This window comes from Streptomyces roseoviridis (assembly GCF_039535235.1).
Taxonomy (GTDB): domain Bacteria; phylum Actinomycetota; class Actinomycetes; order Streptomycetales; family Streptomycetaceae; genus Streptomyces; species Streptomyces roseoviridis.
The window spans coordinates 2,910,578-3,023,254 of the sequence record NZ_BAAAWU010000001.1 but is presented as its reverse complement, the minus strand read 5'-3'; the positions used below and the strand labels follow the sequence as shown (position 1 = coordinate 3,023,254).

General features: G+C 72.4%; 106 protein-coding genes and 1 pseudogene (1 of these 107 running past the window's edge). 81 read left to right on the top strand and 26 right to left on the bottom strand.

The window, feature by feature from the left end:
* Nucleotides 1-100: 100 nt before the first annotated feature.
* A complete protein-coding gene (locus ABD954_RS13495) occupies nt 101-2,728 on the top strand; it encodes an N-acetylmuramoyl-L-alanine amidase (protein ID WP_345486251.1) in 2,628 nt (875 codons plus the stop codon).
* Nucleotides 2,729-2,826: 98 nt separating this feature from the next.
* On the opposite strand, the pseudogene ABD954_RS13490 reads toward ABD954_RS13495, so the two are convergent.
* Nucleotides 2,827-4,816 (bottom strand): annotated as a pseudogene (locus ABD954_RS13490) (PIG-L family deacetylase).
* A 105-nt stretch (nt 4,817-4,921) separates the two neighbouring features.
* Nucleotides 4,922-5,716 (bottom strand): RNA repair domain-containing protein, encoded by a 795-nt coding sequence (locus ABD954_RS13485; protein WP_345486250.1) that lies wholly within the window; start codon nt 5,714-5,716, stop codon nt 4,922-4,924.
* A gap of 121 nt (nt 5,717-5,837) precedes the next feature.
* On the opposite strand from ABD954_RS13485, the gene ABD954_RS13480 reads away from it, so the two are divergent.
* From ABD954_RS13480 to truA, 32 genes are all read left to right on the top strand, one after another.
* Nucleotides 5,838-7,025, top strand: coding sequence for a hypothetical protein (locus tag ABD954_RS13480; RefSeq protein ID WP_345486249.1), 1,188 nt, complete (start codon nt 5,838-5,840; stop codon nt 7,023-7,025).
* A gap of 463 nt (nt 7,026-7,488) precedes the next feature.
* On the top strand, nt 7,489-7,797 hold the full coding sequence (gene rpsJ / locus ABD954_RS13475) for a 30S ribosomal protein S10 (protein WP_003948644.1): 309 nt from the start codon (nt 7,489-7,491) through the stop codon (nt 7,795-7,797).
* 13 nt (nt 7,798-7,810) lie between these two features.
* Nucleotides 7,811-8,455, top strand: coding sequence for a 50S ribosomal protein L3 (gene rplC, locus ABD954_RS13470; protein ID WP_137993938.1), 645 nt, complete (start codon nt 7,811-7,813; stop codon nt 8,453-8,455).
* 4 nt (nt 8,456-8,459) lie between these two features.
* Nucleotides 8,460-9,110, top strand: coding sequence for a 50S ribosomal protein L4 (gene rplD, locus ABD954_RS13465; RefSeq protein ID WP_345486248.1), 651 nt, complete (start codon nt 8,460-8,462; stop codon nt 9,108-9,110).
* On the top strand, nt 9,110-9,433 hold the full coding sequence (rplW, locus tag ABD954_RS13460; protein WP_265864044.1) for a 50S ribosomal protein L23: 324 nt from the start codon (nt 9,110-9,112) through the stop codon (nt 9,431-9,433). The genes rplD and rplW overlap by 1 nt, the downstream gene beginning before the upstream one ends.
* 39 nt (nt 9,434-9,472) lie before the next feature.
* Nucleotides 9,473-10,309, top strand: coding sequence for a 50S ribosomal protein L2 (gene rplB / locus ABD954_RS13455; protein ID WP_132912402.1), 837 nt, complete (start codon nt 9,473-9,475; stop codon nt 10,307-10,309).
* Nucleotides 10,310-10,321: 12 nt separating this feature from the next.
* Complete coding sequence (gene rpsS / locus ABD954_RS13450; protein WP_282694361.1) at nt 10,322-10,603, top strand: 30S ribosomal protein S19; 282 nt, start codon at nt 10,322-10,324, stop codon at nt 10,601-10,603.
* A 43-nt stretch (nt 10,604-10,646) separates the two neighbouring features.
* A complete protein-coding gene (gene rplV / locus ABD954_RS13445; RefSeq protein WP_009327087.1) occupies nt 10,647-10,994 on the top strand; it encodes a 50S ribosomal protein L22 in 348 nt (115 codons plus the stop codon).
* The gene (gene rpsC, locus ABD954_RS13440; RefSeq protein WP_345486247.1) at nt 10,994-11,824 is read left to right on the top strand and encodes a 30S ribosomal protein S3; all 831 of its coding nucleotides are present in this window, start codon (nt 10,994-10,996) and stop codon (nt 11,822-11,824) included. Before rplV ends, rpsC begins: the two co-directional genes overlap by 1 nt.
* A gap of 5 nt (nt 11,825-11,829) precedes the next feature.
* Nucleotides 11,830-12,249: a 50S ribosomal protein L16 gene (gene rplP, locus ABD954_RS13435; protein WP_030494257.1), complete on the top strand. Its 420-nt coding sequence runs from the start codon at nt 11,830-11,832 to the stop codon at nt 12,247-12,249.
* The gene (gene rpmC / locus ABD954_RS13430) at nt 12,249-12,473 is read left to right on the top strand and encodes a 50S ribosomal protein L29 (protein WP_128985131.1); all 225 of its coding nucleotides are present in this window, start codon (nt 12,249-12,251) and stop codon (nt 12,471-12,473) included. The genes rplP and rpmC overlap by 1 nt, the downstream gene beginning before the upstream one ends.
* A complete protein-coding gene (rpsQ, locus tag ABD954_RS13425) occupies nt 12,473-12,754 on the top strand; it encodes a 30S ribosomal protein S17 (protein ID WP_345486246.1) in 282 nt (93 codons plus the stop codon). The genes rpmC and rpsQ overlap by 1 nt, the downstream gene beginning before the upstream one ends.
* A 104-nt stretch (nt 12,755-12,858) precedes the next feature.
* Nucleotides 12,859-13,227, top strand: a complete 369-nt coding sequence (gene rplN, locus ABD954_RS13420) for a 50S ribosomal protein L14 (protein WP_003956455.1) — start codon at nt 12,859-12,861, stop codon at nt 13,225-13,227.
* 2 nt (nt 13,228-13,229) lie between these two features.
* Nucleotides 13,230-13,541, top strand: coding sequence for a 50S ribosomal protein L24 (gene rplX, locus ABD954_RS13415; RefSeq protein ID WP_128985129.1), 312 nt, complete (start codon nt 13,230-13,232; stop codon nt 13,539-13,541).
* Nucleotides 13,538-14,095 (top strand): 50S ribosomal protein L5, encoded by a 558-nt coding sequence (gene rplE / locus ABD954_RS13410; protein ID WP_265864084.1) that lies wholly within the window; start codon nt 13,538-13,540, stop codon nt 14,093-14,095. The genes rplX and rplE overlap by 4 nt, the downstream gene beginning before the upstream one ends.
* Before the next feature lie 5 nt (nt 14,096-14,100).
* A complete protein-coding gene (locus ABD954_RS13405) occupies nt 14,101-14,286 on the top strand; it encodes a type Z 30S ribosomal protein S14 (RefSeq protein WP_003956452.1) in 186 nt (61 codons plus the stop codon).
* Between the two features lie 223 nt (nt 14,287-14,509).
* Nucleotides 14,510-14,908: a 30S ribosomal protein S8 gene (gene rpsH, locus ABD954_RS13400; RefSeq protein ID WP_041130779.1), complete on the top strand. Its 399-nt coding sequence runs from the start codon at nt 14,510-14,512 to the stop codon at nt 14,906-14,908.
* 21 nt (nt 14,909-14,929) lie between these two features.
* Complete coding sequence (gene rplF, locus ABD954_RS13395) at nt 14,930-15,469, top strand: 50S ribosomal protein L6 (RefSeq protein WP_031076678.1); 540 nt, start codon at nt 14,930-14,932, stop codon at nt 15,467-15,469.
* Nucleotides 15,470-15,472: 3 nt separating this feature from the next.
* Nucleotides 15,473-15,856 carry a 50S ribosomal protein L18 gene (gene rplR, locus ABD954_RS13390; RefSeq protein ID WP_345486245.1) on the top strand — a complete coding sequence of 128 codons (384 nt, stop codon included), beginning with the start codon at nt 15,473-15,475 and terminating at the stop codon, nt 15,854-15,856.
* A gap of 45 nt (nt 15,857-15,901) precedes the next feature.
* Nucleotides 15,902-16,507, top strand: coding sequence for a 30S ribosomal protein S5 (rpsE, locus tag ABD954_RS13385; RefSeq protein ID WP_030201551.1), 606 nt, complete (start codon nt 15,902-15,904; stop codon nt 16,505-16,507).
* Nucleotides 16,507-16,689 (top strand): 50S ribosomal protein L30, encoded by a 183-nt coding sequence (rpmD, locus tag ABD954_RS13380; RefSeq protein WP_005313525.1) that lies wholly within the window; start codon nt 16,507-16,509, stop codon nt 16,687-16,689. Before rpsE ends, rpmD begins: the two co-directional genes overlap by 1 nt.
* A gap of 1 nt (nt 16,690) precedes the next feature.
* Nucleotides 16,691-17,146, top strand: a complete 456-nt coding sequence (gene rplO, locus ABD954_RS13375; protein ID WP_128985125.1) for a 50S ribosomal protein L15 — start codon at nt 16,691-16,693, stop codon at nt 17,144-17,146.
* Nucleotides 17,147-17,361: 215 nt separating this feature from the next.
* Entirely contained in the window at nt 17,362-18,681 is a 1,320-nt protein-coding gene (gene secY / locus ABD954_RS13370; protein WP_345486244.1) for a preprotein translocase subunit SecY, read from the top strand.
* Nucleotides 18,681-19,328, top strand: coding sequence for an adenylate kinase (locus tag ABD954_RS13365; protein ID WP_345486243.1), 648 nt, complete (start codon nt 18,681-18,683; stop codon nt 19,326-19,328). The genes secY and ABD954_RS13365 overlap by 1 nt, the downstream gene beginning before the upstream one ends.
* Nucleotides 19,329-19,425: 97 nt before the next feature.
* The gene (gene map / locus ABD954_RS13360) at nt 19,426-20,277 is read left to right on the top strand and encodes a type I methionyl aminopeptidase (protein ID WP_345486242.1); all 852 of its coding nucleotides are present in this window, start codon (nt 19,426-19,428) and stop codon (nt 20,275-20,277) included.
* Nucleotides 20,278-20,462: 185 nt separating this feature from the next.
* Nucleotides 20,463-20,684 (top strand): translation initiation factor IF-1, encoded by a 222-nt coding sequence (infA, locus tag ABD954_RS13355; RefSeq protein WP_003956442.1) that lies wholly within the window; start codon nt 20,463-20,465, stop codon nt 20,682-20,684.
* Nucleotides 20,685-20,747: 63 nt separating this feature from the next.
* The gene (gene rpmJ, locus ABD954_RS13350) at nt 20,748-20,861 is read left to right on the top strand and encodes a 50S ribosomal protein L36 (protein WP_003956441.1); all 114 of its coding nucleotides are present in this window, start codon (nt 20,748-20,750) and stop codon (nt 20,859-20,861) included.
* 188 nt (nt 20,862-21,049) lie between these two features.
* On the top strand, nt 21,050-21,430 hold the full coding sequence (gene rpsM / locus ABD954_RS13345; RefSeq protein ID WP_015035595.1) for a 30S ribosomal protein S13: 381 nt from the start codon (nt 21,050-21,052) through the stop codon (nt 21,428-21,430).
* 64 nt (nt 21,431-21,494) lie between these two features.
* A complete protein-coding gene (gene rpsK / locus ABD954_RS13340; RefSeq protein ID WP_017949643.1) occupies nt 21,495-21,899 on the top strand; it encodes a 30S ribosomal protein S11 in 405 nt (134 codons plus the stop codon).
* Nucleotides 21,900-22,026: 127 nt separating this feature from the next.
* Entirely contained in the window at nt 22,027-23,049 is a 1,023-nt protein-coding gene (locus ABD954_RS13335) for a DNA-directed RNA polymerase subunit alpha (protein WP_003966937.1), read from the top strand.
* A gap of 80 nt (nt 23,050-23,129) precedes the next feature.
* Nucleotides 23,130-23,603 carry a 50S ribosomal protein L17 gene (gene rplQ, locus ABD954_RS13330; RefSeq protein ID WP_345486241.1) on the top strand — a complete coding sequence of 158 codons (474 nt, stop codon included), beginning with the start codon at nt 23,130-23,132 and terminating at the stop codon, nt 23,601-23,603.
* 150 nt (nt 23,604-23,753) lie between these two features.
* Complete coding sequence (truA, locus tag ABD954_RS13325) at nt 23,754-24,611, top strand: tRNA pseudouridine(38-40) synthase TruA (RefSeq protein ID WP_345492147.1); 858 nt, start codon at nt 23,754-23,756, stop codon at nt 24,609-24,611.
* Between the two features lie 205 nt (nt 24,612-24,816).
* Here the strand turns inward: truA and ABD954_RS13320 are convergent, their stop codons facing one another.
* Nucleotides 24,817-25,785 (bottom strand): hypothetical protein, encoded by a 969-nt coding sequence (locus ABD954_RS13320; RefSeq protein ID WP_345486240.1) that lies wholly within the window; start codon nt 25,783-25,785, stop codon nt 24,817-24,819.
* Between the two features lie 56 nt (nt 25,786-25,841).
* Here ABD954_RS13320 and ABD954_RS13315 point away from each other — a divergent pair, with 56 nt between their 5' ends.
* The 4 genes from ABD954_RS13315 to glmM all read left to right on the top strand — a co-directional run bounded on the left by ABD954_RS13315 (nt 25,842) and on the right by glmM (nt 30,186).
* On the top strand, nt 25,842-27,464 hold the full coding sequence (locus ABD954_RS13315; protein ID WP_345486238.1) for an ABC-F family ATP-binding cassette domain-containing protein: 1,623 nt from the start codon (nt 25,842-25,844) through the stop codon (nt 27,462-27,464).
* A gap of 225 nt (nt 27,465-27,689) precedes the next feature.
* On the top strand, nt 27,690-28,133 hold the full coding sequence (gene rplM, locus ABD954_RS13310) for a 50S ribosomal protein L13 (RefSeq protein ID WP_031076703.1): 444 nt from the start codon (nt 27,690-27,692) through the stop codon (nt 28,131-28,133).
* A 44-nt stretch (nt 28,134-28,177) separates the two neighbouring features.
* Nucleotides 28,178-28,690 (top strand): 30S ribosomal protein S9, encoded by a 513-nt coding sequence (gene rpsI, locus ABD954_RS13305; protein ID WP_128985116.1) that lies wholly within the window; start codon nt 28,178-28,180, stop codon nt 28,688-28,690.
* A 128-nt stretch (nt 28,691-28,818) separates the two neighbouring features.
* Nucleotides 28,819-30,186: a phosphoglucosamine mutase gene (glmM, locus tag ABD954_RS13300; RefSeq protein WP_345486236.1), complete on the top strand. Its 1,368-nt coding sequence runs from the start codon at nt 28,819-28,821 to the stop codon at nt 30,184-30,186.
* A 48-nt stretch (nt 30,187-30,234) separates the two neighbouring features.
* On the opposite strand, the gene ABD954_RS13295 is transcribed toward glmM, so the two are convergent.
* The 3 genes from ABD954_RS13295 to ABD954_RS13285 form a co-directional block, all read right to left on the bottom strand.
* On the bottom strand, nt 30,235-31,185 hold the full coding sequence (locus ABD954_RS13295) for a DUF389 domain-containing protein (RefSeq protein WP_345486235.1): 951 nt from the start codon (nt 31,183-31,185) through the stop codon (nt 30,235-30,237).
* A gap of 89 nt (nt 31,186-31,274) precedes the next feature.
* Nucleotides 31,275-32,273 (bottom strand): type I pantothenate kinase, encoded by a 999-nt coding sequence (gene coaA, locus ABD954_RS13290; protein ID WP_382745632.1) that lies wholly within the window; start codon nt 32,271-32,273, stop codon nt 31,275-31,277.
* 103 nt (nt 32,274-32,376) lie between these two features.
* Nucleotides 32,377-33,462 (bottom strand): acyltransferase family protein, encoded by a 1,086-nt coding sequence (locus ABD954_RS13285; RefSeq protein WP_345486234.1) that lies wholly within the window; start codon nt 33,460-33,462, stop codon nt 32,377-32,379.
* Nucleotides 33,463-33,824: 362 nt separating this feature from the next.
* Here ABD954_RS13285 and ABD954_RS13280 point away from each other — a divergent pair, with 362 nt between their 5' ends.
* The 9 genes from ABD954_RS13280 (at nt 33,825) to ABD954_RS13240 (ending at nt 42,998) form a co-directional block, all read left to right on the top strand.
* Nucleotides 33,825-34,574, top strand: coding sequence for a hypothetical protein (locus ABD954_RS13280; protein WP_345486233.1), 750 nt, complete (start codon nt 33,825-33,827; stop codon nt 34,572-34,574).
* A 39-nt stretch (nt 34,575-34,613) separates the two neighbouring features.
* The gene (gene glmS, locus ABD954_RS13275) at nt 34,614-36,461 is read left to right on the top strand and encodes a glutamine--fructose-6-phosphate transaminase (isomerizing) (RefSeq protein ID WP_345486232.1); all 1,848 of its coding nucleotides are present in this window, start codon (nt 34,614-34,616) and stop codon (nt 36,459-36,461) included.
* Nucleotides 36,462-36,465: 4 nt separating this feature from the next.
* Entirely contained in the window at nt 36,466-36,834 is a 369-nt protein-coding gene (locus tag ABD954_RS13270; RefSeq protein ID WP_345486231.1) for a holo-ACP synthase, read from the top strand.
* A 297-nt stretch (nt 36,835-37,131) separates the two neighbouring features.
* Nucleotides 37,132-38,577, top strand: a complete 1,446-nt coding sequence (locus ABD954_RS13265; RefSeq protein WP_345486230.1) for an NAD(P)H-hydrate dehydratase — start codon at nt 37,132-37,134, stop codon at nt 38,575-38,577.
* A gap of 294 nt (nt 38,578-38,871) precedes the next feature.
* The gene (locus ABD954_RS13260; protein WP_382745634.1) at nt 38,872-39,741 is read left to right on the top strand and encodes a L,D-transpeptidase family protein; all 870 of its coding nucleotides are present in this window, start codon (nt 38,872-38,874) and stop codon (nt 39,739-39,741) included.
* 21 nt (nt 39,742-39,762) lie between these two features.
* Nucleotides 39,763-40,911, top strand: a complete 1,149-nt coding sequence (gene alr / locus ABD954_RS13255) for an alanine racemase (protein ID WP_345486229.1) — start codon at nt 39,763-39,765, stop codon at nt 40,909-40,911.
* A gap of 10 nt (nt 40,912-40,921) precedes the next feature.
* Nucleotides 40,922-42,133, top strand: a complete 1,212-nt coding sequence (locus tag ABD954_RS13250) for an alpha/beta fold hydrolase (RefSeq protein WP_345486228.1) — start codon at nt 40,922-40,924, stop codon at nt 42,131-42,133.
* A 58-nt stretch (nt 42,134-42,191) separates the two neighbouring features.
* The gene (tsaE, locus tag ABD954_RS13245) at nt 42,192-42,692 is read left to right on the top strand and encodes a tRNA (adenosine(37)-N6)-threonylcarbamoyltransferase complex ATPase subunit type 1 TsaE (RefSeq protein WP_345486227.1); all 501 of its coding nucleotides are present in this window, start codon (nt 42,192-42,194) and stop codon (nt 42,690-42,692) included.
* A gap of 123 nt (nt 42,693-42,815) precedes the next feature.
* Entirely contained in the window at nt 42,816-42,998 is a 183-nt protein-coding gene (locus tag ABD954_RS13240; protein ID WP_345486226.1) for a hypothetical protein, read from the top strand.
* A gap of 158 nt (nt 42,999-43,156) precedes the next feature.
* Here ABD954_RS13240 and ABD954_RS13235 read toward each other — a convergent pair whose 3' ends face one another.
* Nucleotides 43,157-43,702 carry a L,D-transpeptidase gene (locus ABD954_RS13235; RefSeq protein ID WP_345486225.1) on the bottom strand — a complete coding sequence of 182 codons (546 nt, stop codon included), beginning with the start codon at nt 43,700-43,702 and terminating at the stop codon, nt 43,157-43,159.
* A gap of 133 nt (nt 43,703-43,835) precedes the next feature.
* On the opposite strand from ABD954_RS13235, the gene tsaB reads away from it, so the two are divergent.
* The 8 genes from tsaB (at nt 43,836) to ABD954_RS13195 (ending at nt 50,010) form a co-directional block, all read left to right on the top strand.
* Nucleotides 43,836-44,492 (top strand): tRNA (adenosine(37)-N6)-threonylcarbamoyltransferase complex dimerization subunit type 1 TsaB, encoded by a 657-nt coding sequence (tsaB, locus tag ABD954_RS13230; RefSeq protein ID WP_345486224.1) that lies wholly within the window; start codon nt 43,836-43,838, stop codon nt 44,490-44,492.
* Nucleotides 44,493-44,521: 29 nt separating this feature from the next.
* Nucleotides 44,522-45,004, top strand: a complete 483-nt coding sequence (gene rimI / locus ABD954_RS13225; protein ID WP_345492141.1) for a ribosomal protein S18-alanine N-acetyltransferase — start codon at nt 44,522-44,524, stop codon at nt 45,002-45,004.
* The gene (tsaD, locus tag ABD954_RS13220) at nt 44,994-46,109 is read left to right on the top strand and encodes a tRNA (adenosine(37)-N6)-threonylcarbamoyltransferase complex transferase subunit TsaD (RefSeq protein ID WP_345486223.1); all 1,116 of its coding nucleotides are present in this window, start codon (nt 44,994-44,996) and stop codon (nt 46,107-46,109) included. Before rimI ends, tsaD begins: the two co-directional genes overlap by 11 nt.
* Nucleotides 46,106-46,369 carry a hypothetical protein gene (locus tag ABD954_RS13215; RefSeq protein ID WP_345486222.1) on the top strand — a complete coding sequence of 88 codons (264 nt, stop codon included), beginning with the start codon at nt 46,106-46,108 and terminating at the stop codon, nt 46,367-46,369. Before tsaD ends, ABD954_RS13215 begins: the two co-directional genes overlap by 4 nt.
* A gap of 46 nt (nt 46,370-46,415) precedes the next feature.
* Nucleotides 46,416-47,288, top strand: a complete 873-nt coding sequence (locus ABD954_RS13210) for a polysaccharide deacetylase family protein (RefSeq protein ID WP_345486221.1) — start codon at nt 46,416-46,418, stop codon at nt 47,286-47,288.
* 128 nt (nt 47,289-47,416) lie between these two features.
* Nucleotides 47,417-47,782, top strand: coding sequence for a YciI family protein (locus tag ABD954_RS13205; RefSeq protein WP_345486220.1), 366 nt, complete (start codon nt 47,417-47,419; stop codon nt 47,780-47,782).
* Between the two features lie 61 nt (nt 47,783-47,843).
* Complete coding sequence (locus ABD954_RS13200) at nt 47,844-49,049, top strand: RNA polymerase sigma factor (protein WP_345492139.1); 1,206 nt, start codon at nt 47,844-47,846, stop codon at nt 49,047-49,049.
* Nucleotides 49,050-49,317: 268 nt separating this feature from the next.
* Nucleotides 49,318-50,010: a hypothetical protein gene (locus tag ABD954_RS13195; protein WP_345486219.1), complete on the top strand. Its 693-nt coding sequence runs from the start codon at nt 49,318-49,320 to the stop codon at nt 50,008-50,010.
* Here the strand turns inward: ABD954_RS13195 and ABD954_RS13190 are convergent.
* Nucleotides 49,943-51,139 carry a THUMP-like domain-containing protein gene (locus tag ABD954_RS13190; protein WP_345492136.1) on the bottom strand — a complete coding sequence of 399 codons (1,197 nt, stop codon included), beginning with the start codon at nt 51,137-51,139 and terminating at the stop codon, nt 49,943-49,945. The two genes, ABD954_RS13195 and ABD954_RS13190, sit on opposite strands and share 68 nt — an antisense overlap.
* Nucleotides 51,140-51,239: 100 nt before the next feature.
* Here ABD954_RS13190 and ABD954_RS13185 point away from each other — a divergent pair, with 100 nt between their 5' ends.
* The 4 genes from ABD954_RS13185 (at nt 51,240) to groL (ending at nt 54,663) form a co-directional block, all read left to right on the top strand.
* On the top strand, nt 51,240-52,205 hold the full coding sequence (locus ABD954_RS13185) for a polysaccharide deacetylase family protein (protein ID WP_345486218.1): 966 nt from the start codon (nt 51,240-51,242) through the stop codon (nt 52,203-52,205).
* Nucleotides 52,202-52,432 carry a hypothetical protein gene (locus tag ABD954_RS13180; RefSeq protein ID WP_345486217.1) on the top strand — a complete coding sequence of 77 codons (231 nt, stop codon included), beginning with the start codon at nt 52,202-52,204 and terminating at the stop codon, nt 52,430-52,432. The genes ABD954_RS13185 and ABD954_RS13180 overlap by 4 nt, the downstream gene beginning before the upstream one ends.
* Before the next feature lie 174 nt (nt 52,433-52,606).
* A complete protein-coding gene (gene groES, locus ABD954_RS13175) occupies nt 52,607-52,915 on the top strand; it encodes a co-chaperone GroES (protein WP_066995800.1) in 309 nt (102 codons plus the stop codon).
* Between the two features lie 119 nt (nt 52,916-53,034).
* The gene (gene groL / locus ABD954_RS13170; RefSeq protein WP_345486216.1) at nt 53,035-54,663 is read left to right on the top strand and encodes a chaperonin GroEL; all 1,629 of its coding nucleotides are present in this window, start codon (nt 53,035-53,037) and stop codon (nt 54,661-54,663) included.
* A gap of 110 nt (nt 54,664-54,773) precedes the next feature.
* Here groL and ABD954_RS13165 read toward each other — a convergent pair whose 3' ends face one another.
* From ABD954_RS13165 to ABD954_RS13140, 6 genes are all read right to left on the bottom strand, one after another.
* Nucleotides 54,774-55,472, bottom strand: a complete 699-nt coding sequence (locus tag ABD954_RS13165) for an ester cyclase (RefSeq protein WP_345486215.1) — start codon at nt 55,470-55,472, stop codon at nt 54,774-54,776.
* Between the two features lie 85 nt (nt 55,473-55,557).
* Nucleotides 55,558-56,604, bottom strand: a complete 1,047-nt coding sequence (locus tag ABD954_RS13160; protein WP_345486214.1) for a hydroxyacid dehydrogenase — start codon at nt 56,602-56,604, stop codon at nt 55,558-55,560.
* Nucleotides 56,605-56,621: 17 nt separating this feature from the next.
* A complete protein-coding gene (locus ABD954_RS13155; protein WP_345486213.1) occupies nt 56,622-57,476 on the bottom strand; it encodes a carbohydrate ABC transporter permease in 855 nt (284 codons plus the stop codon).
* The gene (locus ABD954_RS13150; RefSeq protein ID WP_345486212.1) at nt 57,473-58,360 is read right to left on the bottom strand and encodes a carbohydrate ABC transporter permease; all 888 of its coding nucleotides are present in this window, start codon (nt 58,358-58,360) and stop codon (nt 57,473-57,475) included. The genes ABD954_RS13155 and ABD954_RS13150 overlap by 4 nt, the downstream gene beginning before the upstream one ends.
* 5 nt (nt 58,361-58,365) lie before the next feature.
* Complete coding sequence (locus ABD954_RS13145; RefSeq protein ID WP_345492133.1) at nt 58,366-59,694, bottom strand: ABC transporter substrate-binding protein; 1,329 nt, start codon at nt 59,692-59,694, stop codon at nt 58,366-58,368.
* Nucleotides 59,695-59,802: 108 nt separating this feature from the next.
* Entirely contained in the window at nt 59,803-60,912 is a 1,110-nt protein-coding gene (locus ABD954_RS13140; protein ID WP_345486211.1) for a substrate-binding domain-containing protein, read from the bottom strand.
* Nucleotides 60,913-61,085: 173 nt separating this feature from the next.
* Here ABD954_RS13140 and ABD954_RS13135 point away from each other — a divergent pair, with 173 nt between their 5' ends.
* A complete protein-coding gene (locus ABD954_RS13135; RefSeq protein WP_345486210.1) occupies nt 61,086-63,134 on the top strand; it encodes a DUF2264 domain-containing protein in 2,049 nt (682 codons plus the stop codon).
* A gap of 288 nt (nt 63,135-63,422) precedes the next feature.
* On the opposite strand, the gene ABD954_RS13130 is transcribed toward ABD954_RS13135, so the two are convergent.
* Both ABD954_RS13130 and ABD954_RS13125 read right to left on the bottom strand, forming a co-directional pair.
* The gene (locus ABD954_RS13130; RefSeq protein WP_345486209.1) at nt 63,423-64,196 is read right to left on the bottom strand and encodes an SDR family NAD(P)-dependent oxidoreductase; all 774 of its coding nucleotides are present in this window, start codon (nt 64,194-64,196) and stop codon (nt 63,423-63,425) included.
* 138 nt (nt 64,197-64,334) lie between these two features.
* Entirely contained in the window at nt 64,335-65,015 is a 681-nt protein-coding gene (locus ABD954_RS13125; RefSeq protein WP_345486208.1) for an MOSC domain-containing protein, read from the bottom strand.
* Nucleotides 65,016-65,105: 90 nt separating this feature from the next.
* Here ABD954_RS13125 and ABD954_RS13120 point away from each other — a divergent pair, with 90 nt between their 5' ends.
* Complete coding sequence (locus ABD954_RS13120; RefSeq protein WP_345486207.1) at nt 65,106-66,038, top strand: LysR family transcriptional regulator; 933 nt, start codon at nt 65,106-65,108, stop codon at nt 66,036-66,038.
* Between the two features lie 438 nt (nt 66,039-66,476).
* On the opposite strand, the gene ABD954_RS13115 is transcribed toward ABD954_RS13120, so the two are convergent.
* Nucleotides 66,477-66,854, bottom strand: a complete 378-nt coding sequence (locus tag ABD954_RS13115; RefSeq protein WP_345486206.1) for a WhiB family transcriptional regulator — start codon at nt 66,852-66,854, stop codon at nt 66,477-66,479.
* A 474-nt stretch (nt 66,855-67,328) separates the two neighbouring features.
* Between ABD954_RS13115 and ABD954_RS13110 the strand changes: the two genes are divergently transcribed.
* The 4 genes from ABD954_RS13110 (at nt 67,329) to ABD954_RS13095 (ending at nt 71,682) form a co-directional block, all read left to right on the top strand.
* Nucleotides 67,329-67,940, top strand: coding sequence for a response regulator transcription factor (locus ABD954_RS13110; RefSeq protein ID WP_003948568.1), 612 nt, complete (start codon nt 67,329-67,331; stop codon nt 67,938-67,940).
* A 246-nt stretch (nt 67,941-68,186) separates the two neighbouring features.
* Nucleotides 68,187-68,789: a sigma-70 family RNA polymerase sigma factor gene (locus ABD954_RS13105; protein WP_345486205.1), complete on the top strand. Its 603-nt coding sequence runs from the start codon at nt 68,187-68,189 to the stop codon at nt 68,787-68,789.
* A gap of 163 nt (nt 68,790-68,952) precedes the next feature.
* A complete protein-coding gene (guaB, locus tag ABD954_RS13100; RefSeq protein WP_345486204.1) occupies nt 68,953-70,452 on the top strand; it encodes an IMP dehydrogenase in 1,500 nt (499 codons plus the stop codon).
* A 105-nt stretch (nt 70,453-70,557) separates the two neighbouring features.
* Nucleotides 70,558-71,682 (top strand): GuaB3 family IMP dehydrogenase-related protein, encoded by a 1,125-nt coding sequence (locus ABD954_RS13095; RefSeq protein WP_345278501.1) that lies wholly within the window; start codon nt 70,558-70,560, stop codon nt 71,680-71,682.
* Between the two features lie 86 nt (nt 71,683-71,768).
* On the opposite strand, the gene ABD954_RS13090 is transcribed toward ABD954_RS13095, so the two are convergent.
* Complete coding sequence (locus ABD954_RS13090) at nt 71,769-73,031, bottom strand: nucleotide sugar dehydrogenase (RefSeq protein WP_345486203.1); 1,263 nt, start codon at nt 73,029-73,031, stop codon at nt 71,769-71,771.
* 301 nt (nt 73,032-73,332) lie between these two features.
* On the opposite strand from ABD954_RS13090, the gene ABD954_RS13085 reads away from it, so the two are divergent.
* From ABD954_RS13085 to ABD954_RS13060, 6 genes are all read left to right on the top strand, one after another.
* Nucleotides 73,333-75,039 (top strand): glycerol-3-phosphate dehydrogenase/oxidase, encoded by a 1,707-nt coding sequence (locus ABD954_RS13085; protein WP_345486202.1) that lies wholly within the window; start codon nt 73,333-73,335, stop codon nt 75,037-75,039.
* A gap of 959 nt (nt 75,040-75,998) precedes the next feature.
* Entirely contained in the window at nt 75,999-77,870 is a 1,872-nt protein-coding gene (locus tag ABD954_RS13080; RefSeq protein ID WP_382745654.1) for a serine/threonine-protein kinase, read from the top strand.
* A gap of 73 nt (nt 77,871-77,943) precedes the next feature.
* Nucleotides 77,944-80,985, top strand: a complete 3,042-nt coding sequence (locus ABD954_RS13075; RefSeq protein WP_345486200.1) for a protein kinase — start codon at nt 77,944-77,946, stop codon at nt 80,983-80,985.
* 101 nt (nt 80,986-81,086) lie between these two features.
* A complete protein-coding gene (locus ABD954_RS13070) occupies nt 81,087-82,853 on the top strand; it encodes a serine/threonine-protein kinase (protein WP_345486199.1) in 1,767 nt (588 codons plus the stop codon).
* 104 nt (nt 82,854-82,957) lie between these two features.
* Nucleotides 82,958-84,625: a succinic semialdehyde dehydrogenase gene (locus tag ABD954_RS13065; protein WP_345486198.1), complete on the top strand. Its 1,668-nt coding sequence runs from the start codon at nt 82,958-82,960 to the stop codon at nt 84,623-84,625.
* Between the two features lie 41 nt (nt 84,626-84,666).
* Nucleotides 84,667-86,550 carry a GMC oxidoreductase gene (locus ABD954_RS13060; protein WP_345486197.1) on the top strand — a complete coding sequence of 628 codons (1,884 nt, stop codon included), beginning with the start codon at nt 84,667-84,669 and terminating at the stop codon, nt 86,548-86,550.
* Between the two features lie 721 nt (nt 86,551-87,271).
* Here the strand turns inward: ABD954_RS13060 and ABD954_RS13055 are convergent.
* Nucleotides 87,272-87,589 carry a chorismate mutase gene (locus tag ABD954_RS13055; RefSeq protein WP_345486196.1) on the bottom strand — a complete coding sequence of 106 codons (318 nt, stop codon included), beginning with the start codon at nt 87,587-87,589 and terminating at the stop codon, nt 87,272-87,274.
* A gap of 363 nt (nt 87,590-87,952) precedes the next feature.
* Between ABD954_RS13055 and guaA the strand changes: the two genes are divergently transcribed.
* The 4 genes from guaA to ABD954_RS13035 all read left to right on the top strand — a co-directional run bounded on the left by guaA (nt 87,953) and on the right by ABD954_RS13035 (nt 92,978).
* On the top strand, nt 87,953-89,554 hold the full coding sequence (gene guaA / locus ABD954_RS13050) for a glutamine-hydrolyzing GMP synthase (protein ID WP_345486194.1): 1,602 nt from the start codon (nt 87,953-87,955) through the stop codon (nt 89,552-89,554).
* Between the two features lie 368 nt (nt 89,555-89,922).
* On the top strand, nt 89,923-90,663 hold the full coding sequence (locus ABD954_RS13045) for a class II aldolase/adducin family protein (protein ID WP_345492131.1): 741 nt from the start codon (nt 89,923-89,925) through the stop codon (nt 90,661-90,663).
* 218 nt (nt 90,664-90,881) lie between these two features.
* Nucleotides 90,882-92,129 carry a hypothetical protein gene (locus ABD954_RS13040; RefSeq protein WP_345486192.1) on the top strand — a complete coding sequence of 416 codons (1,248 nt, stop codon included), beginning with the start codon at nt 90,882-90,884 and terminating at the stop codon, nt 92,127-92,129.
* A 381-nt stretch (nt 92,130-92,510) separates the two neighbouring features.
* Complete coding sequence (locus ABD954_RS13035; protein ID WP_345492128.1) at nt 92,511-92,978, top strand: DoxX family protein; 468 nt, start codon at nt 92,511-92,513, stop codon at nt 92,976-92,978.
* A gap of 156 nt (nt 92,979-93,134) precedes the next feature.
* Here ABD954_RS13035 and ABD954_RS13030 read toward each other — a convergent pair whose 3' ends face one another.
* Nucleotides 93,135-94,658 (bottom strand): PspC domain-containing protein, encoded by a 1,524-nt coding sequence (locus tag ABD954_RS13030; protein WP_345486191.1) that lies wholly within the window; start codon nt 94,656-94,658, stop codon nt 93,135-93,137.
* 156 nt (nt 94,659-94,814) lie between these two features.
* Between ABD954_RS13030 and ABD954_RS13025 the strand changes: the two genes are divergently transcribed.
* The gene (locus tag ABD954_RS13025; protein WP_345486190.1) at nt 94,815-96,083 is read left to right on the top strand and encodes an ATP-binding protein; all 1,269 of its coding nucleotides are present in this window, start codon (nt 94,815-94,817) and stop codon (nt 96,081-96,083) included.
* A complete protein-coding gene (locus ABD954_RS13020) occupies nt 96,080-96,787 on the top strand; it encodes a LuxR C-terminal-related transcriptional regulator (protein WP_345486189.1) in 708 nt (235 codons plus the stop codon). The genes ABD954_RS13025 and ABD954_RS13020 overlap by 4 nt, the downstream gene beginning before the upstream one ends.
* A 215-nt stretch (nt 96,788-97,002) precedes the next feature.
* On the opposite strand, the gene ABD954_RS13015 is transcribed toward ABD954_RS13020, so the two are convergent.
* Nucleotides 97,003-98,079, bottom strand: coding sequence for a C40 family peptidase (locus tag ABD954_RS13015; RefSeq protein WP_345486188.1), 1,077 nt, complete (start codon nt 98,077-98,079; stop codon nt 97,003-97,005).
* Between the two features lie 354 nt (nt 98,080-98,433).
* Here ABD954_RS13015 and ABD954_RS13010 point away from each other — a divergent pair, with 354 nt between their 5' ends.
* Entirely contained in the window at nt 98,434-98,787 is a 354-nt protein-coding gene (locus tag ABD954_RS13010) for a hypothetical protein (RefSeq protein ID WP_345486187.1), read from the top strand.
* Between the two features lie 16 nt (nt 98,788-98,803).
* Here the strand turns inward: ABD954_RS13010 and ABD954_RS13005 are convergent, their stop codons facing one another.
* Nucleotides 98,804-99,970: a C40 family peptidase gene (locus tag ABD954_RS13005; protein WP_345486186.1), complete on the bottom strand. Its 1,167-nt coding sequence runs from the start codon at nt 99,968-99,970 to the stop codon at nt 98,804-98,806.
* A gap of 416 nt (nt 99,971-100,386) precedes the next feature.
* Here ABD954_RS13005 and pcrA point away from each other — a divergent pair, with 416 nt between their 5' ends.
* Nucleotides 100,387-102,840, top strand: coding sequence for a DNA helicase PcrA (gene pcrA / locus ABD954_RS13000; protein WP_345486185.1), 2,454 nt, complete (start codon nt 100,387-100,389; stop codon nt 102,838-102,840).
* A gap of 71 nt (nt 102,841-102,911) precedes the next feature.
* Here pcrA and ABD954_RS12995 read toward each other — a convergent pair whose 3' ends face one another.
* Together ABD954_RS12995 and ABD954_RS12990 are read right to left on the bottom strand one after the other, a co-directional pair.
* Nucleotides 102,912-104,474, bottom strand: coding sequence for a peptidoglycan DD-metalloendopeptidase family protein (locus ABD954_RS12995; RefSeq protein WP_345486184.1), 1,563 nt, complete (start codon nt 104,472-104,474; stop codon nt 102,912-102,914).
* Nucleotides 104,475-104,682: 208 nt separating this feature from the next.
* Entirely contained in the window at nt 104,683-105,537 is an 855-nt protein-coding gene (locus ABD954_RS12990; RefSeq protein WP_382745636.1) for an esterase/lipase family protein, read from the bottom strand.
* A 222-nt stretch (nt 105,538-105,759) separates the two neighbouring features.
* Between ABD954_RS12990 and icmB the strand changes: the two genes are divergently transcribed.
* The gene (gene icmB / locus ABD954_RS12985; RefSeq protein WP_158989561.1) at nt 105,760-106,167 is read left to right on the top strand and encodes a coenzyme B12-dependent isobutyryl CoA mutase small subunit; all 408 of its coding nucleotides are present in this window, start codon (nt 105,760-105,762) and stop codon (nt 106,165-106,167) included.
* 232 nt (nt 106,168-106,399) lie between these two features.
* Here the strand turns inward: icmB and ABD954_RS12980 are convergent, their stop codons facing one another.
* Complete coding sequence (locus ABD954_RS12980; protein ID WP_345486183.1) at nt 106,400-107,983, bottom strand: DUF5691 domain-containing protein; 1,584 nt, start codon at nt 107,981-107,983, stop codon at nt 106,400-106,402.
* A gap of 41 nt (nt 107,984-108,024) precedes the next feature.
* Complete coding sequence (locus ABD954_RS12975; protein ID WP_345486182.1) at nt 108,025-109,428, bottom strand: SWIM zinc finger family protein; 1,404 nt, start codon at nt 109,426-109,428, stop codon at nt 108,025-108,027.
* 138 nt (nt 109,429-109,566) lie between these two features.
* Between ABD954_RS12975 and ABD954_RS12970 the strand changes: the two genes are divergently transcribed.
* Nucleotides 109,567-110,694: an ATP-binding protein gene (locus ABD954_RS12970; protein WP_345486181.1), complete on the top strand. Its 1,128-nt coding sequence runs from the start codon at nt 109,567-109,569 to the stop codon at nt 110,692-110,694.
* Nucleotides 110,691-112,677 carry the 5' portion of a DUF5682 family protein gene (locus ABD954_RS12965; protein WP_345486180.1) on the top strand. 905 nt of this gene lie beyond the right edge of the window, so 1,987 of the gene's 2,892 nt are visible here — the first part of the coding sequence; it begins with the start codon at nt 110,691-110,693; the stop codon falls past the right edge of the window. The genes ABD954_RS12970 and ABD954_RS12965 overlap by 4 nt, the downstream gene beginning before the upstream one ends.

Below are 112,677 nucleotides of genomic sequence, written 5' to 3'. Positions count from 1 at the left end.
TGCGCCGGTCGGTTGTGTCATGACCATTAGGGGTGGAGACAACTTGAGATCGGGACGTCGAGCACGTCGCAAAACGGGCAAGCGGATACGTCGTACGGCGATGGGTGCCGCCCTCGCGGGCATCACCGTCCTGGCCTTCCAGGCCGCGGCGAACGGGGCGGTCTTCGGGACCGAGGACGACAAGGCGAGCGCGCCGAGCCTGTACACCGGTGCGGGAGGTCGAGGCGCCGCCGAGAAGAGCGAGCTCCACAAGCTCGCGCTGACCGGCAAGGGCAACGGCGAGGCGGTGCTCTCGCGCCGCGACACGGAGCCCTTCGGTCTGCTCGGCGTGTCCTGGACGGACCCGAAGGCGAAGATCAAGGGCACCATCGAGGCGCGCACCCGCAGCATCGAAACCGGTGAGTGGTCGGACTGGATCGAGCTGGAGCCGCAGCCTTCCGGCATGGACGGCGAAGAGGATGCCCGCGGCTCCACGGAGCCGCTGTGGACCGGGCCTTCCGATGGCGCGGAGGTCCGGATCAGCGACGGCGCCGCGGCCGGCACCCTGCCCGCGGGCCTCACGCTCAACATGATCGACCCCCATGGTGCGGGCGCCGCAGCCGAGCAGAACGGTGACCTCGGCATCGAGCCGGCCGCCTTCGCCGCGGATGACGTGAACACTCCGCCGACCGTCCCGGGACCGCCGTCGACCGCTCCTCAGCCGAAGGTCGTCACGCGCGCCCAGTGGGGTGTGGACGAGAGCAAGGTCGTCGAGCCACCCCTCTACCTGCCGGGCGGCAAGATCAAGGCCGCATTCGTGCACCACACCGCCGGCGAGCCGTACGAGTGCTCCCAGTCGGCGAGCATCGTCCAGGGCATCCTCGACTACCACATGAGGGTCAAGGGATGGCGGGACATCGGCTACAACTTCTTCGTTGACAAGTGCGGCACGATCTTCGAAGGCCGTAAGGGCGGCATCGACCAGCCGGTCATGGGTGCGCACTCCTACGGCTGGAACGCCGAGTCGACCGGTATCTCCATCATCGGCAACTACATGACGGAGGCAGCGTCCGAAGCGGCGCTCGCCTCGGTCTCGAAGATCATCGCGTACAAGCTCGGCCAGTACGGGGTGGACCCCGGCGGCAAGGCGATCCTCACGGCGGGTGGCGACCCGGCGAAGGAGACGCTGAGCAACTACTACGGGGCCAAGTTCACGCCGCAGCAGCAGTACACCTTCAACGCCATCAACGGTCACCGCGACGGCTTCAACACCGAGTGCCCCGGTGACAAGCTCTATCCGCAGCTGTCGAAGATCCGCTCGTACGCCACCGGCACCGTCGCCAACCTCGCCATCAGCAGCCTCACCGGCGGCGCCACCCCGGCCGGGGCCGGTTACGAGACGCCCGGCCCGGTCACCGTGAACTGGGGCACGACCACGTCGAACACCTTCATCCACAAGTTCGAGGTGCTCGTCGACGACCAGGTCGCCACCTGGAGCTGGGGCCACATGCGCACCGCCTCGGTCAACGTCGGCGGCTACGGCGACCACACCGTCAAGGTCCGCGCCACGCACACGTCCGGCAAGGTGACCACCTCCCCGGCCGTCACCGTGACCGTCCCCGGGCCGAAGACCTTCAAGCCGGTCGCCCCGGCCAGGCTCATGGACACCCGTACCGGTCTCGGCGTCACCAAGGCCAAGGTCGGCCCCGGCGGCGAGGTCGTCCTCCAGGTCACCGGCAAGGCCGGGATCCCGACGACCGGCGTCGGCGCCGTCGTGCTCAACGTGACGGCGACCGCCCCGACCTCCGGCGGCTACGTCACCGTCTACCCGAACGGCACGAACCGCCCCACCGCGTCCAGCCTCAACTTCACCGCCGGCAAGACCATCCCGAACCTGGTCACCGTCCCGGTGATCGACGGCAAGGTGCGCTTCTACAACGCGTTCGGCTCCGTCGACCTGCTGGCCGACGTCACCGGCTACTACGCCAAGGACACCAGCGGCTCCACCCACACCAGCGTCGAGCCGCAGCGGATCATGGACACCCGCTACGGCACGGGCGTGACCCGGGGCAAGGTGGGCCCGGCCGGTACGGTCGAGCTCCAGGTCGCCGGTGCCAACGGCATCCCGGCCGACGCCACCGCCGTGATCATGAACGTGACGGCGACCGCCCCGACCTCGGGCAGCTGGGTCGCCGCCTACCCGAGCGGCGGCACCCGCCCCGGCGTCTCGAACCTCAACTTCGCCGCCGGGCAGACGATCCCGAACCTCGTGATCGTCCCCATCGGTGAGGGCGGCAAGGTCAGCTTCTACAACGCGTTCGGTTCCGTGGACCTGCTCGCCGACGTCACCGGCTTCTTCTCGGCCGACCCGGGCGGCGCGGCCCACATCAACATCGGCCCCAAGCGGCTGATGGACACCCGCTCCGGCCTCGGCGTGCCCCAGGGCTCCGTCGCCGCCGACAGCTTCGTGACGCTGAACGTCGCGGGCACGGGCGGTGTCCCGGCCGGCGCGACCGCCGTCGTGCTCAACGTGACGGTGACCAACCCGACCTCGGGCGGCTACGTCTCCGTCTACCCGGCCGGACCGACGGTCCCGGCGGTGTCGAACCTGAACTTCACCAAGGGACTCACCATCCCGAACCTGGTCGTCGTGCCGGTCAGCGCCGACGGCAAGGTGAGCTTCTACAACAAGTTCGGTTCCGTCGACCTGCTCGCCGACATCACCGGCTACTTCGTCAAGCGCCAGTAGCCTCGTGACCTGACCGGCCGCGGAGTTAGGGCCCGCCTCCTTCCCGGGAGGCGGGCCCTTTCGCGTACTCACGGCCTCGTCGTCACGGCGTCACGGCGTCACGGCCGCCACACCCACGGCCGGGCGTCCGCCCCCATCCCCACCACCGCCGTGCCCCGGTGCAGCACCGGATCGCCCGTCGGGACGACGCCCGACGCACGGACGGACAGCCGGCCGCCGCGGTGCAGCTGGACCCGGTGGCGCTCGTCGCGGCCCAGGAGGACGGGGCCGCCCGGGCCGGGGGCGGCGGTGAGCAGGCCGTAGCCGACGAAGGCGGGGGGCCTCGCCGGGAGTGGCGCGGAGCGAAGCGTCGGCCGGGGCGCGGTAGTAGACCTGGACACCGGCCGGACCCGGGGCCGGGACCGCGGCGACCGGGTCGCCGGCCAGGGGGAGCGGCTCGGCGGGGGAGCCGTCGGTCCAGTGGCGCACGGCGGTGCGGCCCGCCGCCAGGACGTGGACCCGGCCCGCCGCGTCGGCCAGCGCCGTCAGACCGTCCTGCACCTCGTCCCCCGAGCCGTCGCCGGGCAGCGCCCGCCACGCGCTCCAGCTGCCGTCGGCCGCCCGTACCCGCGTCGACACGCCCTTGTCCGCGTTCCGTACGAAGAGGTGCACGCGGCCGTCGGCGCCGGTGACCGCCACCGGCGCGCCGATCCGCCGGCCCCGGTCGTCCCCGCGCTCGGGGTTGCCGAGGCCCCGCCAGGCGAGGAACGGGCCGCCGGGGGAGCGCTGCTCCAGGAGGACGACCTCGCGCCGGTTCGGGCCGCCGCGGCCGGACAGGGCGGCGAAGCGCACCCCGAACAGCAGCACCCGGCCGTCGCCGAGCGTCGCAGGGGCGAGGGCGGGCGCCAGGGGACCGCCGCCCAGGTCCTCGGGCTCGCCGAAGCGGCCGGAGCCGGGGGAGACCTCGCGCCAGCGGACCGCGCGCAGCCCCAGCACGCCGTACGCGGCGAGCCGCCCGCCCGGCTCCTCGGCGACGGCCGGACCGGGAGCGGGCCAGCGGTAGTGGGTGGAGCGCACCCAGCCCTTCTTGTTGGTCAGCGGACGGTCGCCGCCGACGCCGTAGTCGCCGCAGCCGGAGGGGTTGCCGCAGTCCCAGTCCGGATCGCCGCCGTACGGGACGAGGTGGGCGGCCTTCTCCGCGAGGACCCGGGGCGGCAGGTTCTTCGGCCAGTGCCGGTTGTAGTAGCCGCGGAAGGCGGTGGTGGTGAAGGGCGGCACCGGTCCCCCGCCCGCGGTGGCGTCGGCGACCCACCGCAGCAGCGCGGCCCAGGTGAAGCAGGCGACGGCGGTGTGGTCGCCGTGGTCGGAGTAGCCGGGCTGCTCGCTGTCCCGCTTGCGGGTGGCCTCGTCGCTGATCTGGATGTCCGGATCGGGGTCGAGGGTGTGCACGACGGTGGGCCGGTAGCGGGCCAGGAGCCCGGCGAGGACCTCGATCAGCTGCCCGTGGTCGTAGGTGTCGGCGCGGGTGACGGGGGAGCCGGCGGACAGGTGGGTGCGCAGTTCGAGGGCCCGGTCCTCCCACAGGGCGGGCAGCGCCATGTAGCGGCGGGTGGTGTGCATGGGCAGGTCGAGGAAGACCAGCTCGACCCGGCGCCCGCCGTGGACGAGGGTGTTCACCTCGCACCGCCGTCCGCCGGCGAGGGCGACGACCCCCTTCCGCCAGGGCGTGAACTTCTCCGCGCCGATCGCTTGCGCGTACGACTGGCGCAGCCCCTGGTGGCGGGCGGAGGAGTAGGCGGCCTTGTCGGGCGGGGTCTCCGGCATGCCCTTGATCCAGTTCTTGCCGGTGTGCTCGCCGGCGGTGACGTACACGGAGACGAGCGGAACCCCGGCGTCGAGCAGCCGCTGGGTGTCGGGGTTCATGAAGTACAGGTCGTCGTCCGGGTGCGCGGCGAACTGCATGAGCAGCGCCCGGCCGGCACTGTGCGCTATGGGCCGGCCCGGCGCCGGGTCGGCGGTGGCCGCGCTGCTGGGCGGTGCGGGTACGGAGCAGCCGGCGACGGCCGCGGCGACGGCGGCGGCTCCGGCGAGCACGGTGCGCCGCGCCACTCTTCTGTTGTCCACCGCTCGTCGGTCCCCTGTGCGTCGGTGCAGCTGGTGTGCGTGTCGTGTACGTGTGTGCGTCCGGCTAGACGGATTTTCCGCGACCGGGGTTCAGCGGTGTGCGGAGGTGTCGCCGAGCGGCACCACGGCCTTCACCCGCATGGGCTCGTCGCCGTGCCGGGCGAGCAGTGCCAGCGCCTCGACCGGGACGCTCGTCGTGCCGAGCCGTTCCTCGCACTCGGCCGCCAGGACGGCGGGCTCGCGGCTGCGGCCGAGCGACAGGTGCGGGGTGAAACCGCGGTCGTCGACGCACAGCGGGAACCGTTCCTCCAGGGCTTCGCGTAGGCGCCGCCACGGCTCGGGGCCGGCCGCCGCCGGGTCGAGCCAGACGGTGGCGTCCGTACGGTGCCGGAACCAGCGCACCCCGCGGAGCCGGGCGCGGAACGGCGGGACGGTCCGCAGGGCGGCGGCGACGAGCGGGATCGCGCGCGGGAAGTCGGCCTCGGGGACGAATCCGTAGACGACGTTCACGTGCGGGGGCCAGCGCCCGATCTGCCGGTCGTGGACGCGGCGGATGCTCTGCACCGGCTCCCACAGGCCGGCCGGCGGCAGCCATGCCAGGGCGGTGCGGTGGGTGGGCGGGACGGCCAGTACCTCGGCGTGGGCCCGGCCCGCCGGGGAGTCGTCGAGGCGGTCGAGCCCGGTCCTGCGGTCCCAGATGAGCTCGCCGTCGGCCTCGAAGAAGAGTACGCGGTGCCAGGGGATGTCACCGCCGGGTGCGAAGTCGGTCAGGGCGAGCCGGGTCGGCCGGTCCGTGCCGCGCTCGGCGACGCCCATCACGAAGCGCTCCGCGTCGAGGCGCGGGTCCCAGAGCACCCGGTGGTAGATCTCGTCGCTGGTGCGCATGTCCGGCGACTGCCCGGCCCGGCTCGGTCACGAACTGATCAAGAGCCCTGACCTGCCCGCTCCACCGCTCCGGCGCCATGAGAACGTCCGGATCGCATCGTGCAGCACAGGGGTGGGACACATGGACGACAAGCCGTCGGACAAGCCGTCGGTCTCGGACGCGGAATGGGCCGCGTTCGTCGAGGCCGCGCGGGAGCAGGGCCTCGGTACCGAGGAGCAGGAGAAGGCCCTGCGGAAGGCCAGGCCGCCGAAGCCGCCGAAGGCACCGAAGCGGTCGAAGCAGCCGAAGCGGCAGGAGCCGGCGGGCTGGCGCACGGGCCCCGCCTGGCAGGAGATGAACGGCCGCGCGGCCCGTCGGCGCCGGGTGAAGGCCGTCGTCGGCATCACCCTGGCCGTCGCGCTCGCGCTGATCGCCGTGCGGCCCCAGCTGGTGACCGGCGTGCTCCCGGACGGCGTGACCTCGGCCCTCCCGTCGAGCTGGACCGACCACCCCGAGGACGCCACGCCCCTCGCCGCCGAGACGGCTCCTCCGACGGCGGCCCCGGAGTACGTCGATCCTGACCGCCCGACCCTGAAGGAGCCCTTCCGCGGCTCCCCGGCCCTGCGCTGGGCCGACGGCGCGGCCGGCATCGAGCTCCCGGCGGCGAAGGCGACCGGCTGGATGTCGAAGGCGCAGGTCGAGTCGGCGCTGAAGCGCTCCAAGGACTTCCTGGTGGCGGCGAATCTGGACCCGGCGGTGCTCAGGGGCGGGAAGCCGGAGCGTGCGCTCGGCCTGCTCGACCCGAGGCAGCCGGACCTCGTGTCCGGCATGGAGAAGGCCCTCGCCAGGCCCTCGGAGCGGAACGACCCCACGCTGCTCTTCAGCCGCTTCTCCCCGGCGGAGGTCCGGCCCGTCGGCACGGTCGTCAAGGTCCGTGGCCGGATGAGCGTCGAGAACGGCAAGGGCGCCGACGCGGGCCAGGTCCTGATCCACACCGACTACACCTTCGTCTACCCCGTCGCGAAGGCCGGGCCGGGCGCCGCGTCGGTGGCCCGCACGGTCGTCCGCCGGCAGATCACCTTCTCCCTGGCCGACCCCGCGAGGTTCGAGGCCACGCCGGGCAGGCTCGGGGTCAGCGCGTGGGACTCCAACGTCGGCAACGACGACTGCGACGGTCCCGAGGACGGCTACTTCCACCCCACGTTCACCGAGGACCGGTACGCCGATCCGGCGGCCCCCGAGCCGTCCGGCCCCGCCGTCGACCCGTACGACCGCAGCAAGGACCTCGACGAGCTCCCCAGCGCGTGCGGCACGGTGACCCGCATCTGAGGCTCGTCGTCGCACCGGACCGCGCGGCCGTGGTGAGCGGCGCGGTCGCTCACCCGGCGCGCCCTTGTGTGTAGCTCCGCGTGACGTGGGGTACAGTCTTGGGCCCCGATTGGCGACCACATGCCCGCGTATGGCAGACTGTCGGGGTTGCTCGGTTGAGTGCCGATGCTGCGCGCCTCCCGCCGGGAGGACCGGAAGCGAGTCCCACAGTACTCGTCGTCCCTTCTCAGGGGCGGACGTACGGGAATCTTCCGGGAAGTGTCAGCGGGGTGCCGACCAGGCACCCGGTGGGTGTTCCGCCCCCGGCTTCGCGGGTTTGTGGGCCCGCACCCCCTTGGTTGGGAAATCCTTCGGGACTTCTTCGTAGAGGGAGTGCGACACGCCCGACCGCGTGGGTCGGAGGAGGAGTCAAGAGAACCCCCGGGTTCCAGAGCGTTACGAGAGACAGGACTACTGAGTAGCCATGGCGGGACAGAAGATCCGCATCCGGCTCAAGGCCTACGACCACGAGGTCATCGACTCCTCGGCGAAGAAGATCGTCGAGACGGTGACGCGCACTGGTGCGTCGGTCGCGGGCCCGGTGCCGCTGCCCACTGAGAAGAACGTGTACTGCGTCATCAAGTCGCCGCACAAGTACAAGGACTCGCGCGAGCACTTCGAGATGCGCACGCACAAGCGCCTCATCGACATCCTCGACCCCACGCCGAAGACCGTCGACTCGCTCATGCGTCTCGACCTGCCGGCGGGCGTCGACATCGAGATCAAGCTCTGAGGTGACGCGCGAGATGGCTAAGAACATCAAGGGCATCCTGGGCGAGAAGCTCGGCATGACGCAGGTCTGGGACGAGAACAACCGGGTCGTCCCGGTGACCGTCGTCAAGGCCGGCCCGAATGTCGTGACCCAGGTGCGTACGAACGACACCGACGGCTACGAGTCGGTCCAGATCGCCTTCGGCGAGATCGACCCGCGCAAGGTGAACAAGCCCCTCAAGGGTCACTTCGCCAAGGCCGACGTCACCCCGCGCCGCCACCTGGTGGAGCTCCGCACCGCTGACGCCTCCGAGTACACGCTCGGCCAGGAGATCACCGCCGAGGTCTTCGAGGCCGGCGTGAAGGTCGACGTCACCGGCAAGAGCAAGGGCAAGGGCTTCGCCGGCGCCATGAAGCGCCACAACTTCCGTGGTGGCAAGGCGTCGCACGGTGCCCACCGCGTGCACCGCAAGCCCGGTTCGATCGGTGGCTGCGCCACCCCGGGCCGCGTCTTCAAGGGCATGCGCATGGCCGGCCGTATGGGCAACGAGCGCGTGACCACCCAGAACCTGACCGTTCACGCCGTTGACGCGGAGAAGGGCCTGCTCCTCATCAAGGGCGCGGTTCCTGGTCCGAACGGCGGCCTCGTCCTGGTCCGCACTGCGGCCAAGGGGGCCTGAGGATATGAGCACCATTGACATTCTGTCGCCCTCCGGCGACAAGACCGGGACCGTCGAGCTCCCGGCCGAGATCTTCGAGGCCAAGGTCAGCATCCCGCTGATCCACCAGGTCGTCGTCGCGCAGCTGGCCGCCGCCCGTCAGGGCACGCACAAGGTCAAGTCGCGTGGCGAGGTCCGCGGTGGTGGCCGGAAGCCGTACCGCCAGAAGGGCACCGGCCGCGCCCGTCAGGGTTCGACCCGCGCCCCGCAGTTCGCCGGTGGTGGCGTCGTGCACGGTCCCGTGCCGCGTGACTACTCGCAGCGGACCCCCAAGAAGATGAAGGCCGCCGCCCTCCGCGGTGCCCTCTCCGACCGGGCGAACCACTCCCGTATCCACGTCGTCACCGGCGTGGTCGAGGGTGGCATCTCCACCAAGGCCGCCAAGACGCTGTTCGGCAAGATCTCGGAGCGCAAGAACCTGCTCCTGGTCGCCGAGCGCTCCGACGAGGCCGCGTGGCTGTCCGCCCGCAACCTGCCCCAGGTGCACATCCTGGAGCCGGGCCAGCTGAACACGTACGACGTGATGCGATCCGACGACGTGGTCTTCACCCAGGCCGCCCTCGAGTCCTTCGTGTCTGGCCCCAAGGCCGATGAGACCGAAGGGAGCGAGGCCTGATGTCCGAGGCCACGATCACCAGCAAGACCTTCACGGACCCGCGCGACGTCCTCGTCAAGCCGGTTGTCTCCGAGAAGAGCTACGCGCTGCTCGACGAGAACAAGTACACGTTCATCGTCGCGCCCGGCGCCAACAAGACCCAGATCAAGCAGGCCGTCGAGGCGGTCTTCTCGGTCAAGGTCACCGGGGTCAACACGATCAACCGCCAGGGCAAGCGCAAGCGCACCCGCACCGGTTTCGGCAAGCGCGCCAACACCAAGCGCGCCATCGTGACCCTCGCCGAGGGCAACCGAATCGACATCTTCGGCGGCCCGACCGCCTGACGGCGGTCGAGTCGTCCGATATCGGACGAGGACTGAGAAATGGGTATCCGCAAGTACAAGCCGACGACGCCGGGCCGCCGTGGCTCCTCCGTCGCCGACTTCGTCGAGATCACGCGGTCCACGCCGGAGAAGTCGCTGGTCCGCCCCCTGCACAGCAAGGGCGGCCGTAACAACACCGGTCGTGTGACCGTCCGCCACCAGGGCGGTGGCCACAAGCGTGCCTACCGTGTGATCGACTTCCGTCGTCACGACAAGGACGGCGTGCCGGCCAAGGTCGCTCACATCGAGTACGACCCCAACCGCACCGCGCGCATCGCGCTGCTCCACTACGCGGACGGCGAGAAGCGCTACATCATCGCCCCGCGTGGTCTGGCGCAGGGTGACCGGGTCGAGAACGGCCCCACGGCCGACATCAAGCCCGGCAACAACCTGGCCCTCCGCAACATCCCGGTCGGTACCACGATCCACGCGATCGAGCTCCGTCCCGGCGGTGGCGCCAAGTTCGCCCGCTCCGCAGGTGCCTCCGTGCAGCTGCTCGCGAAGGAGGGCACGATGGCCCACCTCCGCATGCCGTCGGGCGAGATCCGCCTGGTCGACGCCCGCTGCCGCGCCACCATCGGTGAGGTCGGCAACGCCGAGCAGTCGAACATCAACTGGGGCAAGGCCGGCCGCAAGCGCTGGCTGGGCGTCCGCCCGACCGTTCGCGGTGTGGCGATGAACCCGGTTGACCACCCGCACGGTGGTGGTGAGGGCAAGACCTCCGGTGGTCGCCACCCGGTGTCCCCGTGGGGCCAGAAGGAAGGCCGTACTCGTTCGCCCAAGAAGGCGTCGAACAAGTACATCGTCCGCCGCCGCAAGACGAACAAGAAGCGCTAGGAGCGGGTTTAGATGCCGCGCAGTCTCAAGAAGGGGCCCTTCGTCGACGACCACCTCATCAAGAAGGTGGACGCCCAGAACGAAGCCGGCACCAAGAACGTCATCAAGACCTGGTCCCGTCGCTCGATGATCGTCCCGGCCATGCTGGGCCACACGATCGCGGTGCACAACGGCAAGACCCACGTCCCGGTGTTCGTCACCGAGTCGATGGTCGGCCACAAGCTCGGCGAGTTCTCGCCGACGCGCACCTTCCGGGGTCACGTCAAGGAAGACCGGAAGTCGAAGCGCCGCTAAGGCGCGGATCGCAACAGACACGTAAGTAACTGGAAGGACAACCATGGAAGCCAGGGCCCAGGCGCGGTACATCCGCGTCACGCCCATGAAGGCCCGCCGCGTGGTGGACCTCATCCGTGGCATGGACGCCACGGAGGCCCAGGCCGTCCTGCGATTCGCCCCGCAGGCCGCCTCCGTGCCGGTCGGCAAGGTGCTCGACAGCGCCATCGCCAACGCCGCGCACAACTACGACCACACGGACGCCTCTTCGCTGTTCATCAGCGAGGCGTACGTCGACGAGGGCCCGACCCTGAAGCGGTTCCGTCCGCGTGCTCAGGGCCGTGCCTACCGGATCCGCAAGCGGACCAGCCACATCACCGTGGTCGTCAGCAGCAAGGAAGGAACCCGGTAATGGGCCAGAAGGTAAACCCGCACGGGTTCCGGCTCGGCATCACCACCGACTTCAAGTCGCGTTGGTACGCCGACAAGCTGTACAAGGACTACGTCAAGGAAGACGTCGCCATCCGTCGGATGCTGACGTCCGGCATGGAGCGCGCCGGCATCTCGAAGGTGGAGATCGAGCGCACCCGTGACCGTGTCCGCGTGGACATCCACACCGCTCGCCCGGGCATTGTCATCGGTCGCCGTGGCGCCGAGGCCGACAAGATCCGCGGCCAGCTCGAGAAGCTGACCGGCAAGCAGGTCCAGCTGAACATCCTCGAGGTCAAGAACCCCGAGGTCGACGCTCAGCTGGTGGCCCAGGCCGTCGCCGAGCAGCTGTCCTCCCGCGTCTCCTTCCGTCGGGCCATGCGCAAGAGCATGCAGTCCGCCATGAAGGCCGGCGCCAAGGGCATCAAGATCCAGTGTGGTGGCCGTCTCGGCGGCGCCGAGATGTCCCGCTCGGAGTTCTACCGCGAGGGCCGTGTGCCGCTGCACACGCTCCGCGCGAACGTCGAGTACGGCTTCTTCGAGGCCAAGACGACCTTCGGCCGCATCGGCGTGAAGGTCTGGATCTACAAGGGCGACGTCAAGAACATCGCCGAGGTCCGCGCCGAGAACGCCGCTGCCCGCGCCGGCAACCGTCCGGCCCGTGGCGGCGCTGACCGCCCGGCCGGCCGTGGTGGCCGCGGTGGCGAGCGTGGCGGTCGCGGTCGCAAGCCGCAGCAGGCTGCTGCTGCCGAGGCCCCCAAGGCCGAGGCCGCCGCCGCCGCTCCGGCTGAGAGCACCGGAACGGAGGCCTGACCGAAATGCTGATCCCCCGTAGGGTCAAGCACCGCAAGCAGCACCACCCGAAGCGCAACGGTATGTCCAAGGGTGGCACGCAGGTTGCGTTCGGCGAGTACGGCATTCAGGCCCTCACCCCGGCCTACGTGACCAACCGCCAGATCGAGGCCGCGCGTATCGCGATGACCCGCCACATCAAGCGTGGCGGCAAGGTCTGGATCAACATCTACCCGGACCGCCCGCTCACGAAGAAGCCTGCCGAGACCCGCATGGGTTCCGGTAAGGGTTCTCCGGAGTGGTGGATCGCGAACGTCAAGCCCGGTCGGGTGATGTTCGAGCTGTCCTACCCGAACGAGAAGATCGCGCGTGAGGCCCTGACTCGAGCGGCTCACAAGCTGCCGATGAAGTGCAAGATCGTTAAGCGCGAGGCAGGTGAGCTGTGATGTCGGCCGGTACCAAGGCGTCCGAGCTGCGCGAGCTGGGCAACGAGGAGCTTGTCGCCAAGCTCCGCGAGGCCAAGGAAGAGCTGTTCAACCTCCGCTTCCAGGCGGCGACGGGCCAGCTCGAGAACCACGGTCGGCTCAAGTCCGTCCGTAAGGACATCGCCCGGATCTACACCCTGATGCGTGAGCGCGAGCTGGGCATCGAGACGGTGGAGAACGCCTGATGAGCGAGAACAACGTGACTGAGAAGACCGAGCGCAACGCCCGCAAGGTCCGTGAGGGCCTCGTCGTCAGCGACAAGATGGACAAGACCGTCGTCGTCGCTGTCGAGGACCGCGTCAAGCACGCGCTGTACGGCAAGGTCATCCGCCGTACGAACAAGCTCAAGGCTCACGACGAGCAGAACCAGGCCGGCGTCGGCGACCGCGTCCTCCTCATGGAGACCCGGAAGCTGTCCGCCACGAAGCACTGGCGCGTCGTCGAGATCCTCGAGAAGGCCAAGTAATCCCTCCTAGGGGGACCCCCTAGGAACAGTTCCGCCAGGCTCGGCGTGGGGCCTCATGCGAATGAGGCCCCCGCCGGGAACCGGCAGACAATCAGGAGATAGACGTGATCCAGCAGGAGTCGCGACTTCGCGTCGCCGACAACACTGGTGCGAAGGAAATCCTTTGCATCCGTGTGCTCGGTGGCTCGGGTCGCCGCTACGCGGGCATCGGTGACGTCATCGTCGCCACCGTCAAGGACGCGATCCCCGGTGGCAACGTGAAGAAGGGTGACGTCGTCAAGGCGGTCATCGTTCGCACCGTCAAGGAGCGCCGCCGCCAGGACGGCTCGTACATCCGCTTCGACGAGAACGCCGCCGTCATTCTGAAGAACGACGGCGACCCTCGCGGCACCCGTATCTTCGGCCCCGTCGGCCGTGAGCTGCGCGAGAAGAAGTTCATGAAGATCATCTCGCTCGCGCCGGAGGTGCTGTAAGCATGAAGATCAAGAAGGGCGACCTGGTCCAGGTCATCACCGGCAAGGACAAGGGCAAGCAGGGCAAGGTCATCGCGGCCTTCCCCGCCGAGTCCCGCGTCCTCGTCGAGGGTGTCAACCGGGTCAAGAAGCACACCAAGGCCGGCCCGAACCAGGCCGGCGGCATCGTGACCACCGAGGCCCCGGTCCACGTCTCCAACGTCCAGCTGGTCGTGGAGAAGGACGGCAAGAAGGTCGTCACGCGTGTCGGTTACCGCTTCGACGACGAGGGCAACAAGATCCGCGTTGCCAAGCGGACGGGTGAGGACATCTGATGGCTACCACCACTCCGCGTCTCAAGACGAAGTACCGCGAGGAGATCGCGGGCAAGCTGCGTGACGAGTTCAAGTACGAGAACGTCATGCAGATCCCCGGCCTCGTGAAGATCGTGGTCAACATGGGTGTCGGCGACGCCGCCCGTGACTCGAAGCTGATCGAGGGCGCGATCCGCGACCTCACCACGATCACCGGTCAGAAGCCGGCCGTCACCAAGGCCCGCAAGTCCATCGCGCAGTTCAAGCTGCGCGAGGGTCAGCCGATCGGTGCCCACGTCACGCTCCGTGGCGACCGCATGTGGGAGTTCCTGGACCGCACCCTGTCGCTCGCGCTGCCGCGCATCCGCGACTTCCGCGGCCTGTCCCCGAAGCAGTTCGACGGCCGTGGCAACTACACCTTCGGTCTCACGGAGCAGGTCATGTTCCACGAGATCGACCAGGACAAGATCGACCGCGTCCGGGGTATGGACATCACCGTGGTCACCACGGCGACCAACGACGACGAGGGCCGTGCCCTTCTGCGTCACCTCGGCTTCCCGTTCAAGGAGGCGTAAGCGAGATGGCGAAGAAGGCTCTCATCGCGAAGGCTGCCCGCAAGCCCAAGTTCGGTGTGCGTGCGTACACCCGCTGCCAGCGCTGCGGTCGCCCCCACTCCGTGTACCGCAAGTTCGGCCTCTGCCGCGTGTGCCTTCGTGAGATGGCTCACCGTGGCGAGCTGCCGGGCGTGACCAAGAGCTCCTGGTAATTCCCCCTCGCCCGTAGGGCATTGGGGAACCACAGGAGTCTCTCGGTAAGCAGAGGGTTGGCGGAGGCCCACCCCCGCATGGCTTAGGCTTGTGGGGTTGGGCGTCCGCCGCCCGTACGACTTACTACGCCGTAGGTCCACCGCACCGCACCCGCCCCGTCTCGGATCGGGGAGAGGGATGGTGCACCAGGAAACCCCGGCGAGAGAGGCCGAAGGCCAATTCATGACCATGACTGATCCGATCGCAGACATGCTCACGCGTCTGCGTAACGCGAACTCGGCGTACCACGACTCCGTGACGATGCCGCACAGCAAGATCAAGTCTCACATCGCGGAAATCCTCCAGCAGGAGGGCTTCATCACGGGCTGGAAGGTCGAGGACGCCGAGGTCGGCAAGAACCTCGTGCTCGACCTCAAGTTCGGTCCGAACCGTGAGCGCTCCATCGCGGGCATCAAGCGGATCTCGAAGCCGGGCCTCCGGGTTTACGCGAAGTCCACCAACCTGCCGAAGGTCCTCGGCGGCCTGGGCGTGGCGATCATCTCCACGTCCCACGGTCTCCTGACCGGCCAGCAGGCTCAGAAGAAGGGCGTGGGTGGGGAAGTCCTCGCCTACGTCTGGTAGTCGGGAACGGAGGAAAAGCCAATGTCGCGTATCGGCAAGCTCCCCATCACGGTTCCCGCCGGCGTGGACGTCACCATCGAGGGCCGCACGGTCACGGTCAAGGGTTCCAAGGGCACCCTGACCCACACCGTCGCCGCGCCGATCGAGATCGTCAAGGGTGAGGACGGCGTTCTGAACGTCACCCGCCCCAACGACGAGCGTCAGAACAAGGCCCTGCACGGCCTGTCCCGCACGCTGGTGGCCAACATGATCACCGGTGTGACCCAGGGGTACACGAAGGCGCTCGAGATCAGCGGTGTCGGTTACCGCGTGGCCGCGAAGGGCTCCAACCTGGAGTTCCAGCTCGGCTACAGCCACCCGATCCTGGTGGAGGCCCCCGAGGGGATCTCCTTCAAGGTCGAGTCGCCGACCAAGTTCTCGGTCGAGGGCATCGACAAGCAGAAGGTCGGCGAGGTCGCCGCGAACATCCGCAAGCTTCGCAAGCCCGACCCGTACAAGGCCAAGGGCGTGAAGTACGCGGGCGAGGTCATCCGCCGCAAGGTCGGAAAGGCTGGTAAGTAAGCCATGGCATACGGTGTGAAGATCGCCAAGGGCGACGCTTACAAGCGCGCTGCCAAGGCGCGCCGTCACCTGCGCATCCGTAAGAGCGTGTCGGGTACGGCGGAGCGTCCGCGCCTCGTCGTGACGCGTTCCAACCGCGGTATCACCGCGCAGGTCATCGACGACCTGAAGGGCCACACCCTGGCGTCGGCGTCCCACCTGGACGCTTCGATCCGCGGTGGCGAGGGCGACAAGTCCGCGCAGGCCAAGCAGGTCGGCGCCCTGGTCGCCGAGCGCGCCAAGGCCGCCGGCGTCGAGGCCGTCGTGTTCGACCGTGGTGGCAACAGGTACGCCGGGCGCATTGCCGCTCTGGCTGACGCCGCCCGCGAAGCCGGGCTGAAGTTCTAAGCCCCGGTTCCGGGACTAACGGACGTAACAGAGAGAGGTATTCCAATGGCTGGACCCCAGCGCCGCGGAAGCGGTGCCGGTGGCGGCGAGCGGCGGGACCGGAAGGGCCGCGACGGTGGCGCTGCCGCCGCCGAGAAGACCGCGTACGTTGAGCGCGTAGTCGCGATCAACCGCGTCGCCAAGGTTGTCAAGGGTGGTCGTCGTTTCAGCTTCACCGCGCTGGTCGTGGTGGGCGACGGTGACGGCACCGTGGGTGTCGGCTACGGCAAGGCCAAGGAGGTGCCGGCCGCCATCGCCAAGGGTGTGGAGGAGGCCAAGAAGCACTTCTTCAAGGTCCCCCGTATCCAGGGCACCATCCCGCACCCGATCCAGGGTGAGAAGGCCGCGGGCGTCGTCCTGCTCAAGCCGGCTTCCCCCGGTACCGGTGTTATCGCCGGTGGCCCGGTGCGCGCCGTGCTCGAGTGCGCCGGCGTTCACGACATCCTGTCGAAGTCGCTCGGCTCCGACAACGCGATCAACATCGTGCACGCGACCGTGGAGGCCCTCAAGGGCCTGCAGCGTCCCGAGGAGATCGCGGCCCGCCGCGGTCTGCCGCTCGAGGACGTCGCCCCCGCGGCTCTGCTCCGTGCGCGTGCTGGGGCGGGTGCGTAATGGCTCGCCTCAAGATCACGCAGACGAAGTCGTACATCGGCAGCAAGCAGAACCACCGCGACACGCTGCGTTCGCTCGGGCTCAAGCGCCTGAACGACGTGGTCGTCAAGGAGGACCGCCCCGAGTTCCGCGGAATGGTGCACACCGTCCGCCACCTCGTGACGGTCGAGGAGGTCGACTGACATGGCGGAGAACAACCCGCTGAAGGTCCACAACCTCCGTCCCGCCCCGGGCGCCAAGACCGCCAAGACCCGTGTGGGTCGTGGTGAGGCGTCGAAGGGTAAGACGGCCGGTCGTGGTACGAAGGGCACGAAGGCCCGCTACCAGGTTCCGGAGCGCTTCGAGGGTGGCCAGATGCCCCTCCACATGCGTCTCCCGAAGCTGAAGGGCTTCAAGAACCCCTTCCGCACCGAGTACCAGGTCGTGAACCTGGACAAGCTGGCCGCGCTCTACCCGCAGGGTGGCGAGGTCACGGTGGCCGACCTGGTCGCCAAGGGTGCGGTTCGCAAGAACCAGCTCGTCAAGGTCCTGGGCCAGGGCGAGGTCTCCGTGGCGCTGCAGGTGACGGTCGACGCCGTCTCCGGCTCCGCCAAGGAGAAGATCGCCGCCGCCGGCGGCACCGTCACCGAGCTCGTCTGAGACGACTCGATGGCCTGAACATCCCACCGGGGATGCCTCCCAAAAGGGGCATCCCCGGTTGGTCGTTCCTAGGGGGCCATGGTCGCCGGTAAGGTGGCGTCCACTGTCTAGAGTGCGTGCGGTATGCCCGCGGGTGCTCGAGGCAGGCAACTCTCATCGTCGAACCTCAAGACCGTCACCTCTGACGCACGTGCGCGGGGGTCGCAGGAGGCACCGTGCTCACCGCGTTCGCCCGGGCGTTCAAGACGCCCGACCTGCGCAAGAAGCTGCTCTTCACGCTCGGCATCATCGTGCTGTACCGGCTCGGGGCACACATCCCCGTCCCCGGTGTCAGCTACGAGGCCGTCCAGCAGTGTGTCGATCAGGCGAGCCAGGGCAACAACAGCCTGTTCGGCCTGGTCAACATGTTCAGTGGCGGGGCGCTGCTCCAGATCACCATCTTCGCGCTCGGCATCATGCCGTACATCACGGCGAGCATCATCCTGCAGCTGCTGACCGTCGTGATCCCCCGCCTGGAAGCCCTCAAGAAGGAGGGGCAGTCCGGCACCGCCAAGATCACGCAGTACACGCGTTATCTGACGGTCGCCCTCGCCATCCTCCAGGGCACCGGCCTCGTCGCCACCGCCCGCACCGGCGCGCTCTTCAGCGGCTGCACGGTCGCGAACCAGGTCGTTCCCGACCAGTCGATCTTCGTCACCGTCACCATGGTCATCACCATGACCGCGGGCACCGCGGTGGTCATGTGGCTGGGCGAGCTCATCACCGACCGCGGCATCGGCCAGGGCATGTCGATCCTCATGTTCATCTCGATCGCCGCCGGCTTCCCGGGCGCCCTGTGGGCCATCAAGGAGAGCGGCAAGCTCGCCAAGGGCTGGATCGAGTTCGGCACCGTCATCCTCATCGGCTTCGTCATGGTCGCCCTCGTCGTCTTCGTCGAGCAGGCCCAGCGCCGCATTCCGGTGCAGTACGCGAAGCGGATGATCGGCCGCAGGTCGTACGGCGGTACGTCCACTTACATCCCGTTGAAGGTGAACCAGGCAGGTGTGATTCCTGTCATCTTCGCGTCGTCGCTGCTCTACATCCCGGCACTCATCTCGCAGTTCTCGAACAGCACCTCCGGCTGGAAGACCTGGATCGAAGCCCACTTCGTCAAGGGTGACCACCCCTACTACATCGCTACGTACTTCCTCCTGATCGTGTTCTTCGCCTTCTTCTACGTGGCGATCTCGTTCAACCCCGAGGAAGTTGCCGACAACATGAAGAAGTATGGTGGCTTCATCCCGGGTATCCGGGCTGGTCGACCTACTGCCGAGTACCTGAGCTTCGTGCTCAACCGGATCACTTGGCCGGGCTCGCTGTATCTGGGTCTGATCGCTCTTGTGCCGACGATGGCGTTGGCAGGCTTCGGCGGTGCCAATGCCAACTTCCCGTTCGGCGGGACGAGCATCCTCATCATCGTGGGTGTCGGGCTCGAGACCGTGAAGCAGATCGAGAGCCAGCTCCAGCAGCGCAATTACGAAGGGTTCCTCCGCTGATGCGAATCGTCCTCGTCGGACCGCCCGGGGCCGGCAAGGGAACGCAGGCCGCGTTCCTTGCCAAGAACCTGGACATCCCGCACATCTCCACGGGCGACCTGTTCCGTGCCAACATCTCCAAGGGCACGGAGCTGGGGCTCAAGGCGAAGGCGTTCATGGACGCCGGTGACCTCGTACCGGACGAGGTGACCATCGGGATGGCCAAGGACCGCATGGGGCAGGACGACGCCGCGAACGGCTTCCTGCTCGACGGGTTCCCGCGCAACGTGGCTCAGGCCGAGGCCCTGGATGTCGTGCTGAAGGCGGACGACATGCAGCTGGACGCGGTCCTGGACCTGGAGGTCCCCGAGGACGAGGTCGTGAAGCGGATCGCGGGTCGCCGCATCTGCCGTAACGACTCCTCGCACGTGTTCCACGTGACGTACAACGCTCCGAAGACCGAGGGCGTCTGCGACGTCTGCGGCGGCGAGCTGTTCCAGCGCGACGACGACTCCGAGGAGACCGTCCGCCGCCGCCTGGAGGTCTACCACACGCAGACCGAGCCGATCATCGACTACTACCGGGCGCAGAACCTGGTCGTGACGATCTCGGCGCTCGGCAAGGTGGACGAGGTCACGGCGCGCGCGATGGCCGCGCTGGAGAAGTAACCCACGGTTCGTGCGAGACGGCCGCGGTGCCCGGGAGGGCGCCGCGGCCGTATCGTTGTTTCCGACCCCTTACGCGCAAGGAAAGGCCCCCGCCACGATGGTGCAGATCAAGACCCCCGAGCAGATCGCGAAGATGCGCGAGGCGGGGCTGGTCGTCGCGGCCATCCACGCGGCGACCCGCGAGGCGGCGGTGCCCGGCGCGACCACCCGGGACCTGGACGAGGTCGCCCGCAAGGTGATCGCCGACCACGGCGCGAAGTCGAACTTCCTCGGGTACGGCGGCTTCCCCGCCACCATCTGCACCTCGGTGAACGAGGTCGTCGTCCACGGCATCCCGGACGAGAAGACCGTCCTCAAGGACGGCGACATCATCTCCATCGACTGCGGCGCCATCGTCGACGGCTGGCACGGCGACGCCGCTTACACGGCCTTCGTGGGCACCGGCCACGCGCCGGAGCTGATCGAGCTGTCGCGGGTCACCGAGGAGTCGATGTGGGCCGGCATCGCGGCCATGAGGCTCGGCAACCGCCTGGTGGACATCTCCAAGGCGATCGAGACGTACATCAAGCGCCAGCCGCGCCCGGCGGTCGGTGACCACAGCCTGGGCCGCTACGGGATCATCGAGGACTACGGCGGCCACGGCATCGGCACCGAGATGCACATGGACCCGCACCTGCTGAACTACGTCTCCCGCAAGCGCGGCAAGGGCCCCAAGCTGGTCCCGGGCTTCTGCCTGGCCATCGAGCCCATGGTCTCCCTGGGCACCCCGAAGACCGAGGTCCTCGCCGACGACTGGACCGTCATCACCACGGACGGCACCTGGTCCTCCCACTGGGAGCACAGCGTCGCCCTGACCGAGGAGGGCCCCCTGGTCCTCACGGCGGTCGACGGCGGCCGGGCGAAGCTGGCGGAGCTGGGCGTCGAGGCGGCGCCGGACCCCCTGGCCTAGCCGGGACCGCCCGGTCGGCGCAGGGCGGTCGCCCCGCCGGCGTAACGATCTCCTCCGTTGGGCAGACTCCCCGGATTCGTCTTTTCCAGGGGCCTGACGTAGACTGATGCGTCGGCTCTCGTGTACCCGTGTGTCCGCATGCGGCGGCGAGAGTCGATCAAGGTAGCCGATTCGAAAGGCGAAGCGTGGCCAAGAAGCAAGGTGCCATCGAAATCGAGGGCACCGTGATCGAGTCCCTCCCGAACGCCATGTTCAAGGTGGAGCTCCAGAACGGTCACAAGGTCCTCGCGCACATCTCCGGCAAGATGCGAATGCACTACATCCGTATCCTTCCGGACGACCGGGTCGTGGTGGAGCTCTCTCCGTACGACCTGACGCGTGGCCGGATCGTCTACCGGTACAAGTAGATCTTGCCCGCACCCCGCCTCCGCGCGCGGGTGGTGGCACTGACCCGGAGAACCTCACATCCCATGAAGGTCAAGCCGAGCGTCAAGAAGATCTGCGACAAGTGCAAGGTGATCCGCCGCCACGGCCGGGTCATGGTCATCTGCGACAACCTGCGCCACAAGCAGCGCCAGGGCTGACGCACGCCGACCTACCTGCATCTCGCAGTTTCTTCGCGCGACGCATAGCAATTCGTACATACGCAGAGCCCGCCCAGCCCGTTCAGGGTCGGCGACACCTCCGGCGGGGGCCGGGGACCCGATTCGTACCTCATACGGCGGTCGGGAGCGGTTCTGCGGCAGACCCCCGAGAACACAGGAGCCATTGAATGGCACGCGTTTCCGGTGTTGACATCCCGCGCGAAAAGCGTGTGGTGGTCGCACTCACCTACGTCTTCGGCATCGGGCGCACCCGGTCCGAGGAGATCCTCGCCGCCACCGGCGTGAACCCGTCCACCCGTGTCCGCGACCTTGCCGAGGAAGACCTCGTCAAGATCCGCGAGTACGTGGACGCCAACCTCCAGACCGAGGGTGACCTCCGCCGCGAGATCGCGGCCGACATCCGCCGCAAGGTCGAGATCGGCTGCTACCAGGGTCTGCGTCACCGCCGTGGCCTGCCCGTCCGCGGTCAGCGCACCAGCACGAACGCTCGTACCCGCAAGGGCCCGCGTCGCGCCATCGCCGGCAAGAAGAAGCCGGGCAAGAAGTAGTCCACAGCGGACACCTGTCCACGGTCTTCGCTGTAGGACCGACCACCTCCCGTAGGAGAAATAGATGCCCCCCAAGGGACGTCAGGGCGCCGTCAAGAAGGTGCGCCGCAAGGAAAAGAAGAACGTCGCTCACGGCCACGCGCACATCAAGAGCACGTTCAACAACACGATCGTCTCGATCACCGACCCCTCGGGCAACGTGATCTCCTGGGCCTCCGCCGGCCACGTCGGCTTCAAGGGCTCGCGCAAGTCCACCCCCTTCGCCGCGCAGATGGCCGCCGAGTCGGCCGCCCGCCGCGCGCAGGAGCACGGCATGCGCAAGGTCGACGTCTTCGTCAAGGGTCCCGGCTCCGGCCGTGAGACCGCGATCCGCTCCCTCCAGGCCACCGGCCTCGAGGTCGGCTCGATCCAGGACGTCACCCCCACCCCGCACAACGGCTGCCGTCCGCCGAAGCGCCGCCGCGTCTGACGCAGCGACGCCTGTGCGTCTTTGAGTGTCCGGGCGGTACGGCTCCGAAAGGCGCCGTGCCGCCCGTACCCTTGCAGTACCTGTCGGACGTCAAATAGTGGGCGTCCACGACTGAAGGAACACAGACATGCTGATCGCTCAGCGCCCCTCGCTGACCGAAGAGGTCGTCGACGAGTTCCGCTCCCGGTTCGTCATCGAGCCGCTGGAGCCGGGCTTCGGCTACACCCTCGGCAACTCCCTCCGCCGCACCCTCCTCTCGTCGATCCCCGGCGCTGCTGTCACCAGCATCCGCATCGACGGCGTCCTGCACGAGTTCACCACCGTGCCGGGCGTCAAGGAGGACGTCACCGACCTCATCCTCAACATCAAGCAGCTGGTCGTCTCCTCGGAGCACGACGAGCCGGTCGTGATGTACCTGCGCAAGCAGGGCCCGGGTCTGGTCACCGCCGCCGACATCGCGCCCCCGGCCGGTGTCGAGGTGCACAACCCCGACCTCGTCCTCGCCACGCTCAACGGCAAGGGCAAGCTGGAGATGGAGCTGACCGTCGAGCGCGGTCGCGGCTACGTCTCCGCCGTGCAGAACAAGCAGGTGGGCCAGGAGATCGGCCGCATCCCGGTCGACTCCATCTACTCGCCCGTTCTCAAGGTCACCTACAAGGTCGAGGCGACCCGAGTCGAGCAGCGCACCGACTTCGACAAGCTGATCGTCGACGTCGAGACCAAGCAGGCCATGCGCCCGCGTGACGCCATGGCGTCCGCCGGCAAGACCCTGGTCGAGCTGTTCGGTCTGGCCCGCGAGCTCAACATCGACGCCGAGGGCATCGACATGGGCCCGTCCCCGACGGACGCCGCCCTGGCCGCCGACCTGGCGCTGCCGATCGAGGAGCTCGAGCTCACCGTCCGGTCCTACAACTGCCTCAAGCGCGAGGGCATCCACTCCGTGGGTGAGCTCGTGGCGCGTTCCGAGGCCGACCTGCTCGACATCCGCAACTTCGGTGCGAAGTCGATCGACGAGGTCAAGGCGAAGCTGGCCGGCATGGGCCTGGCCCTCAAGGACAGCCCGCCCGGATTCGACCCGACCGCCGCCGCCGACGCCTTCGGCGCCGACGACGACGCGGACGCGGGCTTCGTCGAGACCGAGCAGTACTGATAGCTGCCCGCAGGCATCCGCCTGCGGGGCCCTGACACCGGTACCTGATACGGCCGGTGCAGATCTCAAGGAGAAACACCATGCCGCGTCCCACCAAGGGCGCCCGCCTCGGCGGCTCCGCCGCGCACGAGAAGCTGCTCCTCGCCAACCTGGCGAAGTCGCTCTTCGAGCACGGCCGCATCACCACGACCGAGGCCAAGGCCCGCCGCCTGCGTCCGGTCGCCGAGCGCCTGATCACCAAGGCGAAGAAGGGCGACATCCACAACCGTCGCCTGGTGCTGCAGACGATCACGGACAAGGGCGTCGTCCACACGCTCTTCACCGAGATCGCCCCGCGCTACTCCGAGCGCCCGGGTGGCTACACCCGCATCACCAAGATCGGCAACCGTCGTGGCGACAACGCCCCGATGGCCGTGATCGAGCTGGTCGAGGGCGAGATCGCCAAGAAGGCGACCGTCGCCGAGGCCGAGGCCGCCACCAAGCGCGCCGTCAAGGAGGCCGACGAGGCCCCCAAGGCCGAGGAGACCAAGGCCGAGGACGCGCAGGACGCCTGAGCGTTCTGACGTTCCCGTCTCGTGTGCGGGCCCGCATCCCCAGGGGTGCGGGCCCGCTCCCGTGTGTTTGAGAGGATTTACGGCGTGAGTGGCGTGAGTGGCGTGAGTGGCGTGAGTGACGTGAGCGACCTGAGTGACGACGTGGGCGGCCTGCGGGACGACGTGCGGCCCGGCTTCGTACGCGTCCGGCTCGACCTGTCGTACGACGGCAGGGACTTCTCCGGCTGGGCCAAGCAGGCCCGCGGTCAGCGCACCGTCCAGGGCGAGATCGAGGACGCCCTGCGCACCGTCACCCGCTCCCAGGAGACGTACGAGCTGACCGTGGCCGGCCGCACCGACGCCGGGGTGCACGCCCGTGGTCAGGTCGCGCACGTCGACCTGCCGGCCGCCGTGTGGGAGGAGCACCGCGAGAAGCTGCTCAGGCGGCTCGCGGGGCGCCTGTCGCACGATGTGCGGGTGTGGAGAGTCGCCGAGGCCCCCGCGGGCTTCAACGCCCGTTTCTCGGCGATCTGGCGCCGCTACGCCTACCGGGTCACCGACAACCCCGGCGGTGTCGACCCGCTGCTGCGCGGACACGTCCTGTGGCACGACTGGGCGCTCGACATGGACGCCATGAACGCGGCCGCCGAGCGGCTGGTCGGCGAGCACGACTTCGCCGCCTACTGCAAGAAGCGCGACGGGGCCACCACCATCCGCACGCTCCAGGAGCTGCGCTGGGAGCGCCGCCCCGACGGCGTCCTGGAGGCCACGGTCAAGGCCGACGCCTTCTGCCACAACATGGTCCGCTCGCTGGTCGGCGCCCTGCTGTTCGTCGGCGACGGCCACCGGCCGGTGGAGTGGCCGGGCAAGGTGCTGGCCGCGGGCGTGCGGGACTCGGCCGTCCACGTCGTACGGCCGCACGGCCTCACCCTGGAAGAGGTCGGCTACCCGGCCGACGACCAGCTCGCCGCGCGCAACAGGGAGGCCCGCAATAAGCGGTCACTGCCCGGGAGTGCCGGCTGCTGCTGAGGTCTGGGCGCGGCCCCGGGCGTAGATCTGGTCGAAGGCGAAGGTGCCGAGGGCTGCCCTTCCTGACGCGGCCCTCGCGGGCTCGGCGCCTGGGCGCCTCGCAAGCTTCGGCCCGCTGTGGCGGACTCCGTCCGCCGGGCGGTGGCGGTGCCGCCGTCGACCGGCAGGAGGGCTCGGTGGCACTTGCCTGTGGGGGACCGAGTGGTCACTCCCCGGGAGCGCCGGCTGCTGCTGAGGCCTGGGCGCGGCCCCGGGCGTAGATCTGGTTGAAGGCGAAGGTGCCGAGGTCGTCGGCGGTCTGGAAGACCGGGCGGTCGCCGGTGGTGACCTTCTTGCCGCTGGTGAAGCCGGTCTGGGTCAGGTAGACGTACCGGCCGATCGAGTTGGTGCGGCGCAGGCAGACCGTCTTCTGGCAGAAGGTGCCGACGCCGGAGCCCGCGAGCGGTGCGATGCCGCCGCTCGCCTGCTGCTTCGCCTTCGTCGCCTGTTCGTCGGTGGGGAAGACGGCGACGCCGACGGTGACGGCCACGCCGTCCTTCACGTAGGTGGCGCGGATCACGCGCGTGCAGCCGTTGTTCCTCAGGACCGTGCCGAGGCCGCCCTGGGTGACCGCCGCACAGTTGGTCGTGGAGGAGGTCGCGCCCTTCTGGTAGGGGCGGTCGTTCATGGTGAGCTTCTTGCCGGGGAAGAGACCCTCGGCGCTGAGCGGCGCCTTGTCCTTCTTCGCGTCGGAGATGAAGTCCATCGGGTCCGGCGGCGGCAGCGGGGCGACCGAGGAGAAGGTGGGCGCCGGGGTCGCGGTGCCGGTGGGGGCGGCGGAGCCGGTCGGGGCGGCGCCGTTCTTGGCCTGGTCGTTGTTCTTGTTGGTGACGACGACGGCGGTGGCGACCACGGCGCCCACGGCGAGCGCCGCGACGGCCGCGCCGCCGATCATCAGCCGGCGCTTGCGCCTGCTGCGGGCCTCGGAAGCCGCGGCCAGGGCGCTCCAGTCGGGGGTGTGGCCGCCCTGCGCTCCGGGGAACGGGTCCGGCTGCGGGCCGTTCGGCGGCTGCCCGTAGGGCTGCGGCTGCTGCGGCGGGTACCCGTACCCGTACGGCTGCTGCTGCGGGTACCCGTAGCCGTACCCCTGCTGTCCCTGCTGCTCGCCGCCCGGCGGCGGCCCCCCAAAGCTCATGCCGCGCATCCTAAACCGCTTGGGATCCCGGGCCCCCGGCGGCGACAATGCCCCGCATGGGACATGTCGAAGCCGCGCACCTCGAGTACTACCTGCCGGACGGGAGGGTGCTCCTGGGCGACGCCTCCTTCCGGGTCGGCGAGGGCGCCGTGGTCGCCCTGGTCGGCGCCAACGGGGCGGGCAAGACGACCCTGCTCCGGCTGATCTCCGGGGAGCTCCAGCCGCACGGCGGGAGCGTCACGGTCAGCGGCGGGCTCGGCGTGATGCCGCAGTTCGTGGGTTCGGTGCGGGACGAGTCCACCGTCCGTGACCTGCTGGTCTCGGTGGCGCCCGCGCGGATCCGGGAGGCGGCGAAGGCGGTCGACGAGGCCGAGCACCGGATCATGACGGTCGACGACGAGGCCGCGCAGATGGCGTACGCGCAGGCGCTGAGCGACTGGGCCGAGGTGCAGGGGTACGAGTTCGAGACCCTGTGGGACATGTGCACGACGGCCGCGATGGGCGTGCCGTACGACAAGGCGCAGTTCCGGCAGGTGCGCACGCTCAGCGGCGGCGAGCAGAAGCGTCTGGTCCTGGAGTACCTGCTGCGCGGCGGCGACGAGGTGCTGCTGCTCGACGAGCCGGACAACTACCTGGACGTGCCGGGCAAGCGGTGGCTGGAGGAGCGGCTGCGGGAGACCCGCAAGACGGTGCTGTTCATCTCCCACGACCGGGAGCTGCTCGCGCGGGCCGCGCAGAAGATCGTGGCCGTGGAGCCCGGCCCCGCCGGGTCCGACGTGTGGGTGCACGGCGGCGGCTTCGGCACCTTCCACGAGGCGCGGCGGGAGCGGTTCGCCCGCTTCGAGGAGCTGAAGCGGCGCTGGGAGGAGAAGCACGCCCAGCTGAAGAAGCTGGTGGTCACGCTGCGCCAGGCGGCCGCGGTCAGCCATGAGATGGCCTCGCGCTACGCGGCGGCGCAGACCCGGCTGCGGAAGTTCGAGGAGGCCGGCCCGCCGCCGGAGCCGCCGCGCGAGCAGGACATCCGGATGCGGCTGCGCGGCGGCCGGACCGGGGTGCGGGCGGTCACCGTGGAGAACCTGGAGCTCACCGGCCTGATGAAGCCGTTCTCCCTGGAGATCTTCTACGGGGAGCGGGTCGCGGTCCTGGGGTCGAACGGCTCGGGGAAGTCCCACTTCCTGCGGCTGCTCGCGGGGGACCCGACCGTGGCGCACACGGGCACGTGGAAGCTGGGCGCCCGGGTGGTGCCCGGCCACTTCGCGCAGACCCACGCCCACCCCGAGCTCTTCGGCCGGACGCTGGTCGACATCCTGTGGACCGAGCACGCCAAGGACCGGGGCGGGGCGATGTCGGTGCTGCGGCGCTACGAGCTGGAGCGCCAGGGCGACCAGCCCTTCGACAAGCTCTCCGGCGGACAGCAGGCCCGTTTCCAGATCCTCCTCCTGGAGCTCGCCGGCACGACGGCGCTGCTCCTGGACGAGCCGACGGACAACCTGGACCTGGAGTCCGCCGAGGCGCTCCAGGACGGCCTGGAGTCCTACGACGGCACGGTCCTCGCGGTCACCCACGACCGCTGGTTCGCGAAGAGCTTCGACCGCTACCTCGTCTTCGGCTCCGACGGCGTGGTCCGGGAGACCGGCGAGCCGGTGTGGGACGAGCGGCGGGTGGAGCGGGCGCGGTGACCGGGTGCCCCCGGCATTTTGACCCGTCGGGGGTGGCGCGGGTACCGTAGCGGTTTGTTATGCGTATTGGCTTCGTCGTTCTCACGCGAAGGGGCCCTACGCAGGTTCCCTGGAGCAGTTACCAGTGGCTCGCATACGGGCGGTGTCCCGGCAGTGTGGGCCCCAGCTGCATGATCGCTTCAGGTGTGTCTGGACTCCATCCACTGAAGAAGCGAAGGCTACGAAGTGCGTACGTACAGCCCCAAGCCTGGCGATGTGACTCGCCAGTGGCACATCATCGACGCTCAGGACGTCGTCCTGGGTCGTCTGGCGACGACGGCTGCGAACCTCCTGCGAGGCAAGCACAAGCCCGTCTACGCGCCGCACATGGACATGGGCGACTTCGTCATCATCATCAACGCTGACAAGGTCCACCTGTCCGGCAACAAGAAGACCCAGAAGATGGCCTACCGCCACTCCGGCTACCCGGGTGGTCTGCGCTCCGTCCGTTACGACGAGCTGCTGGACAAGAACCCCGAGAAGGCCGTCGAGAAGGCCATCAAGGGCATGATCCCCAAGAACTCCCTGGGCCGTCAGATGCTCTCGAAGCTGAAGGTCTACGCGGGTGAGAACCACCCGCACGCTGCGCAGCAGCCGGTCCCGTTCGAGATCACCCAGGTCGCGCAGTAGTTCCGGCCACACCCCCTAAGAACGAAAGAAATCTGAGGAGCATCGTGGCCGAGACCACCCCCGAGACCCCCGTCGACGAGTTCGAGGGCGTCGAGGAGTACACCACCGAGACCGAGATCGTCGAGGGCGACTACACCTCCGAGTCGCTCGCGTCCCGCTTCGGCGACCCGCAGCCGGCCGCCGGCCTGGGCCGTCGCAAGAACGCCATCGCCCGCGTCCGGATCGTTCCGGGCACCGGCAAGTGGAAGATCAACGGTCGCACCCTCGAGGACTACTTCCCGAACAAGGTGCACCAGCAGGAAGTCAACGAGCCCTTCAAGGTGCTCGAGCTCGACAACCGCTACGACGTCATCGCCCGCATCGCGGGCGGCGGCGTGTCCGGCCAGGCCGGCGCCCTGCGCCTCGGCGTGGCCCGCGCCCTCAACGAGGCGGACGTGGAGAACAACCGCGGCCCGCTGAAGAAGGCCGGCTTCCTCTCCCGCGACGACCGTGCGGTCGAGCGCAAGAAGGCCGGTCTCAAGAAGGCCCGTAAGGCCCCGCAGTACAGCAAGCGTTAATCGCCTGCTCGGTCTGTTCGTAAGGTACGCCCCGGCGGCACATTCTCTGTGCCGCCGGGGCGCGCCCCTTTCAGGGGCCAGTGGCGGGCGTCGCCGGTGACGTCCGGGGATCGCAATGGAGGACACCTGTGGGACGACTCTTCGGCACGGACGGGGTACGCGGCGTCGCCAACGCCGACCTGACGGCGGAGCTGGCGCTCGGCCTGTCGGTCGCGGCCGCGCACGTGCTCGCCGAGGCGGGCACCTTCGAGGGGCATCGGCCGACCGCCGTGGTGGGGCGCGACCCGCGCGCTTCGGGAGAGTTCCTGGAGGCCGCCGTCGTGGCGGGCCTGGCGAGCGCCGGCGTCGACGTGCTGCGGGTCGGCGTGCTGCCGACGCCGGCCGTGGCGTACCTCACCGGCGCGCTCGGTGCCGACCTCGGCGTGATGCTGTCCGCCTCCCACAACGCCATGCCCGACAACGGCATCAAGTTCTTCGCCCGCGGCGGTCACAAGCTCGCCGACGAGCTGGAGGACCGCATCGAGGCCGTCTACGAGGAGCACCGCACCGGTGCCCCCTGGGACCGACCCACCGGCGCGGGCGTCGGCCGGGTCCGTGACTACGACGAGGGCTTCGACAAGTACGTCGCCCACCTGATCGCCGTCCTCCCCAACCGGCTGGACGGGCTGAAGATCGTCCTCGACGAGGCGCACGGCGCCGCCGCCCGCGTCTCGCCCGAGGCCTTCGCCCGGGCCGGCGCCCAGGTCGTCACCATCGGCGCCCAGCCCGACGGCCTCAACATCAACGACGGCTGCGGCTCCACCCACCTCGACCTGCTGAAGGCCGCCGTCGTCGAGCACGGCGCCGACTTCGGCATCGCCCACGACGGCGACGCCGACCGCTGCCTGGCCGTGGACCACCGGGGCGAGGAGGTCGACGGCGACCAGATCCTCGCGGTGCTCGCCCTCGCCATGCGCGAGGCCGGGACGCTGCGCGGCGACACCGTCGTCGCCACCGTCATGTCGAACCTCGGCTTCAAGCTGGCGATGGAGCGCGAAGGGCTCTCGCTGGTGCAGACCGCGGTCGGCGACCGCTACGTGCTGGAGTCCATGAAGGAACACGGCTACGCCCTCGGCGGCGAGCAGTCCGGCCACGTGATCGTCCTGGACCACGCCACCACCGGCGACGGCACCCTGACCGGTCTGATGCTGGCCGCCCGGGTCGCCGCCACCGGCAAGTCCCTCGCCGAGCTCGCCGCGGTCATGGAGCGTCTGCCGCAGGTCCTGGTCAACGTGCCGGACGTCGACAAGTCCCGGGTCGGCACCTGTGCCGAGCTGGCCCACGCCGTCGCCGAGGCGGAGCGGGAGCTGGGCTCCACGGGCCGCGTGCTGCTGCGCCCGTCGGGCACCGAGCCGCTGGTGCGGGTCATGGTCGAGGCCGCCGACATCGAGCAGGCCCGGACGGTCGCCGGCCGCCTCGCCGACGCGGTGAAGTCCACGCTCGGCCAGACCGGCTGACGTCCCGTCGGCCCCCCTTCCCGCGCGGAAGGGGGGCCGACGGCGTTCTCACGCCCGGCGCCTGCCCCGGAGCCACTGGCCGCGCCGGGTCCGCCACAGCAGCATCTGCGCGAGCAGGGTCAGCGTGCCGGCGAGGACGATGCCGAGCAGGTTGAGCAGCAGCTGCTCCACCGAGCCCCACATCTGCCCGAACTCGCCGTACGAGAGGGCCACGGCCGCGTTCGCGGCGGCCGGGACCGTGGTCACCGAGATCGCGACGCCGATCAGCGCACCGGACTTCGTCGAGGTCAGCGACAGCGTGCCGGCCGCGCCCGCGAGCAGCGCGACGACGAACGAGAACGGGTCCGGCTGCCAGATGAAACCGGTGTTGGGGCGCTCCCCGTCCAGCAGGTCGCGGCTGAACAGGTCGAGCGCGTCCATGCCGACGCTGAACAGGGTCGTCGCCGCGATCGCCGCGGCGAAGCCGACGAGCAGCGCGGACAGCGAGCGCAGCACCAGCCCCGGGGCGCGCCGCACGATCCCCGTGCAGACGCCGGCGAGCGGGCCGAACTCCGGGCCCACCGCCATCGCGCCCACGATCAGCACCGCGTTGTCGAGGACGACGCCGCAGGCCGCGATCATCGTCGCGAGGACCATGAAGGCGCAGTAGGTGATGCTGAGCGTCGACTCCTCGTGGGTGGCGTCGCTCAGCTGCTCCCAGAGCACCGCGTCCGCGGCCTCGCCGGGTGCCTCCTCCTCGGCCTTCGCGGCCCGTTCGGACAGCGACAGGTCGATGTCCTCGACGGCGATCGAGCCGTCCTCGTCGAGCCCCAGGTCCCGAAGCGCCCGGAGCACCTGGTGTCCGGACTCGCGTGCCACGTCGCACAGCACGAGGTCGCCGGCCGGGTCGCGGGCGGCGCCCGGCAGGACCACCAGATGGGTGGTGCCGACCGTCCGCTCGATGAGGGCGACGGCCGCCTCGGTGCGGTCGGACGGGACGATCAGTCGTAGATGCAGCACGCGTCGAGCGTACGGGGGCCGGCGCGTACGGGGTCCGGATCGCACCGAGTGCAGGCGCTCACGGCGTACGGGGGCCGGCGTGTACGGGTTCAGAGCTTGCGCAGGCTCAGCCGCTGCACCTTGTGGTCCGCTCCCTTGCGGACCACGAGCGTCGCCCGCCCGCGCGTGGGGGCCACGTTCTCCAGGAGGTTGACCTTGTTGACGGTCCGCCACATCGTGCGCGCGTAGTCCAGGGCCTCCTCCTCGGAGACCTGGGTCCAGCGCCGGAAGTACGAGGACGGGTCCTGGAAGGCGGTCTCGCGCAGCTTGCGGAAGCGGTTGAGGTACCAGACCTCGATGTCCTCGGGCCGGGCGTCCACGTAGACGGAGAAGTCGAAGTAGTCGGCCAGACCCACCCGGGTGCGGCCGTCCTTGCCGGGCAGGGCCGGCTGGAGGACGTTCAGGCCCTCGACGATGAGGATGTCGGGGCGGCGCACCACGAGCCGTTCGTCCGGCACCCGGTCGTAGATCAGGTGGGAGTAGACGGGCGCGGTGACCTCGTCCTTGCCGGCCTTGACGTCCGCGACGAACCGGGTGAGGGCCCGGCGGTCGTACGACTCGGGGAAGCCCTTGCGGGACATCAGCCCGCGCGCCTTGAGCTCCTCCATCGGGTACAGGAAGCCGTCGGTGGTCACCCGCTCCACGCGCGGGTGCTCCGGCCAGCGCGCGAGGAGCGCCTCGAGCAGTCGGGCCACGGTCGACTTGCCGACGGCGACCGAGCCGGCCACCCCTATGACGAACGGCGTGCCGCGCTGCTCGCCCCGCTCCCCGAGGAAGGTGTTCAGGGCGCCGCGCAGCCCGCTGGTGGCCTGCACGTACAGGTTGAGCAGCCGCGACAGCGGCAGGTAGATGTCCCGTACCTCGTCGAGGTCGATGACGTCGCCGAGGCCGCGCAGCTGCTCGACCTCGTCGGCGGTCAGCGGCAGCGGCGTCTTGTCGCGCAGCGCGCTCCACTCGGCCCGCGTGAGATCGACGTACGGCGTCGGCTCGGCGGCCCGCCGGGGGCCGGCGCCGTTTCCGTTGGGGCTTCGTGGCGGCGAAGTGATCACCCCGCCATTGTCGTGCGTGCGGGGCGATCGTGGGTGCCCGGGGCCCGTGGGGTGGGTCACGTGGACGACAGGTGGTTTCCCGGCTTCGCCGACCGTTGCCGCCTCAGACCGTCCTGCGGACGGGCAGCAGGGTGCGCAGACGGCGCTCGGCCGGACGCTCCACCCATTCGTGCAGGAGCAGGGCGACGACGAGGGCGGCGGCGCAGGCCGCCCCCAGCTCGGCGACGTCCCGGGTCAGGCCCCGGTCGGCGCCGTAGCCGAGGTGGTCGAAGACGTCGAGCACCACCGCATGGCAGAGGTAGAAGGCGAAGGACCACTCGCCGAGCTTCACCAGCGGACGGGAGCGCAGGAGCGAGCGCCGGCCCCCGGCGTCGCGCAGCGCGGCGGTCACGATCAGAAGGGTGAAGGCCGGTATGAGGACGGCGTCGAAGAATCCGATCGTGCCCTGGTACGGGTGCAAGGCCGTCGGCCGCTGCATCCACACCCAGCAGAGGAGAATCGTTCCGGCGGTCAGTGTGGCCGCCACACCGGTGCTGAACGGCGGCCGCTTGCCGCGCCGGACCAGCAGCCCCGCGCAGATGCCGAGGACGAACATGGGGATCAGGGCGGGCGGAGAGGCGACGACCAGTCGCTCCACCGGTTGCGGCTGCTCGAGCCAGGCGGAGGCGAGGCGGGTGCCCGCCGTGGCCGCCACGCACAGCACGGCCACCACGAACAACGCGGCGGAGCTGCGGCGCAGCAGCAGCCGGAGGACCAGCGGGAAGGCGAGATAGAAGAAGGCCTCGGCGGACAGCGTCCAGGTGACGATGTTCATCGTCATGAAGTGCTCGGTGCTCCACGCCTGCGCGAAGGTGAGCGTCCAGAGAACGTCCTCGGCGGAGACGGGGACGTGCCACCACCACGTCATGAGGGCCACCGTTCCGGCCGTCGTGACCGCGAGGAGGGGCCAGATCCGGGCAACGCGCCGCCAGTAGTAATTCCCGGCGGTGTCCGAGGGGCGGGCCACCCAGGCCATGACGAATCCGGACAGAACGAAGAAGAACGGCACGCCTTCATAGCCGATTCCGGCGAGGAGGAAACCGCTCTCGATTTCCCTGAAATACGACCGGGCGTGAAAAAGGAACACCGCCAGCGCGGCGAACCAGCGCAAGCCGGTCAGCGAGTCGACGCGCGTGCCGCCCAGGGGCATGGCCCACGGGTTCTCACGCGACCAGGTGAGGGGTGCGGTGCTCGTTCCCCCCGTCCGTATGTCCGGTGCGACCGGGGGGAAATTCTTCGTGACCGCGGAAATAGCGCCCACCCCTTGAAAGATCCGGCGATCGGTAAAAGCCGGATTAAAATATTTTGTCCGACCCCGGAAGCTATCACGGCACCTGGAGCTGTCCATAGGGTTCCGCGAGGATTCCGATAGTGCCCGTAATCGGGCGAAGACCGCCCATTTCAGGGGGGCGGACGTTGCGATCTCGTACCGGCGTGCCGGTTTTGATCAGCGCGGCGACCTGGGCACATAAGGTTCGGCTTGACCTCTACGAGCGAACAGAAAGTCGAGCCATGGGTACACGTGTCTTTCGTCACGTCGGCGCCGCGACGGCGGCCGCCTCGCTGGCCCTTCTCCTGACCGCCTGCGGCGGCGAGGAGAAGAAGACCGAGGACACCGGCAAGGCCGACGCGTCCGCCTCGGCCGCGGCCAAGCCGGACGTGAAGGCGCTGACCGCGGCCGAGCTGGAGAAGCTGCTGGTGACGCAGGCCGACCTCAAGAACCACAAGGTGCAGAAGGCCGAGGCCGCGGTCGTGGTGAACCCCGGTGACGTCAGCGCCGACAAGGCCGCCTGCGAGCCGCTCGCCGAGGCCATGTCCGGCGTCGCGCCCGGCACCCCGGGCGCCAGCGCCCAGACCCAGGCGATCGAGGTCATGAAGAAGGCCGCCTCCCCCGACGACATCAAGAAGGCCTTCGGGGCGCCCGCGACCACGGTGACGCTCGGCTCGTACGCCGGTGAGGGCGCCCAGCAGGCCCTCGCGTCCCTGAAGACCGCCGGGGCCGACTGCGCCGGCGGCTTCACCCTCATCGCCTCCGGCGAGAAGACCAAGGTCACCAAGGTGGCCGCGGAGACCGTGACCGCCGGCGAGGAGGCCCTGGCCTGGACGGTCACCAGCGACATGGAGGGCAAGCCGTTCGTCAGCAAGCTCGTCGTCCTCCGCAAGGGCAACAACCTCGCCGGATTCAGCACCATCAGCCTCGCGGGTGAGGTCAAGCAGCTCCCGAAGGCCGTGGTCGACGCGCAGGCGGCCAAGCTGCGCTGAGTCCGGCTCCCGGCGGCCGTCGCGCCGTAGGCTGCCGCCATGTGCGGAATCGTGGGATACGTCGGCGGGCAGTCGGCGCTCGATGTGGTGATCGCCGGCCTGAAGCGGCTCGAATACCGCGGCTACGACTCGGCGGGAGTCGCCGTGCTCTCCGACGGAGGGCTCGCCGCGGCCAAGAAGGCCGGGAAGCTGGTCAACCTGGAGAAGGAGCTGGTGGACCGCCCGCTGCCGAGCGGGTCCACCGGCATCGGACACACCCGGTGGGCCACGCACGGCGGCCCCACCGACGCCAACGCGCACCCGCACCTCGACAACGCGGGCCGCGTCGCCGTCGTCCACAACGGCATCATCGAGAACTTCGCCGTCCTGCGCGCGGAGCTCGCCGAGCGGGGCCACGACCTGCTGTCCGAGACGGACACCGAGGTCGTGGCCCATCTGCTCGCCGAGGAGTTCTCCTCCGTCGGCGACCTCGCCGAGGCCATGCGCCTGGTCTGCCGGCGGCTCGACGGGGCGTTCACCCTGGTCGCCGTGCACGCCGACCAGCCGGACGTCGTCGTCGGCGCCCGCCGCAACTCCCCCCTCGTCGTCGGCGTCGGCGAGGGCGAGAACTTCCTCGCCTCCGACGTCTCCGCCTTCATCGCCCACACCCGCTCGGCCATCGAGCTCGGCCAGGACCAGGTCGTCGAGCTCACCCGCGAGGGCGTCACCGTCACCGACTTCGACGGGGCGCCCGCCGACGTCCGGGCGTACCACGTCGACTGGGACGCCTCCGCCGCCGAGAAGGGCGGCTACGCCTCCTTCATGCTCAAGGAGATCGCCGAGCAGCCCAAGGCGGTCGCCGACACCCTCCTCGGCCGGATCGACGCCGACGGACGCCTGCGCCTGGACGAGGTGCGGATCCCCGACGCCGTGCTCCGCGAGGCCGACAAGATCGTCATCGTCGCGTGCGGCACCGCCTTCCACGCCGGCCTGATCGCCAAGTACGCCATCGAGCACTGGACCCGCATCCCCTGCGAGGTCGAACTGGCCAGCGAGTTCCGCTACCGGGACCCCATCCTCGGCCAGCGCACCCTGGTCGTCGCCATCTCCCAGTCCGGCGAGACGATGGACACCCTGATGGCGCTGCGGCACGCGCGCGAACAGGGCGCCAAGGTGCTCGCCGTGTGCAACACCAACGGCTCGACCATCCCGAGGGAGTCCGACGCCGTGCTCTACACGCACGCCGGACCCGAGGTCGCCGTCGCCTCCACCAAGGCGTTCCTCACCCAGCTCGTCGCCTGCTACCTGCTCGCCCTGTACCTGGGGCAGGTGCGCGGCACCAAGTGGGGTGACGAGATCCACGCCGTCGTCCGCGAGCTGGCGAGGATCGCCGACGAGGTGGAACGGGTCCTCCAGACCATGGAGCCCGTGCGCGCCCTCGCCCGGGCGCTGGCCGACAAGGACACCGTGCTGTTCCTCGGGCGGCACGTCGGCTACCCGGTGGCCCTCGAAGGCGCGCTGAAGCTCAAGGAACTCGCGTACATGCACGCCGAGGGCTTCGCCGCGGGCGAGCTCAAGCACGGTCCGATCGCCCTCATCGAGAAGGACCTGCCGGTCGTCGTGGTGGTGCCCTCGCCCCGGGGCCGTTCCGTCCTCCACGACAAGATCGTGTCCAACATCCAGGAGATCCGGGCCCGCGGGGCGCGGACCATCGTCATCGCGGAGGAGGGCGACGAGACCGTGGTCCCCTACGCCGACCACCTCATCCGCATCCCCGCGACGCCTACGCTGCTCCAGCCGCTGGTCTCCACCGTGCCGCTCCAGGTCTTCGCCTGCGAACTGGCGACGGCGCGGGGCAACGGGGTCGACCAGCCGCGCAACCTGGCCAAATCAGTGACCGTGGAGTGAGCAGATGATCATCGGGGTGGGGATCGACGTGGCGGAGATCGACCGCTTCGCCGCGTCGCTGGAGCGGACACCGGGGCTCCTCCAGCGCCTCTTCGTGGAGCGCGAGATGCTCCTGCCGAGCGGCGAGCGCCGCGGCCCCGCGTCCCTCGCGGTCCGCTTCGCCGCCAAGGAGGCCCTCGCCAAGGCCCTCGGCGCACCGGGCGGCCTGCACTGGACGGACGCCGAGGTCTACGTGGAGGACACCGGACAGCCCCGCCTCCGGGTCCGGGGCACGGTGGCGGCCCGGGCCGCCGAACTGGGCGTACGGCAGTGGCACGTGTCGCTGAGCCATGACGCGGGGGTCGCGTCGGCGGTGGTGATCGCGGAGGGCTGAGGGACGGGCGGGCACTCGCGGAGGGCTGAGGGACGGGCGGGCGCTCGCGGGCCCCGGGGCGGGCTTCCGCAGGGGCTTCGAGGTGGCGTCGGTACGGGCTTCGGCACCAGTTCCGGCCCGCGGCTTCGGCACGGGCGGGGGTTTCCGGGGCGATCCCGGGCGGGCCCGCGCGCGAACGTCCCGGCCCCGGGCTCCCGGTCCCCCGGGCCCCCGGCCCCCGGGCTCCCAGGCCCCTGACCCGGTCGGCGTTCCGGCGGTTCCCGGCGGGGGCCGGGGGACTGGGGCAGACTGCTGGGCATGCGTACCGCTTATCGCGTGGAGACCGTACGGGCCGCGGAGGCCGAGCTGATGGCCCGTCTGCCGGAGGGCACGCTGATGCAACGGGCCGCGGCCGGACTCGCCGCCGCCTGTGCCTCGCTGCTGGGGCGCGGCCGGGTGTACGGGGCGCGGGTGGTGCTGCTCGTCGGGTCCGGCGACAACGGCGGCGACGCGCTGTTCGCCGGGGCCCGGCTCGCGCGGCGGGGCGCCGGTGTCACCGCCGTCCTGCTCGGCGCACGGGCACACGAGGGCGGGCTCGCGGCGCTGCGGGCGGCCGGCGGGCGGGTGGTCGGACCGCATGACGACCCGTACGAGGCGCTGTCCGGCGCCGATCTCGTCCTCGACGGGATCACCGGCATCGGCGGACGGGGCGGGCTGCGGCCCGACGCCGTGCCCGTCGCCCGCGCCGCCCGCGGGTCCGACGCGGTCGTCGTCGCCGTCGACCTGCCGAGCGGCGTCGACGCGGACACCGGCGAGGTCACGGGAGAGGCGCTGCGCGCCGACGCGACCGTCACCTTCGGCACGTACAAGCCCGGTCTGCTCGTCGACCCGGCCCGGGAGTACGCGGGCGCCCTGCGCCTCGTCGACATCGGGCTCGGCGCCACGCTCCCGTCCGTGCCGGACCTGGAGGCGCTCCAGCACGAGGACGTGGCCCGGCTGCTGCCGGTGCCGGGAGCCGAGAGCGACAAGTACCGGCGAGGGGTCGTCGGCGTCGTCGCCGGTTCCGCCCGCTACCCCGGTGCCGCCGTCCTCGCCGTCGAGGGCGCGCTGCGGGGCGGCGCGGGCGCCGTGCGGTACGTCGGACCCGCCGGCGACGCGGTCGTCGCCGCCCACCCCGAGACCCTGGTGCACGCGGGGCCGCCCGCGAAGGCCGGCCGCGTCCAGGCGTGGGTCGTCGGGCCCGGCCTCGGCGACGGGCCCGGCGTGGCCGAGGTCCTCGCGTCCGACGTGCCGGTCCTGGTCGACGCGGACGGACTGCGCGACCTCTCCCCGGAGGCCGTCAAGGCGCGCACCGCCCCCACGCTGCTCACCCCGCACGCGGGCGAGGCCGCGGCGCTCCTCGGCGCGTCCCGGGAGGAGGTGGAGGCCGGCCGGCTCGCGGCGGTCCGCGCACTGGCGGGGCGGTTCGGCGCGACGGTGCTGCTCAAGGGTTCGACGACCCTGGTGTGCGGGGCCGGCGGTGCCGGGCCGGTGCGGGTGAACCCCACCGGCACGTCCTGGCTGGCCACGGCGGGCAGCGGCGACGTCCTGTCCGGCCTCGCCGGCTCCCTCCTCGCCGCCGGCCTGGAACCCCTGGACGCGGCCTCGGCCGCCGCCTACCTCCACGGCCTCGCCGCCCGCCGCGCCTCGGACGGCCATGCCCCGATCACGGCGACGGACGTGGCCCGGTCCCTGCCGGGGGCATGGCGCGACGTGACGGCCTGACGGCCCGAAGGGCCGGGGGAGGGGCCCGGGACGCCTCGTCCGCGAGCCGCCGCCCCTCGCGGGCCTGGTTGCGGTTCCTTCACCCCGATCCGTTGGGAGCAGTCGTTCCCCCGGTCGTCGTCCCTGCGCCTTGACCCGCACCACCACCGCGGGACCGTCGCGGTGCGGGTCCAGTCAACCGGTGCGGAACGGCCCGCAGGGCCGCCGCCCCGTGGCGCCCCCCGCCGCCACACGGGGGAAACCCTTGCTCCGCACGTGGCGCTTCGCAGGCGGGGCGGCGGTGGGCCGCGTGGGATGGGGGCCGTGATCAGAACCCGTCGTCACAGCGCCGTCGCGCTGCTGTTCGCCCTGGCCGTCGCCCTGCCGGGCACCGCCCCCGCCTCCGCCGCCCCCGCGCCGCCCGCCGAGCCCCTCGTCCCCGGGATCGGCCGGGGGCCGGATCCGTATCCGATGGACACGCCCGATCAGGTGCTGCCGCCCCGGACGGCGGCCGGTGCGGCGGACAGGAGGCCGGTGCCGGTGCCGGAGGGGCAGGTCGAGGAGCTCGTGGAGTACCTGCCGCGCAGTGCCGCCGCCGCGGCCTGCACCGCGAAGGCCGGTCCCCACCAGCGGCGCGTCGAGCGCCTGTTGAAGCTGAAGGTCGACGGCAAGCAGTCCCGCGCCGACTGCAAAGCCATCCGCGCCTTCCAGGTCGGGCAGGGCATCAAGCCCGCCAACGGCTTTGCGGGGCCCGTCACCTGGTCGCGCGCCGAGCTGCTGGCCGCCCGCCCGAACCCCGACGCCGCCCGCCGGTGCCCCGTCCGCTCGTACGCCGTCGCGTGCGTGGACCTCGACCGGGAGCTGATGTGGGTGCAGAAGGGCACGCGCGTGACGTACGGGGTGGTGAACATCCGCAGCGGACGGCCCGGATACCGCACCCGTACCGGATGGCACTCGGTCCACTGGCGGAACAAGGACCACTGGTCGTCCATCTACGACACTCCCATGCCCTTCGCCCAGTTCTTCGACGGCGGCCAGGCCTTCCACGGCGTCTACGGGCAGATCGCCACGCCCGTCGGCAGCCGCGGGTGCGTGAACCTGTCGTACCCGAACGCCAAGAAGCTGTGGGACGTGCTGCGCAAGGGTGACCGGGTCTACATCTGGGGTAAGCGGCCCGAAAGCTGAGACCTGAGAGACTGGGGCGCGATGACTCAGACACCACTGCCCCGCCGAGCCCGCGCCGAGATCGACCTCGGCGCGCTGCGTGCGAACGTCCGCGCGCTGCGCGCCCGCGTCGCCCCCCACGTCCAGGTCATGGCCGTGGTGAAGGCCGACGCGTACGGCCACGGCGCCGTGCGCTGTGCCCGTGCCGCCCTGGAGGCGGGCGCGACCTGGCTCGGTACGGCCACCCCGCACGAGGCGCTCGCGCTGCGGGCCGCCGGGCTGACCGGGCCGCGCATCATGTGCTGGCTGTGGACGCCGGGCGATCCGTGGGCCGAGGGGATCGAGGCCGGGCTCGACATGTCCGTCAGCGGGATGTGGGCGCTGGAAGAGGTCGTCGGCGCGGCCCGGGCGACGGGCCGGCGGGCCAGGATCCAGCTGAAGGCCGACACCGGCCTGGGGCGCAACGGCTGTCAGCCGGCCGACTGGCCCGAGCTGGTCTCCGAGGCCCTCAAGGCCGAGGCGCAGGGCCTGGTCAAGGTCACCGGCCTGTGGTCGCACCTGGCGTGCGCGGACGAGCCGGGGCACCCGTCCATCGCCGGGCAGCTCGACGTCTTCCGTTCGATGCTCGACTACGCGGAGAAGGCCGGGGCCGAGCCCGAGGTGCGGCACATCGCCAACTCGCCGGCCACGCTCACCCTGCCCGAGGCCCACTTCGACCTGGTCCGGCCGGGCATCGCGATGTACGGGGTGTCGCCCGACCCGGCCGTGGGGACCTCCGCCGAGCTGGGGCTGCGGCCGGTGATGTCGCTGAAGGCGAGCGTCGCCCTGGTCAAGCAGGTGCCGGGCGGCCACGGCGTGTCGTACGGGCACCACTACACCACCCCGGGCGAGACCACCCTCGGCCTGATCCCGCTCGGTTACGCCGACGGCGTCCCCCGGCACGCCTCGGGCCGCGGCCCGGTCCTGGTCGGGGGCCGGGTGCGCACGGTGGCGGGGCGGGTCGCCATGGACCAGTTCGTCGTCGATCTCGGCGGTGACACGCCCGAGCCCGGCAGCGAGGCGGTGCTCTTCGGCCCCGGCGACCGGGGCGAGCCGACCGCCCAGGACTGGGCCGAGGCCGCCGACACCATCGCGTACGAGATCGTCACCCGGATCGGCGCGCGCGTCCCGCGCGTCTACCTGGGGGAGTGAAGGGGCGGCCGTGGCGGACGAGACCTGGCGGCGGGCCGGCTGGGCCGGTGCCGCGATAGGCGTGCTGGCCGCGGGCGCGGCGGCCGGCGTCGCCGTCGAACGGCTGACGGTGGGCCGTGCCGTACGGGAGAAGGCGCGGCTGGCGCTGGACGCCGAGGGCCCCTACGGCGCGCTGCGCGGCACGCCCGGACGGGCGGTCGCCGACGACGGCACCGAGCTCTACTACGAGGTGGACGAGGTCGAGGAGACCGATGTCGCCGGCGGGGCGGACGGGACCCGGGCGGCTCCCTCGGCCACGCGGCGGCGCAGGCTCTTCGGCCGCAAGGCGCCCGCTCCGGTCACCGTCGTCTTCAGCCACGGCTACTGCCTCAGCCAGGACGCCTGGCACTTCCAGCGGGCGGCGCTGCGCGGGCTGGTCCGCACCGTCCACTGGGACCAGCGCAGCCACGGCCGGTCGGGCCGCGGCCTCGCCCAGGCGGGCCCGGAGGGCGTGCCGGTCTCGATCGACCAGCTGGGGCGCGACCTGAAGGCCGTGATCGACGCCGCCGCGCCCGAGGGGCCGCTGGTCCTGGTCGGGCACTCGATGGGCGGGATGACGATCATGGCGCTCGCCGACCGGTATCCGGAGCTGGTACGGGAGCGGGTCGTCGGCGTCGCCTTCGTCGGGACCTCGGCCGGGCGGCTCGGCGAGGTCAACTACGGGCTGCCGACGGCCGGCGTCAACGCGGTGCGCCGGGTGCTGCCGGGCGTGCTCCGGGCGCTCGGCGCGCGGGCGGAGCTGGTGGAGCGGGGGCGGCGGGCCACCGCCGACCTGTTCGCCGGGCTGATCAAGAAGTACTCGTTCTCGTCGCGGGACGTGGACCCGGCGGTGGCCCGGTTCGCCGAGCGGATGATCGAGTCGACGCCGATCGACGTGGTCGCCGAGTTCTATCCGGCGTTCGCCGAGCACGACAAGGCGGCGGCGCTCGCCGTCCTCGCCGGGCTGCCGGTGCTCGCCCTCGCCGGTGACCGCGACCTGGTCACGCCCACCTCGCACACCGAGGCCATCGCGGGTCTGCTGCCGGACGCCGAGCTGGTGATCGTGCCCGACGGCGGTCACCTGGTGATGCTGGAGCATCCCGAGGCGGTCACCGACCGGATCGCGGACCTGCTGGTCAGGGCCGGGGCGGCGCCGGCCGGCGGCCCGCGGGTGGGGCGGGCGACCGGGCCCGCCGCCCGGTAGGCGGGCGGACGGACGGGGCGGGAGATGGGCGGGCCGCCGGATAGGTAGGTTGGCGGGCATGGACACACCGCACAACCAGGTCACCCTCGCCGTCGACTCGCCCGAGCGGATGCAGGAGCTCGGCCGCCGCCTCGCGAAGCGCTTGCGGCCCGGCGACCTCGTGATGCTCACCGGTGAACTCGGCGCCGGGAAGACCACCCTGACCCGTGGCCTCGGCGAGGGACTGGGCGTCCGGGGCGCCGTCACCTCGCCCACCTTCGTGATCGCCCGCGTCCACCCCTCGCTGGTCGGGGGCCCGGCCCTGGTCCACGTCGACGCCTACCGGCTCGGTGGCGGCCTGGAGGAGATGGAGGACCTGGACCTCGACGTCTCGCTGCCCGACTCGGTCGTGGTGGTCGAGTGGGGCGACGGCAAGGTCGAGGACCTGACGGACGACCGGCTGCACGTGCTGATCCACCGGGTCGTCGGGGAGACGGCGGACACGGACGACGACCGCCGCACGGTCGTCCTCAACGGCATCGGCGCCCGCTGGGCCGACGAGGACCTCGAGCTGGGCTGAACCGTACGGGCGAACGTACGTAGGTTCCGACAACGTGTCGGGAAAATGTTGCGCCGGTGCGCCAAGGCGTGGTGACATGGAACCACGACTTGGTTAGGTGTACCTAACCTACGGGAGGCATGCATGGCGACGCCGGAGCACACCGGTCAGGCGGACCGTACGGAGGAGCGCGTCTCGATGAGGGACCTGCTGGCCTCCTGTGCCGCGGCCACCGCCGTGTCCACCCCACCGCGCGCGACCGACACCGGCACCGGGACCGAGGCCGCCGGGGAACGGGAAGCCGTCGTCCGCGACGAGGCGGCCTGAACAACCAGGCCCAGCCCAACGGCCGGGCCCGCCCGGGCCGCCGCCCGCGCAGCACCGGACGCGTCGCCGTCCCCCCCCCCGTAGCGCCGGATGCGTCCCCGTCGTACGGACGCGTCCCCGTACCGCCGGAGCCGTCCCGTTCGGTCCGCGCGGCCGTCCTACGGAACGACGACGACCTTCTCGCCGATCACCGCGAACTGCCACAGCGCGTCGCCGTCCGCCCGCTTCATCCGGATGCCGCCGGTCTTGCGCGACGGGTCCGGCGACGGCGTGGAGCCGTCGACCGCCGCGCTGAAGCCGATCGACACGTCCTGGACCGTCGCGAACCGCACGACGTGCTCGATCTGCACCCCGTCCGAGCCGCGCACCGAGCCCGAGCGCGAGGTCACCGCGTACGTCCCCGGCGGCGGGGACACCGTGCTCGGCATGACGGAGAAGGTGTGCGTCACCCGGCCCCGCTCGTCGACCAGCCACACCCGGCGGTCGGCCAGCCCGTACACCACCCGCTCGCCCTGGCCCGACTTCGCCGGCAGCGCCACCGGGTCCTTCCTCGGCTCCTCCGGCGTGCCCGTGGCCGTGGCCGAGGGCGCCGCCTGCGGGGACCGGGGCGTCGCCGCCAGCTCGGCCGGCGGCGGCGCGACGGCCGACGCCTGATAGGCGAGGAAAGCGACCGCGGCGAGCGCGGCCGCGGTGAGCCCGGCCACGAATCCCGAGCTGCTCCTTGCCACCGTGCGCCCACTTTCTGTCGTACCAACGTATAGGTGCCCGACCGTAGCAGCAGCCGTCGGCCGCGCAGGGGGCGCCGTGCGGGGCGCTCCGGCGCCGTAGGCTGTTCGCGTGCTCTTGCTCGCCATGGATACCGCCACACCCGCCGTCACCGTCGCCCTCCACGACGGCGAGACCGTCGTCGCCGAGTCGAGCCAGGTCGACGCCCGCCGCCACGGGGAGCTGCTGCTGCCCGCCGTCGACCGGGTCCTGAAGGACGCCGGGCTGACCCTCGGCCGGGTGACCGGACTCGTGGTCGGCGTCGGCCCCGGCCCGTACACCGGGCTGCGCGTCGGCCTCGTCACCGCCGCGACCTTCGCCTCCGCCCTCGGCGTCCCCGTGCACGGCCTGTGCACGCTCGACGGACTCGCCCACGCCTCCGGCATCGAGGAGCCCTTCGCCGTCGCCACGGACGCGCGCCGCAAGGAGGTCTACTGGGCCCGGTACGCCGACTCCCGCACCCGGGTGACCGACGCGGCCGTCGACCGGCCCGGTGACATCGCGGCGGACCTCGCCGGGCTGCCCGTCGTCGGCGCCGGCGCCAGGCTCTACCCCGACGCCTTCCCCGACGCCCGTGACCCCGAGCACCAGTCGGCCGCCGCGCTCGCCGCCCTCGCGGCCGAGAAGCTGGCCGCGGGCGACGGCGGCTTCCTCGACCCGCTGCCGATGTACCTGCGCCGGCCCGACGCCCAGGTGCCGAAGAACTACAAGGTGGTCACGCCCAAGTGACCGCGGGGACCGACGCCGTGCTGCGCGAGATGCGGTGGTGGGACATCGGGCCGGTGCTCGCCCTCGAAGCGGAGCTGTTCCCCGAGGACGCCTGGTCCGAGGGCATGTTCTGGTCCGAGCTGGCGCACGCCCGCGGGCCGCGCGCGACCCGCCACTACGTCGTCGCCGAGGAGCCCTCCCCGGACGGCGCCGGGCGGCTCGTCGGCTACGCGGGCCTCGCCGCCGCCGGCGGACTCGGCGACGTCCAGACCATCGCCGTCGCCCGCGACCAGTGGGGCACCGGCCTCGGCGCCCGGCTGCTCACCGACCTCCTGCAGGCCGCGACCGCCTTCGAGTGCGAAGAGGTCCTCCTCGAAGTGCGCGTGGACAACACCCGGGCCCAGAAGCTGTACGAGCGCTTCGGCTTCGAGCCCATCGGCTTCCGCCGCGGCTACTACCAGCCCGGCAACGTGGACGCGCTCGTGATGCGACACACCGTTCAAGGAACAGAGACTGATTCAGATGGCTGCTGACGAACCGCTCGTACTCGGCATCGAGACCTCCTGCGACGAGACCGGAGTCGGCATCGTCCACGGAACGACCCTGCTCGCCGACGCCGTCGCCTCCAGCGTCGACACCCACGCCCGTTTCGGCGGCGTCGTGCCCGAGATCGCCTCCCGCGCCCACCTGGAGGCGATGGTCCCGACGATCGAACGCGCCCTGAAGCAGGCCGGCGTCTCCCCGAAGGACCTCGACGGCATCGCCGTCACCGCCGGCCCCGGCCTCGCGGGCGCGCTGCTCGTCGGCGTCTCCGCCGCCAAGGCGTACGCGTACGCCCTCGGCAAGCCGCTCTACGGCGTCAACCACCTGGCCTCGCACATCTGCGTCGACCAGCTGGAGCACGGCCGGCTGCCCGAGCCGACGATGGCCCTGCTCGTCTCCGGCGGCCACTCCTCGCTGCTCCTTTCCAGCGACATCACCAGCGACGTCCGCCCCATGGGCGCGACCATCGACGACGCCGCCGGCGAGGCCTTCGACAAGATCGCCCGCGTGCTCGACCTCGGCTTCCCCGGCGGCCCGGTCATCGACCGGCTCGCCAAGGAGGGCGACCCCGAGGCGATCGCCTTCCCGCGCGGCCTGACCGGCTCGAAGGACCCGGCGTACGACTTCTCCTTCTCCGGCCTGAAGACCGCCGTGGCCCGCTGGATCGAGGCCAAGCGGAACGCGGGCGAGGAGGTGCCCGTACGGGACGTCGCCGCGTCCTTCCAGGAGGCCGTCGTCGACGTGCTCACCCGCAAGGCCGTCCGGGCCTGCAAGGACGAGGGCGTCGACCACCTGATGATCGGCGGCGGCGTGGCCGCCAACTCGCGGCTGCGGGCACTCGCCGAGGAGCGCTGCGAGCGGGCCGGCATCCGGCTGCGGGTGCCGCGGCCCGGCCTGTGCACCGACAACGGCGCGATGGTGGCCGCGCTCGGCGCCGAGATGGTGGCCCGCGGACGCGCCGCCTCCGACCTGGAGCTGTCGGCGGACTCCTCGCTGCCGGTGACCGACCCGCACGTCCCCGGCGCCCACGGGCACGGCCATGCGCATGACCACGACCACGTGCACGAGGTCAGCAAGGAGAACCTCTACTCGTGAGGATCACCCTGATGTGGGAGGCGCGCGCCGTCCCGGGCCGCGGCGCCGAGCTCCTGACGTGGGCGCGATCGCAGGTCCTCGCGCGCGAGCCGGTGCGCCGCGAGACCTTCCGCGCGCCGCAGGACCGGGTCCTGGTGATGACGTGGTGGGACACGGCGGACGCCGACGGGATGGCCGCGGAGCTGCCCGAGCTGCCGGAGCCCGACGCGGAGCTGATCACCCGTCCGGTCCACCGCTGGCGCTTCGAATCAGTCGGATAGTCGTACCGGGAGCAACCTTTCGTTCGGATCGGGCATCCCACAGCGCGTGAAGAAGACCCTCGCGCTGTGGGCGGTGCTGACCGCCGTGGCCCTGTTCGCGACCGGCTGTGCGGCCGCCGACGCCGACACCCCCGCCCCGGCCGCACCGAAGACCGCGCCCACCGAGGCGGCCCCCGGGAACCCCTCGGCCGGGGGCGGCGGGGCCGGCGACAAGGCCCCCGCAGCCCCCGACGCCCGCGCCGCGGCCTTCGGCCGCTGGGGCCTGAAGCCCTTCGCTCCCGCGCCGGCCCCGCCCGCGGTGAAACCGTTCGCCCGCAAGCCCGGCGAGCCGGTCCCGGTCGTCAGCGACATCCCCACCACCGACAAGGTCGTCTTCCTCACCATCGACGACGGGGCGGAGAAGGACCCCGAGTTCGTCGCGATGCTGCGGGACCTCCGGGTGCCGGTGACGATGTTCCTCACCGACTCCGCCATCCGCGGCGACTACCCGTACTTCGCCCCGCTCGTCGCCCAGGGCCACGGCCTCGCCAACCACACCCTGACCCACCCCGACCTGCGCACCCTCTCCCCGGAGGCCCAGCGCAGGGAGATCTGCGGCCAGCAGGACCGCCTGGCCGAGCGGTACGGCAAGCGTCCGCGCCTCTTCCGCCCGCCCTACGGCAACTGGAACGAGGCCACCCGGACCGCGGCCGCGCAGTGCGGGGTCGACGCGATCGTCCTGTGGCGCGAGTCCATGCAGATCAAGAACATGCAGTACCAGCGCGGCGACCGGAAGCTCCACCCCGGCGACATCATCCTGGCCCACTTCCGCGGCCCCTCGGAGCTCAAGGGCACGACGATGACCGAGATGACGGCCAACCTGCTGCGGCACATCCAGGAGCAGGGTTTCACGGTGGCGCGCCTGGAGGACTACCTCTAGGGCGCTCTCCGCCGGAGAGGAGAACCCGGCGGACATTCCTTCCGCGGGGTGTCGATGCGGGCCGGACCCGTTCGACGTATGAGTGGAAGGCGGGGAACGGCCCCGCCACCGCACCCCGAGGAGCCACCATGCCCCGCTACCTCTCCCTCGTCCGCATCGAGGAGAACACCATCGACATGGCCTCGGCCGACCCCGGCTTCGAGGAGCGCATGGGCGCGCTGTTCGAGGAGATCACCAAGGCGGGCGCCATGCTGGACACCGCCGGTCTCAAGCCGACCGCCGAGGCCACCCGCATCACCTGGTCGGACGGCAAGCTCTCGTACACGGACGGTCCCTTCACCGAGACCAAGGAGGTCGTCGGCGGTTACGCGATGCTCCAGTGCAAGGACATGGCCGAGGCCGTCGAGTGGGGGAAGCGCTTCCTGGCCGTCCACCCGCCGCACTGGAAGGTCGGTCTGGAGGTCCGCGAGGTCGAGGAGATGCCGGAGGGCTGACCGCGGGTGTGCTCTCATGTGGGGCGTGACGGTGCAGAGCACGCTGGAGACGGTCTTCCGGATGGAGTCGGCGCGGATCGTCGCCACGGCGGCGAGGGTCGTCCGGGATGTCGGCATCGCCGAGGAGATCGCCCAGGACGCGCTCGTCGCCGCCCTCGAGCAGTGGCCGCGGGACGGCGTCCCGGACCGTCCGGGCGCCTGGCTGACGGCCACCGCCAAGCACCGCGCCGTCGATCTCGTACGGCGGCGCGAGACGTACGCCCGCAAGCTCGCCGAGGTCGGCCGGACCCTCACCGAGGAGTCGTACGACCCCGAGCCCTCCGGCCCCGGTGACATCGACGACGACGTGCTGCGGCTGGTCTTCACCACCTGCCACCCGGTGCTCTCCGCCGAGGCGCGCGCCGCGCTCACGCTGCGCCTCGTCGGCGGGCTGCGGACGGACGAGATCGCCCGGGCCTTCCTCGTGCCGGAGCCGACGGTCGCGGCCCGGATCACCCGGGCCAAGCGGGCGCTCGCCGCCAGGGGAGTCGCCTTCGAAGTGCCCTACGGGGAGGACCGGGCCGCCCGGCTCGGCTCGGTCCTCGAGGTCGTCTACCTGATCTTCAACGAGGGGTACGCGGCCACCGCCGGCGACGACCTGCTGCGGCCGGCGCTGTGCGAGGACGCGCTCAGGCTGGCCCGGGGGCTCGCCGCGCTGATGCCGGGCGAGAGCGAGGTCCACGGCCTCGCGGCCCTCCTCGAACTCCAGGCGTCACGGACGGCCGCCCGCACCGGCCCGGACGGGCGGCCGGTGCTGCTCGCCGACCAGGACCGGCGGCGCTGGAACCGGCTGCTGATCCGGCGCGGCTTCGACGCGCTGGCCCGCGCCGGTGACGGGCGCGGCTACGGCCCGTACGCCCTCCAGGCCGCCATCGCCGCCTGCCACGCGCGGGCCGCCTCGTACCGGGAGACGGACTGGGCGGTGATCGCCGGGCTGTACGGGCGGCTCATGGAGTTGGCCCCCTCACCGGTGGTGGAGCTGAACCGGGCGGTGGCCGTGTCGATGGCCGAGGGCCCGGCGGCCGCCCTCCCGCTGGTCGACGCCCTCGCCGCCGAACCGGCCCTGGCCCGCTACCACCTGCTGCCGAGCGTCCGCGGCGACCTGCTGGCCCGGCTGGGGCGGACCGACGAGGCGCGGGCGGAGTTCGAGCGGGCCGCGGAGCTGACCCGCAACGAGCCGGAGCGGGCGCTGCTGCGGGAGCGGGCCGGTGAGCTGGCGCGCCCTTGAGCTCGCGTCCTGGGACGCGCGCCCTTCACCTCGGGCCCTTGCTCTCGGGCCCTTGCTCTCGGGCGTCGGTGAAGCGGGCGGCGGGGGAGCGGGCGCCGTTGCACTCGGGCACGGGTGAACTCGGCACGGGTGAACTCGAGCGCCGTTGCACTCGGGTACGGGTGAACTCGCCCCTGGTGAACTCCGCTCGCGGGGACGGGCGGAGGGCACGGACGAGGCCCCGGCCCGGTCCTGACGGGCCGTCGGAGGGGCCGTAGGCTCTCTCTCCATGTCCCCGCGTCTGCCGATGCCTCCGCCGCCCCCGCCCGCCGAGATCCGCGACTGGCCCGACCGGGCGGCGCGGCTCGCCGACCGGGCGCTGGCGCTGGACGCGCTGGGACGGCGGCTGCTCGGCGGAGGGCGGCTCGCGCTGTTCCTGACGTGGTTCCTGATGCTCCAGGTGGGCTGGGGCATGGTCGGCGTGCTGCTGACCTCGCTCGGCGGCGCGATCCTCGACCCGCTCACGATGCTCGTCGGACTGGTCGCGGCCGCGCTCGGCATCGGCGTGCTCGTCCCCGCGGTGTGGCTGACCGCACGGTCCGTGCGGCAGGACCGGATCGCGCGCGAGCGGTTCGCCCAGTGGGCGCTCCTGGACCGGCACGGGTCGACGGACGCCCGGCTGCGGGCGCCGGTCCTGAGCGCCTGCTGGATGGTGCTCTCGACAGTGATGTGCGGCACCGGCCTGTGGCTGGGCTTCGCCGTCCCGGCCGGCACGACCCGGGAGGGCACCGTCTACGGCCTGGACGGCGGCTACGGCCTCGTCGCGTACGGCATGGGCGTCGCGCTGGTCTTCTGGATCAACGGGCTGATCGGCCTCATGAAGGCCGTCTCCCACTACCGCCTGGTGCTCCGTGTCACCGGCCCGGCGCCCCGCCCGCCGGGCTCCCGATCAGCATCGTCGGGGCCCCCGCGACACGTGTGAGGAGGACCGTCGCCGCGTGGGGGCCCTTGGGCTTCACCTTGCGGCGGATCTCCTCGGGCTCGACGGCCGAGCCGCGCTTCTTCACGGTCAGGACGCCGACCTCGCGTTCCCGCAGCAGGGCCTTCAACTTCTTCAGGTTGAAGGGGAGTTCGTCGGTGATCTCGTAGGCCGTGGCGTACGGGGTCGGGGTCAGCGCGTCGGCCGTGACGTAGGCGATGGTCTCGTCGATCAGGCCGCCGCCGAGCTGTTCGGCCACCTCGGCGACCAGGTGGGCGCGGATGACGGCGCCGTCCGGTTCGTAGAGGTAGCGGCCGACGGGCCGGACCGCCGGGTCGGGCAGGCCGCGGCCGGTGAGTGTGGCGCCGCCGGGCAGCAGGGTGGCGCGGCGGGCGCCGGGCTCGGTGCCGAACCAGAGGACCGCTTCCTTGACGTCGCCGCCGTCCGAGATCCACTCGGCCTCCGCCTCCCCGGGGACCGCCTCGTGCGGGATGCCGGGGGCGATCTTCAGGGCCGCGTGCGGCGCCTTGCGGGCCGCCTCGACCGCCCAGGACAGCGGCGGCGAGTAGCCCTCGGGATCGAAGATCCGGCCCCGCCCGCCGCGCCGGGCCGGGTCGATGAAGACGGCGTCGTACGGGCTCGTGTCGATGTCCGTGACGTCGGCGCAGCGGACCTCGATCAGGTCCGCGAGTCCGAGCGCCTCGGCGTTGGCGCGGGCGGCCGCGGCGGTCAGCGGGTCGCGGTCCACGGCGAGGACGGAGATCCCGGCGCGGGCGAGCGCGAGGGCGTCACCGCCGATGCCGCTGCACAGGTCCGCGACGCTGCGCACGCCCAGCCGCTTCAGCCGCTCGGCGCGGTACGCGCCCACGGTCGCCCGCGTGGACTGCTCGACGCCGTTCGGCGTGAAGTACATCCGGTACGCGTCCTCGGCGCCGAACTTCGCCACCGCCCGCTGCCGCAGCCGGGCCTGCCCGAGTGCCGCCGAGACCAGCTCGGCGGGGTGGTCGCGGCGCAGCCGGGAGGCCACCGCCAGTTCCCGGGCGGGGTCGTAGTCGCGCAGGGCGTCGAGGAGGGCCTGCCCCTCGGGGGCGAGCAGGGCGGCGAAGGAGGCGAGGTCGGTCACCCCTCCCATTGTGCTGGTCGGGGCGGGTGTGGGCCGCCCGGGGGACGGCGGGCGGCCGTCGGTGGTGTCGGCGCCCCGGAGGGGCGTGGCGCTGACAGGATGCGGCGCCATGCAGCTAGTACGACAAAAGGAACAGCTCCGCTCTTTTCGCCGCTCTTCGCGGTCGACGCGGGGCGTGCGGGCGGTCGGGGCCGCCCTGATCGTCGCCGCGCTCGCCTCGGCCTGCGCCGGGCCCGCGGCCGACGAGCGGACCGGATCCGGGGCGGGCCCGGCCCGGCCGGCCGCCGGCCAGCAGCCCCGCGCGGAAGCCCAGGGCGCGGCCGGTGCGCTCAACGCGTACGTGGAACGGGTCCGCAAGGCGCGCGCCGCCCGGGTCGCCGCCGCCAGGAAGTGGGGCCTGGCCCAGCCGCCGCTCGAAGCGCCCGAGCCGCCCGCGGTGAAGCCCAGGATCACCACCCGCAAGGGCTTCGAGACCGACGGGAAGGACCTGCCGCCGGTCTTCACCACCGTGCCGACCAAGGAGAAGGTCGTCTTCCTCACCATCGACGACGGCGCGGAGAAGGACCCCGAGCTGCTGCGGATGATGAGCGAGCTGAGGATCCCGTACAGCGCCTTCCTCAGCGACTACCTGGTCAAGGAGGACTACGGCTACTTCGCGAAGATGCAGGACGCCGGGGTGTCCCTGCACAACCACACGCTGACCCACCCCTATCTGCCCGGCCTCGGCTACGCCGCCCAGAAACGGCAGATCTGCGGCATGCAGGACGTCATCGAGAAACGGTTCGGCAAGCGGCCCCCGCTCTTCCGGCCGCCGTACGGCAACTACAACGAGGACACCCTGCGCGCGGCCAAGGCGTGCGGCGTCAAGGCCGTCCCGCTGTGGGCGTCCGAGGCGTTCCCCGACCACATGGAGTGGCGCGAGTGGGACCGGGACCTGCACCCGGGCGACATCATTCTCACCCACTTCCGGGGCAAGGGGGACTGGAAGGGCAGCATGCCGGACATGATCCGACGGGTGATGCGGACGGTCACGGCCAAGGGCTACGCGGTGGCGAAGCTCGAGGACTACGTATGACCCGACGGCCCTCCGCGGGCCCGGCGCGCCGGCTGACCGCCGTCCTGGCGCTGGCCGGCGCGCTGTCCACCCTGCCGGGCTGCGCGTCCCCGGTCGACCCGATCGAACGGCTGGGCCGCAAGGCGGCGGAGAAGGTCACCCCGCTCGTACGGAACCCCCAGATCCGGCCGAGCGTTCCTCCGGATCGGAGGGAAACGGCACCGCCCGTTCGCGCCACGGGGTCGTGAATTGGCACTCCGCTTGACCGAGTGCTAATCGCGGTCATAGTCTCGGCTCTGGCACTCCCCACCGGAGAGTGCCAACACAGCGACGGGCAGGTCCGGCACCCGCGACGACGGATCCACCTGGTCGCCACCTCAGACAGTTAACCCCGTGAGATCTCCGAAGGGGGAGGTCGGATCGTGACGACCACCAGCTCCAAGGTTGCCATCAAGCCGCTCGAGGACCGCATCGTGGTCCAGCCGCTCGACGCGGAGCAGACCACCGCCTCTGGCCTGGTCATCCCGGACACCGCGAAGGAGAAGCCCCAGGAGGGCGCCGTCCTCGCCGTGGGCCCGGGCCGCTTCGAGAACGGCGAGCGCCTTCCGCTCGACGTGAAGGTCGGCGACGTCGTGCTCTACAGCAAGTACGGCGGCACCGAGGTGAAGTACAACGGCGACGAGTACCTCGTCCTCTCGGCTCGCGACGTGCTCGCGATCATCGAGAAGTAAGTCACCCCAAGGCACCTGACACAGATGCTTTGAACTGCGCCCCTGACCCCCTGGCTTCTCCGCGGGCGTCCAGGGGCGCAGTTTTTTTCAACGATTTCCGAGAGGGCTGAATCGCTCCCATGGCGAAGATCCTGAAGTTCGACGAGGACGCCCGTCGCGCCCTTGAGCGCGGCGTCAACAAGCTGGCCGACACGGTGAAGGTGACGATCGGCCCCAAGGGCCGCAACGTCGTCATCGACAAGAAGTTCGGCGCCCCCACCATCACCAACGACGGTGTCACGATCGCCCGCGAGGTCGAGATCGAGGACCCGTACGAGAACCTCGGCGCCCAGCTGGTGAAGGAGGTGGCGACCAAGACCAACGACATCGCGGGTGACGGCACCACCACCGCCACCGTGCTCGCCCAGGCCCTGGTCCGCGAGGGTCTGCGCAACGTCGCCGCCGGTGCCTCCCCGGCCGCCCTCAAGAAGGGCATCGACGCCGCCGTGAAGGCCGTCTCGGACGAGCTGCTCGCCACCGCGCGCCCGATCGACGACAAGTCCGACATCGCCGCCGTCGCCGCGCTCTCCGCGCAGGACCAGCAGGTCGGCGAGCTCATCGCCGAGGCGATGGACAAGGTCGGCAAGGACGGTGTCATCACCGTCGAGGAGTCCAACACCTTCGGCCTGGAGCTCGACTTCACCGAGGGCATGGCCTTCGACAAGGGCTACCTCTCCCCGTACATGGTGACCGACCAGGAGCGTATGGAGGCCGTCCTCGACGACCCGTACATCCTGATCAACCAGGGCAAGATCTCCTCCATCCAGGACCTCCTGCCGCTGCTCGAGAAGGTCATCCAGGCCGGCAGCTCCAAGCCGCTCCTGATCATCGCCGAGGACGTCGAGGGCGAGGCCCTCTCCACCCTCGTCGTCAACAAGATCCGCGGCACCTTCAACGCCGTCGCCGTCAAGGCGCCCGGCTTCGGTGACCGCCGCAAGGCGATGCTCCAGGACATGGCCACCCTCACCGGTGCCACCGTCATCTCCGAGGAGGTCGGCCTCAAGCTCGACCAGGCCGGTCTGGACGTGCTGGGCAGCGCCCGCCGCGTGACCGTCACCAAGGACGACACCACGATCGTGGACGGCGCCGGCTCCTCCGAGGACGTCCTCGGCCGCGTCAACCAGATCAAGGCCGAGATCGAGTCCACGGACTCCGACTGGGACCGCGAGAAGCTCCAGGAGCGCCTCGCCAAGCTGGCCGGCGGCGTGTGCGTGATCAAGGTCGGCGCCGCCACCGAGGTCGAGCTGAAGGAGAAGAAGCACCGTCTGGAGGACGCCATCTCCGCGACCCGCGCCGCGGTCGAGGAGGGCATCGTCTCCGGTGGTGGCTCCGCGCTCGTCCACGCCGTCAAGGTCCTCGAGGGCAACCTCGACAAGACCGGCGACGAGGCCACCGGTGTCGCGGTCGTCCGCCGCGCCGCCGTCGAGCCGCTGCGCTGGATCGCCGAGAACGCCGGCCTCGAGGGCTACGTCATCACCGCGAAGGTGGCGGAGCTCGACAAGGGCCAGGGCTTCAACGCCGCCACCGGCGAGTACGGTGACCTGGTCAAGGCCGGCGTCATCGACCCGGTGAAGGTGACGCGCTCCGCCCTGGAGAACGCCGCCTCGATCGCCTCCCTCCTCCTCACCACCGAGACCCTCGTGGTGGAGAAGAAGGAAGAGGAGCCGGCGGACCACGGCCACGGCCACGGTCACGGCCACTCCCACTGAGGCACGCCCTCAGGGATCGTGAGGCACCCCTCGGGGATCTGACGCCCGAGCGTCACGAGGCCCGGTGCTCCCGTCGCGGGAGCACCGGGCCTCGGCCTTTCCCCGGGTGACTACGCCTCGACCGCGCCCAGCTGCCCCATCAGCCCCAGCAGGTCGTACTGCCACCAGCCCTCGGCGATCTTGCCGTCCTCCCGGAAGCGGTGGACGACGGTGCCGGTCATCTCGACGTCCATGCCGGTGGGCTGGAGCCCCATGAAGTCACCGTTGTGGCTGCCCCGCCACGTCCAGCGGGTGCACACCCGGTCGCCCTCGGCGATCTGGTCCTCGACGGTGAAGGAGAAGTCGAAGCCGCCCCGCCACATCTCCACCTCGCGCCGGACGGCGTCCATGCCGATGACGTCCTGCTCGTTGGTCGGGTCGTGGTCGTGGTAACCCTCGGCGATCACCTCGTCGAGCAGCGCGAGCTCCGGCTCGCCCGCGATCATGTCGAGGAGCCGCCGGGCGGTGGCCTTGTACAGCGCCTCGTCCCGTACGACGTCCAGGTCGGTGAAGGTCGGCAGTTCGTCGCAGAGCGCGACCATCTCCCGGAAGATCCGGTCGGTCTCGGGCAGCTGCGAATTGCGCATGGCCACGTCGTACGAGGGGAATTCGACGATCTCCACGACGTGGGAGGCGTCGGAGCGGTCCTTGCCGACGATGCTGTGGGTGGCGGTGCGCTTGCCCTTGGTCTGCTCGACCCACCGGTCCATCAGACGGCTGAGCTCGTCGACCCGGCTGGTCTTGCAGTCGATGATCTGTACGAAGGTCATGGCGCCTCCCGGAGACGTCTCCCGGACCCGCTCGGACCCCCCTCTGACCCCTCCATCTTAGGACCGGACCCACGGACCGGCGGCGTCACGCGGAGCGCCGCAGGTCCGAGGCCCGCACCGGCTCGGCGAACGGCTCCCCCCGCCCGTAGCGTGCGATCTCCTCCAGCGCCTGGTCGGCCATCCGGTGCAGCTCGTTGCCGAGCGAGCCGGCCACGTGCGGGGTGAGCAGGACGTTCGGCAGGGTGTAGAGGGGGGAGTCGGGCGGCGGGAGCTCCGGGTCCGTCACGTCCAGGACCGCGTGCAGGCGGCCCGCCACCAGGTGGGGGAGGAGGGCCTCCTCGTCGACGAGGGAGCCGCGGGCGGTGTTGATCAGGGTCGCGCCGTCCGGCATCGCCGCGATCCGCTCCGCGCTGATCATCCGGTGCGTGGCCGGGAGCTGGGGCGCGTGGACGGAGACGACGGTGGAGCGGGCGCAGAGCTCGTCGAGGCCGACGCCCTCCGCGCCGAGCGCACGCGCCTCGTCCTTCGTCACGTACGGGTCGTGGAGCAGCACCTCGAAGTCGAAGGGGCGGAGCAGTTCCAGTACCCGGCGGCCGATCCGGGAGGCGCCGACGATGCCGACGGTCCTGCGGTGGTTGCCCCAGTCGGCGGAGGCGGTGAGCCAGTCGTGGCCGGTGCGCAGCTCGGCGTACCGGCGGGCGGAGTGGAGGACCCGTTTCCCGGCGAAGAGGATCGCGGCGAGGGTGTACTCGGCGACGGGCAGGGCGTTGGCGGCGGCGGCCGAGGTGACGGCGATGCCGCGCTCCCAGCAGGCGTCGGTGATGTGGTGCTTGACCGAGCCGGCGGCGTGGACGACGGCCTTCAGGCGCGGGGCGCGCCTGAGCACCTCGGCGGTGAGCGGGGTGGCGCCCCAGCAGGTGAGGAGGAGTTCGGCCTCGGCGAGCGCGGCGGCGGCCCCGGGGGCGGGGGCGGCGAGGTCGTGGGCGACCAGGTGCGGGTCGGTGCGGGTGAGCGCGGCGAGGCGGGTGCGGTGGGTGTCGGTGAGGAGGCGGTCGGCGACGCCGGGGCCCATGGCGAGCAGGAGCCGGGGGCGGGAGCCGGGGACGGGGCCGTTGTCGGTGGTCGGGCGCATCCTGGGATCTGTGTTCCTCACTTGACGCTGCCGGCGGTCAGACCCGCCTTCCAGTGGCGCTGGAGGGAGACGAAGGCGACGACGAGGGGGACGACCGCGAGCAGGGAACCGGTGACGACGAGAGGGTAGTGGTCGGGTTCGGCGTGGGCGTTGCTGTTCCAGGCGTAGAGGCCGAGGCTCAGCGGGAAGAGCTTCTGGTCCGAGAGCATCACCAGGGGAAGGAAGAAGTTGTTCCAGATCGCGGTGAACTGGAAGAGGAAGACGGTCACGAAGCCGGGCATGACCATGCGCAGGCCGATGGACCAGAAGGTGCGCAGTTCGCCGGCCCCGTCGATGCGGGCGGCCTCCAGGGCCTCGTCGGGTACGTAGCCGGCGCTGAAGACCCGGGCGAGGTAGACGCCGAAGGGGTTGACGAGGACGGGCAGGAGCACGGCCCCGTAGGTGTTGACGATGCCGACCTCGCTGGCCAGCAGGTACATGGGCAGGGCGAGCGCGGTGGTGGGGACGAGGACGCCGAGCAGGACGACGCCGAACAGCTTCTCCTTGCCCCGGAAGTCGTACTTGTCGAAGGCATAGCCCGCGGCGACGCTGATCAGCGAGCAGGCGAGGGCGCCCAGACCCGCGTAGAGCAGGCTGTTGAGGTACCAGTGGAAGTAGATGCCGTCGTTGTGGCCGGCGAGGCGGCGGAGGTTGCCGCCGAGGTCGAAGCCCTCGAAGGAGAAGGCGTTTCCGGCGAGGAGCCCCCCGGCGTCCTTGGTGGCGGCGGTGAGCAGCCACACGAGGGGGAAGAGCATGTAGACGACGGCGAGGACGAGGGCGCCGTTGACGGCGGCCTTCGACAGCCAGACGTTCACGGGGCGCGGGGTGCTCATGCGCGCTTCCCCTTCCGGTCGGTGAGACGGGTGACGGCGAAGGACAGCAGCGCGGCCGCAAGGGCCAGCAGGACGGAGGCGGCCGCGGCCAGGCCGTAGTCGTTGCGGTCGAACGCGGCGGTGTACGCGTACATGTTGGGCGTCCAGGTGGAGGTGACGGCCGATCCGGTGCCCTTGTTGAGGATCAGCGGTTCGGTGAACAGCTGGAGCGAGCCGATGACGGTGAAGAGGGCGACCATCCCGAGCGAGGCCCTGATCAGCGGGAGCTTGATGGCGAACGCGGTCCGCCAGGAGCCGGCGCCGTCGACGGTGGCGGCTTCGAGGACCGAGCGGTCGATGGCCTGGAGGGCCGCGTAGAAGATCACCATGTTGTAGCCGAGCCATTCCCACAGCGCGATGTTGACGACGGAGGGGAGGGAGCCCTCGGGGGAGAAGAAGTCGAAGCCGACGCCGCCGGCCTCCATGGCCCGCACGACCGGGCTGAGCTGCGGGGTGTAGAGGTAGACCCAGATCAGGGCGGCGATGATGCCGGGGACGGCGTGCGGCAGGAACAGCGCGAGCTGGAAGAAGCGGCGGGCGCGGGCGAGGGCCGAGTCGAGCAGCAGGGCGAGCGCGAGGGCCCCGGCGAGCAGCAGCGGGATGTAGAGCAGGCAGTAGCCGAGCAGCACGCCGAAGCCTTCGAGGAAGGCCCGGTCACCCAGCGCCGCGGTGTAGTTGTCGAGTCCGTTGAAGACGGTCTCGGCGCCGCCGAAGCCGAGCCCCGACTGCTTCTCGGTGAAGAGGCTGAGCCAGACCGCGTAGCCGATCGGCACCACCATCACCGCGGTGAAGAGCAGGAAGAACGGGGTCAGCAGGGTCGCCGCGGCGCGGGTGCGGGCCTTCATCGGGGTCAGCCCTCGACCTTCAGACCGCGCCGGGTGAGCTCGGCGACGGTGGCCCGGTGGCCCGCCTCGACGGCGTCGGCGATGCCGGGGCCGCCCTTGGTGATCTTGCCGAAGTGGTCCTTGATGGTGGTGTTGGTGGTGCCGGTGGTCGGCCCCCAGGCCCAGTGGGCGTCGATGGAGGCGCCGGCCTGTTCGAAGAGGGCGTAGATGTCCTGGCCGCCGAAGTAGCTCGCGTCGAAGACCTGCTTGGCGACCGGCCGCAGGGCGGTGGCGGCGGGGAAGGCGCTGGAGGTGCCGGAGGCGATGCGGGCCTTCACACCGGCCTCGGTGGTGGACATCCACTCGGCGAACTCGACGGCGGCGGCCTTCTTCTCGCTGTCCTTGGTGACGGCGAAGGAGGTGCCGCCGAGCATGCCGCTGGCGGGGGTGCCCCAGTGCGGCACGGGGGCGACGGCCCACTTGCCACTCTGCTCGGGCAGGGTGCCCTTGAGGACGCCCGCGCCCCAGGATGCGCCGAGGTAGCCGAGGGTGGTGCCGTTCTTGAGGGAGCCGGTCCACTCGGGGCTGAAGGAGGCGTTCTTGTGGACGAGGCCGGCGTCGAGGAGGCCCTGCCAGTAGGCGGTGACCCTGGTGGTGGCCGGGTCGGTGGTGTCGATCTTCCAGGTGTCGTCCTCGGCCTTGAACCACTGGGCACCGGCCTGCCAGGCCATGGCTTCGAAGGTGGTCGGGTCGTCGGGGAAGAAGGTGGCGATCCGGGCCTTGGGGTCGGCCTTCTTCACCTTCTCGGCGGCCGCCTTGAACTCGTCCCAGGTCGTGGGGACGGTGACCTGGTACTTCGCGAAGAGGTCCTTGCGGTAGTAGAACGCCTGCGGGGCGGCGTCGAAGGGCACGGCCCAGTTCTTGCCGCCGAGGGTGGTGAGCTCCACCGCCTGCGGCAGCAGCCGGGCGCGGTCCTGTTCGGTGAACTCGGCGCCGATGTCCTGGAGGGCGCCGGAGGACACGAACTCCGGGAGCGAGGCGTATTCGATGGAGACCAGGTCGGGGGCGTTGCCGGCCTTCACGGCGTTGGAGATCTTGGCGTAGCCGCCGGCGGTGCCTGAGGGGATCTCCTCGAACTTCACCCGGATGTTCCGCTGGGCGGCGTTGAAGGCGTCGACGACGTCCTTGGAGCCCTTGGCCCAGCCCCAGAAGGTGATGGTCACGGGCTTGTCCGGGGTGCCCTTGCCGACGGTCTCGTCACCGCCTCCGCCGCAGGCCGTGAGGACGGCGAGCGCGGCGGCGGTGACGGCCACGGCACGGGTGGTTCTGCTCCTGCTGCTCCAACGACGGCTCACGGCACGGCTCCTGACGGCGGCGCGGACGGGGTTGGCCGTGATCCTGAGCCGCTTCGTGAGCGAAGTCAAGAGCGAAAGATTGATTGATCGAAAAAGGAGCAGAAACGCTCAGGCGTCGTTCAGGCCCCCGGACGCCCCGCACGAGGCCCGCACCCGCAGCCGCGGCAGCAGGCTCAGATGGCGCCGGGCCCAGTCCTCCTCGGCCGCCGCCGCGGGCCGGGTCAGCCGCTCCACCAGCAGTTCCGTGGCGTGCCGGCCCACCTGCCGCTTCGGCGGGGCGACCGCGGTGAGCGGGATGTCGGCGAGGGCGGCGACCTCGTCGTCGTACGCGATCAGGGCCAGGTCCTCCGGCACCCGCACGCCGAGCTCGGCCAGCCGCTGCACGATCTGGATCGCGTCCACGTCGTTGTGCACCAGGGCCGCGCTCGCCCGCCCCGAGACCACCGCCTCGTACAGGGCCCGCACCGCGCGCTCGAAGCCCTCCGGATCGCTCTCCGCCGGTACGGAGTCGATGACCGCACGCGGCTCGGTCAGGCCCAGCGCGCCCAGCGCCTCGGCGTACCCGGCCCGCACCGCGAGCGCCGTCGGGCTGTCCCCGCGCGCCACCAGGAGCGGAGTCGCGTGACCGAGGCCGATCAGATGGCGCAGGGCGAGCAGGACTCCGTGCGCGTGGTCCGAGGAGACCCGGTCGAGGCCGTCGAGGGGAGTGCCCGGATCGGCCCGGCGCTCCAGGAGCACGGCCGGCACCGGCAGCTTCGCCGGCCAGTCCCCGTACGCGAGCCGGTCCTCCGGGCCCCGCCAGCCCGGCGCGACGAGCACGCCCTCGGCGCCCGCCGCGATCAGGCCCTCGGCGCGGGCCCGGTCCTCCTCGGGCCGGTAGTCGGAGATCCGCAGCACGAGCCGGGCCCCCGCCCGGGCCGCCGCCTCGTGCGCCCCCCGGATGACCTCGGCGAAGTAGTACGTGGCGGAGGGCGCCAGCAGTCCGAGGACCAGGCCGCCGGGGGTGCCCTGCGCACCCGGGACGCCCTGGCCGCGGGGCCAGGAGACCTGGCCGTGCACGCGGTCGAGCAGCCCCTTGCCGGCCAGCGTCTCGACGTCCCGGCGCGCGGTCACGGGGGAGACCCCGAGCAGGCCGGCCAGGTCGGAGACCCGGGCCGTGCCGCGCTCGCGCACCAGGGCCAGCAGTCGGTCGTGTCGTTCGGCAGCACTCTCGCGCACGGCGCGGTCCCCCTTGCGGTGGTGGTGGTCTCCCGACCTTAGACCAGGCCGGGGCTGGAATGATCGAATGGAAGGAGTTTCGATCATTCGCTCGATCTCCTCTTGACAGACGATCGAAGCGTCCTCAGGATGCGGGCGACGCCGACGTCACCCAGCGAGTTCCAGGGAGCATCATGCCCGCGCCGCCCGAGGACCGTGAGCCCGAGCACCGTGAGCGGGAGGACCGCGCGCCGGAGGACCGTGGACCCGGCGAACGTGAGCGGGAGGACCGCGAGCCCGAGGACGACCACGAGCTCAGCCCGTACACCGGATGGACCCGGTCCCACTGGGAGCGCACGGCCGACCGCCTCCTCCTCGCCGTCCGCCCCCACGCCTCACCCGGCAAGGGCCTGATCCACCTCCCCGGGCCCCGCCCCAGCAGGTCCGGCGTCCGCTCCGACGGCCTGGAGGGCTACGCCCGGACCTTCCTGCTCGCCGCCCTCCGGGCCGCCCACGGCGACGACCCGCACGGCCACCTCGACCGCTATGCCGAAGGGCTCGCCGCCGGGACCCGGCGGCCCGGCGGCAGCGGACCCGAGGACTGGCCGCTCCTGACCCGCACCCGCCAGGCGGTCGTCGAGTCCGCCTCCGTCGCCCTCGCCCTGCGCCTCACCCGCCACCGCCTCTGGGACCGGCTCGACGACCCCGTCCGGCAGCGCGCCGTCGACTGGCTGCTCCCCGCCCTCGAACCGTCCCCCGTCGACAACAACTGGTGGCTCTTCGGCCTCACCGTCGCCGGCTTCCTCCAGGACGCCGGCATCGAGCCCGACCGCGCCGCCGCCACCGTCGAACGCTCCCTGGAACGCGTCGAGCAGTGGTGGCTCGGCGACGGCTGGTACAGCGACGGCGACAACCGCGCCTTCGACCACTACAACGCCTGGGCCCTGCACTTCTACCCGGTCCTGCACGCCCACCTCGCCGGCGACCGCGCGCTCCTCGACCGGTACGGACCCCGCCTGCGCGCCCAGCTCGACGACCACGTCCACCTCTTCGACGGCAACGGCGCCCCCGTCCCGTACGGGCGCTCCCTGACCTATCGCTTCGCCGCCGCCGCGGCCCCCTGGCTCGGCGCCCTCACCGGCCAGACCCCGCTCACCCCCGGCGCCACCCGCCGCCTCGCCTCCGGCACCCTGCGCTACTTCCTCGACCGGGGCGCCACCGACGACCGAGGGCTGCTCACGCTCGGCTGGCACGGCCCCTACGAGCCGGTCCTGCAGAGCTACTCCGGGCCGGGCTCCCCCTACTGGGCGTCCAAGGGCTTCCTCGGTCTGCTGCTGCCCGCCGGCCACCCCGTGTGGACCACCACCGAGGAACCACTGCCCGCCGAACGCGCCGACACCGTACGGGCCTTCGGACGCACCGGGCTGCTCGTCCAGACCACCGCCGCCGACGGACTCGTCCGCCTCCACAACCACGGCAGCAACCACGTCGGCAGCACCGAAGGCGGCGAGGACGACCCCGGCTACGCCCGCTACGCCTACTCCACCCGTACGGGTCCGACCACCGCCCCCGACCCGGCCGACAACCACTTCGCGCTCCTCGGCCCCGACGGCACGGCCACCACACGGGGCCCCGCCACCCCGCTCGGCACCGGCAGCGGGAGGGGCACGGACACCGGCCTTGCCGCCTCCGCCCAGCGCCCGCTGCCCGGCGTCCGCGTCCTGTCCGCCACCCTGGTCCACGGCCGCGCCGAGGTCCGCGCCCACCTCGTCCTGGGCGCCCCGGAAGGGACGCCCGTACGGCAGACCGGCTGGGCCACCCACGCCGACGGACCCGTCGCGCAGCTCCACCCCGTGCACGGCTACCGGCCGGGCACCACCGAACTGCCCACCGGCGCCACCCTCCAGGGCCCCGGCCCGACCCGTACCCTCGCGCTGCACGGCACGACGAGCGGACCCGAGGCCCTCTTCGTGGCCCTCGCCTCACTCACCGCCGAACCCGGCCCGGCCCCCGTGACCGACCTTGCGCGCGTCCGGGTCACGGGCCCCCGCACGCTCACCGTGACCTGGCAGGACGGCGGCACGGACGATCTCGTGCTCTCCGAGGGCCCCGGCGCGGACCGACCGCCGCGCCGGGTCGCGGCGGCGACCGGTGCGGCGACGTCGAAGGCCGCCGGCTTCCCCACCACGACCGTCCCCACGCCGATCACGAACAGGCCGCTGCCCTCGTCCGGCCAGTCGTAGGACGCGGCGGCGGTCAGGCCCTCGCCGTGGCACCGGGCGCGGCACCAGCGACCCGCGCCCGTCCGCGCACGGCCGGACCGCGCTCCGAAGGACCCCCTGCCCCCGAAGAAGCCTCGCCCAAGGCCGCCGCCCGGAAGCACCCTCGCCCCAAGGCCCCTGCCCGGAAGCACCCCCGCCCCGAGACCCCTGCCCGGAAGCACCCCCGCCCGAAGAAGCCTCGCCCCGAGGCCGCCGACCGGAAGCACCCTCGCCCCCCAGGCCACCGCCCCGAAGCCCGCTGCCCTTCGCCTACTTGGGCCCGTACTTCCGACCCGCCCGGGAGGAGACGCCGCCCAGCAGACCGCGCGGCGCCAGCTTCACCACGCCCATCAGCGCCTTGTACCGGGGGTCGGGGATCGACAGCGTCCGCCCCCGGGCCAGGTCGGTGAGGGCCGCCGCCACCAGCTTGTCCGCGTCCAGCCACATCCAGCCGGGGATGTTGTCCGTCCCCATCCCCGCCCGCTGGTGGAACTCCGTCCGCACGAACCCCGGGCACAGTGCCATCAGCCGCACCCCGCTCCCCGCCAGGTCCCGCGCCGCGCCCTGGGTGAACTGCACGACCCACGCCTTCGACGCGCCGTACGTCCCGCGCGGCACGAACGCGGCCACCGAGGCGACGTTCACCACCCCGCCCCGGCCCCGCGACCGCATCGAGTCCGCAGCCGCCGAGGTCAGCCGCAGCACCGCCTCGCAGTGCACCTTCAGCATCTTCAGCTCGTCGGCCATGGACACTTCGAGGAACCGGCCCTTGTTGCCGAACCCCGCGTTGTTCACCAGGAGATCGACCGGCCGCTTGGGGTCGGAGAGCCGCGCCTCGACGGTCGCGATCCCGGCCTCCTCGGACAGGTCGGCCGCGAGCACCTCGGCCTCGATCCCGTGCCGGTCGTGCAGTTCGGTCGCCTGTTCCCGGAGCCGCTTCACGTCGCGTGCCACCAGCACCACGTCGTGTCCGTCCGCGGCGAGCCGCCGTGCGAAGGCGGCGCCGATGCCCGCGGTCGCGCCCGTAATCAGTGCAGTCGTCATGGGCGCACGTTAACCCGCGCCGTGTGAACGCCGTGTGCGGGAGTTGAGGGCGTCCGTCCGCACCGCCCCCCGCCGTCCGTCCGCGCCGCTCCCCGCCGGTCCCGGTCGTCCGCCCCGCCCTCCTCCCCGTCGTCCCCCCTACCGCTCCCCGCTCTCCTCGCCGTACTTCTCCGTGTACGCGCGCGCGAGCGCGAGCAGCCCCGACTCCATCCACTCGGCCGCCACCAGCGTCTCGGGCAGCAGCGTCCGGTCGGCCGTGGCCGCGTGGTGCAGACGGGCGACGGTGATGCCGTGGGAGGGGCGGTGGACGACCTTCACCGGGTCGCCGGCCCGGACCTCGCCCGGGGTGATCACGCGGAGCAGCGCGCCGGGCCCGGCCGCGGACTCGTTGAAGCGGCGGACCCAGCCCTTCTCCTCCAGGAAGCCGGCGAAGGTGCGGCAGGGGATGCGGCCGCCGGTCACCTCCAGGACCACCTCGTCGCCGATCCGCCAGCGCTCGCCGATCAGGGCGCCGTTGACGTCCAGGCCGCGGAGGGTGAGGTTCTCGCCGAAGGACCCCGCGGCGAGGGTGCGGCCGAGCTCGGCCTCCCACCGGTCCAGGTCCTCGCGGGCGAAGGCGTACACGGCGCGGTCGGCTCCGCCGTGGAAGCGCAGGTCGCAGACGGCGTCCCCGGCGACCCCGCTCGCCCCCTCGGGGCCGGGCGCCGCGATCCGTACGGGTCCCTCGACCGGGCGCTTGTCGATGCCGGTCCTCCCCGAAGGGGCGTTGGTGTAGTCCACGGCCGTGGGGCGGCCCGCGTTCACGCTCAGCAGTTCCATGGGGGCACCCTAACCAGGGCTTTTCTCCCGCTCCTCAAAGTTTGGCAGCGGAATTCGCCTCGACACCCAAGAGGCGCTTATGCTCGAAAGATGATCGAGGCCCGCCACCTCCGCGTCCTGCGCGCCGTCGCCGCCACCGGCTCCTTCTCCGCCGCGGCGCGCGAACTCGGCTGCACCCAGCCCGCGGTGAGCCAGCAGATGAAAGCGCTCGAATCCTCCGCCGGCACCCCTCTGCTGGTCCGCACCGGACGCGAGATGCGGCTGACCCAGGCGGGCGAGGCCCTGGTCCGGCACGCCGCCGGCATCCTCGCCGGGCTCACCGCCGCCGAGGAGGAGGTCGCCGCCATCGCGGGTCTGCGGGCCGGCCGGGTGCGGCTGGTGTCCTTCCCGAGCGGCAGCTCCACCCTCGTCCCCACCGCCCTGGCCGCCCTGCGCGCCGCCCACCCCGGCACCCGGGTCTCCCTCGTGGAGGCCGAGCCGCCGCGCTCGGTGGAGATGCTGCGCGAGGGCGACTGCGACGTGGCGCTCGCCTTCCGGTACGGGACGGGGCCCGCGGGACCGGACAGCTGGGAGGACCTGGTGGTCCGTCCGCTGCTCGCCGACCGCCTCGTCGGGCTCGTCCCGGAGGGCCACCGGCTGGCCGGCGCCGGGTCGGTCACCATCGGCGAACTGGCAGAGGACCCCTGGATCGCGGGCTGCCCCCGCTGCCGTCGCCAGCTGGTGGACGTCTGCGAGCGGGCGGGCTTCACGCCCCGGATCGACTTCGCCACCGACGACTACCCGGCCGTGGTGGGCCTGGTGGGCGCGGGGCTCGGCGTCGCCGTCCTGCCGGAGCTGGCCATCGAGTCCGTACGGCCGAGGGGGGCCGTCGCCGTGACGGTGGAGCCGCCCGTGGAGCGGGAGATCGTGGCGCTGACCCTTCCGGACCTGGCCCAGGTCCCGGCCGTCGCGGCCACTCTGGACGAACTCGGCCGGGCCGCCCGCCGCGCCGTGGGCCACGCGAGGACCGCCGGGGCGGCCTGACCGGGGTCACGCTCCCGAGGCCGATCGGGTGACACCCCGCTGCCGCCGTACGGGTGGTCCCTCCGCCCGCCGTACGGGTGGATTCGCGTCCCCGTCCGGCTCAGCGCCCTGCGCCGTGCGGGTGAACGGCCGTGGACCGTCCGGGTGAGGGCGTGCGGCCGCCGGAGTGAGCGGCGCGCGTCCGTGCGGGTGACGGCTCCGCCGCCGTACGGGCGACGGGCCTGCCTCCGGGTCCGGCCGTACGGGTGGCCCGGGGTCGGGCCGTCCGGGTGGCCGCCGGAGCGCGTCAGGGTCGTGTGCCGGGGCCGCGCGGAACTACGGAGCGCCGGTCCGGGTGGGCGCCGGTCCGGTGCGTCACCCCGTCACCTTCCCGTGCTCTCCGCCGAATTGAGGCGAAGGCGTGTGGTTTTTCCCTGCTCAGGGTGAAGAAACGTTACTTCAGGCGTGGGCCACGCCTGCCGAGCTCGCGGCCGAGGCCCGCGTCGCGGCTCCGGAGGGGGCCGCGTGGGCCGTCGGGGCCGACGTGGTGACCAGGCGGTTGCGCGCCCGGCCCATGAGCTCCTCGCGTTCGTCCTCGGTGAGGCCGCCCCAGACGCCGTAGGGCTCTCGTACGGCGAGTGCGTGTGCCGCGCACTCCGCGCGCACCGGGCACCGCATGCAGACCTCTTTAGCCGAGTTCTCGCGCGCACTCCGTGCCGCGCCGCGCTCTCCCTCGGGGTGGAAGAACAGCGAGCTGTCGACTCCTCGGCAGGCCGCGAGGAGCTGCCAGTCCCACAGATCGGCGTTGGGTCCGGGAAGGCGGGAGAAATCTGCCATTGCGCTTGTCCCCTTGAAACCGTGTCGAACGGATAGGTGGGCGGGTGGATGGCTGCGGGTGGATGGCTGGTGGACGGGGGCGGTTCGCCCCTCATGGGGTCTCGGTTACCCGCTCCCGCGGGAACGATCCGACCGTACAACTACTGACTGAGTAGATGTAAATATGACTCATTGCGAATCTAGCCACAGACACCGCGAAAAGGGAAGAAAACCCGCTAAATGGGGCATAGCTTCGAGGTGAAGGACGGATGACCTGCGACGCTCTCCTCCGCGTACGGTCCCTTACGTAGAGTGCCGAAGGCGGCCGTCCGACCCGTAACTCTTTCGAGTGACCGTCGTTGAGAGTGCGGAGGCGGTTGAAGGAAGAAGCGCTCGGGCAGGTGTCCGAGGGCTCGACCGCACAGGTGACGATTCGTACCAGCCCTGGAGGCTCAAGGTGACGCGCATCAGCTGCGAGGGCCGCGGAGGTCAGGCATGACATCCGTGCTCGTCTGCGACGACTCCCCGCTTGCCCGAGAGGCGCTCCGCCGCGCGGTCGCGACCGTGCCCGGCGTCGAGCGCGTGACCACCGCGGCCAACGGCGAGGAAGTCCTCCGCCGCTGGGGCGCGGACCGTTCGGACCTGATCCTGATGGACGTGCGCATGCCCGGCCTGGGCGGCGTGGAAACCGTCCGCCGGCTGCTCTCCGCGGATCCGGGCGCCCGCATCATCATGCTCACCGTCGCCGAGGACCTGGACGGCGTGGCGCTCGCCGTCGCCGCCGGTGCCCGTGGCTATCTGCACAAGGACGCCTCGCGCGCCGAGCTGCGGGCCACCGTCACCCAGGCCCTCGCCGACCCGACCTGGCGGCTCGCCCCGCGCCGGCTGCGGTCGGCCGAGATGGGCGCCGCGCCCACCCTCACCGCCCGTGAGATCCAGGTCCTCGAAGGCATGAGCCACGGCCGGTCCAACGCCGAGATCGGACGCGAGCTGTTCCTCTCCGAGGACACGGTCAAGACCCACGCCCGCCGCCTCTTCAAGAAGCTCGGCGCCTCCGACCGGGCGCACGCCGTCGCCCTCGGATTCCGCTGGGGTCTGGTCCGCTGACCTGCGGCCATCGGCCGCATCCCCGTCCGCCACGGGGCGGACGGGGTGGGCTTGTGTCACTTCCCCGCGGAATGCCGCATCCTTGAAGGCGTGGAGTTCCTCGGGGACGAGACGAACCAGCGAGCCGGAATCGAGCGGAAGGGGAGGGCGCAGGGGATGAGTGCCGGCGCACCTGCTCATAACGCTTCGGTGCACAACTACGAGCGCGGTGCCGCGAACGAGCAGGCGTCGGGGCACCATGGAGCGATGCGCGACGACGAGACCATGGGGTCGCCCGTGCCCGCCGGGCCGGGGGAGATCGGTGCGCTCGTCCACCGCGCCGTCGAGGGGGACGCGCAGGCCACGCACGACCTCCTCGCGCGCGTGCACCCGCTCGCCCTGCGCTACTGCCGTACGCGGCTGAACCGGCTGCCGGGTGATGCCCGCCACTTCGTGGAGGACCTCGCCCAGGAGGTGTGCGTCGCCGTCCTCATGGCGCTGCCGCGCTACCGGGACACCGGCCGGCCCTTCGAGGCGTTCGTCTTCGCCATCGCCGGCCACAAGGTCGCCGACCTCCAGCGGGCCGCCATGCGGCACCCCGGCTCGACGGCGGTGCCCTCCGACGAGATGCCCGAGCGCCCCGACGACTCCCTCGGCCCCGAGGAGCGCGCGCTGCTCAGCGACGACGCCGAGTGGGCCAAGAAGCTGCTCGCCAACCTCCCCGAGAACCAGCGCGAGCTCCTCGTGCTGCGGGTGGCCGTCGGGCTGACCGCCGAGGAGACCGGGCAGATGCTCGGCATGTCCCCCGGCGCGGTGCGGGTGGCCCAGCACCGCGCGCTCAGCCGGCTGCGGGCGCTGGCCGAGCAGTAGCCGCCGGCGGTGTCCGAGCAGTAAGGGTTGGGCGGGGCCGCTGTCCCTCACGTACACGTACGAACGTCCAAAGCTTTCCGGCGATCTTGCTCGTGGAATGAGACACCGTCGCGGCCCGTTAGCATGGACATCCGCACCGATCAAGGCCATTGGGGAAGGTGTCATGACCAACGTCGACGGAGTGCCCGAGAAATTCGCGACACTCGGGCTGACCTACGACGATGTGCTGCTGCTGCCGGGCGCCTCCGAGGTGCTTCCCAACGCGGTCGACACCTCGTCCCGCATCTCCCGCAACGTACGGGTCAACATCCCGCTGCTGTCCGCGGCGATGGACAAGGTGACCGAGTCCCGCATGGCCATCGCGATGGCGCGGCTCGGCGGCGTCGGCGTGCTGCACCGCAACCTCTCCATCGAGGACCAGGTCAACCAGGTCGACCTGGTCAAGCGCTCCGAGTCCGGCATGGTCACGGACCCCATCACGGTCCACCCCGAGGCGACGCTCGCCGAGGCGGACGCCCTGTGCGCCAAGTTCCGCATCAGCGGTGTCCCGGTCACCAACCCGGCCGGCAAGCTGCTCGGCATCGTGACCAACCGCGACATGGCCTTCGAGAGCGACCGCAGCCGTCAGGTCCGCGAGGTCATGACGCCGATGCCGCTGGTCACCGGCAAGGTCGGCATCTCCGGCGTGGACGCCATGGAGCTGCTGCGCCGCCACAAGATCGAGAAGCTTCCGCTGGTCGACGACGAGGGCATCCTCAAGGGCCTGATCACCGTCAAGGACTTCGTCAAGGCGGAGAAGTACCCGAACGCCGCCAAGGACGCCGAGGGCCGGCTGCTCGTCGGCGCGGCCGTCGGTGCCAGCCCCGAGGCCCTGGAGCGCGCCCAGGCGCTCGCCGCCGTCGGCGTGGACTTCCTGATCGTCGACACCTCCCACGGCCACAACAGCAACGCCCTGAGCTGGATGTCGAAGATCAAGTCGAGCGTGAACGTCGACGTGATCGGCGGCAACGTCGCCACGCGCGACGGCGCCCAGGCCATGATCGACGCCGGTGTCGACGGCATCAAGGTCGGCGTCGGACCGGGCTCGATCTGCACCACCCGTGTGGTCGCCGGCATCGGCGTCCCCCAGGTCACCGCCATCTACGAGGCCTCGCTCGCGGCCCGCGCCGCCGGCGTCCCGCTGATCGGCGACGGCGGCCTGCAGTACTCCGGCGACATCGGCAAGGCCCTGGCCGCCGGCGCCGACACCGTGATGCTCGGCAGCCTGCTCGCGGGCTGCGAGGAGTCGCCCGGCGAGCTGCTCTTCATCAACGGCAAGCAGTTCAAGTCGTACCGCGGCATGGGGTCGCTCGGCGCCATGCAGTCCCGTGGCCAGGGCAAGTCCTACTCGAAGGACCGCTACTTCCAGGCCGAGGTCACCTCGGACGACAAGCTCGTGCCCGAGGGCATCGAGGGCCAGGTGCCCTACCGCGGCCCGCTGGCGAACGTCCTGCACCAGCTCGTCGGCGGTCTGCGCCAGACGATGGGCTACGTGGGCGCCGCCACCATCGAGGAGATGGAGTCCAAGGGCCGGTTCGTCCGGATCACGTCCGCGGGCCTCAAGGAGAGCCACCCGCACGACATCCAGATGACCGTCGAGGCGCCGAACTACAGCAGGAAGTAACGCTGCGCGACGCGTGGGGCGGTTCCGGCATGTGGCCGGAGCCGCCCCACGCGCGTGTGTCGGGGATACTGGTAGGCGCAGACGTAGAGGGAAAGGCCACACATCGTGACTGAGATCGAGATCGGGCGCGGCAAGCGCGGCCGCAGGGCGTACGCGTTCGACGACATCGCCGTCGTACCGAGCCGGCGCACCCGGGACCCGAAGGAGGTCTCGATCGCCTGGCAGATCGACGCCTACCGCTTCGAGCTGCCCTTCCTGGCCGCCCCGATGGACTCGGTCGTCTCGCCGCAGACCGCCATCCGCATCGGCGAGCTGGGCGGCCTCGGCGTGCTCAACCTCGAGGGCCTGTGGACCCGCTACGAGGACCCGCAGCCGCTGCTCGACGAGATCGCCGAGCTCGACGAGGCCGCCGCGACCCGCCGTCTGCAGGAGATCTACGCCGCCCCGATCAAGGAAGAGCTGATCGGGCAGCGCATCAAGGAGGTGCGCGACTCGGGTGTGGTCACCGCCGCCGCGCTCTCCCCGCAGCGCACCGCCCAGTTCTCCAAGGCCGTCGTCGACGCCGGCGTGGACATCTTCGTCATCCGCGGCACGACCGTCTCCGCCGAGCACGTCTCCGGCGCGGCCGAGCCGCTGAACCTGAAGCAGTTCATCTACGAGCTGGACGTCCCGGTCATCGTCGGCGGCTGCGCCACCTACACCGCGGCCCTGCACCTGATGCGCACCGGCGCCGCGGGCGTCCTGGTCGGCTTCGGCGGCGGCGCCGCCCACACCACCCGCAACGTGCTCGGCATCCAGGTCCCGATGGCCACCGCCGTCGCCGACGTGGCCGCGGCCCGCCGGGACTACATGGACGAGTCCGGCGGCCGTTACGTGCACGTCATCGCGGACGGCGGTGTCGGCTGGTCCGGCGACCTGCCCAAGGCGATCGCCTGCGGCGCCGACGCCGTCATGATCGGCTCCCCGCTCGCCCGCGCCACGGACGCCCCCGGCAAGGGCCACCACTGGGGCATGGAGGCCGTCCACGAGGACGTGCCGCGCGGCAAGCTCGTCGACCTGGGGATCGTCGGTACGACCGAGGAGATCCTCGCCGGTCCGTCGCACACCCCCGACGGCTCGATGAACTTCTTCGGCGCCCTGCGCCGCGCGATGGCCACCACGGGCTACAGCGAGCTCAAGGAGTTCCAGCGCGTCGAGGTCACGGTCGCCGACGCCCAGCACAAGCGCTGACCCCGTACTCCACGCACGGCGAAGGGCCCCGCACCGGGTGGTGCGGGGCCCTTCGCGCATCGGCCCGGTCGCGGCGGCCGGCCCGCTCACAGCCGGTGGGCCGCTCCCGCGGGGGTGGCGCCGCGGGTGTCCAGGAGGAGCTGGGCCTTCACCGACAGGCCCTGGAGGTCGTAGGTGCGGTGGTGCTGGAGCAGGATCGTGAGGTCGGCGTGGGCGGCGGCCTCGTAGAGCGAGTCGGCGCGGGGGACGGGCAGCTCGCGGACGCGCCAGTCGGGGACGTACGGGTCGTGATAGCTGAGCTGGGCGCCCAGGTCCATCAGCCGGCGGGCGATCTCGTCGGCGGGGGAGCCCTGCCGGTCGGCGAGATCGGGTTTGTACGTGATGCCGAGCAGGAGCACCCGGGCGCCGCGGGCGGACTTGCCGTGCTCGTTGAGGAGCGTGGCGCTGCGCTGGACGACGTACTGCGGCATGCGCTCGTTGACCTGGCCGGCGAGTTCCACGAGGCGCAGCGGGCGGTGGCCGCCCAGGCGGTCGACGGGGACGCCGTGGCCGCCGACGCCGGGTCCGGGGCGGAAGGCCTGGAAGCCGAAGGGCTTGGTCTCGGCGCAGCGGATGACGTCCCAGAGGTCGACGCCGATCTCATGACAGAGCACCGCCATCTCGTTGACGAGGGCGATGTTGACGTGCCGGAAGTTGGTCTCCAGGAGCTTGACCGTCTCGGCCTCGCGCGGCCCGCGCGCGCGGACCACCTTGTCGGTGAGGCGGCCGTAGAAGGCGGCGGCGGACTCGGTGCAGGCCGGGGTCAGGCCGCCGATCACCTTGGGCGTGCCGGCGAGCGCGTGGGCGCCCTGGGCCCCGCCGGGCGCGCGGCGGCCGGGGTCGAGGCGGCCGGGGGAGTAGGCCAGGTGGAAGTCGCGGCCGGCGCGCAGCCCGGAGCCTCGCTCCAGCAGGTCGCGCAGCGGCCCCTCGGTGGTGCCGGGCGGCACCGGTGACTCCAGGAGGACGGTGGTGTGGGGGCGCAGCCGCGCGGCGAGGGAGCGGGCGGCGTCGGTCACGGCGGTGAGGTCGAGTGCGCCGTCCGGTCCCGGTGGGGTGGGAGCGCAGATGACGGCCGTGCGGACCCGCCCGAGCTCGGCGGAATCGAGCGCGGGCCGGAAGCCGGCGGAGAGCATCCGGCGGATCTCGGCGGCGGTGAGGGAGCCGTCGACGGGGGGCCGCCCGGCGGCGAGCTCGGCGACGGGGCGTGGATCGGTGTCGTAGCCGACGGTGGCGATGCCGGCGGCGGTGGCTGCCTGGGCGAGGGGGAGTCCGTGGTGACCGAGGCCGATGACGGCGAGATCAGCGGGCATGGGGTGGGCCGTCCTTCCCAGTAGCCGGAGGGGACGTGGTGCGCAACCCCTGTGGACCGAAGGGGGCTGACGCAATGTCAGACTAAGCGTAAATATGACCGATATGTCGTATTGGACGGTGGAGCGTCGCCGAGTGTTGTCCACAGGCTGGGGCCGGGGCGGTGGCTGAAGTCGCGAGGGCGGGACAGAATCGAGACTGTGAGCCGGACCACACGCGTCGGGCGGCCGGCGGTGCGGGCCGCACCCGGGGGCGGGTGGGACCGGACCGCCGACACACGGGGGACGACGGGAGGCAGCAGCCGTGAGGACAGCGACACTGGGACCCGCCGAGCGCGAAGCAGCGCTCGCGGCCATGGCCGAGCGCGAACTGGACGTCTTGGTCGTCGGCGCCGGAGTCGTCGGCGCCGGCACCGCACTCGACTCCGTCACCAGAGGTCTCACCACCGGCCTCGTCGAGGCCCGTGACTGGGCGTCCGGCACCTCCAGCCGGTCGAGCAAGCTGATCCACGGCGGACTGCGCTATCTGGAGATGCTCGACTTCGCCCTCGTCCGCGAGGCCCTCAAGGAGCGCGGCCTGCTCCTCGAACGGCTCGCACCCCACCTGGTCAGGCCCGTCCCCTTCCTCTACCCCTTGCAGCACAAGGGCTGGGAGCGGCTGTACGCGGGCTCGGGCGTCGCCCTGTACGACGCGATGTCCGTCTCCTCGGGCCACGGCCGCGGCCTGCCGGTGCACCGGCACCTCACCCGCCGGCGCGCCCTGCGGGTCGCCCCCTGCCTCCGGAAGGACGCCCTCGTCGGCGCCCTGCAGTACTACGACGCCCAGATGGACGACGCCCGCTTCGTCACCACCCTCGTCCGCACCGCCGCGAGCTACGGCGCCCACGTCGCCGGCCGGGCCCGCGTCGTCGGATTCCTGCGCGAAGGCGAACGGGTGGTCGGCGCCCGCGTCCAGGACGTCGAGACCGGCGGGGAGTACGAGATCAGGGCCCGTCAGATCGTCAACGCCACCGGCGTGTGGACCGACGACACCCAGGCCCTCATCGGCGAGCGCGGCCAGTTCCACGTCCGCGCCTCCAAGGGCATCCACCTGGTCGTCCCCAAGGACCGCATCCACTCCACCACCGGGCTCATCCTGCGCACCGAGAAGTCCGTCCTCTTCGTCATCCCCTGGGGCCGCCACTGGATCATCGGCACCACCGACACCGGCTGGGACCTCGACAAGGCGCACCCGGCCGCCTCCAGCGCCGACATCGACTACCTCCTGGAGCACGTCAACGGGGTGCTCGCGACCCCGCTCACCCGCGACGACGTCCAGGGCGTCTACGCGGGCCTGCGCCCCCTGCTCGCCGGCGAGTCGGACGCCACCAGCAAGCTCTCCCGCGAACACACCGTCGCCCACCCGGTGCCCGGACTGGTCGTCGTCGCCGGCGGCAAGTACACGACCTACCGGGTCATGGCCAAGGACGCCGTCGACGAGGCCGTCCACGGACTCGACAAGCGGGTCGCCGCCTGCGTCACCGAGGACACCCCGCTCCTGGGCGCCGAGGGCTACAAGGCCCTGTGGAACGCCCGCGCCGGCATCGCCGCCCGCACCGGCCTCCACGTGGCCCGCGTCGAGCACCTGCTCAACCGCTACGGCTCCCTGACGGAGGAGCTCCTCGACCTCATCGCCGCCGACCCGTCCCTCGGCGCGCCCCTGCCCGCCGCCGAGGACTACCTGCGGGCCGAGATCGTCTACGCCGCCTCCCACGAGGGCGCGCGGCACCTGGACGACGTCCTCACCCGGCGCACCCGCATCTCCATCGAGACCTTCGACCGGGGCACCCGCAGCGCCCGCGCATGCGCCGAACTCATGGCCCCGGTGCTCGGCTGGGACGCCGGCCAGATCGACAAGGAGGTCGAGCACTACGAGAAGCGGGTCGAGGCGGAGCGCGAGTCCCAGCGCCAGCCGGACGACCTGACGGCGGACGCGGCACGGCTCGGAGCACCGGACATCGTGCCGATCTGACAGGCTGAGGGCACCCTCCTCGTGCGGAAAAGGTGATCGGAGTGCGGACCCGGGGGAGGCAGTGGTCCCGGAGTGAGGGACAATGAGCTCTCTTCCAGGGCGGGTTGCCGCATTGCGCGGGAGCTCCGGACGCGGGCGAGAAACAGGGATCGCAGAGGGGACGCATGTCGGAGGCGGAGCAGTCGCGGGACACGGGGCAGGACCCCCGGCGGGACGCCGCCGCGGGCGCCGCCACCGACGGCGAACGGGGCGCGGTTCCGGCCGCGCGAGCGGCGGAGCGGGACGAGGCACGGGCCGTCCCGGCGGATTCGGCTGCGCCGAAGACACCGGAGGCCCCCCAAGCACCGGAGACACCGAAGGTGCCGAGGGCGGCCGAGGCGTCGGAGGACGAGCAGGCCGGGCCGACCGGTCAGGAGCCGCGGGACGCGCGGCCGGCCGGGGATGTTGACGTGCCGTCGGCCCCGTCGGCGGGCGGGGCCGACGCTCCGGCCGGTTCCGGCCCGTCGGCGCGTGACGCAGGTCGTGCGGCGGCCGACGGACGTGGCGCCGCCGTGGCGCCGAAGGCCGCGGGCCGCGGGGCCGACACCTCCGCACGGCAGGAGGACGCATCGGCGCCGAGCACCCGGGACGCCGGCCGGGACCCCCGGGACAAGACCCCTGACACCCCGACCACGGCGGTCCTCGCCAAGGGCCGGACCGGCGGCGCGAACACGGCCGGCCAGGGACAGGGCAACCAGGGACAGGGCAAGGAGTCGGACGGTCCGGCGACCACGGTCCTCGCCAAGGGCCGGACCACCGGCGCGAGCACGGCCGGCCGCGGCGCCCAGGACAAGGCGCCCGGCGCACCCAGGAGCACCGGCAGGGCCGCCGGCGGCAGTAGGTCGACCGACGGGGCCGCGCCGGCCGCGGGCTTCGGCGCCGACGCCACCGGAACGGGCGCCCGCCCCGGGCGGGCTGACGTGCCGTCCGCCGAGGGACGGCTGCTCGCCGGGCGCTACCGCCTCGGCGTGGTCCTCGGCCGCGGCGGCATGGGCACGGTGTGGCGCGCGGTCGACGAGACCCTGGGCCGCACGGTCGCCGTCAAGGAGCTCCGCTTCCCCAACAGCATCGACGAGGACGAGAAGCGACGCCTCATCACCCGGACCCTGCGCGAGGCCAAGGCCATCGCCCGGATCCGCAACAACGGCGCCGTGACCGTCTACGACGTGGTCGACGAGGACGACCGCCCGTGGATCGTCATGGAGCTGATCGAGGGCAAGTCGCTGGCCGACGCCGTCCGCGAGGACGGCACCCTCACGCCGCGCCGCGCCGCCGAGGTCGGCCTCGCCATCCTCGACGTGCTGCGCTCCGCGCACCGCGAGGGCATCCTCCACCGTGACGTGAAGCCGTCCAACGTGCTGATCGCCGAGGACGGCCGGGTCGTCCTCACCGACTTCGGCATCGCCCAGGTCGAGGGCGACCCCTCGATCACCTCCACCGGCATGCTCGTCGGCGCCCCCTCGTACATCTCGCCGGAGCGGGCCCGCGGACACAAGCCCGGCCCCGCCGCCGACCTCTGGTCGCTCGGCGGACTCCTGTACGCCGCCGTCGAGGGCAGCCCGCCCTACGACAAGGGCTCCGCCATCGCCACGCTCACCGCGGTGATGACCGAGCCGGTCGACCCGCCGAAGAACGCCGGCCCGGAGCTGGAGAAGGTCATCTACGGCCTCCTCGCCAAGGACCCGGACCAGCGGCTCGACGACGCGGGCGCGCGGGTCCTGCTGCGCGCCGTCCTCGACGCCCCGGAGGCCCCGCCGGAGCCCTCGCCCGAGGCGACGAGGATCGTCCCGCTGCCCCCGCTCCCCGAGCGCGCGCCGGCGGCCGCGAAGGCCAAGGTGCCCAGGCCGGCCCGCGAGAAGACCGGCGAGGCGACGGCCGAGCGGCTCCGCGGCGCCCTGAAGTCCGTGCGCAACGCCGCCACGGCGGCGACCGCGCGGAACGAGACCCAGCGCGGCCCCGGCACCGGATCCCCCGACCGGCCCGCGTCGTCCCGCGCCTCGCTCACGGATGTCGTCCCGCGCCGCACCCTGGTGATCATCGCCGTGGTGGTGCTCGTCGCCCTCCTCGGCACGATCCTGTACGTCGCCCTCGGCGGCGGCGGTCAGGAGGGAACGGAGCAGGGCAAGGGGACGAAGACCGGCGGCACCACCGCCTCGGCCGGCACCGCCTCGGGCGGCACCGACGGCCGGACCGACGACGGTACGGACACGTCGCCGAGCGACCCGGCCCAGCAGGGCAGCGGCGGCACACCGGCCGCCAACGGCGGCGGCCAGAGCGGCACGACGCCCTCGGGGACGCCCGGCGGTGACCAGGCCGGCGGCGGCACACCGCTGCCCGCCGGCTATGTGATGGTGACCAACGACCGGTTCCACTTCCGCATGGCGATGCCCGCCTCCTTCAAGCTCGCCGGGATAGCGGGCCAGAACTCGGGCGGCATCTTCCACGCCGGCGGCAGCGGCTTCCCGCGCGTCCAGGTCGACTTCAACGACAGTCCGAAGGACGACGCGTCCGCCGCCTGGCGCGCCGCGATGGCCGCGGTCGCCGCGACGAGCAACGGCTACAAGCACATCGGCATCCGCCCGGTCGCGTACAAGGGCTATCCGACCGTGGCCGACTGGGAGTTCGAGCGCACCCAGAACGGCATCCGCGTCCGGATACTCAACCGGGGCTTCAAGGTCGACGCCGACCACGGCTACTCGATCATGGTCAGCTGCCGGGCGGAGGCGTGGGACGCGCCGGAGTGCAAGACGCTCCGGGACACCGCGTTCGCCACGTTCAGCCCCAAGGACTGACGGGCGCACGTATCGTGAGAGGCCCCGCCCGCGAGGGCGGGGCCGGGGGACGGCAGGCGCGTGGGGAGGCGTCGTGGACGACTACGCGGGAAGGGTGCTGGCGGACCGCTATCGGCTGCCCCTGCCGCCGGCCGACGCGTACGACCATGTCGAGACGCGCGCCTTCGACACCTACAGCGGCCAGGAAGTGCGGATCCGTCAGGTACCGCTGCCCGAGGTCGTGGACGCCGAACTCCTCGACGACGAGCCCTACGCGGCACCCGGGCGCGCGACCCGCAGACCGGCCGAGCCGACGGTCCGCCGTGCGGTCGAGGCCGCCCAGGCCGCCGCGCGGATCCCCGACCACCCTCGCCTCGACCAGGTCTTCGACGTGTTCGCGGAGGCCGGCTCGCTGTGGATAGTGAGCGAGTTCGTCGCCGCCACCCCGCTCTCCGAGCTCCTCGCCGAGGGCCCGCTGACCCCCTACCGGGCCGCCGAGATCGGCGCCGACCTCCTCACCGCCCTGCGCGCCCTGCACGCGCACGGCTGGACCCACCGCAACGTCACCGCGCGCACCGTCCTCGTCTGCGACGACGGCCGGGTCGTCCTCACCGGCCTCGCGGCCGGTGCCGCCGAGGAGGCCCTCTGCGGCTATGCCCCGGTGCCGCACGAGGAGGAGTCCCCGTACGGACGGCCCGGATCCGGCCAGGACGAGTACGGGACCGAGGCGTACGACGCAGAGGAGTACGGGGCGGAGGAGTACGCGGCGGAGGACTACGGCACCGAGGCGTACGACACGGAGGTGGCGTACGAGGCGGACGCGTACGAGACGGACACGTACGGCACCGAGGCGTACCCGGCCGGGGGGCACCCCGCCGCCCGGGGCCACGAGGAGCACGGGGCGTACGGCGCACCGTTCCACGAGCTGGAGCCTTACGAAGGCGGAGGCGAAGGCGAAGGCGAAGGCCGGTACGGGACGTACGGTCCCCGGGCGAGCCGGGTGCCGGCCTCCCGGACGCCCGACCACCACGCGCACCACGAGGACGAGGAGCCGGGCGAGGAGGGACCGGAGGGGCCCGACACGTCGTACGGCACGGGCTACGGGCCCGAGGGAGGCACCCCGTACGGCGGCGCGGGCCGGGCCGAGCTGCCCGCCGCGCCGGTCGTTCCCACCCCCGCCGTGCCGCCCGTCGCGGACGTGCGGGCCGCCCGTGCCGGGGCCATCGCCGCCTACCGGGCCGGCGCCCGTGCCGCCGCGCGGATCGGCGAGACCGGGGCCCTCCCGGCCCCTCGCCCCGCCGCGCCCGCCGAGCCCCCGGAGCGATCCGAGCCCGCGTCCCCGTCCGCGTCTTCGCCCGCCTCACCACCCGCCTCACCGCCCGCGTCGCCACCGGGCCCGCCCGCCCCGCCCGGGCCGCAGTGGTGGTCCCGCGCGGGCGACGAGGACGACGCCGACGACCTGGACGACGAGGACGAGCCGGGCGGGACGTACCGGCAGCCGCCGCGCGCGTACCTCGCCGGGACCTGGAGCGACGGCCCGCACGCCGCCCGCGACGGCGGACGTTCCGTCCCGGCGGGCGGTGGTGGCGGTGGCACCGGCCCCGCGCTGCCCGCGCTCCCCGCCGGCTACCGGGCGGCCGGCCCCGAGCCGCGGCCGTCGTCGGCCGCCGCACCGACCGGGCCGGGCTCTTCCGACCCGGATTCCGGCCCCGGCTTCGGCGACCCGTACCGAGGTCCGGCGACCCGGCTCGCCGCCGAACGGGCCCGCCAGACCCGGATCGCCGTCGTCGGCGCCGTCACCGAGCGCTGGGCGCCCGAGCAGGCCGGCCCGGTCCACGAGCACTGGCGCCTCGCCCCGCCCATCGGCCCCGCCACCGACCTATGGGCGCTGGGCGCGCTGCTCTACCGGGCCGTCCAGGGCCACGCCCCGTACCCCGAGGACAACGCCGCCGAACTGGTCCAGCTGGTCTGCGCCGAGCCGCCCGCGTTCGCCGAGGAGTGCGGCCCGCTGCGGCCGGTCGTGGAGTCGCTGCTGCGCCAGGACCCCACCGAGCGCCCCGACGTCGAGGAGCTGAACGGCTGGCTGCGTTCCCTGGTGCGTTCGGCACCCGAGCCCGAGGCCGGCATCGGTGTCGTCCCGCTGCCCTCTCCGGACGTCACCCGGCTGCCCATCGTGCGCCGCCGCGGCGAGCTGGTGCGGCGCCGTCGCGGCGGAGCCCCCGGCGGCCGGCACCGTCAGGGCCGCTCCGGCCGGGGCCGCGGCCGGACCGAACCGGGCCTCGCCCACGACCCGCGCCCTTCCCGTGCCCGGCGCGACCCCGCCGCGTACGGGCCCCGTACCGCCTACGCCGACACCGCGCCCGTGCACGAGGAGATCCCGCAGCGCGCCCCGCGCGCGCCCCGCGCCCCCGGCCGCACCTCGGGCTCCCCGCACGCCCTCGGCCGCACGCTGCTCCTCCTCGTCCTGCTCCTTCTGGCCGGGGCGATCGCGTACGCCGTCTGGTTCATGCCCCGGCAGGGCGAGGGCGACGGCGGCAAGGCCGCCCCGCCCGCGCAGTCCGCCACCCCGTCGACGGTGACGACTCCGCCGGCCCCGCCCGGCACCGGCGCCCCGTCCTCCCGGCCCGGCTCCCAGCAGCCCGCCACCACCCCGCCCGGCGGCGGCTCCTCGGCGCCCGCGCTCGCCTCCGGTTACGTGGTGCGCGTGGACCCCGAGGGCTTCCAGGTCGGCGTCCCGCGCGACTGGCGGCGCAGCCCGATCAACGACGCCGGACAAGTCCGCTACACCGGCGGCGACTTCACCCTGATCGTCGTCCCAGGCCGGGACACAGTGCAGGCGAACGGCTCCGATCCGATGGCGTACCAGCGCACCCGGGAGCGCGAGCTCCAGCCCTGGCGGGACTCGTCCTGGTCGAGCGCCTCGGGGCTGCGGCGGATCGACGTCGGCCGCCAGGCCATGGCGGTGGGTCAGTTCACCTGGCAGGACAGCACCGGACGCGAGGTCTTCGTGCGCAACCTGGCGCTGATCGAGGGCGGTCGCTATCACGTCGTCCTGGTCATCGGGCCGGAGAACGAGCGGGACAAGGTCTCCGAGATCCATGACCAGGCGGTGAAGGCGTACCGCGCCACCCGCTGATCCGCCCGCCGGTCACAGGTTGTTCCCAAAGCGCGCCCCGAGGTTCCGTGGGCCGGGCCTCCCTCCGTAACCTTGCCTTCGAAGCAAACAAGCGGGGGCACGTGGAACATTCTGAGAGCACCGGCACGGGGCTGCTGCTCGCCGGGCGTTACCGGCTGGGCGAGTCCATCGGGCGCGGCGGCATGGGCAAGGTCTGGCGCGCCCACGACGAGGTGCTGCACCGGGTCGTGGCCGTGAAGGAGTTGACGGCGGGACGGTTCGTGGCCGAGGCCGACCGGCTGGTCCTGCACGCCCGGACGCAGAAGGAGGCCCGGGCGGCGGCCCGGATCACGCACCCCGGCGTGGTCACCGTGCACGACGTGCTGGAGCACGACGACCGCCCGTGGATCGTGATGCAGTACGTGGACGGGCCCTCGCTCGCGGACGCGGCGAAGGAGTCCGGTTCCGGCACGATCGAGCCGCGCGAGGCGGCCCGGATCGGTCTCCACGTCCTCGGCGCCCTGCGCGCGGCGCACGCCGCCGGGGTGCTGCACCGCGACGTGAAGCCCGCCAACGTGCTGCTCGCGCGGGACGGCCGGGTCCTGATCACCGACTTCGGGATCGCCGCCATCGAGGGCGACTCGACCATCACCCGCACCGGCGAACTCGTCGGCTCCATCGACTATCTGGCGCCCGAGCGGGTGCGCGGCGGGGATCCTGGCCCGGCCTCCGACCTGTGGTCCCTCGGCGCCACCCTGTACACGGCGGTGGAGGGCAGCTCGCCGTTCCGCCGCGGTTCGCCGATCAGCACCATGCAGGCGGTGGTGACCGAGGAACCGCCGTATCCGGCCAACGCCGGCGCGCTGGCCCCGGTCATCGTCGCGCTGCTGCGCAAGGACCCGGAGCAGCGCCCGCGCGCGGACGAGGCCGAGCGGATGTTCCTCGACGCGATGGAGGGGCGTTCGCCGCAGGCCGCGCAGGCGTACGTGCCGACGCAGCGGGTGGGCCCGGAGGAGCTGAACGATGCGGCCCCGTCCGTCACGTCGCCGATGCCCCTGTCGCACGACGAACCCGCCGCCGCACCCGGCCGCCCCTCCGCCGGCACCGGCCCGACGAGCCCGCACTCCTCCCCGACCCCGCACTCCTCCCCGGCCCCGCACCCCGCCGGCCCCTCCGGCAGCGGCTCCGCCCCTGCCCCGGCACACATCCCCGCCGACGGGCCCACCACCCCGGCCTCCGCACAGGTCCGAGGCCGTGGCCGCTGGCGCGGCGCGCTGCTCGCCGCCATCGTCGCCGGTCTCCTCGCGGGCGGCGCGGTGTTCGCCGCCATGACCCATCTGGGCGGCGACAGGGGCGACCGGGGCGCCGACACGTCCCTCACCCAGGGCGCGGGCAAGGACGGCAAGGACCCGGCCAAGGGCGGCGTCCCGGCCGGCTGGCACCGCGTCGAGGACCCCGAGGGCTTCAGCCTGGTCGTCCCCGACGGCTGGAAGCGGCAGGCCGACGGCGACCACATCGACTACACCCCGGACAACGGCAGGCACCGGATCCGGATCAGCATGGACCCCTCGCCCGACTTCGAGAACCCGTACATGCACATGCTCGACCTGGAGAAGATCGTCCGGAAGCGGGCCGAGTACCAGCGGATCCGGCTGACCCAGAACACCTTCCGTGACCAGGTCAACTCCTGCGTCTGGGAGTTCACCTGGATCGAGAAGCGGGACTTCCCGGGCCCCCGCCACGCGATCGACCAGGTCTACTACGGCGACGACGGCACCGAGTACGCCCTGTACATGGCCTCGCCGGAGGAGAGCTGGGCCCGCACGCGTGAGCAGTTCGACATCGTGAAGAAGTACTGGAGGGCTCCCGAGGACACCGTAAGCCCCTGATCAGGGCTTATCTGCCAGTGATCGCTGGCGCGGTTGTGCGCGGCCGGTGAAAACGCGTTACTGACGGGTACCCAAAGGCGCCCCCGCCGCTTACCCTCGCCCTCATGACGGACTCGCAGGCACTCCCCACCACGGACCGGGCCGCCGCCGCGGCCACTTCCGGGGCCCCCGGCACGGCCGGCCCCCTCGGCACCAACCCCGTCGCGCCCGCGCCTGCCGGCGCGCGCACGGCCGCCGACGTGGTCACGCCCGATCTGGTCGCCCGGCTCACCCGCGGGGTCGTCGGCTCCGGCCGTACCGCCAACCACACCCCCTTCACCGGGGACAAGCTGGCGGACCTGCCCGAGTCCACCCCCGAGGACGTCGCCGCGGCCTTCGCCCGCGCCCGGGCCGCCCAGGGCGCCTGGGCCGCGACCCCCGTCAGGGCCCGTGCCGCCGTGCTGCTGCGCTTCCACGACCTGGTCCTCCAGCGGCAGGGGGAGGTCCTCGACCTCATCCAGCTGGAGACCGGCAAGGCCCGCCTGCACGCCCACGAGGAGGTCCAGGCGGTCGCCGTCGCCGCCCGCCACTACGGCCGCAAGGCCCCCGCCTACCTGCGCGCCAAGCGCCACACCGGTGTCGTACCGACCCTCACCAAGGTCACCGAACTGCGCCAGCCGCGCGGGGCGGTCGGCCAGATCGCGCCCTGGAACTACCCCCTGGAGCTGTCGGTCGGCGACGCGCTGCCCGCCTTCGTCTCCGGCAACGCGGTCGTGATGAAGCCGGACACCGAGACCGCCCTCACCGCCCTGTGGGCCCGTGACCTGCTGATCGAGGCCGGTCTGCCCGCCGAGGTCTTCCAGGTCGTCCTCGGCGAGGGCCCGGTCGTCGGCCCCGAGGTCGTCCGCCACGCCGACTACGTCTCCTTCACCGGCTCCACCCGCACCGGCCGCGAGGTCGCCCAGGGCGCCGCGGCCCGCCTCGTCGGCGTCACCCTCGAACTCGGCGGCAAGAACGCCATGCTGGTGCTGCGGGACGCCGACGTCGAGAAGGCCGCCGCCGGCGCCGTCCGCGCCTGCTTCTCCTCCGCCGGCCAGCTGTGCATCTCCATCGAGCGGCTGTACGTCCACGAGTCCGTCGCCGACGAGTTCATCGCCCGCTTCGCCGCCCGCACCAAGGCGATGCGGCTGGGCAACTCCCTCGCCTACGGCGCCGACATGGGCTCCCTCGTCGGCGAGCGGCAGCTCGAGACCGTCACCCGGCACGTCGAGGAGGCCGTCGCCAAGGGCGCCAAGCTGATCGCGGGCGGTGTCGCCCGCCCCGACATCGGCCCGCTGTTCTACGAACCGACCATCCTCGAAGGCGTCGAGGCCCCGATGGCCGTCTGCACCGAGGAGACCTTCGGCCCGGTCGTCTCCGTCTACCGCTTCACGGACGAGGACGAGGTCGTCGAGCGGACCAACGCCACCCCCTACGGCCTCAACGCCTCCGTGTGGACCACCGACTCCCGCCGCGGCCACGCCATCGCCGCCCGGCTGCGCACCGGCACGGTCAACATCAACGAGGGCTACGCGCCGGCGTACGGCAGCGTGCAGGCCCCGATGGGCGGCATGAAGGACTCCGGTCTCGGCCGGCGCCACGGCTCCGAGGGCATCCTCAAGTTCACCGAGGCCCAGACCGTCGCCCAGCAGCGGCTGCTACCGCTCGCTCCCTCCTTCGGGATGGACGACGAGAAGTACGCGGCCTTCATGAGCACGTCCCTGAAGGTCATGAAGGCCCTGCGCCTGCGCTGACCCGCACCCGTTTCGCAGTCCCTTTTCGTACGAGGAGAGCCATGACCGCGGTACCCCCTGCCCAGAATCAGGACGACTCCGAGGCGTACGACTCCGAGGCGTACGACTACGACGTCATCGTCGTCGGCTCCGGCTTCGGCGGTTCGGTCACCGCCCTGCGCCTCACCGAGAAGGGCTACCGGGTCGGCGTCCTGGAGGCCGGGCGGCGCTTCACCCGCGCCACCCTGCCCAGGAACTCCTGGGACCTCAAGAACTTCCTGTGGGCCCCTGCGCTCGGCCTCTACGGGCTCCAGCGCATCCATCTGCTCGGCAACGTCATGGTCCTCGCGGGCGCCGGCGTCGGCGGCGGCTCGCTGAACTACGCCAACACCCTCTACGAGCCGCTCGAACCGTTCTTCCAGGACCCGCAGTGGAAGGACATCACCGACTGGCGCGCCGAGCTCGCGCCCTACTACGACCAGGCCAAGCGGATGCTCGGCGTGCGGCTCAACCCGACGATGACGCCCTCCGACGTCCACCTGAAGGCCACCGCCCAGGCCATGGGCATCGGCGACACCTTCCACATGGCGCCGGTCGGCGTCTTCTTCGGCGACGGCGCCGATGCCGACGGCACGGCGAAGGCGAAGCCGGGCGGCGAGGTCGCCGACCCCTACTTCGGCGGCGCGGGCCCGGCCCGCAGGGCCTGCACCGAGTGCGGCGAGTGCATGACCGGCTGCCGGCACGGCGCGAAGAACACCCTGAACGAGAACTACCTCTACCTCGCCGAGAAGGCCGGTGCCGTCGTCCACCCCATGACCTCCGTGGTCGCCGTCACCGAGGACTCGCGCGGCGGCTACGCCGTCAAGACCCTGCCGACCGACAACCGGCGCAAGGGCGCGGGCCGGACCTTCACCGCCCACCGGGTCGTGATCGCGGCCGGCACGTACGGCACCCAGACGCTGCTGCACCGGATGAAGGACACCGGCCTGCTGCCCCGGATCTCCGCCCGGCTCGGCGAGCTGACCCGTACCAACTCCGAGGCGCTCGTCGGCTCGCAGACCACCGACCGCCGCTACCGCAAGAAGCACGGCAAGGACCGGGTCGACTTCACCCGGGGCGTCGCGATCACCTCGTCGATCCACCCCGACGCGAACACCCACATCGAGCCGGTGCGCTACGGCAAGGGCTCCAACTCGATGGGCGGCCTGACCGTCCTCCAGGTGCCTTACGGCGCCCACCGGGTCCGCAAGTGGCTCCTGGAGATGGTCAAGCACCCGGCGCTCGCCGTGCGCGCGCTGTCCAACCGCCGCTGGTCGGAGCGGACCATCATCGGTCTGGTCATGCAGTCCCTGGACAACTCCCTGACGACCTACCGCAAGCCCGGCGGCCTCGGAAAGGGCCTGCTCACCGCCCGCCAGGGCCACGGCGCCCCCAACCCGACCCAGATCGAGGCCGCGACCCGCGCCGCCTCGCTGATGGCCGAGGAGATCAACGGTTTCGCCGGATCCAACATCGGCGAACTCATGGGCACTCCGCTCACCGCCCACTTCCTGGGCGGCTGTCCGATCGGCGCGGACGCCGACTCGGGCGTCATCGACCCGTACCACCGGCTCTACGGCCACCCGGGGATCTCCGTCGTCGACGGCGCCGCGGTCTCGGCCAACCTGGGCGTGAACCCGTCCCTGACGATCACGGCGCAGGCGGAGCGGGCGATGTCCTTCTGGCCCAACAAGGGCGAGGCGGACCCGCGCCCGCGCCAGGGCGAGGCGTACGTGCGGCTGGCCGCCGTCGAGCCGAAGTCGCCCGCCGTACCGGCCGAGGCGTTCGGGGCCCTCAGGCTGCCCTTCCTGGGAATGCCGGCCGTGCCGCCGCAGAAGGCCGAACCGGTGGGGGATGCCGAACCGGTGGAGGAGGCCGAGCCGGTGAAGAAGGCCGAGCCGGCGTAGGGGGCGGGGCCGGGGGATTCCGGCGGATTCCGGAAGACGGAAGGGGCGCTGCACCCCCCTCCGAGTGCAGCGCCCCTCCAGTTTCTGGGTGGTGCTGCATAGATGACCCGTGACCTGGGGGATTGGTTGTAGCACTCTCACGAGATCTTCATGTGACGCGCGTCACGTATCGAGCGGCGGATTCGATGCGCATGACACAGGGGCCCCGCGCCGCGATTCCGGTCGCGGGCGCGAGGCCCCTGGAGGGGCACCGCGTCAGGGCTGTGGCGGTGCCGGGAGGCGGCGGCGCCGGGGGGGTGGGGCGCCGCGCGGAGGGGGAGCGAGGGGGCGGAGATGTGGGGTGGGGAGGGTGTCGGGACGGGGTGAGGGGTGTGGGGAAGCGGGACGGTGGGTCTCGGGTCGTTCGGCCGGTTGCGGTCGGTCCCGGGCGTCCCCGGGACCGACCGCCCTTTATGGGTGACCGGGCTGCTGTCCCCTGCCGTCCGGTCACGCGCGCTGGGGCGAGGTCCCACGACGTACCGGAGGTACGTCACACGCCCCAGCGAAGCCACGCGTGGTGTTTTTCGGGCCCGCCCCTGGCTGGCACGGACACCACGATCAACGAAGCGGCGCGGCGCCCGGTCACGCGCCGTACGGGTGAGGGCGCGACCGAACTCGGGTGCGGGACAGCACTCACACGCGCCGGGGGCCCGTCCCGTACGGCCCGGGACCGCCCCGGTGGTCAGACGCGGCCCCGGCACAGCTCCAGCATCGTCATCGCGAGCGCCGTGCCCGGCTTGCCCAGCGCGGCCCTGTAGTGGCCGAGCACCTCCATCTCGCGGGCCAGGTTCACCCGCCGGCCACCGGAGGAGATGCGGGCCTCCTGGATGACGGCCGAGACGGCCATCCGTTCCTGGATCAGTCCGATGATCCGGTCGTCGAGCGCGTCGATGCGCTCGCGGGCGTCGCCGATGAGCGCGGCGGCCTCGTCGGTGCGGGCGCCGGTCTGCTCGGCGAGGGTCTTCGGGGTCAGGATCTGCTCGGTCGAGGCGGTGGTCACGGGGAGCTCCTTCACGTAGGTCCCGGAGCCCCGGGGCGACACGGCCCGGGAACGCCAGACGCCCCGGGCCTTGTCGGCCCGGGGCGCCTGGGAAGTCGCTTGTCAGTTGCTCAAGCAGCACGACCATGGCAGCCGGTGGGCCGGTTGCCATAGGTAAAGACGAAGGTCGAGAGCTTGCGCATGGCGCACAGTATGGACCCCTCCGCCCGTCCCGGGGCAAGCCGGGCCCAGATGGTGAGACGAAGGCCACCCCGGTTCGGATGGTGAGACGAAAGGTGTCATCGGCGCGCCGGTAGAATCGACAAATAGCCCCCTTCGGGGGAACCCCCAGGGATCCCCTCCTACCGCCGGAAGGCCGCCGAAGTGTCATCAGCGCCCCCCGCTGCCGCGCCCGACGTCACCAACCCGGACGTAGTCCTCGTTGTCGACTTCGGCGCCCAGTACGCCCAGCTCATCGCCCGTCGCGTCCGCGAGGCGCGGGTCTACAGCGAGATCGTCCCGTCCACCATGCCGGTGGCCGAGATGCTGGCCAAGAACCCGAAGGCGATCATCCTCTCCGGCGGCCCCTCCTCCGTGTACGCGGAGGGCGCGCCGCGCCTGGACCGCGAGCTCTTCGAGGCCGGTGTCCCCGTCTTCGGCATGTGCTACGGCTTCCAGCTGATGGCGACCACCCTCGGTGGCACCGTCGACAACACCGGAGCCCGCGAGTACGGCCGCACCCCGCTGCACGTCACCAAGGCCGGCTCCACCCTCTTCGAGGGCACCCCGGTCGAGCAGTCCGTGTGGATGTCCCACGGCGACGCCTGCTCCGCCGCCCCCGAGGGCTTCACCGTCACCGCGTCCACCGACGTCGTGCCGGTCGCCGCCTTCGAGAACGACGAGAAGAAGCTGTACGGCGTCCAGTACCACCCCGAGGTGCTGCACTCCACGCACGGCCAGCAGATCCTGGAGCACTTCCTCTACCGCGGCGCCGGCATCGAGCCCACCTGGACCACCGGCAACGTCATCGAGGAGCAGGTCGCGGCCATCCGCGCCCAGGTCGGCACCAAGCGCGCCATCTGCGGCCTGTCCGGCGGCGTCGACTCCGCCGTGGCCGCCGCCCTCGTGCAGAAGGCCATCGGCTCGCAGCTGACCTGCGTCTACGTCGACCACGGCCTGATGCGCAAGGGCGAGACCGAGCAGGTCGAGAAGGACTTCGTGGCCGCCACCGGCGTCCAGCTGAAGGTCGTCGACGCCCAGGAGCGCTTCCTCACCGCCCTCGCCGGCGTCTCCGACCCGGAGACCAAGCGCAAGATCATCGGCCGTGAGTTCATCCGCGTCTTCGAGCAGGCGCAGGCCGAGATCGTCGCCGAGGGCGCCGCCGACGGCGAGGAGGTCGCCTTCCTCGTCCAGGGCACCCTCTACCCGGACATCGTCGAGTCCGGCGGCGGCACCGGCACCGCCAACATCAAGTCCCACCACAACGTGGGCGGCCTCCCCGAGGACCTGGAGTTCGAGCTCGTCGAGCCGCTGCGCCAGCTCTTCAAGGACGAGGTCCGCATGGTCGGCCAGGAGCTCGGCCTGCCCGAGGAGATCGTCCAGCGCCAGCCGTTCCCCGGCCCCGGCCTCGGCATCCGCATCGTCGGCGAGGTCACCAAGGAGCGCCTGGACCTGCTGCGCGAGGCCGACGCCATCGCCCGCGAGGAGCTGACGGCCGCCGGTCTCGACCGCGAGATCTGGCAGTGCCCGGTCGTGCTGCTCGCCGACGTCCGCTCGGTCGGCGTCCAGGGCGACGGCCGCACCTACGGCCACCCGATCGTGCTGCGCCCCGTCTCCTCCGAGGACGCCATGACCGCCGACTGGTCGCGGCTGCCGTACGAGGTGCTGGCCCGCATCTCGACCCGCATCACCAACGAGGTCGCCGACGTCAACCGCGTCGTCCTCGACGTGACCAGCAAGCCGCCGGGCACCATCGAGTGGGAGTAGCCGCTCCCGTACGCCAGTGAGGCCGCCGCCCCTCCGGGGACGGCGGCCTCCGCCGTGTGGCGCACGTCCTCGGGGCGTTCCCACGACCCTCAGGGCGTACGCACGGGCCTTGCCGCGTGCGTGCGGTGTCGGGAAGGGCGTACGGGCCCTGCCGCGTGCGTGCGGTCTCGGGATGTGCGTACGGGCCCGTACCGGCTGTGCCGTTTCCGTACGGCCTCTGGTGAGTTGCCCGGCCGGGCGTTACCTTCCGGCGCATGACCGAGACACCGGCGTCCGCTCCCACGCCCGTTCCCGTGCCGCCCCCTGCCTCCGCTCCCGGCTCCGGTCGCGTGCCCGCTCCCGTGCCACATGAGCAGCTCCACTTCGCCATGCCGCCCGTCCACGCGACGGCCGCCGAGGAGCGCCGGCACCGCAAGCAGCGCCTCGCCGCGGCGCTGCGGATCTTCGGACGGCTCGGTTACGAGGAGGGGGTGTCCGGGCACATCACCGCCCGCGACCCCGAGCATCCCGACTGTTTCTGGGCGAACCCCTTCGGCGCGCCCTTCGCCGAACTCACCGCGAGCGACCTGATCCTCGTCAACGGCGACGGCCAGGTCGTCTACGGCGCCCACCACGTCAACCAGGCCGCCTTCACCGTGCACGCCCAGGTCCACCGGGCCCGGCCCGATGTCGTGGCCGTCGCCCACACCCACACCACCCACGGCCGGGCGCTCGCCGCCCTCGGCGAGCTGATCGACCCGATCACCCAGGAAGCCTGCGCCTTCTACCAGGACCACGCCCTCTACGACGCCTACACCGGCGTCACCGTCGATCCCGAGGAGGGCCGGCGCATCGCGATCGCCCTCGGCGGCTTCAAGGGGATCGTGCTGCGCAACCACGGCCTGCTCACCGTCGGCTCCTCCGTGGACGCGGCGGCCTGGTGGTTCATCGCCATGGAACGCTGCGCCGAGGTGCAGCTGACCGCACGGGCCGCGGGCAAGCCGGTGCTCATCGACCACCGCGACGCCGTCGCCACCCGTGAGCAGCTCGGCAGCGACCTCGTGGCCTGGATCAACTACCAGCCCCTGTGGCGGCGGATCAGCCGCGAGGAGCCCGAACTCCTGTCGTGACGGACGTCCCGGAGGCGGACTGAGGCGGACTGAGGCGGACTGAGACGGACTGAGGCGGACTGAGACGGACTTGGCTGTCCTTACGTCAATGTGATGACTCTTCAATCACTCCCGCGCGAGGTGTGCAATGCGCTCGTGCGGAGTGGCCCGTGCGGGACAATTCCCAGGAATCAACAGCCAGTTGACGAGGACGAGTCGACCGGGAAGTGGGCGGCGCCGTGGCGGTGCAAGAGGCGAGACAGTGCGGGTCGGACAGCGCGGAGGACGGGCCCTGCCCGCACTGCGAACGCTCCGGCCACCGGAGGGCCGTCGCCGCCTTCCTCACCCGGCGCGACGAGCTCGCCGCCGGACACGGCGTGCCGCCCGCCCTCGCCCACTCGCCGGTCGCCTCACGCCAGTGGGTCTCCGACGAACTCGCCCAGTCCGCCCGCACCGTCGCGGCGCGCGGCCGTGAGGCCGGCGGTGCACGCTCCGGCCGGATCCTCCGCGGCACCCTCGCCGCCGTGTGGGGCGCCGTCCTCGCCCTGTTCCTCGGCCAGGCCCTCACGGCCCTCGCCCTCGGCACCGGCTGGACCGGCACCCGTACGGCCGCCCTCGGCGCCGCCGTACTGCTCGCCGCCGCCCTGACCGCCGCGGCCCGGCTGCACCGCGACCGGGGCGGGATCGTCGCCCCGCTGCTCGGTGAGGACAACCGGCTCTCCACCTCCCGCGCCGTCGCCGCCGCCTGGCTCCTCCTCTCCCTCTACGCTCTGCTCCTGCTCGCCCTGCGCCTGGTCACCGGCGCGACCCGGGTGGACCTGGGGCTCGGCCGCGGCGCCGGACTGCTCGCCGTGCTCGCCCTGGTCGGCTGGACCGCCGTCGTCGCCCGGCTGGTCGTCGTGCTGCGGGTCGCGGGCCGCCGACTCCAGAAGGTCCGCGCCGACCGCCCCCGGCCGGCCGACCTGCTGTGCGACGACGACGGGCGCGCCTGCCTCACCGACGCCCAGTACGTCCTCGTCTCCGCGGCCGTCCTCGTCCTCACCGCGGTCCGGCTCGGCCGCGCTCCCGACCGGTTGCCCGACCTTCCCTGGGCGCTGGTGCTGCTCGTCGCCGTCTCCGTCACGTGCTACCTCTTCGGCAAGTGCGCCGAGGGCGGCCGCCCCAAGATCTTCTCGGTGGTCCGGGCCCGCGAGGCGGGCGACCTCGACGCCCCGATCCGCACCGGCGACGACATCGAGATCCGCGGCACCGGCTTCGTCCCGGCGGGAGCGGCCGCGCCCGACCCGCTGACCCGGCTCGTCGTCCGGATCGGCCCCGTCCACGCCCATGTGCCCCTCGTCCCCGTGCCCGGCGGCTTCGCCAACCCGACCGACACCGCCCTGACCGTCCCCCTCCCCGCCGACGTGGAACCGGGGCGCGTGGAGGTCTCGGTGGTGACGGCCGCCGGCGTCGAGACCAACCGGGTCGCGATCGACGTCCTCGACTGACCCACCGCCGACCAGGCCGTCCCGGCCCTTCCCTGCCCTTCCCGGTCCCGACCGACCCTGGCTGCTGATCCGTGCTCGTGATCCGGGGCCCGGCGCGAGCCCAGGGGATGTCCTGTCCCGGGGAATGCGAGGAGAATCGGAACCTCGGGATCCCCGGACCAGCTACGGGGCGTGGAGAGGCGGCCGGCGATGACGGGACGGACGGACGGAACGAGTGACCAGGGCCCCGGCGACCGGCCCGGCGACTACGGGCACCCGCGGGACACCGGCAGCACCGGCGCGGGCCCCGAGGGCGGCACCAGGGGCTCCGGTTTCCGGGGCTTCGCGAACACCGGCTCGGGACGAGGGCCCGACTCGGGACGAGGCACCGGCTCCGGCGGCATCGAGGAACGCAAGGCACTCCTCTCCCGCTACGCGCTGCTCCCGCTGAGGATCTTCCTCGGCGTCACCTTCCTCTACGCGGGTCTCGACAAGCTCACCGACTCCGCCTTCCTCGCCGACTCCGGGCCCGAGTCGATCGGCGAGGTCATGCGGGGCGTCCGGGAGAGCTCGGCCCTCCCCGCCCTGGTCGACCTGGCGCTCAGGAACCCCGTCGGCTTCGGCTACGCCATCGCCCTCGGCGAGCTGGCCGTCGGCCTCGGCACCCTCTTCGGACTCTTCGCCCGCGTGGCCGCGCTCGGCGGGGCCCTGATCTCGCTGAGCCTGTGGCTCACGGTCAGCTGGCAGGTGACCCCCTACTACCTCGGCAACGACCTCGCCTATCTCATGGCCTGGCTGCCGCTGCTGCTCGCCGGTGCCCCCGTGCTGTCGCTCGACGCCCTGCTCGCCGACCGCCGCCGTATCCGGTAGGCGGTCCAGGAGGCCACGGCCGCCAGACCGAGCGCCCCGCACATCACCGGGAACACCACGTACCAGGCCACCGACCAGGCACCTGCCGCGTCCCCCGCGAAGAGTGCCGCGAGGGTCAGGGCGGCCGCGCCCAGGATCAGCCGGCCCGGGCGGAACTCATGAACCAGCACGGACGACCTCCACCTGTCCGAGACCGACCTCCAGGAAGAGGTCGATCGTGCCGCCCGGGGTGACGCCCGGCGGCGGGGCGAGCGTACGGGTCTCGTCGAGGTCCGGCGCGATGTCGATGTCGCCCTGCGGCGGCCGCGCGGCGGACGGTGCCGTCGGCGCGGTCGGCGCGGTCGGCGCGGTCGGGCGTATCGAGGGCGTCGGCACGGCGGGCGGGGTGACGGCCGGGGTGACGGACGGAGTCGTCGCGGTCGGTGCCGCCGGCGGAGCGACCGACGGGGGCGGGACCACCGGCGGGTGCTCCGGGGGCAGCCGCAGGTCGCCCAGGCCCACCTGGGCCCGCAGCCTCACCGTCACGTCACGCGGCACGATCACCTCCAGCCTGCCCGCACCGACCTCGATCCGCGTCGCCACCGTCGTCCCCGCCGGGACCGCGAGAGCCGACAGGTCGAGCGTGCCGACGCCCGTGCCCAGCTCGTAGCGCGGCTGCACGGCCGTGATCGCGGCCGGGCGCCAGGTCTCGCGCGCCCAGGCCGTCGAGATCTCCTTGGGCAGCACGGACGCCACCGTGAGCAGCCCCGCGGTCACGATCATCAGGAAGACCGTGCCGAAACCGGTCCGGCCGAGGAAGCTGCTGACGGCCAGCCCGAGCCCGAACACCGCGAGCGCGGCGGCCAGTCCGATCTGCAGGCTCGTGCCCAGCGGATGCCCCTCCCACGACAGGCCGGTCCCGAGCCCGCCCGCGATCAGGGCCAGCAGGAAGACCAGACCGCCGATGGACGGCGGGCCCGTGCGCACCGGGGCCGACGGGACCGGGCGACCCCGCGTGGCCGGGTCCGGGCCCCACTGGCTGCCGGGCGTCGGCACCACACCGTCGATCTTCCCGTCCTCGTCGAGGACTCCGTGCGGCCCCCACAGATAACCGATGGCCACCTTCCCCGTGGAGCCGTCCTTGACGATGGGGTCCCGCCACCAGGACGGGAACTCCACCAGCGGCGGCGCCTTGGTCTCCGGCGGGGCCTCGGCCACCGCGAGCGCGGCGGCCGCGTCTATCCGGCCGCCCTCCTCGGCGGTGGCCACGACCGCCTGCCGCCGCTGCGACCAGACCGCCGCGCCGCTCACCGCGAGCGACAGCATCAGCGCGAAGGCCAGCGTCCCCCCGTTGTGCAGCATCGACAGGAAGATTCCGCAGCCCACCAGCGCCATCAGCACCGCGGTCAGCGAGGAACCCGAGACGCGGCCGGTCAGCAGCCTGCGGCCCTCGTTCTCCTCCTCGTCCCCGAGCGGTATCAGCAGCCAGGCGAACCCGTAGAAGATCAGCCCGACGCCGCCGGTCACCGCGAGCACGCCGAGCGCGACGCGGAAGATCACCGGGTCGAGGTCGAAATGCCGGCCGAGACCGCCGCACACGCCGGCCACGACCTTGTGCCCGCGCGAGCGCCGCAGCGGCGAGGCGGTCGGGGCCTCCGCCGGCGGCGGGGCCTCGTGGTGCGAAGGCATCGAACTCGTCATGCGTCCATGGTGACCGCCCGTGACCCCCCGCGGCACCGGGACCGACCCTGCCTTGACCCTGATCTTCCGCGGCCGCCGTACCCCGAGACGGTTCCAGGGTCGATATCCGGGCCCACCCTGATGTCCGGGAGCGGCCGTCCGTGTGACGATCGGTGCATGTCCGCAGCCGCTCGTGTCACCGACATCGACGAACCGCCCGTGCGCAGGCTCTACCGCAGCGCCGACGGCCGGTGGCTCGGCGGCGTCGCGCGCGGCCTCGCCGGGCACCTCGGGCTGCCCGTCATCTGGGTCCGCGCGTTCTTCGTGGCCCTGATGCTCGCGGACGGCCTCGGCGCGTTGCTGTACGCGGTGTTCTGGATCGTCGTCCCGCTCGGCGTCGGCGGCCGCTCCGCGCCCCGGCCCGTGTTCGAGACCACCCCGGACGGCCGCCGACGCCTCCGCAAGCCCGACCGCGGCCAGGTGTTCGCCCTCGTCGCGCTCGCGCTCGGGATCAGCGCGTTCATCGGCAACCTCAACGTCGACAAGCAGGCCGGCCGCTACATCTGGCCGTCCCTGCTGATCGGCGTCGGAGTCGTCCTCGTCTGGCGGCAGGCGGACAACGCCCGCCGGGCCAGCTGGACCGATCCCGACCGGCGGCGGCGCGTCCTCCAACTGGTCCGCGGACTGGTGGGCGTCGCCCTGGTCGGCACCGGTCTCGCCGTCTTCCTCGTCGTCCGCGGCTCGGTCACCCAGCTCGGCACGGCCCTGACCGCCGCCGTCGCGGTCCTCACCGGAATCGCCCTGCTCGCCGGGCCCTGGCTGGTCCGCATGTCGCAGGACCTGAGCGAGGAGCGCACCCTGCGCATCCGCGCCCAGGAGCGCGCCGAGGTCGCCGCCCACGTGCACGACTCCGTCCTGCACACCCTCACCCTGATCCAGCGCAACGCCGACGACCCCGGCGAGGTCCGCCGGCTGGCCCGCGCCCAGGAGCGGGAGCTGCGCAACTGGCTGTACCGACCGGAGGGCACCGGCAAGGAGGAGGACGAGGAGCCCACCACCCTCGCCGAGGCGGTCAAGCGGTCCGCCGCCGAGGTCGAGGACAAGCACGGCGTCCCGCTGGAGGTCGTGGTCGTCGGCGACTGCCCGCTCGACGAGGGACTCGGCGCGCAGATGCAGGCCGCGCGCGAGGCGATGGTCAACGCCGCCAAGTACGGTGGCGAGGGCGGGCCGGTCCAGGTCTTCGCGGAGGTGGAGGGACGGACGGTCTTCGTCTCCGTCAAGGACCGCGGACCCGGATTCGACCTGGACGCGGTGCCCGCCGACCGGATGGGCGTACGAGAATCGATCATCGGCCGGATGCAGCGCAACGGCGGATCGGCGCGGCTCAGATCCGTGCCGGGCGGGGGCACGGAAGTGGAGCTGGAGATGGAGAGGGCGGACGGATGAGCGACGGGACCGGGACCGGGAGCGAGGCGGCGCAGGGCACGGAGCGCCGGGTGCGGGTCGTGCTCGTCGACGACCACCGCATGTTCCGCACGGGCGTGCAGGCCGAGATCGGCCGGACCGAGGTGACCGGCGTCGAGGTGGTCGGCGAGGCCGCCGACGTGGACCAGGCGGTCACGGTCATCACCGCGACCCGCCCCGAGGTCGTCCTCCTCGACGTCCACCTGCCGGGCGGCGGCGGTGTCGAGGTGCTGCGCCGCTGCGCGAGCCTGATGGCGGCGGCCGAGCACCCGGTCCGCTTCCTGGCCCTGTCGGTCTCCGACGCGGCCGAGGACGTGATCGGCGTGATCCGCGGCGGCGCTCGCGGCTACGTCACCAAGACGATCACCGGCACCGACCTGGTCGACTCGATCTTCCGGGTCCAGGAGGGCGACGCCGTCTTCTCGCCCCGCCTGGCGGGCTTCGTCCTCGACGCCTTCGCCTCGACGGACGCGCCGCCCGTCGACGAGGACCTGGACCGGCTCACCCAGCGGGAGCGGGAGGTGCTGCGCCTGATCGCCCGCGGCTACGCGTACAAGGAGATCGCCAAGCAGCTCTTCATCTCGGTGAAGACGGTCGAGTCCCACGTCTCGGCGGTGCTGCGCAAGCTCCAGCTCTCCAACCGGCACGAGCTGACCCGCTGGGCGACCGCCCGCCGCCTGGTGTAGCGGGGGCCGCACCCACGGAAACGGCGGCCGACGGCGACCGGCCCAAGGGGGCGCAGGCCCACGCCGGCCCCGCAGGCCCACGCCGGCCCACGTCGGCCCCGCAGGCTGACCCGGGCCATGCGGCCACACGGTTCCACCCGAGCCTCATGGCCCGTGGCCCGCGGCCCGTGGCCCGTGCCGTGGCCGTGCCCCCTGCCCCTTGCCGCGTGCGGGTGTCAGCCCACGCGCGTGGCGCCCGCGAAGGGCATCTCGTCGATCGGGGCCACCCGGATCGGGGAGCCGGGGCGAGGAGCGTGGATCATCTGCCCGCCGCCGATGTAGAGGCCGACGTGGCTGATGCCGGAGTAGAAGAAGACCAGGTCGCCCGGGGCCAGTTCGGAGCGCGACACCCGGCGGCCCGCGTTGATCTGGGTGTAGGTGGTGCGCGGCAGCGACACCCCCGCCGCGCGCCAGGCGGCCTGGGTGAGGCCGGAGCAGTCGTAGCCGGACGGGCCGGTCGCGCCCCACACGTACGGCTTGCCGATCTGCGCCCGGGCGAAGGCGATCGCCTCGGCGGCGCGGGTGGTCGGTGCCGTGATCGGTCCGCGCACCGCGGAGTCCCGGTCGGCCCGGGTCGTGACCCTGCCGCCCGAGCCCTCGCCGTGGCCGCCGGCCGCCGCCGCGGCCTCGTAGCGCGCCCGCTCCTCGGCGGTGAGCCGGGCGAGCAGCGCGCGGGCCGCGCCCAGCTTGCCCTGGACGGCCGCCTTCTGCCGCCGCAGCTCCGCCTCGTGGGCCCGCAGCTCCCGCAGTCGTCCCGCCGACTCGTCGCGCAGCTGCCGTACGGCCGCCAGCTCACGCCGTACGGAGGCGATGGCCGCGGCCTGCCGGTCCCCGGCCTTCTCGGCGAGCGCGGCCCGCTGGAGGTACTGGTCCGGATTCGAGGTCAGCGCCAGCTGGATCGCCGGGTCGAGCCCGCCGGAACGGTACTGCGCGGCCGCGAACGCGCCCAGGGCCTCGCGGGAGCGGTTCAGCCGGTCGGTCCTGCGGGCGGCCTCGTCCCGCAGCCGGTCGAAGGCGGCCCGCGCCCGGCCGGCCTGCTCCTTGGCCCCGTTGTACTTCTCCGTCGCGGCCTCGGCCTCCTCGTAGAGCCGGTCGACCTGGGCCTTGACCTGCGCGGGGGTGGGGCGCGGTGCGGCGTGCCCGGCTCCCTCGAAGACGGTCGCGGTGGCGGCGGAGGCCAGGGCCAGGGTGGCCGCGGTGCGGGCGGCCTGGCCGCCGAGAGGGGAGTGCTTGGGCTTGCGGTGCGCTGCCACGAGGGCGGGTCACATCCTCTCCCTGTGGGGGACGCTGCCCGCCGGGGCCGGCGGCGGCCCGCACAGGGGAGACGGGCCGCCGCCGGTTCTTCTCGGCGGGGGTGACCGACGACCGTCGAGGACGGCGGTGGTGGGGAGCCGGTCACCTGGGGGAGGACGCTAAGCCTGGCCGCGGCCCGGCTGCTGGGAGTTGACCGCTATTGGCGCCAGATGACGTTCCTGGACCGTTTCCTTTCGCCCCGGTACCTGCCCGGACGGCCCTTCCTGTGGTCGCCTGACCGAAGCCCCGGACCGGGTGGCCCCGCGCCGAGGCCGGTGCTATGGCCCCGATCGGGCCCGGTTAGGCTCCGCCCCATGGACGTCCTCATTCATGTCTTCGTCGCCCTGCACATCATCGGAATCGGCGCCCTGCTCGGCGGATTCCTCTCCCAGATGAAGGCGATGGGGGCCGGTACGGCCCGCTTCACCCCGGGGATGCTGCACGGCGCCCTGACCATGCTGATCACGGGTGTCGCCCTCGTCGGACTCAACCAGGCCGACGACCAGGCCGTGAACAACCTCAAGATCGGCATCAAGCTCGCCGTCCTCGTGGTGATCCTCGGCCTCGTCTACGTCAAGCGCGACGAGGAGAAGATCGACAAGGGCCTCTTCGGCGCGGTCGGCGGCCTGACCACGGCGAACATCTTCATCGCCACCCTCTGGGTCTGACCGGGCCCCAGGACCGCTAGGCGGGGCGCACGCCGCCGTGGATCGGCATGGAGTAGATCGACTCCTCGCGCACGTACGCGCCCGGCTTCGGCGCGTGGATCATCTTGCCGTCGCCGATGTAGAGGCCGACATGGCTGATGTCGTCGTAGAAGAAGACGAGATCGCCCGGGAGCAGGCCCGCCGTGGTGACCCTGCTGCCCGCCTCCACCTGGTCCCAGGTCGTACGGGGCAGGTCGACGCCCGCCGCGCGCCAGGCCGCCTGGGTGAGGCCGGAGCAGTCGTAGGAGTTCGGCCCGGTCGCGCCCCATACGTACGGCTTGCCGATCTGAGCACGGGCGAAGGCGATCGCCTCGGCGGCCTTGGCCTCGTACGAGGCCCCGGAGGGGGGCGGAGTGGCCGGGTCCGGTGTCGGGGCCGGACGGGTCCGCTCCCGCCGCTCGCGCTCGGCCTCGGCCGCCGCCCGCGCGGCCGCTTCCACCTTCGCCCGTTCCTCCGCCTTGCGCCGGGCCTCGGCCTCCCGCCGGCGCTCCAGCTCCGCGAGCCGGGCCTTCTCCTGTGCCGTCAGCCGCGCCAGGAGCGTCCGCGCCTCGGCCAGCTTCCGCTGCACGTTCCGCTTGCTGTCGCCCAGTGCCTTCTGCGAGGCGGTGAGCTCCGTGAGACCCCGCGCGGCCCGTGCCCGCTGCTTCGCCGCGGCGGCGCGCTGTGCCTCGTACGCGGCGACCGCCGTGTGCTGCCGCGCCGAGAGCCGGTCGAGCAGATGCGTCTGGTCGAAGTAGTCCTGCGGGCTGTCCGCGAAGATCAGGGTGGCGGTCGGTCCGACCGCGCCGGCGCGGTACTGGGCCGCCGCGTACGAGCCGAGCGCACGGCGCGAGGCGTTGACGGCCTCCGTGCGGCGGGCCACGTCGTCGAGGATCCGGTCGACCTCGCGGCGCTGCCGGTCGGTCGCCTCCTTGGCCCGGTTGTACTCCTGCGTCGCCGCACCGGCCTGCCGGTACAGCTCGTCGACCTTCTGCCGGATCTCCTCGACCGTCGGCCGGGCGGGCGCGGCGGGGGCGGCGGGCGCGGCCGACGCGCTCTGTCCGGACAGGAGGGTCACGGAGGCCAGGGCAGCCGTCGTGACACCGAAGGCGGTGGCGTGCGGGCGGGGCGTGCGCGGCTTGCGGTGGGACGCCAAGGCCGGCATCTCCTTCCGTGGACGCCGAAGGACACCCCTGTCCGCGCGGTGAAGCTCGCGATGAGGCCGCGATGAGGCCGCGACGAGCTCGCCACGAGCTCGCGGTGAAGCCCGCGGTGAAGGTCGTGGTGAAGCTCGCGGTGAGGCCGTGGGGGAGCGGGCCGGGCTCGGCGTGGGCCGCCCGCTCGGCGCGGTTCGCCGATGGTGGGGAGAGGTAGGGGACGGGCCGCTTGGGCGAGCACGTTAGCGAGCCGTGCGACGGCTGGGAAGGCCGAGGCGCGATATGCCCGATACGTTTTCGTGACCTTTTTCACCCCCTCCCTCCGCCCACGCCTCTCACCACGCGCCTCCCCCCGCTCTGAGAACCCGGTCACTTCGGGAGACAGGAGCGGACTGTCAGTCCGGCGTCCTAGACTCGTGGAGCGATGAGCAACAGCCTCTTTGACGACAGCTTCCTGGCGAGCCTCCAGAACCACTCCTCGGAGGAGCCTCCGCCTCTGCCCGAGGACGACCACCACGGCGCCCCGGCCGCGGAGGAGGTCCCGCACGACCTCTTCGGGGAGCACTTCGACGCGCCCCCGGCCCCCCGGGACGCGTACTACCGCGACGGCGCCCCCCGCCCCGTCGTGGACCCCGCCGCGCTCCTGGACGGGCTGAACGAGCAGCAGCGCGCCGCCGTCGTCCACACCGGCTCCCCCCTGCTCATCGTCGCCGGTGCCGGTTCCGGCAAGACCCGGGTGCTCACCCACCGCATCGCCCACCTCCTGGCCACCCGGCACGTCCACCCCGGCCAGATACTCGCGATCACCTTCACCAACAAGGCCGCCGGCGAGATGAAGGAGCGCGTCGAGCAGCTCGTCGGCCCGCGCGCCAACGCCATGTGGGTCTCCACCTTCCACAGCGCGTGCGTCCGCATCCTGCGCCGGGAGAGCAAGAAGCTCGGCTTCACGTCCTCCTTCTCGATCTACGACGCCGCCGACTCCAAGCGCCTGATGGCCCTGGTCTGCCGCGACCTGGACCTCGACCCCAAGCGCTTCCCCCCGAAGTCCTTCAGCGCCAAGGTCTCCAACCTCAAGAACGAGCTGATCGACGAGGAGACCTTCGCCGACCAGGCCGCCGACGGCTTCGAGAAGACCCTCGCCGAGGCGTACCGGATGTACCAGGCGCGGCTGCGCGAGGCCAACGCCCTGGACTTCGACGACATCATCATGACGACGGTCCACCTGCTCCAGGCGTTCCCGGACGTCGCCGAGCACTACCGCCGCCGCTTCCGGCACGTGCTGGTCGACGAGTACCAGGACACCAACCACGCCCAGTACACCCTCGTCCGCGAGCTCGTCGGCACCGGATACGAGGACCTCGGCCCCGCCGAGCTGTGCGTCGTCGGCGACGCCGACCAGTCGATCTACGCCTTCCGTGGCGCGACGATCCGCAACATCCTCCAGTTCGAGGAGGACTACCCGGACGCCACCACGATCCTGCTGGAGCAGAACTACCGCTCCACCCAGACGATCCTGTCCGCCGCCAACGCCGTCATCGAGCGCAACGAGTCCCGCCGCCCCAAGAACCTGTGGACCAACGCGGGCGCCGGCGCGCAGATCACCGGCTACGTCGCCGACACCGAGCACGACGAGGCCCAGTTCGTCGCCGACGAGATCGACCGGCTCACCGACGCCGGCGAGGCCAAGGCCGGCGACGTCGCCGTCTTCTACCGCACCAACGCACAGTCCCGCGTCTTCGAAGAGATCTTCATCCGCGTCGGCCTGCCCTACAAGGTCGTCGGCGGCGTGCGCTTCTACGAGCGCAAGGAGGTCCGCGACGTCCTGGCCTACCTGCGCGTCCTCGCCAACCCCGAGGACAACGTGCCGCTGCGCCGCATCCTCAACGTCCCCAAGCGCGGCATCGGCGATCGCGCCGAGGCGATGATCGACGCCCTGGCGCTGCGCGAGAAGATCACCTTCCCGCAGGCGCTCAAGCGCGTCGACGAGGCGTACGGCATGGCGGCCCGCTCCGCCAACGCCGTCAAGCGCTTCAACACGCTGATGGAGGAGCTGCGCACCATCGTCGACTCGGGCGCCGGACCCGCCGTGGTCCTGGAGGCCGTGCTCGAACGGACGGGTTACCTCGCGGAGTTGCAGGCGTCCACCGACCCGCAGGACGAGACCCGGATCGAGAACCTCCAGGAACTCGCCGCCGTGGCACTGGAGTTCGAGCAGGAGCGCGGGGAGGAGGGCGGATCGCTCGCCGAGTTCCTGGAGCAGGTCGCCCTCGTCGCCGACTCCGACCAGATCCCCGACGAGGACGAGGAGGGCTCCGGGGTCATCACCCTGATGACCCTCCACACCGCCAAGGGCCTGGAGTTCCCGGTGGTCTTCCTCACCGGCATGGAGGACGGCGTCTTCCCGCACATGCGGGCCCTCGGCCAGACCAAGGAGCTGGAGGAGGAGCGCCGCCTCGCCTACGTGGGCATCACGCGCGCCCGTGAGCGGCTCTATCTGACCCGTTCCGCGATGCGCAGCGCCTGGGGCCAGCCCTCGTACAACCCGGCCTCGCGCTTCCTGGAGGAGATCCCCGCCGCGTATCTGGAGTGGAAGCGGACGGGTCCGATGGCCAAGCCCGCCGGGCCGACCTCGGGCATCACGTCCTCGCTCTCCTCCTCGCGCACCCGCTCCGGCCCCTCGGGCTTCGCCACCCGGCGCACCACCGACAAGCCGGTGGTCTCGCTCCAGGTCGGCGACCGGGTCACCCACGACCAGTTCGGCCTCGGCACGGTCATGGCGGTGACGGGCGTGGGCGCGGACGCACAGGCCACGATCGACTTCGGCGACGAGAAGCCGAAGCGACTGCTGCTGCGGTACGCGCCGGTCGAGAAGCTGTAAGGCAGCCGCGCAGACGCGAGGAGGGGCCCCGACTTCCGTCGGGGCCCCTCCTCGTGCGTCGCGTCCGGGCGTCAGCTGGTCGGGTCGAGACCGTGGCTGCGCAGCCAGCTCAGCGGGTCGATCGCCGCGCCGCCGTTCGGCCGGACCTCGAAGTGGAGGTGCGGGCCGGTGGAGTTGCCGGAGTTGCCGGAGTACGCGATGACGTCGCCGGCCTTGACCTTGCCGGAGCGGATCTTGGTACTGCTGAGGTGGCAGTACCAGGTCTCCGTGCCGTCCGGGGAGGTCACGATCGCCATGTTGCCGTAGGCGCTGTTCCACTGCGTGCGGACGGTGCCGTCGGTCGCGGCCATCACGGGCGTGCCGTACTGCACGGGGAAGTCGATGCCGGTGTGCACGGACATCCAGTTCACGCCGGACTGGCCGTAGCGGGCGCTGAGCTGGTGCAGCTTCACCGGCAGCCAGAACTTGGGGCGCAGGGCCTCCTTGCGGGCCGCCTCCTCCTCGCGCTTCTTCTTCTCCGCCTCCTGGCGGAGCTTCAGGTCGATGCGCTCCTGGGTGCGGCTGGCCCGGTCGCCGAAGTCGCGGGCGTCGGCGCTGAGCGCGGCGAGCTGCGTGTCCAGCTTGCTGTTGGCGGCGACCTGCTTGACCGAGGCCGGATCGGCGGCGGCGAGGGTCGTCGTGTCGTCCTTGCCGTCAGCGCCGGAGTCCGTGAGTCCGCTCACCGAGGCGGCGGCGATGCCGGCGACACCCATGACGCAGGCCGACGGGACGGCGACGGTCAGCAGCGCGGACCGCTTGGCGGGCGTACGGCGCCGGCCACGGCTGCCACCGCCGGAACGGCGCACGGCGCGGGCGCCCGGGGCGGCCGGAACGGCCTCGGGGGTGACGTCGACGCTGGTGTCCAGGTCGGTGTCGAGGCCCCCCGCGAGGTCGGGGTCGAGGTCGGGGTCCAGCTGCAGGGCGACCATGGTCTCGGCGCCGTGGAAGGCTTCCAGCCGGTCCCGCTCCTGCTGCGCCTGCTGCTCCTGGCCGTAGGCGGCGGTGTCGTACACGGCCGTCGTCTCGTACGCCGGGTTCGCGTCGTAGGCGGTCGTGGCGTCGTACGCCGCCGAGGTGTCGTACGTGCCCGTCGCGTCGTACGTCCCGGTCGTGTCGTACGCGGAGTTCTCGTACGCGCCCGTCTCGTACGTCGCCGTGTCGTACGCGACCGTCTCGGGGTGGTTCTCCGCGGTGAACTGCTGCGGGACGAGCGGCTCGGGCGCGGCGCCCTGGTTCCACGCGGTGGCGTCGTACGTGCCGGTCTCGAAGCCGGGCGTCGTCCACTGGCCGGTGGTGTCGTACGAGGCGAAGGCCGCGGCCTCGTACTGGCCGGTCTGCTGCGCCTCGGTCCAGGCGGTGGCGTCCCACTGGCCGGTGGCGGTGTACGAACCGTGGGAACCGGTGTCCCACTGGCTGCTGTAGTCGGTGTAACCGCTGTACCCGTGCTGGTCGGACTGTGCCGAGTAGTCCGCGTAACCGGCCTGACCTGCGTCGTAACCGGCGTCGTACGTGCCGAACAGGGGGTCGACGGCGAAGCTGCCCGTGGTCTGGGTGGCGTCCGTGACGTACCCGGCGTGGGGGTGCTGGTCGTTCACCAACTTCTCTCTCGCCTCGGCAGCAGGGGGTCATGCGGGGGGTCAAGCAGTGGCGTGACTGTACCCGGCGGTACGCGCGCCCGACAATCTTCGGCGGGTTTCGAGGCGCCAGGAAACGGGCAATCGGCCGTCTTTCGGCGAGTTGAGGGAAGAGCTTTGGTTCTGTGTTCGAAGAACGTTCGAAGAACGGTGGCCCTCTGGTGACCCGTCAGGCCACCGAAGCGGACCCCGGTGATCCGTCTTTCGTGTCCCTCGTGCGCTCCCCGTCGTCGAGGGCGGCCAGGATGCCGACGGCGACCGTCGGATGCACCGGCAGGGCGAGGTGCCCGACGCCGCTGACCCGCACGTTGTGGACGATCAGGTCGGGGTGGTCGAGGCGGGCCGTCTCCACCGGCACCATCACCTGGTCCAGATCGCTCCAGAAGCTCACGAACCGGGTGCGGCAGCCGGGTGCCGGATCCGCGAGCAACCGCAGCACCTCCGAACCCGGCCGCATCTGGCGCACCAGCGGATGCGCGTCGGCCAGCGGCACGAACGTGGTGCCCGCGTGCGGGGTGCCCAGCATGACGAGGGTGCGCACCCGGGCGTCACCGCCCAGGCGCTGTACGTAATAGCGGGCGATGAGGCCGCCCAGGCTGTGGCCGACCAGATCCACCTCGGCGTGACCGGTCCGGGCGAGCAGCTCCTCGACCCGCCGTCCGAGCAGCTCGGCGGCGGTGCGCAGGTCGCAGGTGAGCGGGGAGTAGTTGAGCGACTCGACGCGGTCACGGCCGTGGCGGGCGAGGGCGCGGCGCAGCAGGACGAAGACGGACCGGTTGTCCACGAAGCCGTGCAGCAGCACGACGGGGCGGGTGCCGGGCGGCGCCGTCGGGCCGGTCCGGCCACGGCGCGCGGCGACGACATCGGAAGGGACGAGCCCGGAGGGGATGAGACCGGAGGGATAGAGCACCAGGTGTCCCGCGAGGACCGCGAGCTCCAGGGCCGTGGCCTTCATCCGGTCGGCGACGCGGTCGGCGAACCCTCCGGCGATCCGGCTGGTGAGTGCGGTGGGGGTGAGCGCCATCGCGGCCTCCGTCCCGTACGGCGGTGCGCCGCACGTCCGTGCCGTGCGGCCGGTGCCGCGGCGTACGGCGACCCCGTGGCGGCTCCTCGGCGGAGCGAACAAGGTCCCACGTGTGATTTCCCCCTCGCTGCCCACCGCGAAACGGCCGCGTGCGGGATGCTGGCGATAACGTTCGTTCACCTCCCCGGCAATCAGGCGCGGGGGTCGCATGTGGAGGCAGTGATGGGTGTGACCGGTCCGATCCGCGTGGTGGTAGCCAAGCCGGGTCTCGACGGCCACGATCGCGGGGCCAAGGTGATCGCGCGGGCGCTGCGCGATGCCGGTATGGAGGTCATCTACACGGGCCTCCACCAGACGCCCGAGCAGATCGTGGACACCGCGATCCAGGAGGACGCCGACGCGATCGGCCTCTCGATCCTCTCCGGCGCTCACAACACGCTGTTCGTGAAGGTGCTCGAGCTCCTGAAGGAGCGCGACGCGGAGGACATCAAGGTCTTCGGCGGCGGCATCATCCCGGACGCGGACATCGCGCCGCTGAAGGAGAAGGGCGTGGCGGAGATCTTCACCCCGGGCGCGACGACGGCGTCGATCGTGGACTGGGTGAACGCCAACGTCCGCGTGGCGGCCTGACGACGACACCACCGCACCGACGGGGCGGCCCGGTCACGGACCGGGGCCGCCCCGTCGCCGTACGCGGTGGCCGGCCGCGCCCGGAAGCGGTCGGGGCCGCGCAGCGGGCCTCGGCCCGGACCGTCCCGGGCCGTGGGCCCTCCGGGCCGTGGGCCTCGGGGCCGGTGGTCCGACGGTCGGGCGCGCCGGGGTGCGTCGGGCGCGTCGGGGTGCGACGGGCTGCTCAGGTTGCTCAGGGCGAGACGAGCTCCGCGTGCATCGAGGCCCGCAGCTCCAGGGTCGAGACCAGGCGCCGGAAAGCCTCCGACCAGTAGCCGCCCGCGCCGGGGGAGGCGTCCTCCGCTTCGGCCGGAAGGGCGGTGAGGGCGGCCAGCTGCGGCGCGGCGGACGGGGACAGACACCGCTCGGCCAGGCCCATCACCCCGCTGAAGCTCCACGGATAGCTGCCCGCGTCACGGGCGATGTCCAGGGCGTCGACCACGGCCCGGCCCAGCGGCTCCGCCCAGGGCACCGCGCAGACGCCGAGCAGCTGGAACGCCTCCGACAGGCCGTGCGCCGCTATGAACGACGCCACCCACGCCGCCCGCTCCTCCGCCGGAAGCGTGGACAGCAACTGCGCGCGCTCCGCGAGCGAGGACGTCCCCGGGCCGGTCGCCTGCGGAGCCGCCGGCGAGCCGAGCAACGCCCGCGACCAGTCCGCGTTCCGCTGGCGCACCGCTGCCCGGCACCAGGCGGCGTGCAGCTCGCCGCGCCAGTCGTCCGTGACGGGCAGGGCGACGATCTCCTCCGGGCCGCGTCCCCCGAACCGCCTCGGCCAGCAGTCCAGCGGTGCCGCCTCGACCAGCTGGCCGAGCCACCAGGAACGCTCGCCGCGCCCGGTGGGCGGGGTGGGCACCACGCCGTCGTTCCGCATCCCCGCGTCGCACTCGTGCGGTGCCTCCACGACGATCCGCTCCGCCCCCTCCGTACGGTCGAGGGAGACGCACGACGCGGCCCGCTCGGCCATGCGCGCGGCCAGCGCGGAGGCGGGCAGCGCGGAGAGCAGTTCAGCCGCCGTCGCCCGGACGTTACGGCTGCGGTCGGACAGCGCCGCCTCCAGGAACTCCTCGTCCGCCGGGCCGAGCCCCGCACGCAGCGAGTCCAGGAACATCAGCCGGTCCTCGGCGCGCTCCTCGCCCCAGGTCGAGGCGAGCAGCTCCCGGCCCCGGGCCGGATCCTGGGCCCGTACGGCCGAGAGCAGCGCGACCCGCTCCGCGAACAGGCCCTCCTCCCACAGGGCCAGGACCGCGTCCCCGTCGTGCGGGTCGGGCAGCGCGCCACCGCCGCCGGCCCCGCGCAGCGCGAACTTCCACTCCGGGTTGAGCCGGGCCAGCCACAGCCCGCGCGGGCCCGCGAAGGCCAGCGCCTGGGGGCGCAGGTCCGTCCTGGCCCGGGCCGCGTCGAGCAGCGCGGGCAGGGCGGCCGCCGGGGCGCGGTAGCCGTGCTCGTTGGCGGCGGCGAGCCACTGCGGCAGCAGCTCGGCCAGATCCGGGGCCGCCCCGCGCCGCCCCCCGGACGGCGCGGGCGCGGCCCGGCCCGCGAGGAGCTGCGCCAGCCGGCGCCTGGCCGCGTCGGGCAGCGGCCGGCGCCCGTCCTCCGGCGCGGCCTCCAGCGGGGCCGCCGCCGGACCGGGCCGCAGCCCCGCCCTGCGCCGTACGGTGTGCACGGCGGCCGCGTCGAGCAGGGCGACGGCCGCCGTGTCCCCCGCGCTCCCGGCGGGCGGCTTCCGGTCGGTGCCCAGCAGCGCCGACGTGACGAGCTCTTCCCAGGCGTCCATGGACTCCTCCAGACGTGTGTGGCCGAGTGGTCGACGACGTTTCAGACGAGCGGCACCGTCTCCCCGGGCGCCTCCGGCTCCCAGGCGGCCAGCGGGGTGAACCCCCGGTGCCCGATCTCCCCGAACACGGTGATCGGCCCGCCGCCCGACAGGGCGACGAGACGCCACAGCCCGGAATGCCCCTGTGCGCCCCGGCTCAAGGGCACGGCCCCGTTCGGGCGCACGCCGCCGGGGGCGGGCGTGCGGTCCCGGGTGTGCGGCGGCACCGGGCTCCGGGGCTCCGCCGCGCTCGTGTCGGTCAGCTGCCAGCCGTCGTCCGAGCGGGCCGGGACGACGCCGGCCAGGGTGACCGGCCAGGCGTCCAGCCAGGGGTCCTCCCGGAGGGCCCGGCCGTAGGCGGCGAGGGCGTCGGTGAGCGAGAGGCCGGGGGGCGGGGCGGCCGAGGAGGAGAGGCCGAAGCGCTCGACCAGCTCCGCGCGGAGGCCGCCACCGCCCTCGTACGGCCGCAGTACGGCGTCCAGTTCCGACCCGACCGGCAGGGCGAGTTCGGGTGCGCGGCCCGCCGCCCCGAAGGAGAGGAGGAGGGCCGTGCGGCCGCTGGTGCGGCCGTGGAGCCAGATGCGGCGGGTCGTCAGACGGCTGTCCGCCGAGTCGTACTGGGCCAGCACCAGCCACCGGTCGCGCAGCTCGGGGCCCTCCGGCGGCGCCGACAGGCCGACCCGGCTCCGCACCGTCGCCGCCAGCGGACCGGGCAGCCGGTCGGCGGACAGCCAGGCGCGGTCGAGGAGATGGGTCAGCGCGCACTCCTCCAGGAGACGCACCGGCCAGCCGGCCACCGAGCCCGGTATCGCCCCCAACTCCCGCACCCGGCCCGCGAGACCCGGCGCCTGCGCGTCGACCATGCGGGCCGCGGTCTCCTCCCACAAGCCCGACCCGGCGGACTCGGCCGAGGCCAGGCCGCCGCGCAGCAGGTCCGCGAGCCGCCGCTCCAACTCCTCGGCGCCCGCGGTGATCCGGGCCGCCCGCCGCTCGGCGCGGCGACGCGCCGCCTCGGGGTCCGCCGGACCGGCGGCCGCCCCGGCGCGCGCACCCCCGGCCCGCTCGCGCCGCCCCGCCAGCCACTCCTCCGCCCAGTCCGGCGCCCCCGCCGCCCCGTCGGGCACCCCGCCGCCGGCCCACAGCAACAGCAGCCCCAGCGCGTGCTTGCACGGGAACTTCCGGCTCGGACAACTGCACGCGTACGCCGGGCCGGTGGTGTCCACCACCGTCCGGTACGGCGTGCGCCCGCTCCCCTCGCACAGGCCCCACACGGCCGCCGAACCGTCGCGGCCCGCCCCGGACCACGGCCCGGCCACGCCGAGCTTGCTCCCCGCCTTGCGCGACGCGTCGTCAGGAGCCAGTGCCAGCACCTGTTCCGCCGTCCAGCGCACCCCCTGATCAGTCATGCGAACGACCGTACGGGTCCCCACTGACAACGCCCCACGAACTCCTCTGACCTGCGGTTTCTTCTGCGGCGAGCCGATTGTCAGTGGCATGGGGCACCGTGGATCGCACAGCAGGTCGAACGATCTGGAGGGGGACCCATGACCCTGCCCGAAACCACCACGGCGGCCGCCGCGCACGCCTCCCGCGAGACGGCCCTGCGGCCGCACGCCGAGGACGCCTTCGCCCACGAACTCGCCGCGCTCGCCGCCGCAGACGACCGGCCGCGCCCCACCCGCTGGCGCCTGTCGCCCTGGGCCGTCGCCACCTATCTCCTCGGCGGCACGCTCCCCGACGGCACGGTGATCACACCCAAGTACGTCGGCCCGCGCCGTATCGTCGAGGTCGCCGTCACCACGCTCGCCACCGACCGCGCCCTGCTCCTGCTCGGCGTGCCCGGCACCGCCAAGACCTGGGTCTCCGAGCACCTGGCCGCCGCCGTCAGCGGCGACTCCACGCTCCTCGTCCAGGGCACCGCCGGCACCCCCGAGGAGGCCATCCGCTACGGCTGGAACTACGCGCGGCTGCTCGCCCACGGCCCCAGCCGCGACGCCCTCGTGCCCAGCCCCGTCATGCGGGCCATGGCGAGCGGCATGACCGCCCGCGTCGAAGAGCTCACCCGAATCCCCGCCGACGTGCAGGACACCCTCATCACGATCCTGTCCGAGAAGACCCTGCCGATCCCGGAGCTGGGCGAGGAGGTGCAGGCCGTCGGCGGCTTCAACCTCATCGCCACGGCCAACGACCGCGACCGCGGCGTCAACGAGCTCTCCAGCGCGCTGCGCCGCCGCTTCAACACCGTCGTCCTGCCGCTGCCCGCCACCCCGGAGGCCGAGGTGGACATCGTCGCGCGGCGCGTCGACCAGATCGGGCGCTCGCTCGACCTCCCCGCGGTGCCGGAGGGCGTGGACGAGATCCGGCGGGTCGTCACCGTCTTCCGCGAGCTGCGCGACGGCGTGACCACCGACGGCCGCACCAAGCTCAAGTCGCCCTCCGGGACGCTCTCGACGGCCGAGGCGATCTCCGTCGTCACCGGCGGCCTCGCCCTCGCCGCCCACTTCGGCGACGGCGTGCTGCGCTCCGCGGACGTCGCCGCCGGCCTGCTCGGCGCGGTGATCCGCGACCCGGCGGCCGACCGGGTGATCTGGCAGGAGTACCTGGAGACGGTGGTCCGCGAGAGAGACGGCTGGAAGGACTTCTACCGCGCCTGCCGCGAGGTGAGCGCATGACGCGGCTCACGGGCGCCCCGGCCACGCGGGTCCAGGGCGGAGACGTCGCCGCGGGTGAGGTGCTGGGCGTCGGGGCGGGCGCTGCCGGGGCGGGTGCCGGCGCGGCCCGGGGCGCCGAGAGCGGTGAGGCCGGTGCCGCGACGACCCGCGCCGCCGGTGTACGCCGCTCCGGTGCCCCCGCCCCCGGGCCCCTCGTGCTCGGCGTGCGGCACCACGGGCCCGGCTCGGCGCGGGCCGTGGCCGCGGCACTGGACGCGGGGCGGCCCAAGGCCGTGCTGATCGAGGGACCGCCCGAGGGCGACGCGCTGGTCGCGCTCGCCGCGGACGAGGAGATGCGGCCTCCCGTCGCCCTGCTCGCGCACGCCGTGGACGACCCGGGGCGGGCCGCGTTCTGGCCCATGGCCGCGTTCTCGCCCGAGTGGGTCGCCCTCCGCTGGGCTCTCGCCCACGGGGCCGCGGTCCGCTTCATCGACCTGCCCGCCGCCCACACCCTCGCCGCCACGGACCCCACCTGGGGCGACGAGGACGAGGTCGCCGACCGGGGACTGCGCGTCGACCCCGTCGCCGAGCTCGCCCAAGCGGCGGGCCACGACGACGCCGAGCGCTGGTGGGAGGACGTCGTCGAACTGCGCGGCGCCGCCGACCCCTTCGCCCCCTTCGAGGCCCTCGCCGAGGCCATGGGCGCGCTGCGCGAGGCGTACGGGGACGGCGGCCACCCCCGCGACCTGGTCCGCGAGGCCTACATGCGGATCCAGCTGCGGGCCGCGCAGAAGGAGTTCGGCGACGACGTGGCCGTCGTCTGCGGCGCCTGGCACGTGCCCGCACTGCTCCGCAAGGGCAGGGTGACCGCCGACCGCGCCCTGCTCAAGGGGCTGCCCAAGGTGAAGACCGAACTGACCTGGGTGCCGTGGACGAACCGCCGCCTCGCCCGTCGCTCCGGTTACGGGGCGGGCATCGACGCCCCCGGCTGGTACGCGCACCTGTTCTCCGCCCCCGACCGCCCCGTCGAGCGGTGGATGACCAAGGTGGCCGGGCTGCTGAGGGACGAGGACCTGCCCGTCTCCTCCGCCCACGTCATCGAGGCGGTACGGCTCGCCGACACCCTCGCCGTCCTGCGCGGCCGGCCGCTGCCCGGCCTCGGCGAGACCGTCGACGCCGTCCGGGCCGTCATGGGCGACGGCTCCGACGTGCCCCTCGACCTGGTCCGCGACCGGCTCGTCGTCGGCGACGTCCTCGGCACGGTCCCGGCCGGAGCCCCCGCCGTACCGCTCCAGCGCGACCTCGAACGGCTCCAGCGCGCGCTGCGCCTCAAACCCGAGGCCCGCGAGCGCGAGCTCGAACTCGATCTGCGCAAGGACAACGACGCGGCCCGCAGCCGGCTGCTCCACCGGCTCCGGCTCCTCGGCGTCGGCTGGGGCGCGCCCGTCGCGGGGCGCGGCTCCACCGGCACCTTCCGGGAGAGCTGGCGGCTCCGCTGGGAGCCCGAACTCCACGTACAGGTCGCCGAGGCGGGCGTCTGGGGCACCACCGTCGAGGCGGCGGCCACTGCCAAGGCCGCCGCGCGGGCCGCCGCCGCGCAGGACCTCGCGACCGTCACCGCCCTGGCCGAGCAGTGCCTCCTCGCCGGGCTCGGCGACGCCCTGCCCGCGGTGCTGCAAGCGCTCGCCGACCGCGCGGCCCTCGACGCGGACGTCGCCCACCTCGCCCAGGCCCTGCCCGCGCTCGCCCGCTCCCTCCGTTACGGCGACGTGCGCGCGACCGACACGACCGCCCTCGCCGAGGTCGCCGCCGGCCTCGCCGAACGCATCTGCGTCGGCCTCCCGCCCGCCTGCGCGGGCCTCGACCCGGACGCCGCCACCGAGATGCGCGACCGGCTCGACGCCGTCCACACGGCCATCGCCCTGCTCCCGGCCCACCCGGCCCGGGCCGAGCCCCCGCAGGCCCACCCCGGGGCACCGCCCCCCTCCACCGGCCCCGAGCCAG

Bases quoted from the DNA above. Each gene is read 5' to 3' on its own strand.
- ABD954_RS13495 (WP_345486251.1), top strand. From the start codon at position 101: ATGGGTGCCGCCCTCGCGGGCATCACCGTCCTGGCCTTCCAGGCCGCG.
- ABD954_RS13485 (WP_345486250.1), bottom strand. From the start codon at position 5,716: ATGCGCACCAGCGACGAGATCTACCACCGGGTGCTCTGGGACCCGCGC.
- ABD954_RS13480 (WP_345486249.1), top strand. From the start codon at position 5,838: ATGGACGACAAGCCGTCGGACAAGCCGTCGGTCTCGGACGCGGAATGG.
- rpsJ (WP_003948644.1), top strand. From the start codon at position 7,489: ATGGCGGGACAGAAGATCCGCATCCGGCTCAAGGCCTACGACCACGAG.
- rplC (WP_137993938.1), top strand. From the start codon at position 7,811: ATGGCTAAGAACATCAAGGGCATCCTGGGCGAGAAGCTCGGCATGACG.
- rplD (WP_345486248.1), top strand. From the start codon at position 8,460: ATGAGCACCATTGACATTCTGTCGCCCTCCGGCGACAAGACCGGGACC.
- rplW (WP_265864044.1), top strand. From the start codon at position 9,110: ATGTCCGAGGCCACGATCACCAGCAAGACCTTCACGGACCCGCGCGAC.
- rplB (WP_132912402.1), top strand. From the start codon at position 9,473: ATGGGTATCCGCAAGTACAAGCCGACGACGCCGGGCCGCCGTGGCTCC.
- rpsS (WP_282694361.1), top strand. From the start codon at position 10,322: ATGCCGCGCAGTCTCAAGAAGGGGCCCTTCGTCGACGACCACCTCATC.
- rplV (WP_009327087.1), top strand. From the start codon at position 10,647: ATGGAAGCCAGGGCCCAGGCGCGGTACATCCGCGTCACGCCCATGAAG.
- rpsC (WP_345486247.1), top strand. From the start codon at position 10,994: ATGGGCCAGAAGGTAAACCCGCACGGGTTCCGGCTCGGCATCACCACC.
- rplP (WP_030494257.1), top strand. From the start codon at position 11,830: ATGCTGATCCCCCGTAGGGTCAAGCACCGCAAGCAGCACCACCCGAAG.
- rpmC (WP_128985131.1), top strand. From the start codon at position 12,249: ATGTCGGCCGGTACCAAGGCGTCCGAGCTGCGCGAGCTGGGCAACGAG.
- rpsQ (WP_345486246.1), top strand. From the start codon at position 12,473: ATGAGCGAGAACAACGTGACTGAGAAGACCGAGCGCAACGCCCGCAAG.
- rplX (WP_128985129.1), top strand. From the start codon at position 13,230: ATGAAGATCAAGAAGGGCGACCTGGTCCAGGTCATCACCGGCAAGGAC.
- ABD954_RS13405 (WP_003956452.1), top strand. From the start codon at position 14,101: ATGGCGAAGAAGGCTCTCATCGCGAAGGCTGCCCGCAAGCCCAAGTTC.
- rpsH (WP_041130779.1), top strand. From the start codon at position 14,510: ATGACCATGACTGATCCGATCGCAGACATGCTCACGCGTCTGCGTAAC.
- rplF (WP_031076678.1), top strand. From the start codon at position 14,930: ATGTCGCGTATCGGCAAGCTCCCCATCACGGTTCCCGCCGGCGTGGAC.
- rplR (WP_345486245.1), top strand. From the start codon at position 15,473: ATGGCATACGGTGTGAAGATCGCCAAGGGCGACGCTTACAAGCGCGCT.
- rpsE (WP_030201551.1), top strand. From the start codon at position 15,902: ATGGCTGGACCCCAGCGCCGCGGAAGCGGTGCCGGTGGCGGCGAGCGG.
- rpmD (WP_005313525.1), top strand. From the start codon at position 16,507: ATGGCTCGCCTCAAGATCACGCAGACGAAGTCGTACATCGGCAGCAAG.
- rplO (WP_128985125.1), top strand. From the start codon at position 16,691: ATGGCGGAGAACAACCCGCTGAAGGTCCACAACCTCCGTCCCGCCCCG.
- ABD954_RS13365 (WP_345486243.1), top strand. From the start codon at position 18,681: ATGCGAATCGTCCTCGTCGGACCGCCCGGGGCCGGCAAGGGAACGCAG.
- map (WP_345486242.1), top strand. From the start codon at position 19,426: ATGGTGCAGATCAAGACCCCCGAGCAGATCGCGAAGATGCGCGAGGCG.
- rpmJ (WP_003956441.1), top strand. From the start codon at position 20,748: ATGAAGGTCAAGCCGAGCGTCAAGAAGATCTGCGACAAGTGCAAGGTG.
- rpsM (WP_015035595.1), top strand. From the start codon at position 21,050: ATGGCACGCGTTTCCGGTGTTGACATCCCGCGCGAAAAGCGTGTGGTG.
- rpsK (WP_017949643.1), top strand. From the start codon at position 21,495: ATGCCCCCCAAGGGACGTCAGGGCGCCGTCAAGAAGGTGCGCCGCAAG.
- ABD954_RS13335 (WP_003966937.1), top strand. From the start codon at position 22,027: ATGCTGATCGCTCAGCGCCCCTCGCTGACCGAAGAGGTCGTCGACGAG.
- rplQ (WP_345486241.1), top strand. From the start codon at position 23,130: ATGCCGCGTCCCACCAAGGGCGCCCGCCTCGGCGGCTCCGCCGCGCAC.
- ABD954_RS13320 (WP_345486240.1), bottom strand. From the start codon at position 25,785: ATGAGCTTTGGGGGGCCGCCGCCGGGCGGCGAGCAGCAGGGACAGCAG.
- ABD954_RS13315 (WP_345486238.1), top strand. From the start codon at position 25,842: ATGGGACATGTCGAAGCCGCGCACCTCGAGTACTACCTGCCGGACGGG.
- ABD954_RS13285 (WP_345486234.1), bottom strand. From the start codon at position 33,462: ATGCCCCTGGGCGGCACGCGCGTCGACTCGCTGACCGGCTTGCGCTGG.
- ABD954_RS13280 (WP_345486233.1), top strand. From the start codon at position 33,825: ATGGGTACACGTGTCTTTCGTCACGTCGGCGCCGCGACGGCGGCCGCC.
- glmS (WP_345486232.1), top strand. From the start codon at position 34,614: ATGTGCGGAATCGTGGGATACGTCGGCGGGCAGTCGGCGCTCGATGTG.
- ABD954_RS13270 (WP_345486231.1), top strand. From the start codon at position 36,466: ATGATCATCGGGGTGGGGATCGACGTGGCGGAGATCGACCGCTTCGCC.
- ABD954_RS13265 (WP_345486230.1), top strand. From the start codon at position 37,132: ATGCGTACCGCTTATCGCGTGGAGACCGTACGGGCCGCGGAGGCCGAG.
- ABD954_RS13260 (WP_382745634.1), top strand. From the start codon at position 38,872: ATGGGGGCCGTGATCAGAACCCGTCGTCACAGCGCCGTCGCGCTGCTG.
- alr (WP_345486229.1), top strand. From the start codon at position 39,763: ATGACTCAGACACCACTGCCCCGCCGAGCCCGCGCCGAGATCGACCTC.
- tsaE (WP_345486227.1), top strand. From the start codon at position 42,192: ATGGACACACCGCACAACCAGGTCACCCTCGCCGTCGACTCGCCCGAG.
- ABD954_RS13240 (WP_345486226.1), top strand. From the start codon at position 42,816: ATGGCGACGCCGGAGCACACCGGTCAGGCGGACCGTACGGAGGAGCGC.
- rimI (WP_345492141.1), top strand. From the start codon at position 44,522: ATGCGGTGGTGGGACATCGGGCCGGTGCTCGCCCTCGAAGCGGAGCTG.
- tsaD (WP_345486223.1), top strand. From the start codon at position 44,994: ATGGCTGCTGACGAACCGCTCGTACTCGGCATCGAGACCTCCTGCGAC.
- ABD954_RS13205 (WP_345486220.1), top strand. From the start codon at position 47,417: ATGCCCCGCTACCTCTCCCTCGTCCGCATCGAGGAGAACACCATCGAC.
- ABD954_RS13200 (WP_345492139.1), top strand. From the start codon at position 47,844: ATGGAGTCGGCGCGGATCGTCGCCACGGCGGCGAGGGTCGTCCGGGAT.
- ABD954_RS13195 (WP_345486219.1), top strand. From the start codon at position 49,318: ATGTCCCCGCGTCTGCCGATGCCTCCGCCGCCCCCGCCCGCCGAGATC.
- ABD954_RS13190 (WP_345492136.1), bottom strand. From the start codon at position 51,139: ATGGGAGGGGTGACCGACCTCGCCTCCTTCGCCGCCCTGCTCGCCCCC.
- ABD954_RS13185 (WP_345486218.1), top strand. From the start codon at position 51,240: ATGCAGCTAGTACGACAAAAGGAACAGCTCCGCTCTTTTCGCCGCTCT.
- ABD954_RS13180 (WP_345486217.1), top strand. From the start codon at position 52,202: ATGACCCGACGGCCCTCCGCGGGCCCGGCGCGCCGGCTGACCGCCGTC.
- groL (WP_345486216.1), top strand. From the start codon at position 53,035: ATGGCGAAGATCCTGAAGTTCGACGAGGACGCCCGTCGCGCCCTTGAG.
- ABD954_RS13165 (WP_345486215.1), bottom strand. From the start codon at position 55,472: ATGACCTTCGTACAGATCATCGACTGCAAGACCAGCCGGGTCGACGAG.
- ABD954_RS13160 (WP_345486214.1), bottom strand. From the start codon at position 56,604: ATGCGCCCGACCACCGACAACGGCCCCGTCCCCGGCTCCCGCCCCCGG.
- ABD954_RS13155 (WP_345486213.1), bottom strand. From the start codon at position 57,476: ATGAGCACCCCGCGCCCCGTGAACGTCTGGCTGTCGAAGGCCGCCGTC.
- ABD954_RS13150 (WP_345486212.1), bottom strand. From the start codon at position 58,360: ATGAAGGCCCGCACCCGCGCCGCGGCGACCCTGCTGACCCCGTTCTTC.
- ABD954_RS13135 (WP_345486210.1), top strand. From the start codon at position 61,086: ATGCCCGCGCCGCCCGAGGACCGTGAGCCCGAGCACCGTGAGCGGGAG.
- ABD954_RS13130 (WP_345486209.1), bottom strand. From the start codon at position 64,196: ATGACGACTGCACTGATTACGGGCGCGACCGCGGGCATCGGCGCCGCC.
- ABD954_RS13125 (WP_345486208.1), bottom strand. From the start codon at position 65,015: ATGGAACTGCTGAGCGTGAACGCGGGCCGCCCCACGGCCGTGGACTAC.
- ABD954_RS13120 (WP_345486207.1), top strand. From the start codon at position 65,106: ATGATCGAGGCCCGCCACCTCCGCGTCCTGCGCGCCGTCGCCGCCACC.
- ABD954_RS13115 (WP_345486206.1), bottom strand. From the start codon at position 66,854: ATGGCAGATTTCTCCCGCCTTCCCGGACCCAACGCCGATCTGTGGGAC.
- ABD954_RS13110 (WP_003948568.1), top strand. From the start codon at position 67,329: ATGACATCCGTGCTCGTCTGCGACGACTCCCCGCTTGCCCGAGAGGCG.
- ABD954_RS13105 (WP_345486205.1), top strand. From the start codon at position 68,187: ATGCGCGACGACGAGACCATGGGGTCGCCCGTGCCCGCCGGGCCGGGG.
- guaB (WP_345486204.1), top strand. From the start codon at position 68,953: ATGACCAACGTCGACGGAGTGCCCGAGAAATTCGCGACACTCGGGCTG.
- ABD954_RS13090 (WP_345486203.1), bottom strand. From the start codon at position 73,031: ATGCCCGCTGATCTCGCCGTCATCGGCCTCGGTCACCACGGACTCCCC.
- ABD954_RS13065 (WP_345486198.1), top strand. From the start codon at position 82,958: ATGACGGACTCGCAGGCACTCCCCACCACGGACCGGGCCGCCGCCGCG.
- ABD954_RS13060 (WP_345486197.1), top strand. From the start codon at position 84,667: ATGACCGCGGTACCCCCTGCCCAGAATCAGGACGACTCCGAGGCGTAC.
- ABD954_RS13045 (WP_345492131.1), top strand. From the start codon at position 89,923: ATGCCGCCCGTCCACGCGACGGCCGCCGAGGAGCGCCGGCACCGCAAG.
- ABD954_RS13030 (WP_345486191.1), bottom strand. From the start codon at position 94,658: ATGACGAGTTCGATGCCTTCGCACCACGAGGCCCCGCCGCCGGCGGAG.
- ABD954_RS13025 (WP_345486190.1), top strand. From the start codon at position 94,815: ATGTCCGCAGCCGCTCGTGTCACCGACATCGACGAACCGCCCGTGCGC.
- ABD954_RS13020 (WP_345486189.1), top strand. From the start codon at position 96,080: ATGAGCGACGGGACCGGGACCGGGAGCGAGGCGGCGCAGGGCACGGAG.
- ABD954_RS13010 (WP_345486187.1), top strand. From the start codon at position 98,434: ATGGACGTCCTCATTCATGTCTTCGTCGCCCTGCACATCATCGGAATC.
- ABD954_RS13005 (WP_345486186.1), bottom strand. From the start codon at position 99,970: ATGCCGGCCTTGGCGTCCCACCGCAAGCCGCGCACGCCCCGCCCGCAC.
- pcrA (WP_345486185.1), top strand. From the start codon at position 100,387: ATGAGCAACAGCCTCTTTGACGACAGCTTCCTGGCGAGCCTCCAGAAC.
- ABD954_RS12990 (WP_382745636.1), bottom strand. From the start codon at position 105,537: ATGGCGCTCACCCCCACCGCACTCACCAGCCGGATCGCCGGAGGGTTC.
- icmB (WP_158989561.1), top strand. From the start codon at position 105,760: ATGGGTGTGACCGGTCCGATCCGCGTGGTGGTAGCCAAGCCGGGTCTC.
- ABD954_RS12980 (WP_345486183.1), bottom strand. From the start codon at position 107,983: ATGGACGCCTGGGAAGAGCTCGTCACGTCGGCGCTGCTGGGCACCGAC.
- ABD954_RS12975 (WP_345486182.1), bottom strand. From the start codon at position 109,428: ATGACTGATCAGGGGGTGCGCTGGACGGCGGAACAGGTGCTGGCACTG.
- ABD954_RS12970 (WP_345486181.1), top strand. From the start codon at position 109,567: ATGACCCTGCCCGAAACCACCACGGCGGCCGCCGCGCACGCCTCCCGC.